This is a genomic window from Micromonospora sp. R77 (assembly GCF_022747945.1).
Taxonomy (GTDB): Bacteria; Actinomycetota; Actinomycetes; order Mycobacteriales; family Micromonosporaceae; genus Micromonospora.
The window spans coordinates 4,618,067-4,731,884 of sequence record NZ_JALDST010000001.1; the positions used below are offsets into that span (position 1 = coordinate 4,618,067).

General features: G+C 72.1%; 96 protein-coding genes, 1 tRNA gene and 6 pseudogenes (1 of these 103 only partly in view). 56 read left to right on the forward strand and 47 right to left on the reverse strand.

The genetic code is table 11. The features are described 5' to 3' along the window. Window positions 1-29: 29 nt before the first annotated feature. The 3 genes from MRQ36_RS21805 to MRQ36_RS21815 form a co-directional block, all read right to left on the reverse strand. Window positions 30-1,586 (reverse strand): glycosyltransferase family 39 protein, encoded by a 1,557-nt coding sequence (locus tag MRQ36_RS21805; RefSeq protein ID WP_242798177.1) that lies wholly within the window; start codon window positions 1,584-1,586, stop codon window positions 30-32. An 88-nt stretch (window positions 1,587-1,674) separates the two neighbouring features. Continuing rightward, window positions 1,675-3,339, reverse strand: coding sequence for a right-handed parallel beta-helix repeat-containing protein (locus tag MRQ36_RS21810; protein ID WP_242798178.1), 1,665 nt, complete (start codon window positions 3,337-3,339; stop codon window positions 1,675-1,677). Window positions 3,340-3,349: 10 nt separating this feature from the next. After that, entirely contained in the window at window positions 3,350-5,386 is a 2,037-nt protein-coding gene (locus MRQ36_RS21815; RefSeq protein WP_242798180.1) for a hypothetical protein, read from the reverse strand. Between the two features lie 407 nt (window positions 5,387-5,793). Here MRQ36_RS21815 and MRQ36_RS21820 point away from each other — a divergent pair, with 407 nt between their 5' ends. Further along, a complete protein-coding gene (locus tag MRQ36_RS21820) occupies window positions 5,794-7,461 on the forward strand; it encodes a PKD domain-containing protein (RefSeq protein ID WP_242798182.1) in 1,668 nt (555 codons plus the stop codon). 609 nt (window positions 7,462-8,070) lie between these two features. On the opposite strand, the gene MRQ36_RS21825 is transcribed toward MRQ36_RS21820, so the two are convergent. Continuing rightward, window positions 8,071-8,658: a hypothetical protein gene (locus MRQ36_RS21825; protein WP_242798183.1), complete on the reverse strand. Its 588-nt coding sequence runs from the start codon at window positions 8,656-8,658 to the stop codon at window positions 8,071-8,073. 515 nt (window positions 8,659-9,173) lie between these two features. Between MRQ36_RS21825 and MRQ36_RS21830 the strand changes: the two are divergent. Beyond that, window positions 9,174-10,177 (forward strand): annotated as a pseudogene (locus MRQ36_RS21830) (NAD-dependent epimerase/dehydratase family protein). A gap of 37 nt (window positions 10,178-10,214) precedes the next feature. Here MRQ36_RS21830 and MRQ36_RS21835 read toward each other — a convergent pair. Then, window positions 10,215-11,189, reverse strand: a complete 975-nt coding sequence (locus MRQ36_RS21835) for a nitroreductase (RefSeq protein ID WP_242798184.1) — start codon at window positions 11,187-11,189, stop codon at window positions 10,215-10,217. A 189-nt stretch (window positions 11,190-11,378) separates the two neighbouring features. Here MRQ36_RS21835 and MRQ36_RS21840 point away from each other — a divergent pair, with 189 nt between their 5' ends. Further along, window positions 11,379-12,017 carry a response regulator transcription factor gene (locus MRQ36_RS21840; RefSeq protein ID WP_242798185.1) on the forward strand — a complete coding sequence of 213 codons (639 nt, stop codon included), beginning with the start codon at window positions 11,379-11,381 and terminating at the stop codon, window positions 12,015-12,017. A gap of 40 nt (window positions 12,018-12,057) precedes the next feature. Here the strand turns inward: MRQ36_RS21840 and MRQ36_RS21845 are convergent, their stop codons facing one another. Next, window positions 12,058-13,728: a GAF domain-containing sensor histidine kinase gene (locus MRQ36_RS21845; protein ID WP_242801288.1), complete on the reverse strand. Its 1,671-nt coding sequence runs from the start codon at window positions 13,726-13,728 to the stop codon at window positions 12,058-12,060. A gap of 92 nt (window positions 13,729-13,820) precedes the next feature. Beyond that, entirely contained in the window at window positions 13,821-14,831 is a 1,011-nt protein-coding gene (locus tag MRQ36_RS21850; protein WP_374250549.1) for a nitroreductase, read from the reverse strand. 189 nt (window positions 14,832-15,020) lie between these two features. Between MRQ36_RS21850 and MRQ36_RS21855 the strand changes: the two genes are divergently transcribed. After that, entirely contained in the window at window positions 15,021-17,396 is a 2,376-nt protein-coding gene (locus tag MRQ36_RS21855) for a heavy metal translocating P-type ATPase (RefSeq protein WP_374250551.1), read from the forward strand. Between the two features lie 107 nt (window positions 17,397-17,503). Here the strand turns inward: MRQ36_RS21855 and MRQ36_RS21865 are convergent, their stop codons facing one another. From MRQ36_RS21865 to MRQ36_RS21885, 5 genes are all read right to left on the reverse strand, one after another. After that, entirely contained in the window at window positions 17,504-18,370 is an 867-nt protein-coding gene (locus MRQ36_RS21865) for a universal stress protein (protein WP_242798187.1), read from the reverse strand. A gap of 29 nt (window positions 18,371-18,399) precedes the next feature. Then, on the reverse strand, window positions 18,400-20,802 hold the full coding sequence (locus MRQ36_RS21870; RefSeq protein ID WP_242798188.1) for a phosphoketolase: 2,403 nt from the start codon (window positions 20,800-20,802) through the stop codon (window positions 18,400-18,402). A 127-nt stretch (window positions 20,803-20,929) separates the two neighbouring features. Next, on the reverse strand, window positions 20,930-21,760 hold the full coding sequence (locus tag MRQ36_RS21875; protein ID WP_242798189.1) for a universal stress protein: 831 nt from the start codon (window positions 21,758-21,760) through the stop codon (window positions 20,930-20,932). A gap of 91 nt (window positions 21,761-21,851) precedes the next feature. Further along, on the reverse strand, window positions 21,852-22,676 hold the full coding sequence (locus MRQ36_RS21880; RefSeq protein WP_242798190.1) for an oxidoreductase: 825 nt from the start codon (window positions 22,674-22,676) through the stop codon (window positions 21,852-21,854). Beyond that, on the reverse strand, window positions 22,673-23,236 hold the full coding sequence (locus tag MRQ36_RS21885) for a TetR/AcrR family transcriptional regulator (protein WP_242798192.1): 564 nt from the start codon (window positions 23,234-23,236) through the stop codon (window positions 22,673-22,675). Before MRQ36_RS21885 ends, MRQ36_RS21880 begins: the two co-directional genes overlap by 4 nt. 115 nt (window positions 23,237-23,351) lie before the next feature. Between MRQ36_RS21885 and MRQ36_RS21890 the strand changes: the two genes are divergently transcribed. The 6 genes from MRQ36_RS21890 to MRQ36_RS21915 all read left to right on the forward strand — a co-directional run bounded on the left by MRQ36_RS21890 (window position 23,352) and on the right by MRQ36_RS21915 (window position 28,676). Further along, window positions 23,352-23,588, forward strand: a complete 237-nt coding sequence (locus MRQ36_RS21890) for an HTH domain-containing protein (RefSeq protein ID WP_242798194.1) — start codon at window positions 23,352-23,354, stop codon at window positions 23,586-23,588. Beyond that, on the forward strand, window positions 23,588-24,148 hold the full coding sequence (locus MRQ36_RS21895; protein ID WP_242798196.1) for a Clp protease N-terminal domain-containing protein: 561 nt from the start codon (window positions 23,588-23,590) through the stop codon (window positions 24,146-24,148). The genes MRQ36_RS21890 and MRQ36_RS21895 overlap by 1 nt, the downstream gene beginning before the upstream one ends. A 154-nt stretch (window positions 24,149-24,302) precedes the next feature. Beyond that, window positions 24,303-25,304, forward strand: a complete 1,002-nt coding sequence (locus MRQ36_RS21900) for a diacylglycerol kinase family protein (RefSeq protein ID WP_242798198.1) — start codon at window positions 24,303-24,305, stop codon at window positions 25,302-25,304. After that, window positions 25,297-26,298, forward strand: a complete 1,002-nt coding sequence (locus MRQ36_RS21905) for a YihY/virulence factor BrkB family protein (RefSeq protein WP_242798200.1) — start codon at window positions 25,297-25,299, stop codon at window positions 26,296-26,298. The genes MRQ36_RS21900 and MRQ36_RS21905 overlap by 8 nt, the downstream gene beginning before the upstream one ends. Before the next feature lie 79 nt (window positions 26,299-26,377). Beyond that, entirely contained in the window at window positions 26,378-27,868 is a 1,491-nt protein-coding gene (locus MRQ36_RS21910) for a phosphatase PAP2 family protein (protein ID WP_242798202.1), read from the forward strand. A gap of 4 nt (window positions 27,869-27,872) precedes the next feature. After that, window positions 27,873-28,676 carry an endonuclease/exonuclease/phosphatase family protein gene (locus MRQ36_RS21915; protein WP_242798204.1) on the forward strand — a complete coding sequence of 268 codons (804 nt, stop codon included), beginning with the start codon at window positions 27,873-27,875 and terminating at the stop codon, window positions 28,674-28,676. A 7-nt stretch (window positions 28,677-28,683) separates the two neighbouring features. Here MRQ36_RS21915 and MRQ36_RS21920 read toward each other — a convergent pair whose 3' ends face one another. The 3 genes from MRQ36_RS21920 to MRQ36_RS21930 are packed head-to-tail and all read right to left on the reverse strand — an operon-like array spanning window position 28,684 to window position 31,188. Next, window positions 28,684-29,319: a GAP family protein gene (locus MRQ36_RS21920; RefSeq protein WP_242798206.1), complete on the reverse strand. Its 636-nt coding sequence runs from the start codon at window positions 29,317-29,319 to the stop codon at window positions 28,684-28,686. Between the two features lie 58 nt (window positions 29,320-29,377). Beyond that, window positions 29,378-30,229, reverse strand: a complete 852-nt coding sequence (locus tag MRQ36_RS21925) for an alpha/beta fold hydrolase (protein WP_242798208.1) — start codon at window positions 30,227-30,229, stop codon at window positions 29,378-29,380. Next, entirely contained in the window at window positions 30,226-31,188 is a 963-nt protein-coding gene (locus MRQ36_RS21930; protein ID WP_242798210.1) for a TIGR03557 family F420-dependent LLM class oxidoreductase, read from the reverse strand. The genes MRQ36_RS21925 and MRQ36_RS21930 overlap by 4 nt, the downstream gene beginning before the upstream one ends. 382 nt (window positions 31,189-31,570) lie before the next feature. Here MRQ36_RS21930 and MRQ36_RS21935 point away from each other — a divergent pair, with 382 nt between their 5' ends. The 4 genes from MRQ36_RS21935 to MRQ36_RS21950 all read left to right on the forward strand — a co-directional run bounded on the left by MRQ36_RS21935 (window position 31,571) and on the right by MRQ36_RS21950 (window position 35,341). Continuing rightward, complete coding sequence (locus MRQ36_RS21935) at window positions 31,571-32,956, forward strand: cellulase family glycosylhydrolase (protein WP_242798212.1); 1,386 nt, start codon at window positions 31,571-31,573, stop codon at window positions 32,954-32,956. 119 nt (window positions 32,957-33,075) lie between these two features. After that, window positions 33,076-33,651 carry a hypothetical protein gene (locus MRQ36_RS21940; protein ID WP_242798214.1) on the forward strand — a complete coding sequence of 192 codons (576 nt, stop codon included), beginning with the start codon at window positions 33,076-33,078 and terminating at the stop codon, window positions 33,649-33,651. Between the two features lie 108 nt (window positions 33,652-33,759). Then, window positions 33,760-34,167, forward strand: coding sequence for a YciI family protein (locus tag MRQ36_RS21945; protein WP_242798216.1), 408 nt, complete (start codon window positions 33,760-33,762; stop codon window positions 34,165-34,167). 4 nt (window positions 34,168-34,171) lie between these two features. Continuing rightward, window positions 34,172-35,341 (forward strand): RNA polymerase sigma factor, encoded by a 1,170-nt coding sequence (locus MRQ36_RS21950; RefSeq protein WP_242798218.1) that lies wholly within the window; start codon window positions 34,172-34,174, stop codon window positions 35,339-35,341. 74 nt (window positions 35,342-35,415) lie between these two features. Here MRQ36_RS21950 and MRQ36_RS21955 read toward each other — a convergent pair whose 3' ends face one another. From MRQ36_RS21955 to MRQ36_RS21970, 4 genes are read right to left on the reverse strand one after another with little or no spacing between them, the layout of a single operon-like run. Continuing rightward, window positions 35,416-37,617, reverse strand: a complete 2,202-nt coding sequence (locus tag MRQ36_RS21955) for an alpha-galactosidase (RefSeq protein WP_242798220.1) — start codon at window positions 37,615-37,617, stop codon at window positions 35,416-35,418. Continuing rightward, on the reverse strand, window positions 37,614-38,522 hold the full coding sequence (locus MRQ36_RS21960) for a carbohydrate ABC transporter permease (RefSeq protein ID WP_242798222.1): 909 nt from the start codon (window positions 38,520-38,522) through the stop codon (window positions 37,614-37,616). The genes MRQ36_RS21955 and MRQ36_RS21960 overlap by 4 nt, the downstream gene beginning before the upstream one ends. Beyond that, a complete protein-coding gene (locus MRQ36_RS21965) occupies window positions 38,519-39,475 on the reverse strand; it encodes a carbohydrate ABC transporter permease (protein ID WP_242798224.1) in 957 nt (318 codons plus the stop codon). Before MRQ36_RS21965 ends, MRQ36_RS21960 begins: the two co-directional genes overlap by 4 nt. Window positions 39,476-39,499: 24 nt before the next feature. Then, complete coding sequence (locus MRQ36_RS21970; protein ID WP_242798226.1) at window positions 39,500-40,831, reverse strand: ABC transporter substrate-binding protein; 1,332 nt, start codon at window positions 40,829-40,831, stop codon at window positions 39,500-39,502. Window positions 40,832-41,108: 277 nt separating this feature from the next. On the opposite strand from MRQ36_RS21970, the gene MRQ36_RS21975 reads away from it, so the two are divergent. From MRQ36_RS21975 to MRQ36_RS21990, 4 genes are all read left to right on the forward strand, one after another. Next, entirely contained in the window at window positions 41,109-43,112 is a 2,004-nt protein-coding gene (locus MRQ36_RS21975; RefSeq protein WP_242798228.1) for a beta-galactosidase, read from the forward strand. Window positions 43,113-43,149: 37 nt separating this feature from the next. Then, on the forward strand, window positions 43,150-43,926 hold the full coding sequence (locus MRQ36_RS21980) for a DeoR/GlpR family DNA-binding transcription regulator (RefSeq protein ID WP_242798230.1): 777 nt from the start codon (window positions 43,150-43,152) through the stop codon (window positions 43,924-43,926). An 82-nt stretch (window positions 43,927-44,008) separates the two neighbouring features. Then, a complete protein-coding gene (locus tag MRQ36_RS21985; RefSeq protein WP_242798232.1) occupies window positions 44,009-45,310 on the forward strand; it encodes a multidrug effflux MFS transporter in 1,302 nt (433 codons plus the stop codon). A gap of 3 nt (window positions 45,311-45,313) precedes the next feature. Beyond that, window positions 45,314-46,270 carry a sporulation protein gene (locus tag MRQ36_RS21990; protein ID WP_242798235.1) on the forward strand — a complete coding sequence of 319 codons (957 nt, stop codon included), beginning with the start codon at window positions 45,314-45,316 and terminating at the stop codon, window positions 46,268-46,270. Between the two features lie 62 nt (window positions 46,271-46,332). Here the strand turns inward: MRQ36_RS21990 and MRQ36_RS21995 are convergent, their stop codons facing one another. Further along, window positions 46,333-46,713, reverse strand: a complete 381-nt coding sequence (locus MRQ36_RS21995) for a hypothetical protein (RefSeq protein WP_242798237.1) — start codon at window positions 46,711-46,713, stop codon at window positions 46,333-46,335. 374 nt (window positions 46,714-47,087) lie between these two features. On the opposite strand from MRQ36_RS21995, the gene MRQ36_RS22000 reads away from it, so the two are divergent. Next, entirely contained in the window at window positions 47,088-47,510 is a 423-nt protein-coding gene (locus MRQ36_RS22000; RefSeq protein ID WP_242798239.1) for a hypothetical protein, read from the forward strand. Window positions 47,511-47,781: 271 nt separating this feature from the next. Here MRQ36_RS22000 and MRQ36_RS22005 read toward each other — a convergent pair whose 3' ends face one another. From MRQ36_RS22005 to MRQ36_RS22020, 4 genes are all read right to left on the reverse strand, one after another. Further along, window positions 47,782-50,001 (reverse strand): AAA family ATPase, encoded by a 2,220-nt coding sequence (locus MRQ36_RS22005; RefSeq protein ID WP_242801293.1) that lies wholly within the window; start codon window positions 49,999-50,001, stop codon window positions 47,782-47,784. A gap of 212 nt (window positions 50,002-50,213) precedes the next feature. Next, a complete protein-coding gene (locus tag MRQ36_RS22010; protein ID WP_242798241.1) occupies window positions 50,214-50,564 on the reverse strand; it encodes a transcriptional regulator in 351 nt (116 codons plus the stop codon). Further along, window positions 50,561-51,268, reverse strand: a complete 708-nt coding sequence (locus MRQ36_RS22015; protein WP_242798243.1) for a hypothetical protein — start codon at window positions 51,266-51,268, stop codon at window positions 50,561-50,563. Before MRQ36_RS22015 ends, MRQ36_RS22010 begins: the two co-directional genes overlap by 4 nt. A gap of 146 nt (window positions 51,269-51,414) precedes the next feature. Further along, a complete protein-coding gene (locus MRQ36_RS22020) occupies window positions 51,415-52,551 on the reverse strand; it encodes a sigma-E factor regulatory protein RseB domain-containing protein (protein WP_242798245.1) in 1,137 nt (378 codons plus the stop codon). 96 nt (window positions 52,552-52,647) lie between these two features. Here MRQ36_RS22020 and MRQ36_RS22025 point away from each other — a divergent pair, with 96 nt between their 5' ends. Together MRQ36_RS22025 and MRQ36_RS22030 are read left to right on the forward strand one after the other, a co-directional pair. Beyond that, window positions 52,648-53,307 carry a response regulator transcription factor gene (locus tag MRQ36_RS22025; RefSeq protein WP_242798247.1) on the forward strand — a complete coding sequence of 220 codons (660 nt, stop codon included), beginning with the start codon at window positions 52,648-52,650 and terminating at the stop codon, window positions 53,305-53,307. Continuing rightward, window positions 53,304-54,606 (forward strand): annotated as a pseudogene (locus MRQ36_RS22030) (ATP-binding protein); the annotation flags it as partial. The gene MRQ36_RS22025 and the pseudogene MRQ36_RS22030, both read left to right, overlap by 4 nt. Before the next feature lie 204 nt (window positions 54,607-54,810). On the opposite strand, the pseudogene MRQ36_RS22035 reads toward MRQ36_RS22030, so the two are convergent. Further along, a pseudogene (locus tag MRQ36_RS22035) lies at window positions 54,811-56,328 on the reverse strand (tetratricopeptide repeat protein). 58 nt (window positions 56,329-56,386) lie between these two features. Further along, entirely contained in the window at window positions 56,387-56,848 is a 462-nt protein-coding gene (locus MRQ36_RS22040) for a MarR family winged helix-turn-helix transcriptional regulator (RefSeq protein WP_242798249.1), read from the reverse strand. A gap of 50 nt (window positions 56,849-56,898) precedes the next feature. On the opposite strand from MRQ36_RS22040, the gene MRQ36_RS22045 reads away from it, so the two are divergent. Both MRQ36_RS22045 and MRQ36_RS22050 read left to right on the forward strand, forming a co-directional pair. Beyond that, complete coding sequence (locus tag MRQ36_RS22045) at window positions 56,899-57,420, forward strand: VOC family protein (RefSeq protein ID WP_242798250.1); 522 nt, start codon at window positions 56,899-56,901, stop codon at window positions 57,418-57,420. A gap of 24 nt (window positions 57,421-57,444) precedes the next feature. Further along, window positions 57,445-58,336, forward strand: a pseudogene (locus MRQ36_RS22050) (hypothetical protein). Here MRQ36_RS22050 and MRQ36_RS22055 read toward each other — a convergent pair. Together MRQ36_RS22055 and MRQ36_RS22060 are read right to left on the reverse strand one after the other, a co-directional pair. Then, window positions 58,305-58,820, reverse strand: a complete 516-nt coding sequence (locus MRQ36_RS22055) for a potassium channel family protein (RefSeq protein WP_242798251.1) — start codon at window positions 58,818-58,820, stop codon at window positions 58,305-58,307. The pseudogene MRQ36_RS22050 and the gene MRQ36_RS22055 overlap by 32 nt on opposite strands. 111 nt (window positions 58,821-58,931) lie before the next feature. Beyond that, window positions 58,932-59,111, reverse strand: a complete 180-nt coding sequence (locus tag MRQ36_RS22060) for a DUF4236 domain-containing protein (protein ID WP_242798252.1) — start codon at window positions 59,109-59,111, stop codon at window positions 58,932-58,934. 252 nt (window positions 59,112-59,363) lie between these two features. Here MRQ36_RS22060 and MRQ36_RS34520 point away from each other — a divergent pair, with 252 nt between their 5' ends. From MRQ36_RS34520 to MRQ36_RS22090, 7 genes are all read left to right on the forward strand, one after another. After that, the gene (locus MRQ36_RS34520) at window positions 59,364-59,453 is read left to right on the forward strand and encodes a putative leader peptide (RefSeq protein ID WP_374250562.1); all 90 of its coding nucleotides are present in this window, start codon (window positions 59,364-59,366) and stop codon (window positions 59,451-59,453) included. Window positions 59,454-59,591: 138 nt separating this feature from the next. After that, window positions 59,592-60,626 carry an ABC transporter substrate-binding protein gene (locus MRQ36_RS22065; protein WP_242798253.1) on the forward strand — a complete coding sequence of 345 codons (1,035 nt, stop codon included), beginning with the start codon at window positions 59,592-59,594 and terminating at the stop codon, window positions 60,624-60,626. Then, window positions 60,623-61,432, forward strand: a complete 810-nt coding sequence (locus MRQ36_RS22070) for an ABC transporter ATP-binding protein (protein ID WP_242798254.1) — start codon at window positions 60,623-60,625, stop codon at window positions 61,430-61,432. Before MRQ36_RS22065 ends, MRQ36_RS22070 begins: the two co-directional genes overlap by 4 nt. Window positions 61,433-61,530: 98 nt before the next feature. Further along, window positions 61,531-62,280, forward strand: coding sequence for an ABC transporter permease (locus MRQ36_RS22075; protein WP_242798255.1), 750 nt, complete (start codon window positions 61,531-61,533; stop codon window positions 62,278-62,280). A gap of 16 nt (window positions 62,281-62,296) precedes the next feature. Then, on the forward strand, window positions 62,297-63,631 hold the full coding sequence (locus MRQ36_RS22080; protein ID WP_242798256.1) for an LLM class flavin-dependent oxidoreductase: 1,335 nt from the start codon (window positions 62,297-62,299) through the stop codon (window positions 63,629-63,631). Continuing rightward, window positions 63,628-64,179, forward strand: coding sequence for a flavin reductase family protein (locus MRQ36_RS22085; protein WP_242798257.1), 552 nt, complete (start codon window positions 63,628-63,630; stop codon window positions 64,177-64,179). The genes MRQ36_RS22080 and MRQ36_RS22085 overlap by 4 nt, the downstream gene beginning before the upstream one ends. Then, window positions 64,173-64,790 carry a malonic semialdehyde reductase gene (locus MRQ36_RS22090; protein ID WP_242798258.1) on the forward strand — a complete coding sequence of 206 codons (618 nt, stop codon included), beginning with the start codon at window positions 64,173-64,175 and terminating at the stop codon, window positions 64,788-64,790. Before MRQ36_RS22085 ends, MRQ36_RS22090 begins: the two co-directional genes overlap by 7 nt. Before the next feature lie 7 nt (window positions 64,791-64,797). Here the strand turns inward: MRQ36_RS22090 and MRQ36_RS22095 are convergent, their stop codons facing one another. Next, on the reverse strand, window positions 64,798-65,253 hold the full coding sequence (locus MRQ36_RS22095; protein ID WP_242798259.1) for an Rrf2 family transcriptional regulator: 456 nt from the start codon (window positions 65,251-65,253) through the stop codon (window positions 64,798-64,800). 7 nt (window positions 65,254-65,260) lie between these two features. Next, a complete protein-coding gene (locus MRQ36_RS22100) occupies window positions 65,261-66,166 on the reverse strand; it encodes a helix-turn-helix transcriptional regulator (protein WP_242798260.1) in 906 nt (301 codons plus the stop codon). 141 nt (window positions 66,167-66,307) lie between these two features. On the opposite strand from MRQ36_RS22100, the gene MRQ36_RS22105 reads away from it, so the two are divergent. Next, window positions 66,308-67,084, forward strand: a complete 777-nt coding sequence (locus MRQ36_RS22105; RefSeq protein WP_242798261.1) for an SDR family oxidoreductase — start codon at window positions 66,308-66,310, stop codon at window positions 67,082-67,084. 85 nt (window positions 67,085-67,169) lie between these two features. Here the strand turns inward: MRQ36_RS22105 and MRQ36_RS22110 are convergent, their stop codons facing one another. Further along, on the reverse strand, window positions 67,170-67,601 hold the full coding sequence (locus MRQ36_RS22110; RefSeq protein WP_007457244.1) for an SsgA family sporulation/cell division regulator: 432 nt from the start codon (window positions 67,599-67,601) through the stop codon (window positions 67,170-67,172). 294 nt (window positions 67,602-67,895) lie between these two features. Here MRQ36_RS22110 and MRQ36_RS22115 point away from each other — a divergent pair, with 294 nt between their 5' ends. The 4 genes from MRQ36_RS22115 (at window position 67,896) to MRQ36_RS22130 (ending at window position 71,484) form a co-directional block, all read left to right on the forward strand. After that, on the forward strand, window positions 67,896-68,417 hold the full coding sequence (locus MRQ36_RS22115) for a TIGR02611 family protein (RefSeq protein WP_374251171.1): 522 nt from the start codon (window positions 67,896-67,898) through the stop codon (window positions 68,415-68,417). A 52-nt stretch (window positions 68,418-68,469) separates the two neighbouring features. Further along, window positions 68,470-68,544: transfer RNA gene (locus MRQ36_RS22120), tRNA-Val, on the forward strand. A gap of 356 nt (window positions 68,545-68,900) precedes the next feature. Next, window positions 68,901-69,467, forward strand: a complete 567-nt coding sequence (locus tag MRQ36_RS22125; protein WP_242801295.1) for a maleylpyruvate isomerase N-terminal domain-containing protein — start codon at window positions 68,901-68,903, stop codon at window positions 69,465-69,467. A gap of 961 nt (window positions 69,468-70,428) precedes the next feature. Further along, complete coding sequence (locus tag MRQ36_RS22130; protein WP_242798266.1) at window positions 70,429-71,484, forward strand: IS110 family transposase; 1,056 nt, start codon at window positions 70,429-70,431, stop codon at window positions 71,482-71,484. A 136-nt stretch (window positions 71,485-71,620) separates the two neighbouring features. Here MRQ36_RS22130 and MRQ36_RS22135 read toward each other — a convergent pair whose 3' ends face one another. After that, window positions 71,621-74,611: a COR domain-containing protein gene (locus MRQ36_RS22135; RefSeq protein ID WP_242798268.1), complete on the reverse strand. Its 2,991-nt coding sequence runs from the start codon at window positions 74,609-74,611 to the stop codon at window positions 71,621-71,623. Between the two features lie 1,391 nt (window positions 74,612-76,002). Here MRQ36_RS22135 and MRQ36_RS22140 point away from each other — a divergent pair. After that, window positions 76,003-76,554, forward strand: coding sequence for an NUDIX hydrolase (locus MRQ36_RS22140; RefSeq protein WP_242798270.1), 552 nt, complete (start codon window positions 76,003-76,005; stop codon window positions 76,552-76,554). A 4-nt stretch (window positions 76,555-76,558) separates the two neighbouring features. Here MRQ36_RS22140 and MRQ36_RS22145 read toward each other — a convergent pair whose 3' ends face one another. Then, window positions 76,559-77,980 carry a helix-turn-helix domain-containing protein gene (locus MRQ36_RS22145; RefSeq protein ID WP_242801297.1) on the reverse strand — a complete coding sequence of 474 codons (1,422 nt, stop codon included), beginning with the start codon at window positions 77,978-77,980 and terminating at the stop codon, window positions 76,559-76,561. 406 nt (window positions 77,981-78,386) lie between these two features. On the opposite strand from MRQ36_RS22145, the gene MRQ36_RS22150 reads away from it, so the two are divergent. From MRQ36_RS22150 to MRQ36_RS22160, 3 genes are read left to right on the forward strand one after another with little or no spacing between them, the layout of a single operon-like run. Continuing rightward, window positions 78,387-78,563 (forward strand): hypothetical protein, encoded by a 177-nt coding sequence (locus tag MRQ36_RS22150; RefSeq protein ID WP_242798272.1) that lies wholly within the window; start codon window positions 78,387-78,389, stop codon window positions 78,561-78,563. Beyond that, window positions 78,560-78,778 carry a hypothetical protein gene (locus tag MRQ36_RS22155; protein WP_242798273.1) on the forward strand — a complete coding sequence of 73 codons (219 nt, stop codon included), beginning with the start codon at window positions 78,560-78,562 and terminating at the stop codon, window positions 78,776-78,778. The genes MRQ36_RS22150 and MRQ36_RS22155 overlap by 4 nt, the downstream gene beginning before the upstream one ends. Further along, window positions 78,775-78,948 carry a hypothetical protein gene (locus MRQ36_RS22160; protein ID WP_242798275.1) on the forward strand — a complete coding sequence of 58 codons (174 nt, stop codon included), beginning with the start codon at window positions 78,775-78,777 and terminating at the stop codon, window positions 78,946-78,948. The genes MRQ36_RS22155 and MRQ36_RS22160 overlap by 4 nt, the downstream gene beginning before the upstream one ends. Window positions 78,949-79,081: 133 nt before the next feature. Here MRQ36_RS22160 and MRQ36_RS22165 read toward each other — a convergent pair whose 3' ends face one another. The 4 genes from MRQ36_RS22165 to MRQ36_RS22180 all read right to left on the reverse strand — a co-directional run bounded on the left by MRQ36_RS22165 (window position 79,082) and on the right by MRQ36_RS22180 (window position 84,930). Next, on the reverse strand, window positions 79,082-79,345 hold the full coding sequence (locus MRQ36_RS22165) for a hypothetical protein (protein WP_242798277.1): 264 nt from the start codon (window positions 79,343-79,345) through the stop codon (window positions 79,082-79,084). Window positions 79,346-79,716: 371 nt separating this feature from the next. Then, window positions 79,717-82,650 (reverse strand): hypothetical protein, encoded by a 2,934-nt coding sequence (locus tag MRQ36_RS22170; protein ID WP_242798279.1) that lies wholly within the window; start codon window positions 82,648-82,650, stop codon window positions 79,717-79,719. A 16-nt stretch (window positions 82,651-82,666) separates the two neighbouring features. After that, a complete protein-coding gene (locus MRQ36_RS22175) occupies window positions 82,667-83,671 on the reverse strand; it encodes an ATP-binding protein (RefSeq protein WP_242798281.1) in 1,005 nt (334 codons plus the stop codon). Further along, a complete protein-coding gene (locus MRQ36_RS22180; protein ID WP_242798283.1) occupies window positions 83,671-84,930 on the reverse strand; it encodes a P-loop NTPase fold protein in 1,260 nt (419 codons plus the stop codon). Before MRQ36_RS22180 ends, MRQ36_RS22175 begins: the two co-directional genes overlap by 1 nt. A 379-nt stretch (window positions 84,931-85,309) precedes the next feature. Between MRQ36_RS22180 and MRQ36_RS22185 the strand changes: the two genes are divergently transcribed. Next, entirely contained in the window at window positions 85,310-85,846 is a 537-nt protein-coding gene (locus MRQ36_RS22185; protein WP_242798285.1) for a hypothetical protein, read from the forward strand. 81 nt (window positions 85,847-85,927) lie between these two features. Here MRQ36_RS22185 and MRQ36_RS22190 read toward each other — a convergent pair whose 3' ends face one another. Further along, entirely contained in the window at window positions 85,928-86,278 is a 351-nt protein-coding gene (locus MRQ36_RS22190; RefSeq protein WP_278187574.1) for a PRC-barrel domain-containing protein, read from the reverse strand. A gap of 176 nt (window positions 86,279-86,454) precedes the next feature. On the opposite strand from MRQ36_RS22190, the gene MRQ36_RS22195 reads away from it, so the two are divergent. From MRQ36_RS22195 to MRQ36_RS22215, 5 genes are read left to right on the forward strand one after another with little or no spacing between them, the layout of a single operon-like run. Further along, window positions 86,455-88,032, forward strand: a complete 1,578-nt coding sequence (locus MRQ36_RS22195; protein ID WP_242798289.1) for a phenylacetate--CoA ligase family protein — start codon at window positions 86,455-86,457, stop codon at window positions 88,030-88,032. Window positions 88,033-88,035: 3 nt separating this feature from the next. Beyond that, window positions 88,036-88,476 (forward strand): DUF4188 domain-containing protein, encoded by a 441-nt coding sequence (locus MRQ36_RS22200; protein WP_242801299.1) that lies wholly within the window; start codon window positions 88,036-88,038, stop codon window positions 88,474-88,476. Continuing rightward, window positions 88,473-89,558 carry a GNAT family N-acetyltransferase gene (locus tag MRQ36_RS22205; protein WP_242798291.1) on the forward strand — a complete coding sequence of 362 codons (1,086 nt, stop codon included), beginning with the start codon at window positions 88,473-88,475 and terminating at the stop codon, window positions 89,556-89,558. Before MRQ36_RS22200 ends, MRQ36_RS22205 begins: the two co-directional genes overlap by 4 nt. Further along, the gene (locus MRQ36_RS22210; RefSeq protein ID WP_242798293.1) at window positions 89,559-90,758 is read left to right on the forward strand and encodes a nitroreductase; all 1,200 of its coding nucleotides are present in this window, start codon (window positions 89,559-89,561) and stop codon (window positions 90,756-90,758) included. Then, window positions 90,755-91,105: a hypothetical protein gene (locus tag MRQ36_RS22215; RefSeq protein ID WP_242798295.1), complete on the forward strand. Its 351-nt coding sequence runs from the start codon at window positions 90,755-90,757 to the stop codon at window positions 91,103-91,105. The genes MRQ36_RS22210 and MRQ36_RS22215 overlap by 4 nt, the downstream gene beginning before the upstream one ends. Before the next feature lie 315 nt (window positions 91,106-91,420). Here MRQ36_RS22215 and MRQ36_RS22220 read toward each other — a convergent pair whose 3' ends face one another. Further along, complete coding sequence (locus MRQ36_RS22220; RefSeq protein WP_242798297.1) at window positions 91,421-92,392, reverse strand: helix-turn-helix domain-containing protein; 972 nt, start codon at window positions 92,390-92,392, stop codon at window positions 91,421-91,423. A 392-nt stretch (window positions 92,393-92,784) separates the two neighbouring features. On the opposite strand from MRQ36_RS22220, the gene MRQ36_RS22225 reads away from it, so the two are divergent. The 4 genes from MRQ36_RS22225 (at window position 92,785) to MRQ36_RS22240 (ending at window position 96,933) form a co-directional block, all read left to right on the forward strand. Further along, window positions 92,785-93,603 (forward strand): MBL fold metallo-hydrolase, encoded by an 819-nt coding sequence (locus tag MRQ36_RS22225; RefSeq protein WP_242798299.1) that lies wholly within the window; start codon window positions 92,785-92,787, stop codon window positions 93,601-93,603. Between the two features lie 114 nt (window positions 93,604-93,717). Beyond that, entirely contained in the window at window positions 93,718-94,677 is a 960-nt protein-coding gene (locus tag MRQ36_RS22230; RefSeq protein ID WP_242798301.1) for a carbohydrate ABC transporter permease, read from the forward strand. Further along, window positions 94,674-95,504 carry a carbohydrate ABC transporter permease gene (locus tag MRQ36_RS22235; RefSeq protein WP_242798303.1) on the forward strand — a complete coding sequence of 277 codons (831 nt, stop codon included), beginning with the start codon at window positions 94,674-94,676 and terminating at the stop codon, window positions 95,502-95,504. Before MRQ36_RS22230 ends, MRQ36_RS22235 begins: the two co-directional genes overlap by 4 nt. A 19-nt stretch (window positions 95,505-95,523) precedes the next feature. Beyond that, on the forward strand, window positions 95,524-96,933 hold the full coding sequence (locus MRQ36_RS22240) for an ABC transporter substrate-binding protein (protein WP_242798305.1): 1,410 nt from the start codon (window positions 95,524-95,526) through the stop codon (window positions 96,931-96,933). 113 nt (window positions 96,934-97,046) lie between these two features. Here the strand turns inward: MRQ36_RS22240 and MRQ36_RS22245 are convergent. Then, window positions 97,047-97,493: pseudogene (locus MRQ36_RS22245) on the reverse strand (LuxR C-terminal-related transcriptional regulator); the annotation flags it as partial. 47 nt (window positions 97,494-97,540) lie between these two features. On the opposite strand from MRQ36_RS22245, the gene MRQ36_RS22250 reads away from it, so the two are divergent. After that, entirely contained in the window at window positions 97,541-98,452 is a 912-nt protein-coding gene (locus MRQ36_RS22250; RefSeq protein WP_242798307.1) for an alpha/beta hydrolase, read from the forward strand. A gap of 25 nt (window positions 98,453-98,477) precedes the next feature. Here MRQ36_RS22250 and MRQ36_RS22255 read toward each other — a convergent pair whose 3' ends face one another. The 3 genes from MRQ36_RS22255 to MRQ36_RS22265 all read right to left on the reverse strand — a co-directional run bounded on the left by MRQ36_RS22255 (window position 98,478) and on the right by MRQ36_RS22265 (window position 101,848). Continuing rightward, the gene (locus MRQ36_RS22255; protein WP_242798309.1) at window positions 98,478-100,133 is read right to left on the reverse strand and encodes an FAD-binding dehydrogenase; all 1,656 of its coding nucleotides are present in this window, start codon (window positions 100,131-100,133) and stop codon (window positions 98,478-98,480) included. Between the two features lie 64 nt (window positions 100,134-100,197). Next, on the reverse strand, window positions 100,198-101,391 hold the full coding sequence (locus MRQ36_RS22260) for a helix-turn-helix domain-containing protein (RefSeq protein WP_242798311.1): 1,194 nt from the start codon (window positions 101,389-101,391) through the stop codon (window positions 100,198-100,200). Window positions 101,392-101,422: 31 nt separating this feature from the next. Then, complete coding sequence (locus MRQ36_RS22265) at window positions 101,423-101,848, reverse strand: hypothetical protein (RefSeq protein ID WP_242798314.1); 426 nt, start codon at window positions 101,846-101,848, stop codon at window positions 101,423-101,425. Window positions 101,849-102,068: 220 nt separating this feature from the next. Here MRQ36_RS22265 and MRQ36_RS22270 point away from each other — a divergent pair, with 220 nt between their 5' ends. Next, entirely contained in the window at window positions 102,069-102,752 is a 684-nt protein-coding gene (locus tag MRQ36_RS22270; RefSeq protein WP_242798316.1) for a hemerythrin domain-containing protein, read from the forward strand. A 108-nt stretch (window positions 102,753-102,860) separates the two neighbouring features. After that, window positions 102,861-103,460 carry a TIGR03086 family metal-binding protein gene (locus MRQ36_RS22275; RefSeq protein WP_242798318.1) on the forward strand — a complete coding sequence of 200 codons (600 nt, stop codon included), beginning with the start codon at window positions 102,861-102,863 and terminating at the stop codon, window positions 103,458-103,460. 8 nt (window positions 103,461-103,468) lie between these two features. Here MRQ36_RS22275 and MRQ36_RS22280 read toward each other — a convergent pair whose 3' ends face one another. Then, window positions 103,469-104,377, reverse strand: a complete 909-nt coding sequence (locus tag MRQ36_RS22280) for a DMT family transporter (protein ID WP_242798320.1) — start codon at window positions 104,375-104,377, stop codon at window positions 103,469-103,471. Between MRQ36_RS22280 and MRQ36_RS34525 the strand changes: the two are divergent. Continuing rightward, window positions 104,376-105,768, forward strand: a pseudogene (locus tag MRQ36_RS34525) (PLP-dependent aminotransferase family protein). The gene MRQ36_RS22280 and the pseudogene MRQ36_RS34525 overlap by 2 nt on opposite strands. 219 nt (window positions 105,769-105,987) lie before the next feature. Then, complete coding sequence (gene helR / locus MRQ36_RS22300; RefSeq protein WP_374250573.1) at window positions 105,988-108,138, forward strand: RNA polymerase recycling motor ATPase HelR; 2,151 nt, start codon at window positions 105,988-105,990, stop codon at window positions 108,136-108,138. A 61-nt stretch (window positions 108,139-108,199) separates the two neighbouring features. Here helR and MRQ36_RS34025 read toward each other — a convergent pair whose 3' ends face one another. Together MRQ36_RS34025 and MRQ36_RS22310 are read right to left on the reverse strand one after the other, a co-directional pair. Continuing rightward, window positions 108,200-108,997 carry a zinc metalloprotease gene (locus tag MRQ36_RS34025; protein ID WP_242798326.1) on the reverse strand — a complete coding sequence of 266 codons (798 nt, stop codon included), beginning with the start codon at window positions 108,995-108,997 and terminating at the stop codon, window positions 108,200-108,202. A gap of 369 nt (window positions 108,998-109,366) precedes the next feature. Beyond that, window positions 109,367-110,593 (reverse strand): MalY/PatB family protein, encoded by a 1,227-nt coding sequence (locus MRQ36_RS22310; protein WP_242798328.1) that lies wholly within the window; start codon window positions 110,591-110,593, stop codon window positions 109,367-109,369. Window positions 110,594-110,730: 137 nt separating this feature from the next. On the opposite strand from MRQ36_RS22310, the gene MRQ36_RS22315 reads away from it, so the two are divergent. Then, on the forward strand, window positions 110,731-112,581 hold the full coding sequence (locus tag MRQ36_RS22315; RefSeq protein WP_242798330.1) for a glycoside hydrolase family 3 protein: 1,851 nt from the start codon (window positions 110,731-110,733) through the stop codon (window positions 112,579-112,581). 49 nt (window positions 112,582-112,630) lie between these two features. Then, the gene (gene pdxY, locus MRQ36_RS22320; RefSeq protein WP_242798332.1) at window positions 112,631-113,482 is read left to right on the forward strand and encodes a pyridoxal kinase PdxY; all 852 of its coding nucleotides are present in this window, start codon (window positions 112,631-112,633) and stop codon (window positions 113,480-113,482) included. Between the two features lie 57 nt (window positions 113,483-113,539). Here pdxY and MRQ36_RS34030 read toward each other — a convergent pair whose 3' ends face one another. Then, window positions 113,540-113,818, reverse strand: partial view of a zinc-binding dehydrogenase gene (locus MRQ36_RS34030; RefSeq protein WP_242798334.1) — the 3' end only. It continues 645 nt past the right edge of the window; 279 of the gene's 924 nt are visible here — the last part of the coding sequence; its start codon lies beyond the right edge, outside the window; it ends in the stop codon at window positions 113,540-113,542.

A 113,818-nucleotide genomic window follows, 5' to 3' on the forward strand; every position in this document is an offset into this window, starting at 1 on the left:
GTGTCGTCGCCGTCATGCGTCCCCCGAGGTCAGGCGGTCGGCTTGCGGGAGTACAGGGCGATGGTGAAGCCCTTCACCGACCAGGTCTGCGACTGGACGAAGCTCGTCCGCAGGAGCTGTTCCTTGGCCGCACCGATGTTCTGCAGGATGTTCGGGTAGCTCCCCTTGCGGATCACCCAGACCCGGGCCGGTGAGCCGAAGCACGACGGGACCTCGCGGTCGGGGCACTCCTGCGCGCCGAGCGTACCGCCGGTGCGGGGCGGTCGCGCCATCAGTTTGTCGGCCGGGCGCTCGGTCGGCGACAGGTACCGCATGAAGGCGTCCCGGCTGGTCCGCTGGTCGCCGTCGGTGAACGGTCCGAACAGGACGGCGTCGCCCGGTGCGCGGTGCGACCGGACGATCAGCGAGATGTCCCGGCTGGCGAAGTCGTGGCCGTAGCTGGTCCGCACCGCCTGCTGGGCGGGCACCGCCACCACGGCGATCCCCAGCACGGCCACCAGCCCGCGCAGCACCGTGAGCCGGCGCAGCGCCATCGAGGCCAGCAACGCCCAGGCCGGCACCACGAAGAGCAGATAGCGGGGCACCCAGAGCGGCGTGACCAGCGCGGCGACGGCCAGCCCGGCGGCCGGCACCAGGGCCCAGATCGTCGCCACCTGCGCCGGGGGGCGCAGCGACAGCGCGGAGAGGGCGAGCGCGAGCACCGCGCCCGCGACGATCGTGGCGCCGAAGAGCCGGTCGGGCGTCTCGGCGAGCCGGTCCCAGCTCAGCGGTGGGATCCAGCCGATCTGGCTGCCGCTCTGCGCGCCGCCGAGATAGAGCATCGGCAGGACCGGGGAGAGCCCGACGAACGCCGCGCCGGCCCAGCTCAGCCGCACCCGCCGGTCGCGCTCCGTCCGGACCACGATCAGCAGGTGGGCCAGGAGCAGCAGCAGCGCCACCACGTGCGCCGACCCGAGCAGCAGGACGGCGAGCGCGTACTGCAGGTAGGCCGCGGCGCGGGGCCGGTCGAGCAGCCGGAGCAGGGCGTACGTCGACCAGGCGGCGGCGAGCAGGACCAGCGCGTACGGCCGGGCGTCCTGCGCGTAGCGCGACACCCCCGGCAGTACCGCGAAGATCAGCCCGGCTGCCAGCCCGACCCGACGTCCGCCGAGGCGGATCCCGATGGCCGCGACCAGCCCGGCGGCCCCGACCGCGAAGAGCAGCGACGGCAGCCGCAGCAGCAGGTCGGAGTCGCCGACCAGGGCGACCCACAGCCGTTCGACCACGTAGTACGGGCCGACGGTGGCGTCCACATTGGCCATCACCTCGCGGAAGTCGGTCCAGCCGATGGAGACCATGCCCCAGGTGGCCAGCTCGTCCTCGCTGAGCCCCGGGGTGGCCAGTCCCCACGAGCCGATGCCGGCCAGCACCAGCATCGGCAGCAGCCAGGCCAGCATCGTCAACCGCGGGTTGCGCAACGGCTCCGGCTCGGCGGGCTGGTCCTCCGCGGTGGGTTTCCAGACCGCCGGCTCGTTGGCCGCGAGTGCCGGGCTCTCCGCCGGGATACGAACGATGATCGCCGTCTGGTCGGTGCTGGTTGCCCGCATGGTGATGTAAGGCCCCGGACTTCGTGGTTCCCGCGGGACGACGGCACGCGTCGAGCCCGGCGGTTCGGCGGAGACAGATTAGCGAAAGTCAGCGGATCGTGGTGAGCAGGTCCTCCAGCACCAGCGTGCGGAGATCGTCCAGGCCGGGCATCCGACCGAGCGCCCGCAGCCGGCCGGACTGCGCCTTGCGCATGCCCTCCAGCAGCTTGCGGGCCTCCCGGGCGTTACCGAAGTTGCGGTCCCGCTCGATCTGGGAGAAGTGTTCGTGGAGTGCGTCACTGAGGCCCGGGGCGAACACGTAGTCGTCGTTGCGGGCGATCCGCTCCGAGATCATGACCAGCTCGTCCGGGCCGTAGTTCTCGAACTCCATCGTCTTGGCGAAGCGGGAGGCCAGACCGGAGTTGGCGTCCAGGAAGTCGAGCATCTCCTGGGTGTAGCCGGCCACGATCACCGCCACCTGGTCGCGGTGGTCCTCCATCAGCTTGACCAGCGTGTCGATGGCCTCCTGGCCGAAGTCGGCGCTGGCCCCGCCCGCCCGGGAGAGCGTGTACGCCTCGTCGATGAAGAGCACGCCCCCCATCGCCTCCTCGAAGACCGAGGTGGTCTTCTCCGCGGTGTGGCCGATGTACTGGCCGACCAGGTCGCGGCGGGAGACCTCCTTGAACCGGCCGTTCGGCAGCACACCGAGCGCCTTGAGCAGCTGGCCGTAGATCCGGGCGACGGTCGTCTTACCCGTACCCGGGGCGCCGGTGAAGATCAGGTGGTGGCTCGCCGCACCGACGGAGAGCCCCGCGTTACGCCGCCACTCGTTCACCTGGATCTCGTCGATCAGCGACCGGACCTCGGCCTTGACGGCGGCGAGCCCGATCATCGAGTCCAGTTCGGTCAGCAGCTTGTCCATCTCGACGGCGTCCTGGTCGACACCGCCCTCCGCGACGCCCACACCGGTCAGGGGCATCTTGCCGCCGTCGTTGAGGGTCACGGTCGGGTCGGCGGCGGGGTCGACGTCGACGCCCGGGCCGGCGGTCTGCTCGACCCGGCACTGGTCCACCACGCCGCCGCAGCCCGGGCCGAAGGCGATGCCGGCGCCCCGGGTCTCGTGGACCCAGGTCTGCACGATCCGCGGTGAGCTGCGGTGCGCCACCAGGATGCCCGTGTCGCCGGTGCCGGAGACGTCGCACCGCTCGATGGTGGGCCGGCCGGACTGGTAGACGTACACCCCGCGGTAGCCACAGTCGGCCACCGTCGTGCTCCGGATAGTCGGGTCGGCCCCCAGCCGGACGATGATGCCGTCGTCGGTGACGCCCCGGATCTCGCAGGACTCCACCGTGCCACCGGCGTCGGAGAAGACGAAGCCGTGCTGGCCGCGCACCACCCGTACCTCGGTGGCGTCCACCGTGGCACCGTCGGCGGCCTGCAGGCCCGCGCCGTAGCCGGCCGACAGCTCGCACCTGCGTACCGTCACGCGGGCACCGGTGACCGTGACGGCGGGGTAGTCCCCGGCCGTCAGCGCCAGCCCCTCCACGGTGACCTCGCCGGAGCTGACCGCGAGGGCCGAGCCGTCCAGCCCGGTGGCGTCGACGATCGCCGAGCCGACCTCACCGGACGCCTGCACGGTGAGGCGACGCCCGGCGAGCTGCAGGCGTTCGCGGTACGTCCCGGGAGCGAGCGAGATGACCGCGCCGTCGGGCGCCACCTCGAGCGCGTCGGCGATGGTCGGGTAGGCCCCGGGAACCGCCAGGGTCTTGGGCACGTGCCACTCCTTAGAGCGTGAACGTCCGGTCGCGGACCGAGTTGGCCACCTTCTTCAGCTCGTCGCTGGTGGCGAGCGGAGCCGTCATGCGCAGTACGAGCTCGCGGTCGATCTGACCCTCCGGTGTGGACCGCCAGAACGCGACGTACACCAGACCGTACACGGGCTTGCCGCCGACCCTGGTGACCTGGGCCCAGGTGGTGAAGGGGCCGCTGCGCGTCCAGCGGACGCCCCAGGCCTCCTCCCGCTGCCGCAGCGCGGTGCGCTTGCGCTCGTCACAGACCGGTTCGCAGGTCCGCACGATCAGGTCGCCGCCGCTGGTCAGGGTGGCGCCCGAGCCGACGCCGCAGCGGTAGTGCGCCGCGGCGGCGGTCTGCTCCGCCTTGGTGCAGTTCCAGTTCGGCGGGACCCGGAAGTCGAAGCCCACCCCGTCGAGGCCGTTCATCGGCTTGGTCGGCTCGGCGGAGGTGAAGTTCGGCCACCCCGACGGCCAGCCACCGCCCAGCGGGGGTTCGGCGCCGGGGGCGGCCGGCGCCGCCGCCGGCAACAGCAGGTCGGCCGGGGTGAGCGGCGCGGCCGTCGTCGGGGAGGTCCGTTCGGGCGTCCCGTCGTCGCGCAGCGTCGTCACGGCCACCGCGGCGCCGCTGCCGACCAGCAGGCCGGCGATCGCGACGAGGGTGACCAGCAGGCCGGTCCGCCGCCGCTTGGCGGGTGGTTGCTGCCCGAAGACCGGACCGGAGTACGCCGGGTAGCCCGCACCACCGGACACCGGCAGCCCCGACGTCGGGTAACCGGAGGTGGGGTAGCCGGACACGGGCGATCCGGACGTGGGGTAGCCGGAGTCCGGGGAGCCGGAGGCCGGGTAGGCCGCACCACCGGACACCGGCAGCCCGGAGGTGGGGTAGCCGGACGTGGGATGGCCGGACACCGGCAGCCCGGACGTCGGGTGGCCGGAGGTGGGGTGACCGGAGGTGGGGTGACCGGAGGTGGGATAGCCCGGGACCGGGGGCCCGGAGGCCGGTCGGCTCTCCACCGGATGAGGGTGCAGCGGATGTCCCGACACGGGCTGCGCCGGCTGGGACTGCGCCGCCGGCCTCGGCGGTTCCGTGAACGGCGTGGTCTGGGCGGGGGCCGGCTGCGCGGGCCGTGCCGGCGCGGGCTGCACGGGCAGGGCCTGGGTCGGCGCCGCCTGGTTGAACACCGGCTGGCTGGGCATCGGCTGTCCCGACACAGGCTGGCCGGACACCGGCTGTCCCGACACGGGCTGTCCCGACACGGGCTGGCCCGAGACCGGCTGGACGGGCATCGGCTGTCCCGACACGGGCTGGCCCGAGACCGGCTGGACGGACACGGGCTGGCCGGACACCGGCCGGACGGGTGCCGGCTGAGCCGGCGACGGCTGGGCGGAGACGGGCTCGGCCGGGGCCGGCTCGGCGGGTGCCGGCTGGGCAGGGGCCGACTGGACCGGCAGGGCCTGGGTGGGTGCCGACTCCTCGGGTGCCGGCTGCACGGGCAGCGCCTCGGTCGGTGCCGAGCCGTCGGAGACCGGTGGGCGAGGCGACTGGACGGGCAGGGCCTGGGTGGGCGCCCACTGGTCGGACACCGGCCAGGTGGTCGGTGGCTGCGCCGACGGCACCGGCACCGGCGCGGGATGGACCGGGCCGGGCTGGACGGGCGCCGGCTGGACGGGTGCCGGCTGGACGGGTGCCGGCTGGACGGGTGCCGGCTGCGCCACCACGGGCTGCAGGTGCTGACCGAGCGCCTCGAAGATCTGCGCCGCGCCCGCCCCGCGTTCCGCCGCGCAGGCCACCCACGGTCGGGGGCCGTGATGATCGGCGCCGACGATCGGCAGCTGATCCGCGCCGGCCTCGCCGAGCGCGTCCGCCGCCGCGGCGAAGGCGTCCCGCCAGCGGTCGTCCACGGAGGCCCGCTCGTTGAGCACGGCGACGGTCACCGACCGGCCACCGGTGTCCGTGCCCGACCAGACGTCACCGACCTGGCAGCTGCTCAGCGGAGTCTGCAGGCGGTACTGCCCGGCGGTCTGCATGTGTGCTCCCCGTTTCCGATCTCCACCCGGCCGGTCGGCCAGGTCGTGCTGGGTGCCGGTGGCCTTCGGCGTACCCTCGCGGCGGCGTCGCTGCCGCGACCTCGCCGAGCGGACCGCTTGTCACCGGCGCGGCCAGGCCGGACGCCGGGTGGATCCCCGGCCCGCCGGACCACCCGCTCACCGCCGGGTCCCGCCTCGCCGGAGAGTGTAGTGCGGGCCGGCGACACCACGCGGTGGGCCCGGACCCGCCCGCGAGCGTCCGGGGACCGGCGTGGGTGGACGTCCGGATCGGACGGCGACCGGTCCCCGCCGGCCGGCCGCACGGCGGCGGCCCGCGCCGGAAGGCCCGTCGTCATCCGCCCAACGGGCCATGGAGCAGAGGTCGGCACGCGTGGCAGGGTGTGCCCGTGGATCACCGGAGTCAGCGCACCCGACCAGGCACCGTCCGAGGCTGGCGGCGTACCGCCGGCCGGTGGGGTGCCGCCGTCCTCCTCGCCTCGGCGGGAATCGTCGCGGCGTCCCCGCCGGCCCAGGCGACGGCCACCCGGACGGTGGCGTTCTGGAGCATGGACGAACCGGCCGCCGCGACCGTGCTGAAGGACAGCAGCGGCAACGGGCGCAACGGCACCGTCGGCGCCGAGGTGGTGACCGGCGCGCTCTACGCCGGGGCCACCGGCCACCGCTTCGCCACCCACCTGCCCACCGACATGGAGTACGTGCCGGGGCACGTCGACCTGGTGCCGCACAGCACCGACCTCAACCCGGACGCGGGCGACTTCTCCTTCACCATCCGCTACCGGACCACCTACTCCTTCGGCAACATCCTGCAGAAGGGGCAGGGCGCGACGGCCGGCGGCTACTGGAAGTTCGAGGCGCCGGGCGGGAAGCCCAAGTGCCTGTTCCGGGGTGGTGACGGCGCCTCGCGGACCGGCTACACCGACGTGTCGATCGCCGACGGGCAGTGGCACACCGTCACCTGCAACCGCACCTCCACCTATGTGGAGATGTACGTCGACGGGGTGCGTACCAGCCGGCTGACCGGGCCGACCGGCACCATCGCGAACACCTGGCAGTTCTCCATCGGCGGCAAGAGCCAGTGCGACGGCGTGAAGGTCACCTGCGACTACTTCGCCGGTGACATCGACTACGTGAAGATCCTCAAGGGGGCCGGCGGCAGCGTGAACCAGCCGCCCGTCGCCGCCGTCGCCCCGACCTGCTCGGGTCTGGTCTGCACCTTCTCCGCCGCCGGCTCCACCGACGCCGACGGCGCGATCCAGGACCACCACTGGGACTTCGGCGACGGCGCCACCGCCGACACCGCCTCGGTGCCGACCACGTCGCACACGTACGCCTCGGCCGGCACCTGGCCGGTCACCCTTACCGTCACCGACGACCGGGGCGCCACCGGCACCGCCACGGTGCCCGTCACCGTCGCACCCGTCGCCGAGCGGATCGCCTTCGTCGGGCAGGCCACCGCGAACGCCAACTGGACCAGCCACGCGGTGGCCGTACCGGCGGGCGTCCAGCCGGGCGACACCCTGCTGCTCCTGCTCAGCCAGAACACGCACACCGGCACCGGCCAGCCCACCGGGGTCACCGGCTGGACCCAGCTGGACCGGTTCGACGGCGGCTACGCCACCACCACCGCCTGGTGGAAGGTGGCGACCGCCGGGGACGCCGGCTCGACCGTCCGGGTCACGCTCGACGCGCAGTCCAAGGGCAACCTGGTGGTGGCCGCGTACCGGGGTGTCGCACCCGCCGCCCCGGTGTTCGCCCGGGCCACCGACACGGCCAGCTCCGCCGGCCGGATCACCCCGTACGCCACGGTGACGGCGGCGCAGAGCTGGGGCGTGTCGTACTGGATGCATGGTGACAGCCTCTCCACCGAACTGGCCCCGCCGGCCGGCGTGCAGGTCCGCAGCAACAGCTCGCAGACCGGCGGCGGTCGGGTGACCGGGCTGCTCGCCGACTCGGGCAGCACCGTGCCGGCCGGCAGCTACGGCGGGCTGACCGCGACCGGCGCCGCCGCCAGCACCACCACCACGACCTGGACGTTCGTCCTCAGCCCGGCCTGACGCGTCCCGGGCGTCGCGCGGCTCCGGTCGCGCGACGCCCGGCACGTGTACGTCCACAGCGGACCGGGTACCGCCCGGCGATGACCGTCGACGGGGGTGCCGGCCAGGTCCGTAAGGTGCTCACCTCCCGGGTATGGCCGGCGCTGCTGGTCCCGGCCGGGATCGCCGCGCTGATCGCCGTGGCCGGCATCGTGTTCCTGCCCGACGCCTTCCCGTACACGCCGCTCGGAGTGGCGCTCGCTGTCGTGGTGTTCGGCGTGGTGCTGCGGCGGGACGCGCTGCTGGCCGACGACGCCGGGCTGCTGGTACGGAAGCGGGGCCGGGTGACCCGCAGCTACCGCTGGGAGGAGATCCACCGCGCCGGGATCGCCCGACCCGGCTTCGGTCAGGTCGCCCTCTCGGTCTATCCGCACGGTGGCCCGTGGGACGTGCCCGGCCCGAACAGCGCCACGCTGGTCGGCCGGGTCTGGATGCTCCGTGGCCGCCCACCTTCGGTCGGCTCGGATCTTGGACAGTTGTCGTTCGCCGCGCACGCCAACCGTCCAAGATCCGAGTACGCCGCTGGCCGGCACCCCGGGTTCGGGGTGCCGGCCAGCGTGTCGTTCATGGTCAGCTGGTCCAGTGCTGGGCGACGAGGTCGGCGGCCTGCTGCTCCCACTGCGCGTACGCGTCCGGGTAGGCCGACACCTGCACGGTCTGCGCCGCCTGGGTCAGGGGCATGTCCTGCCAGCCGTCGACCTGCTTGAGGCCCTTGAGGAAGGCGAGGGTGGAGTATTCGGGGTCGGTGATCTGCTCCGGCGTGCCCCAACCACTGGACGGGCGCTGCTGGAACAGGCCCAGCGAGTCGTGGTCGTTGCGGTCGCCCAGGTGGCCCAGGTTCTCCAGCTTCGACTCCTGCAGGCTGGTCGCGATCGAGATGACCGCGGCCCGCTCCGGCAGGCCGGCCTTCTTCGTCGCGGCGATGATCGCCTTGGCGTTGGCGGTCTGCTCGTCGTTCAGGTCGATGTGCGACTGGCTGCCCTGCACACCGTGCGGGATCAGCTTCGCCGTGTCGGGCTTGTCGGCCTGCACGGCCGCGACCGGGGTCATCGACGGGACGGGGGTGGTGTCGTGGTGGTTCAGGGGGCCGGCGGCGAGACCACCGGCGAACGCCAGACCAGCAATACCCAGCACGCTCTTACGCAGCATCGTGTTCATGGGGGTAGCTCCATTCGGGGGTCGGCGCTCCCCGTAGGGGACGGGGAACGCGAGCACCGTCAGGCGCTCACACACAAAGGGGGAAGTCTTCGACCGGCTGGCTCGCGGGGCGGGGTTGCCTCTTCGCGGCGCCGGGACCAGGTGTAACGACCGGCGGCCCACCGTCATTCCGGGTCGGCCCCGCTCGCCGGGCCCCCGGACCGGGGCCGTGGTACTCAGTCGTACGGTGGGTGTAACGACCCGGCCCTCGCCACGATTCCGGCCCCAGGGTGCCGCCGGTCACACCCTGAACCGGACATCCCGCCCAGCGTGGCACGCGCAAGCCATCACCAACCGGACATCCGACGCCGGATCGCCGAGAGCGCGCCTCTACCCGTCCGGGGGACACCGCCGCCTCCGCGACCTCGCGGGGCAACCCGGTCGAGACCACCGCCCGCCGTTCTTCTGCCCAGGGCAGATCCGCCGACCGTGAACACGACGCCCCTCGGCACCGTCACCGGGGCAGGGTGGACCACATGAGACTGCTGGTACTGGGTGGGACGGGGTTCGTGGGTGGGGCGACCGTGGCCGAGGCGGTACGCCGGGGCTGGTCGGTGACGGTGTTCAACCGTGGGCTGCACGGCGACGTGCCTCGGGGCGTACTCCGGTTGCGGGGTGACCGGACGACGCCGGACGGGCTGGCGGCGCTGGCCGGCGGCGAATGGGACCTGGTGGTGGACACCTGGGACGGCGCGCCCCGGGCGGTACGCGACGCGGCGCGGGCGCTCACCGGCGCGGTCCCGCACTACGTCTACGTCTCCAGCGGATCCGTCTACGCCGAGCCGGTGGAGCTGGGCTCGGACGAGACCGCCCCGGTGGTCGAGTCCGCCGCGGACGCGGTCGACGGCGACTACCCGCAGCTCAAGGCCGGCGGGGAACGGGCGGCGGTGGAGGTGTTCGGTGAGCGGGCGCTGCTCGCCCGCGCCGGGCTGATCCTCGGCCCCGGGGAGGACATCGGACGGCTGCCGTGGTGGCTGGACCGGATCGCCCGGGGCGGCGACGTGCTGGCCCCCGGCCCCCGCGAGCTGCCGGTGCAGTACGTCGACGTGCGCGACCTGGCGGCCTGGCTGCTCGACCGGGGCGCGGCCGGGCTCGGCGGGGCGTACAACGTGGTGAGCCGGACCGGGCACACGACGATGGGTGAGCTGCTCGACGCGGTCGTCGCGGTCACCGGCTCCGGTGCGACGCTGCGCTGGACGGACCCGGAGCCGATCGTGGCCGCCGGCGTGGAGCCCTGGAACGACCTGCCGGTCTGGATCCCGGCCGGGCACCCCTACCGGTGGTTGCAGGAGTTGGACGTCAGTCGGGCCGACGCGGCGGGCCTGGTCTGCCGGCCGGTGGCCGGGACCGTCGCCGACACCTGGCGCTGGCTGCGCGAGGTGGGCCGGGTGCCGGCGCGGGCCGGCCGGCCGCGCGGGCGGCGGTGGGGCTGGACCCGGCGCGGGAGGCGGCGCTGCTCGCCGCCGTGACCCCACGCTGAGGCGGCTCTGGGCCGGGAGGTCGACCGGCAGCAGCGACTACGCCTGCACCACCGGCAGGTCCAGCACCTCGTCCACGCTGCGTCGCGGGGTGGGCCGCCCGGGCTGCCCGTAACCGATCCGCATCACCATCTGCGGGGTGCCGAACCGGCCCAGGGAGAGCCGCAGCGCCTCCCGCGCCCCGGACACCTCGATCGGCTGGGAGATCATCGACACGGCCAGCCCGGCGTCCGTGGCCGTCAGCAGCACCCGCTGCAACGCCTGGCCGGCGAGGATCTGGTCGGTGGCCGTGTTGCCCGGCGACCCGAGCACCGCCACCAGGGGCTCCGGCTCGAAGTCCCGCCCCGGCGCCCGGTTGCGGCCGCCGAAGCCGCGCTGCGGGAGCAGGTCCTGCGGCTCGCTCTGCGGCCCGCCGGCGGCGGCCGGTACCCCGTCGGAGGCCGGCTCGGAGCGGATCCAGTCGGCCCGCTCCGCCACGTAGGCGGGATCGCGTTCGAGGACCCGGTGCGCGCTGCGGGCGATCTCGGCGAACGCGTTGACCGCGCTGGTGCCGATCACCAGCTCCAGCCAGCACTCCTCGGCGCGGGCGGCCTCACCGAGCCGCCAGCGGGCGTCGGCGGGGACCGGGTCCGGCCAGAACGGCGCGCGGTTGCTGAACCGGCGCGGCACGGCCGCGTACAGGCTCTGCTCGGTCGGGGTGGGGCGGCGCGGCACGTCCGGCACCAGCCGGGCCACCACGTCCGGTTCCCCCGGGTACGGCCGCAGCCGGACGGTGGCGGGCGTACCGGCGACGGCGAGCGACAGCCGCAGGTTGAACAGGGCCGCGCCGCAGGCGATCCGGGCTCCCCAGCCGCTCGGGTCGGTGGCGGCCAGGCGGCGCAGCGGGTCGACCGCCAGCTCGATCCCGCCGTCGCGCAGCCGGAACCGCCACGGCTGCGTGTTGTGCAGGGACGGCGCCCGCAGGGCGTCGCCGGCGGCGGCCCGCAGCTGCTCGACGGTGAAGCCGGTGTCCATGGTCGTGCTCCTTCCGTGGCAGCCGTGCCGCCCCCCGGTTGGTTCCTCTTCACGGTGCGTCAACCAGGGGCTTCCCGCGCAGGGCCCAAGGTCCCCTCCTGGCCGGGCCCGTCTGCCCGGTGTCGACGCGTCGCGGTAGGGACCTTCGGCCCGTGGTAAACCCCCCCGGTGGCGGGGTAGAACAGACGGATGATCCGGGTGTTCCTGCTCGACGACCACGAGGTCGTCCGTCGTGGCCTTGCCGACCTGCTGACCAGCAGCGGCGACATCGAGGTGGTCGGCGAGTCCGGCTCCGCCCAGGAGGCGGCGCGTCGCATCCCCGCGCTCCGCCCCGACGTGGCGATCCTCGACGCCCGGCTGCCCGACGGCAACGGCATCGACGTGTGCCGGGACATCCGCGCCGTGGACTCGTCGATCAAGGGTCTGATCCTCACCTCGTACGAGGACGACGAGGCGCTCTTCGCGGCGATCATGGCCGGTGCCGCCGGTTACGTGCTCAAGCAGATCCGTGGTACCGACCTGGTGGACGCGGTCCACCGGGTGGCGGCCGGGCAGTCCCTGCTGGACCCGGCGATCACCACCCGGGTGCTGGAGCGGATCCGCAGCGGCGTGGAACAGCCGCGCGAGCTGAAGACCCTCACCGAGCAGGAACGGCGGATCCTGGAGTACGTGGCGGAGGGGCTCACCAACCGGGAGATCGCCGGCAAGATGTTCCTCGCCGAGAAGACGGTGAAGAACTACGTCTCCAGTGTGCTGGCCAAGCTGGGCCTGGAACGGCGTACCCAGGCGGCGGTGCTGGCCACCCGGCTGCTCGGCAAGAACCACTGACCCCTGCCGGGGCCCGGCCCCGCGCCGGGACGCGCCCGGCTCAGTCGCGCAGCGGGACGCTCCAACGCACCTCGGTGCCGTGCGGGACCACCCGGGCCAGCTGGAAGTCGCCGCCCAGGCGCTCGGCCCGTTCCCGCAGGTTGACCAGTCCGCTGCGGGCGGCGTCCGGGTCGCACCCCACCCCGTCGTCGGTGACCGTCACGGTCACCCAGCCGGCGTCGATCCTGACCGTCACCGCCACCCGCTGGGCGTGCGCGTGCCGTACGGCGTTGGAGAGCGCCTCCCGCAGCACGGCGGTGAGCTCCGGGCGCAGGGTGTCCGGCACGGCGCTGTCGACCGGCCCGATCAGCTCCAGCTCCGGCCGGTAGCCCAGCGACTCGGCGGCTGCCTCGACCGCCTCGCGGATCTCGGTGCGCAGCGCGGCGCTCATCGGGGTGCGCAGCTCGAAGATGGTCCGCCGGATGTCCCGGATGGTGGCGTCGAGGTCGTCGACCGCCGCGTTGATCCGCTTGGCCGCCTCCGGTCGGGTGTTCATCGCGCCGCTCTGCAGTTGCAGGCCGGTGGCGAAGAGCCGCTGGATCACCACGTCGTGCAGGTCCCGGGCGATCCGCTCGCGGTCCTCCAGGACCACCAGCAGCTCCCGCTCCTCCTGGCCGCGGGCCCGCTCCATGGCCAGCGCCGCCTGCCCGGCGAAACTGCCCAGCAGCTTCACGTCGTCGTCGGTGGCCCGGGCGGCGTCCGGCCGGTGCGCGATCACCAGCACGCCGTGCAGGGTGTCCGCCGCGGCGAGCGGGGAGACCACCGCCGGCCCGGCGACCACCGGCAGCGGCCACGGGCCCGCCTCGGCGAGGTTCTCCACCAGCTCGTGCCGGCGGTCGGTGACCGAACCGGCGAACGTGGTCTCCGCCGCGGGCAGCACCGCGCCGACCAGGCCCCGGGCGGCCTCGTCGGCCCCGTCGACCACCTCGACGGTGAACTGGCCCTCGTCCTCGTCATAGAGCAGCACCAGGGCCAGCTCGGCCTCGGCGACCTCCCGGGCCCGCCGGGCCACCAGGGTCAGCGCGTCGGTACGCCGGACCTCGCCCAGCAGCACCGAGGTGATCTCGGCGGTCGCCGCCAGCCAGCGTTCCCGCCGGTGCGCCAGCGCGTAGAGCCGGGCGTTCTCGATCGCCACGCCGGCCGCGGCGGCCAGCGCCACCACGATCTCCTCGTCGTCCTCGGTGAACTCGGCCGCGCCCTGCTTCTCGGCCAGATAGAGGTTGCCGAAGACCTGCTCGCGGATGCGGACCGGCACGCCGAGGAAGCTGTGCATCGGCGGGTGGTGCTTCGGGAAGCCGTACGACTTCGGGTGCTGGGTGATGTCCGGCATGCGCAGCGGCCGGGGGTCGTCGATGAGCAGACCGAGCACGCCGCGCCCGTGCGGCAGGTCGCCGATCTTCGCGTGCAGCTCGTCGTCGATCCCGTGGATGATGAAGTCGTGCAGCAGCCGGTCCGGCCCGATCACGCCGAGCGCGCCGTACCGCGCGCCGACCAGCTCGCACGCCGACCGGATGATCCGTTGCAGGGTGCTGCGCAGGTCGAGGTCGGAGCCGATGCCGACGACCGCGTCGAGCAGGGCGCGCAGCCGCTCCCGGCTGGTCACCACCTCGCCGACCCGGTCCAGCATCTCCTGGAGCAGTTCGTCGAGGCGGACCCGCGACAGCGGGCTCAACCCCAGTGAGGGGGTGACGGGCTCCTGCCTCGGGTTCGGTGTGCTGGCCACCGGGCGATGCTATCGCCCGGTGGCCGTGCCGGACGAGCCCGTCAGGCGCCGAGGTCGCGTACCGCCGAGGTGTCGACGGTCTGCGCCGCTTCCAGCCGGGGGGTGTGCGGCGGGCCGGCGTGGGTCGGGTCCGCCAGCCCCAACCGCATGGAGATGTAGGGGAAGCCGAGGTCGGAGAGCATGTGCCGGAGCGCGTACCGGGTGCCCTCCACCTCCACCACACCGCTGAGCGGCACCAGGGACACCCCGAGGCGGGTGGCGGTCAGCCAGGCGGCGGAGAGCGCCTCGCCGGCGCGCAGCCAGCTGTCCGGTTCGTCCTCGGTGCCCCAGAGGATGCCGTAGACGGCGGCCCGGTCGTGGCCGGGGCCGATCGGCAGGCTGCCGGCCCGCCCGAAGTCGCGCGCCGGCACGGTGGTCTGCGGGGCCTCGGCCGGCAGCACCTCGTCGGGCAGGCCGGTGCCGGTGCCGGAGCGGCTGGTCCAGTACGCCAGCTCCTCCTGCAGCTCCGGGCTGCCGGAGGTGACCGCGGCCGCCTTCTGGGCGGCGCTGGCCAGCTCGATCTTCTGGTCGTCGTCGAGCACCTGGAGGTTCACGCCCTCCCGGCTGGCCGCCCCGGCGATCTCGCCGAGGGCCGCGGTGGGGATCGGCTCCTCGCTGACCGGCCGGCGGTCGGTGTGCCGGACCTGCATGCACTGCACCATGTGCATCGCGTCCGGGTCGGCGCCGGTGTGCCGGAAACCGGTGAGGCGGGCCACCAGGTCCGGTTGGGTCGGGTCGGGCAGCCGGTCCACCACCGGCGTCCAGCCCTCGGCGGCCAGCGCCAGCCGGGCGTGGTGCAGCGCGGCGCCGCAGCTGACGAAGAGCAGTCGCCCCTCCGGGTCCATGACGCTGAGGTGGCGTTCCCGGACCACCCGGAGCTCCAGCGCGTCGGGCAGCACCGTCCAGTGCCACGGCTGCGAGTTGTGCACCGAGGGGGCGTGGCCGGCCGTCCCGGCGGCCTCCGCGAGCGCGGTGGTCAGCGGGCGGTCCGTAGCCGGCGTCTCCTGGCTCATCGTCACGACCTTTCCTGTTTTCCCCATCGTGCCCCACACCGGGGTCGACCGGGTCGGCTTGCCGCTCCATCCTCGGGCATGACCGGACCGGCCGCACGCGCGGCCCGGCCCACCGTCGGGGCACTCCGGCCCCCCGGATTACCCCGGTTTGCCCTACCCGCCCTGTCCCGCCGCTGCGACGATCGACAGGTGGGAACGGAACCGCGGGAGTGCGTACCCGAGCAGCCGGTGCGGCAACGACGCCGGCGGGGCGCGTCCGACGCCGCGTCGCGACCCGGCGTCCTGGAGTGGGGCCCGCTGGTCCTGCTCACGGTGGCCGTGCTGGTGGGCGCCGGACTGTGGTTCGCCGGGCTGAAAGGCGCGGCCCAGCTGGTCTGGGCGGCGGTGACGCTGGTCGCCCTGCTGCCGGCGGCCTGGACGACGCTGAAGCAGGTGTGGCGCCGGCAGTTCGGGGTGGACGTCATCGCCGTGCTCGCGCTGGTCGGCGCGCTGATCACCCGCGAGTACCTGGCCGGCGCGGTGATCGCGGTGATGGTGGCCACCGGCCGGGCGCTGGAGAACTACGCCCAGCGGCGGGCCACCCGCGACCTGCGGGCCCTGCTGGAGCGTGCCCCGAGGCAGGCCCGGCGGCGCACCCCGGACGGCGGCATCGAGGTGGTGCCGCTGGACCGGGTGGCGGTGGGGGACCGGCTGCTGGTCGGTCCGGGCGACGTGGTGCCGGTGGACGGCACCGTCGAGGAGGCGGCGACCCTGGACGAGTCGGTGGTCACCGGCGAGTCGCAGCTGGTGGGCCGGGGCGCGGGCGAGCCGGTGGCCAGCGGTGTGGTCAACGCCGGGGCCGGCTTCGGGCTGCGGGCCACGAAGAACGCGGCGGAGAGCACGTACGCCGGGATCGTCCGGCTGGCCGAGGAGGCCACCGCGCGCAAGGCGCCGATGGTGCGCCTCGCCGACCGGTACGCCGCGGCGTTCGTGCCGTTCACCCTGGTCCTGGCCGGTCTGGCCTGGTTGCTCTCCGGCCAGTTCATTCGGGCGGTGGCGGTGCTGGTGGTGGCCACCCCCTGCCCGCTGCTGCTGGCCACCCCGATCGCGATCGTCTCCGGGCTGTCCCGGGTGGCCCGGCGCGGCGTGCTGGTCCGCGACGGCGGGTCGCTGGAGCTGCTGGGCCGGGCCCGCACGCTGCTGATGGACAAGACCGGCACGCTCACCGCCGGCCGGCCCCGGGCCGCCGAGACGGTCGTCGCCCCCGGCGGCGACCGGGACGAGGTGCTGCGGCTGGCCGCCTCGGTCGAGCAGTTGTCACCGCACGTGCTGGCCGCGGCGCTCGTCCGGCAGGCCCGCGAGCAGGGGGTACGGCTGGCCGAGCCGACGGAGGTCACCGAGGTGCCGGGGCGCGGGGTGACCGGCCGGGTCGACGGGCGGCTGGTCCGGGTCGGCCAGCTCGACGGGGAGCCACCGGAGTGGGCGCACCGGGTGCGGGAACGCGCCGAACTCGCCGGCCGCTCCACGGTCTGGGTCAGCGACGAGCACACGCCGCTCGGCGCGATCCTGCTGGAGGACCCGGTACGCCCCGACGCCCGGCGTACCGTCCGCCGGCTCCGGGAGGCCGGCCTGGACCGGTTGGTCATGGTCACCGGCGACCGTCCGCGTACCGCCGACCAGGTGGCGCAGGCCGTCGGGGTGGACGACGTGTGGGCGCAGTGCTCGCCGCAGGAGAAGGTCGCCCGGGTGAAGGAGGAGTCGGGGCGGGCGGTGACCGTGATGGTCGGTGACGGCGTCAACGACGCCCCGGCCCTCGCGGAGGCGCACGTCGGGGTGGCGATGGGCGCCACCGGGGCGACCGCCTCCGCCGACGTGGCCGACGCGGTGCTCACGGTGGACCGGCTCGACCGGCTCGCCGACGCCGTCGAGATCGCCCGGTACGCCCGCCGCATCGCCGTACAGAGCGCCACCGTGGGGATGGGGCTGGCGGTGCTGGCCATGTTCTTCGCCGCGTTCGGCCGGCTGCCCCCGGTCGCCGGCGCGTTCCTCCAGGAGGGCATCGACGTCGTGGTGATCCTCAACGCGCTGCGGGCGCTCGGTGGTGGCCTGCGCCGTCGGGACGTGCCGGCGGCCACCCGGGAGCTGCTCGACCGGTACGCCGGCGAGCACGGCGGCGTCCGCGACGTGCTGGCCCGGCTGCGGGACACCGCCGACCTGGTGGCGACCCGGTCGGACGCGCCGGAGTGCGTACCGGCGTTGCGCGAGGTGCACCGGCGGCTCGCCGACGAGGTGCTGCCGCACGAGGCGGCCGAGGAGAAGCAGCTCTATCCGGCGCTGGCCGGGCCGCTCGGCAGCGACGAGGCGACCTCGACGATGAGCCGGGGGCACGTGGAGATCAAGCGGCTGGTCGACCGGATCGGCGGGCACCTGGCCCAGCACGACGACGACCGGCTGCGCCCCGACCAGGTCCCGGACCTGCTCGCCGCCCTGTACGGCCTGGACGCCGTGCTGCGCCTGCACCTGGCCCAGGAGGAGGAGGACTACTTCTCGCTCAACGAGGAGGGCCCGGCCCCCGCCGGCCGCTGAAGCGCGGGTGACGTCAGCCTGGCGCAGCGGGCAGGCGCTGGTGGGTGGTTAACAGGGGCCCCCTGTACAACGGAATCCGTTAACAGGGGGCCCCTCCTTACACCCGTTCAGCGTTCGCGGACCACCGCGACCGGGCAGTGGGCGTGGTGGACGAGCTGCTGGCTCACCGAGCCGAGCACCATCCCGCGCAGCCCGCCCCGGCCGCGCGTACCGACCACCACGAGTTGCGCCTCGCGGCTGGCCTCCACCAGCAGGGCAGCCGGACTGCCGGGGGAGATCCGCAGCTCCACCTCGACGTCGGGGAAGGACTCCCGCCACCGGGCGAGGTCGGTCTCGGCCGCGGCCCGCTCCTCGGCGGTGACCTCGTCCGGGTCGAAGCCGGACGGCGCCCACCGGTCGCCCGGCGGCTGCCACACCCGCAGCACGTGCAGCGGCACGTCCCGCTGGGCGGCCCGTTCCACGGCGAAGCCGAGCGCCAACCGGGCGGCGTCCGAGCCGTCCACGCCGACCACCACCGGTCCGGAGGTGGCGGCCTGGCCGTCGCGGACCACCACCACCGGGCAGTGCGCGTGGGCGGTGACGGAGACCGCCGTCGAGCCGGCGAGCAGGCCGCCGAAGCCGCCGTGTCCCCGGCTGCCGAGCACCAGCATCCCCGCCTGCGCGGAGCGTTCCTGGAGCACCAACGCGGGTGGGCCGTCGAAGACCTCGCCGTGCACGGTGATCCCGGGCCGCTCGGCGGCGGCGTCCGCCGCCGCCTTGCGGACCAGCTCCTCGACCTGCCGCCGGGCCCGCTCGTCCGGCCAGATGCCGGGCGCCACACCGGGGCCGACCCAGCCGGCGACGGTCAACCACTCGAAGACGTACGCCAGCCGCACCGGCCGGCCCGACCGGCCCGCCTCGTCCAGCGCCCAGTTCAACGCCACCGTGGCGTCCGGGGAGCCGTCGTAGCCGACCAGGATCTCGTCGCCGCTCATCGCGATCTCCTTCCCGTCCCGGGCGGGCGTCACCGACCGCCGCGCAGGGCCTCGTCGGTCTCCCGGATCCAGCGCCACTCGGCGACCCGCGGGTCGTCCTCGCCGTAGGTGCGGGTGTAGTCGCGGCAGGCCTGCCGGGCGTCGACCATCTCCTGGCGGAGGTGGGCGGCGCGCGAGGCCAGCCCCGGCACCCGGTCGATGACGTCGATGACCAGGTGGAACCGGTCCAGGTCGTTGAGCATCACCATGTCGAACGGCGTGGTGGTGGTGCCCTCCTCCTTGTAGCCGCGCACGTGCAGGTTGTCGTGGTTGGTCCGCCGGTAGGTGAGCCGGTGGATCAGCCACGGGTAGCCGTGGTAGGCGAAGATGACCGGCTTGTCGCTGGTGAAGATGGTGTCGAACTCCTTGTCCGACAGGCCGTGCGGGTGCTCCGACGGCGGCTGGAGCCGCATCAGGTCGACCACGTTGACCACCCGCACCTTCAGCCCGGGCAGGTGCTGGCGGAGCAGGTCGGCGGCGGCCAGGGTCTCCAGCGTCGGCACGTCGCCGGCGCAGGCGAGCACCACGTCCGGCTCGGCCCCCTCGTCGCTGCTGGCCCAGTCCCAGATGCCCAGGCCGCGCCGGCAGTGCTGGACCGCCTCGTCCATGGTCAGCCAGTTCGGGGCGGGCTGCTTCCCGGCGACCACCACGTTGATGTAGTGCCGGCTGCGCAGGCAGTGGTCCATGGTCGAGAGCAGGGTGTTGCCGTCCGGCGGCAGGTAGACCCGGACCACCTCGGCCTTCTTGTTGACCACGTGGTCGATGAAGCCGGGGTCCTGGTGCGAGAAGCCGTTGTGGTCCTGCCGCCACACGTGGCTGGAGAGCAGGTAGTTCAGCGACGCGATCGGCTCCCGCCACGGGATGCCCCGGGTCACCTTCAGCCACTTGGCGTGCTGGTTGACCATCGAGTCGACGATGTGGATGAACGCCTCGTAGCTGGTGAAGATGCCGTGCCGGCCGGTCAGCAGGTAGCCCTCCAGCCAGCCCTCGCACAGGTGCTCCGACAGCACCTCCATCACCCGGCCGTCGGCGGCGAGGTGGTCGTCGCCCGGCACCGTCTCCCCGACGAACGCCCGGTTGGTGACCTCGAACGCCGCGCCGAGCCGGTTGGAGGCGACCTCGTCGGGACCGAAGAGGCGGAAGGTCTGCGGGTTGGCGGTGATGACGTCGCGTACCCACTGGCCGAGGACGCCGGTGGCGCCGACCGCCGGCTCGCCCGGCTGCTTGACGTCGACCGCGTAGTCGCGGAAGTCGGGCAGGTCCAGGTCACGCAGCACCCGGCCGCCGTTGGCGATGGGGTTGGCGCTCATCCGGTGGTCGCCCTTCGGCGGCAGCGCGGCCAGTTCGGCGACCGGGCCGCCGGTGGCGTCGAAGAGCTCCTCCGGCCGGTAGCTGCGCAGCCAGGCCTCCAGCTCGGCCAGGTGCTCCGGATTGTTCCGCACCTCGGCGATCGGCACCTGGTGGGCGCGGAACGTCCCCTCGACCTGCTTGCCGTCGACCACCTTGGGCCCGGTCCAGCCCTTCGGCGTACGGAGGATGATCATCGGCCAGCGGGGGCGCTCCACGTCGCCGCCGGAGCGGGCCCGGCGCTGGATCTCGGCGATCTCGTCGACCGCCCGGTCCAGCGTGGCGGCGAGGAGCTGGTGCACCTTGGCCGGGTCGTCGCCCTCGACGAGGTACGGCTGGTGGCCGAAGCCGCGCATCATCTCCAGCAGGTCGTCGGTGGGGATGCGGTCCAGCACCGTCGGGTTGGCGATCTTGTAGCCGTTGAGGTGCAGGATGGGCAGCACCGCCCCGTCCCGGGCCGGGTTGAGGAAGACGTTGGAGAGCCAGCTGCCGGCGAGCGGGCCGGTCTCCGCCTCGCCGTCGCCGATCACGCAGGCGACCAGCAGGTCCGGGTTGTCGAACGCGGCCCCGTACGCGTGGCTCAGCGCGTATCCCAGCTCGCCGCCCTCGTGGATCGAGCCCGGCACCTCCGGCGCCACGTGGCTGGGGATGCCGCCCGGGAAGGAGAACTGGCGGAACAGCCGCTGCATGCCCGTCTCGTCGCGGGGGATGTGGTGGTAGAGCTCGCTGTAGGTGCCCTCCAGCCAGGTGTTCGCCACCAGGGCCGGGCCGCCGTGGCCGGGACCGGTGACGAAGATGGCCGACAGGTCCCGGTCGACGATGACCCGGTTGAGGTGCGCGTAGAGCAGGTTGAGGCCCGGGCTGGTGCCCCAGTGGCCCAGCAGTCGGGGCTTGACGTGCTCGGGCTTCAGCGGCTCCCGCAGCAGCGGGTTGTCGAGCAGGTAGATCTGCCCGACGGTGAGGTAGTTGGCCGCCCGCCAGTAGGCGTCAAGCCGGCGCAGCTCGTCTTCGGTCAGGGGGCTGTGCAGGTCGAGAGCGGTGTCCATGCTGCATTAGCCTCTCGCGGGTCGGGGACTTCTGCCACCCGGGAGCGGGTTCCCGCCCCGGGCCCCTTCAGCTTCGCCCGGTGGTGGGTCACATGATCAGGGTCGTTGGTCCCGGGACGTGAGGGCGTCATGCCCCGTCCCCGGGCGCGGGTGGCAGTCCACGTACGACGATGACGGGGGCCGGCGAGTGGTAGAGCAGCCGCTGGCTGACCTCGCCGAGCATGCCCCGCCACGGCTGTTCGCCGCGCGCCCCGACCACGGCCAGCTGCGCCGAGCGGGACTGTTCGACCAGGACGCTGCCGGGGTCGCCGCGAACGGTGTGGCACTCGGTGGCCACCTCCGGGTGCCGGGCGCCGTACCGGGCGACGACCTCGGTGAGCGCGTTCTCGCCGACGTCGGTCCGACCCGGTTCGACGACGCGGACGGCGAGCAGCCGGGTGCCGTGCCGGGCGGCCCGGACGAAGGCGAAGTCCAGCGCGGTCCGGGAACTCTCCGAGCCGTCCACGCCGACCAGCACCGGGCCCTTCGGCGGCGGTGCGGCGCGGCCCACCAGGACCGGGCAGCCCGCCCGGGCGGCCAGCTGGACGGCCGGCGCGTCGGCCGGTACGCAGGCGCCGCAGCCGGCCATCCCGCCGTCACCGATCGCCGCCAGGAACGCCGATCCGGAACTGCGGATCAGGGCCTCGACCGGGCCGCCCTCGACGATCTCACCGCTGACCGGCACCGCCGGTTCGGTCTCGTTGGCGGCCCGACCGGCCCGCTCCAGCAGGTTCTCCGCCACGGCCCGGGGCCCGCTGACCGAGGGGGCCTCCAGCGCCGCCGCCCAGTTGAACGCGTGCATCAGGTGCAGCGCCCGACCGTGGGCGGCGGCCTCGTGGGCGGCCAGCCGGACCACCTGGAGGTCCTCCTCGGCTGCGCCGACGCCGACCACCACGGCCCCCTCGGTGGGTGCGGCCATCCCGCCTCACCTCCCCGGCGCCGGCTAGGGCACGACCACGCTGTCCTGACCCACGGTAGTCGCGCGGGCGGCGCGGGGTGGCCGGATCGGGTCAGCGGAACTGGAGCCGGTTCACCGCGTCGAAGGCCCGGGCGCCGAGCAGCCGGCGGGTGTGCACCATGGCCCGCGCGGCGGCGGTGACCAGGTAGCGGGTGCGCGGCCGGCGGGCGGTGACGGCCCGCTCGATCACCCGGGCCACCGTCTCCGGGCTGGCGGAGAGGGCCCGGCTCTCGTACGACTTCGCCATCGCCGTGTCGACCGCGGTGACCATCTCGCGGTAGGGCCCGGCCGGATCGGCCGAGGTGCCGAGGGTGGAGGCGGCGACCGCGCCGAAGCCGGTGCGGATCAGGCCGGGCTCGACGATCGCCACGTCGACGCCGAACGGCCGCACCTCCTGGCGCAGCGCGTCGGAGATGGCCTCCACCGCGTACTTGCTGGCGTGGTAGTAGCCGCCGCCGGGGAAGACCAGCCGCCCGCCCATCGAGCTGACGTTGACGATCCGGCCCCGGCCGGCGCGCCGCATGCCGGGCAGCACGAGCTGGCTGAGCCGGCTCAGCCCGAACACGTTCGTCTCGAACTGGGCCCGGACCCGGTCCATCGGGGTCTCCTCGATCGGGCCGTACTCGCCGTAGCCGGCGTTGTTGACCAGCACGTCGACCTGGCCGTGCTCGGCCTCGATCGCGGCGACGGCGGCCCGCATGGACGCCTCGTCGGTGACGTCGAGGGGGAGCAGCCGGGCCCCGGCGTCGGCCAGGTCGGCGATGGCCTCGACCTTGCGGGCGGTGGCGTAGACGGTCAGCTCGGGACGCCGGGCGAGCCGGCGGACGGTGGCCCGGCCGATGCCGGAGGAGGTGCCGGTGATGAGGACGGTGGTCATGCGGACGCTCCAGGGTGGGTGGTCAGCCCCGCGACGAGCAGCGCGACGCCGTCGCGCAGCCGCTGCCGGGGCAGGTCGGGGTCGGTGAGGTCGGCCTCCAGGCCGCGGGTGAGCGCGACCAGCACGTCGGCCACCCCGCGGGCCCGTGGGCCCGCGGCGTCGGCGAGCGCGCCGGCCACCACGTCGGTCAGCTCCCGGGTGTACGCCTCGGCGAGGTCACCGGTGAGCTTGGTGCTGGTGTCGAGCAGTTCGGCGGCGTGCCGGCTCTCCCGGTGCAGCTTGAGGGTGAGCTCCAGCTTGGCGGCGAGCACGTCGTGCAGCCGGTCGGTCAGGTCGCCGGGGGTGGCGGCGGCCTGCCGGGCCTGCTCCAGCGACCCGGTGAAGAGCCGTTCGGCGAGCCGCCGGTAGGCGTCGTCCTTGTTGCGGACGTACTGGTAGACGGCGGGCCGGGACATCCCGGCGGTGGCCGCGATGTCGTCCATGGTCGTGCGGCGCACCCCGTGCCGGGTGAAGCACTCGTACGCGGCGGCGAGGATGACGTCCAACCGTTCGTTCGACATGCTGACAATGTTTGCACAGATTGTCAGCACGTCAAGAGTGTTCGCGGTCACGCTGCTCACCTGGAAGTCGTCAACCCGGGTTGACAGATCGGCGTCGTCAACGTAGGTTGACAGCATGAGTCGGGCAACGGAACTCGCGGCGGACGCCGGCAGCACCGACCCCCGGGTCGGGCTCCGCGCGGTGCTCGCCCTGCGCCGGCTCCTCGAACGGCTCGAGGTGGTCCAGGTGGACAACGCCCGACGGCAGGGCTGGTCCTGGCAGGAGATCGCCGACGCGCTCGAGGTCAGCCGGCAGGCGGTCCACAAGAAGCACGCCGGGCGACCGGCGGTCCGAGGCACCTGGGAGGCGTGATGTTCGAGAAGTTCACCGAGCCGGCCCGCCACGTCGTGCGGCACGCCCGGCACGAGGCGGTCGAGGGCCGGCGCAAGGTCGACACCGAGCACCTGCTGCTCGGCGTCCTCGCCGACGGCGACAACCTTGCCGTCCGGCTCCTCACCGACCTCGGCGTACGCCCCGACGACCTGCGGGCGGCCGTCGGGCGGCACGCGGGGCTGGGCGAGGCGGACGCCGCCGCGCTGCGGCAGATCGGCGTCGACCTGGCCGCCGTGGTGGCCCGGATCGAGGAGTCCTTCGGCCCCGACGCCCTGCGCGCCGCGCCGCCGCCCTGGCGCCGCTGGGGCCGGCGCCGTCCCGACGACGGTGGTTCCTTCTCGCCCCGGGCGAAGAAGGTGCTGGAGCTCGCCCTGCGGGAGGCGCTCGGGCTGCGGCACCGCCACATCGGCACCGAGCACATCCTGCTCGGCCTGCTCCGCGAGGGGCACGGGGTGGCTGCGCTGGTCCTCGCGGAGGCGGGCGTCGACCTGGCCGACCTGCGCCGCCGGGTCGAGGCGGCGCTGCGCACCGCGGCCTGACCGGCGACCGGGTTCGACCACCGACCGAGGACGTGGGGTGCGGGATCACCGGACCGGGCCACTGCCGTGACCGATTCTGAAACCTTTCCCCGGTGCGCGCATCATCACCGCCGGCCGAGTCGCCGGACGGCCGGATTTGCCGCACACTGGCGCCGTGGAGAGCGGACAGGACAAGCCGACGTCAGGCGCCGGCGGGCTGCGCGCCGCCGTGGTGGTCAACCCGGTCAAGGTGGCCGATCTGGAGGAGTTCCGGCGGATCGTGGACGGCGCGCTGACCGCCGCCGGCTGGCCGGAACCGACCTGGTACGAGACCACCGTCGAGGACCCGGGGCGGGGCCAGACCGAGCAGGCCGTGGCGGCCGGCGCCGAGGTCGTGTTCGCCTGCGGCGGTGACGGCACCGTGATGGCCTGCGTCACCGCGCTGGCCGGCACCGACGTGGCGCTCGCCGTGCTGCCCCAGGGCACCGGCAACCTGCTCGCCGCCAACCTGGGCCTCTCGAACGACCTGGCGGCGGGGCTGGAGGTCGCGGTCGAGCGCGGCCGGCGCCGACTCGACGTCGGGGTGGTCGACGACCAGTGCTTCGCGGTGATGGCGGGGATGGGCTTCGACGCCCAGATGCTCGACTCCACCTCCGAGACCACCAAGAAGCGGATCGGCTGGCCGGCCTACGTGGTGGGGGCGGCCAAGCACCTGCGGGACCGGCCGATGCGGGTCGCCATCAAGGTCGACGACCACCCACCGGTACGCCGCCGGGCCCGCTCCGTGCTGGTCGCCAACGTCGGCCGGCTGCAGGGCGGCGTACGACTGCTCACCGACGCCGAGCCCGACGACGGCTGGCTCGACGTCGCCGTGCTGACCCCGCGTACGCTGCGGCACTGGCTGGCGATGGGCTGGGCGCTGATGCGCCGGCGCGGCAGCGTGCCCCGGATGGAGGTCTTCCGGGCCCGCACCGTGGAGATCACCAGCAACCGGGCGCAGCCCCGGCAGCTCGACGGTGACCTGATCGAGCCGGGCCGGGCGCTCCGGGCGGAGATCAAACCGCAGTCCCTCTGGCTCTGCGTGCCGCGTCCCGAGCAGCACCCCGACCTGGCGGTGGACGCCGACGCTGCCGCGGAGCGAGGCGAGCGGCTGATCGAGGAGGCCCGCCGTGAGTAGCACGCGCATCGTGCCGGAGACCCGGCTGATGGCGCAGGAGGAGCTCTCCGCCGACGATGCCTGGCACACCCTGCGCCGGCACGGCGGCTGGCAACTGCTGCGGGACGCGTTCGTCCGGTTCCGCTACGGCGACGGGTTCAGCCACTCCCGCGCCTTCGCCCTCCAGCTCTGCCTGGCCGTGGTGCCGTTCATGATCGCCCTCACCGGTCTGATCAGTGACCTGGGCGTCGAGGAGGGCGGCCGGGTCGTCGCCGACACCGTCCTCGCGCTCACCCCCGGGCAGAGCGAGTCGGTGGTGCAGGAGCTGCTCGGCGACGGCGAGCGCACCGAACGCGCCGGGGAGCTGGCGCTGACCCTCGGTCTGCTCACCGGGCTGGTCGCCCTGACCACCACCATGGCGCAGATCGAGCGGGGTGCCAACCGGATCTACGGCGTCGAGCGGGACCGGCCCGCGCTGCCCAAGTACCTGCGCGCCGCGATCCTCGCGGTCACCGCCGGCGTGCCCGCGCTGACCGGGTTCCTGATCCTGGTCGGCGGCCGGGCGATGGGCGACTCGGTACGCCGGCACTACGAGTGGGGCGCCTTCGCCAACGCCGCCTGGGACGTGGTCCGCTGGCCGCTCAGCCTCGGGCTGACCGTGCTCGCCGTGGCGGTGCTCTTCCGGCACGCGCCCCGACGCAACCAGCCCAGCCTCTCCTGGCTCTTCTTCGGCGCCGGCATCGCCACCGTGCTCTGGTGGCTGGCCAGCCTGCTGCTCGCCGCGTACGTCAAGTTCAGCGGCGGTTTCGGGCAGACCTACGGTGCGTTGACCGGGATGATGGCGCTGCTGCTCTGGGCGAACCTGACCGGCATGGCGCTCTTCGGCGGGCTGGCCTTCGCCGCCCAGTTGGAGGCGATGCGGATCGGCGTCCAGGAGCCGGCGCAGCCGGACCTGTGGGAGCCGGAGGCCGAACGCGAGGAGATGTACGACACCGGGGACATGACGTCTCTCTGAACCGACGCGCGCGGTACGCGTGTACGCGGAGTCCGAATCGGGTACAGCGCGCCTCGCCAGAGGACAAGGGAGGTGCGGAGTGACCGCGGTCAAGGAGACGACGCGACGGCCGCTGGGCCATTTCGCGGGGCGCAGCATCGGCGGACTGCTCGCCGTCGCCGCAGCCGGCGTCGTGTTCGGCGTGCTGCTGATGCTCGTCCGGTTCAAGTGGGGCCCGCTCTATCACGCCGACCACGAGGCGGCCGAGTGGTTCAACGGCCTGGTCGCCCCGCACCACGCCCTGGTCACCGTGCTGACGGCGATCACCGACCTGGGTGGCCGGCCGGTGCTGATCTGGCTGGTCACCATCGCCGTGCTCGGCCTGCTGATCCGCCGCCAGTCCCGGCTGGCGGTCTATCTGATCATCACCGGGGTCGGCGGCCTGATCCTCGACCCGTCGCTCAAGGCGCTGGTCGGTCGGCTCCGGCCGGTGGTCGACGTGCCGATCACCCACGCTCCGGGCAACAGCTTCCCCAGCGGGCACGCGCTCGGCTCCTTCGTCGCGTACGGGGCGCTGCTGTTGGTGTTCCTGCCGGCCATGGCGCCCCGGTGGCGCAGGCCCGCCATCGCGATCGTGGGCGTGCTGGTCTTCCTGATCGGGCTGACCCGGATCGCGCTGGGCGTGCACTTCGTCTCGGACGTGCTGGGCGGCTGGCTGCTCGGCGCGGTGTGGCTCGGCGTCACCGCGTACGCCTTCCGGCTGTGGCGGCGCGAGCGCGGCCGGCCGGTGCCTTCGATCACCGAGGGCCTGGAGCCGGAGGCGGGCGACGAGATCACCCCCGCGCCGGCCGAGGAGAAGGTGCTGGAGCACCCCCGCTCCTCCGTCGCGGAGCTGCTGGTCGGCTGGGTGATCGTCTTCGGCGCCCTGTACGCCTTCGGCATGTTCGTCAGCTATCACGCCAAGGGCACCTTCTTCGCCACCCTCGACACCGAGGTGCCGCGCTGGTTCGCCGAGCGGCGCACCGACCAGCTCACCGAACTGAGCTGGTGGTGGAGCAAGTTCGGCGACACCCACGCGATCCTGCTGGTCTCGCTGGTCTTCTGCCCGATCGTGCTGGCGGTCTGGAAGCGCTGGCGGCCGGTGCTCTTCGTGGTGCTGGCGATGTTCGGCGAGCTGAGCCTCTTCCTCGCCTCCGCCCGGGTGGTGCAGCGGCCCCGCCCGCCGGTGGAGAACCTGGACGGCCACATGCCGACCTCGTCCTTCCCCTCCGGGCACATCGCGGCCACGATCTGCCTGTGGAGCGCCATCGCGATCATCGTGTTCGTCCGTACCGACCGCTGGTGGCGGTGGCTCTTCGTGGCGATGGCGGTGATCATGCCGGTGGGCGTGGCCACCTCGCGGATGTACCGGGGCATGCACCACCCCACCGACTTCATGGGCGCGATCCTGCTCAGCGCGCTCTGGATCAGCCTGCTCTACTGGGTGGTCCGGCCCAACGAGGACGTCCGGCGGGGCAACCGGCCGGCGATCGAGTCCGAGCAGGTGCCCGAGCTGGACGACGAGCTGGCCAAGGCCGCCCGACCGGAGTGACACCGTGCTGCGGGTGATGACCTGGAACATCCGCACCGGGGGCCGGGACCGGGGCGGGCCGGACCGGCTGGACCGGATCGTCGAGGTCGTCACCGGCCAGCGGCCGGACGTGCTGGCCCTGCAGGAGCTGCGCGGCTTCGACCGGGACGGGCTGTCGACCGAGGTGGCGGGCCGGGTGGGGATGCTGCCCCACCTGGCCCGCTCCTGTTTCGGGCAGCCGGTCGCGGTGCTGGTCCGTCCACCGCTGCGGGTGCTGTCCACCGACCGGGTACGCCGGCCGTTCCACCACGCCGCCGCGACCACCGTGGTCGCCACCTCGGGCGGCCCGTTGACCGTGGTCAGCGCCCACCTCAACCCGTACTCCGGTGGTCGACGGCGGATGGAGGCCGACTGGCTGGCGGCGGCGCTGCGCCGCCGGGGCGGCCCGCTGGCGCTGCTGGCCGGTGACCTGAACACCCTCGACCCGACCGTGGACCACACCGCTCGGTTGGCCGGGCTGCCCGACCGCTACCGCCGCCGGCACCTGCGCCGGGACGGTCGTACCGTCGACACCCGCGCGGTGGCCCGGCTGCGCGCGGCCGGGCTGGTCGACCTGTGGGCGGCCACCGGGGCACCGGAGCCGGCCGGGCTCACCGTGCCGACCCGGCACGGCGGGGCGGAGTTCGCCGGGATGCGGCTGGACTACCTGCTCGGCACTCCGGCCCTGGCCGGGCGGGTGCGCGCGGTCCGGGTGGTGCGGGGCGGCGCGGCCGACACCGCCTCCGACCACTACCCGGTGGTGGCCGAGCTGGCTCTCGACCCGGCCTGAGCGCCGGTCAGGCCAGGTCGGACCCGACGATGGCCACGAAGATCAGGATGACCAGCTCGCTGATGACCCACGAGTGCGCGTTGGCCCAGTCGCGCACCTTCGGCAGCAGCCGCTCGGCGCGGCGGCCGAGCAGCACCAGCGCGAGCAGCGGCAGCGCCAGCAGCAGCACGGTGAGGACCACGAACGGCAGCAGGTGCCACCAGGGCTTGTCGTGCCCGGCCAGGCTGCCGGCGACCGAGGCCATGGTGACCTCGTCGCTGGGCATGGCGAGGAAGAGCAGCAGGCCGAGGACGAAGGCGAACGCCGGCCGCGGGTCCTCCAGCTTGCGCATCCAGCCCGGCGGCTGGTTTCGTCCGCGTCTGAGGAACGTGATCACCATGAGGACGAGCAGTAGCGCGAGCACGATCCAGTCGATGAGGTGCCGGCTGCCGCTGTCCTTCGTCCCGTTGCCGGCGGTGTGCCGGACCAGCCGGAAGACCCCGTACCAGACGGTCGACGCGACCAGGGTGCCCAGCGCGGCACCCACCAGATAGGTCACCGAGCTGCGGCGCGGGTCGCGGCTGGCGGCCAGGAAGATCGCGCTGACCACCTGCGGCCCGGCGACCATCACGAAGGCCAGCGGCAGCACGGTCAGCAGGTTCATGGCCTCATTCTGTTGCCGCCGTGGTGGGAGGGGGCCGGATCCGGCGGATCAGCGGCCGTCAGCCCCGGGTGGCGGCGAGCAGGTCGCGGATCGCGGCGGCGACCTGCGCCGGGGCGGTGGTGGCGACGTTGTGCGCGGCGGCCGGCACGGTCACCGTACGGGCGGCGGGGACGAGTCGGGCCGCCTGCGTACGCCAGGCCGGCGGGACGACGGTGTCCCGGGCGCCGGCCACCACCAGCGTCGGCGCGGTGACCCGGACCAGGTCGGCCTCGATGGCGTTGTGGACCGAGTGGGACAGCGAGGCGTACACCCGCCGGGGGCGGGCGTCGGCCACGTCGCGCAGCAGGATCGGGGCCTGCAACGGCGCTTCCCGCAGCGTGTCCACCAGCCAGCGGCCGAACTGGCCGCGCCGGGACCGGGCCGCCGGGTCGCTGGTCGGACCGGCCAGCACCAGCGCGGTCACCAGGTCGGGCCGGTCGGCGGCGAGCCGGGCGGCGACCTCCGCGCCGAACGAGTGCCCGAGCAGGCAGACCGGCCCCGGCCGGTACGCGGCCAGCCACGCCGCCAGCCACGCGGCGAGCCCGGACACGTCGTACGCGGTGCCGGGGCGCTCGGTCAGGCCGAAGCCGGGCAGGTCCGGCACGTACACCGGATGGGTGGGCGCGAGCGCGACGGCGAGCGGGGTGAGATAGCGGTGCGATACGGCCAGGCCGTGCACCAGCACCACCGGTGGCGTGCCGGTGCCGGGGTCGGCCGACCGGCGGGTGTGCGTCCGCAGCCCGTCGACGAGCCGGAACTCGCTGGTGAGGCCGGCGGCGGGCCGAGGCGCCGCCAGGGCGAGCCGCAGCTCGGCCGGGCCGAACCGCCCCGGCGCGGAGACCGTGCCGGGGCGGGTCGAGGTCAGGCTCACAGCTCGCGCAGCCGGGGCAGCAGCTCCTCCTGCGCCCAGTCCAGGAACATCGGCTGGCTGTCGCCGCCCACCTGGACCAGGGCCACATGGGTGAAGCCGGCGTCGACGAACTTCTTGAACGCCTCCACGTGCCGGTCGACGTCCGGTCCGCAGGAGATGCCCTCGGCCACGTCCTCCTCCCGGACGAACTGGGTGGCGGCGGCGAAGGACTCCGGGCCGGGCAGGTCGGCGTTGACCTTCCAGCCCATGCCGAACCAGCGGAACTGGTCGTGCACGATCTTGCGGCACTCGGCCTCGTCGGGGCCGTAGCAGATCGCCACCTGGCCGTAGCGGGGCTGGCCGGCGCCGCCCGCGTCGTCGTACATCTGGATGATGTGCCGGTCGGGTTCGGTGGCGACGATGCCGTCGCCGTGCTCGGCGGCGAGGGTGGCGGACTGCCGGCCGGAGGCGGCGATCGCCATCGGCACCGGCTGTCCCGGCCGGTCCCAGACGTACGCGTCGGGCACGTCGAAGTGGTTGCCGGAGAAGGTCAGCGTCTCGCCGTTGAGCAGCGGCCGGATGATCTGGAGCGCCTCCTCGAACATCTCGTGCCGCTGCTGCACGTGCGGCCAGCCGCCGACCACGTGCTCGTTGAGGTTCTCGCCCGCGCCCAGCCCGAGGGTGAACCGGCCGTCCGAGAGCACGCCGATGGTGCTGGCCTTCTGCGCCACCACGGCCGGGTGGTAGCGGCGGATCGGGCAGGTCACGAAGGACATCAGCTCGGCCCGGCTGGTGGCGTGGGCGACCGCGCCGAGCACCGACCAGGCGTACGGGGAGTGGCCCTGGGAGTCCAGCCACGGGTAGTAGTGGTCGGACATCACGAGTTGGTCGAAGCCGGCGGCCTCGGCGCGGACCGCGTAGTCGACGAGCTGCTTCGGGCCCGCCTGCTCGCACATCAGGGTGTAGCCGACCTTGACCATGCTGGTTCTCCTTCCGGGCGGATCGTCACCGGTTACCCCGCCGCGGGGCGGTCAACCCTGGTGTCCACTTCCGGCGGCCGACCTCTTGACGGGACGGCCGATGCTGCCTAAGGTCCCGCTTAACCGGTTCAGACCGGGGTGGCGACACATCCTGTGGTGGGGATGACCGCCCCTGTGGTGGCCCATGGCGACATGGGCCACCACAGGTCGTTCCGGGGGACTGTTCGAAAACTTAACCGGTTGCTTTCGAGGTTCCATCGCCCTACGCTGATGGCTGCGCCGCCGGGAGTCGGGCGGCGGCTGTCGGGCTGCAGCCGCCTTCCCCTGTCACACCACCGCACCCCCACCTGGGCACGGGGGAGACCACTCCCTGAGGAAGGTCATGAAGAAGACGCTCTCCGTCGTGGGCGCCGCCCTGCTGACGGTTCTCGCCACCGTGTTCGCCTTCGGGCAGCCGGCGCACGCCGCCGCCGGTTTCTCCGTCGCGAACGGCCGGCTCTACGACGCCAACGGCACCGAGTTCGTGATGCGCGGCGTCAACCACGCGCACACCTGGTACCCGCAGCAGACCAGCTCCTTCGCCAACATCAAGGCGCTCGGCGCGAACACCGTCCGGGTGGTGCTGGCCACCGGTGACCGGTGGGCCAAGAACGACACCGCCGACGTCGCCAACGTCATCTCGCTGTGCAAGCAGAACAAGCTGGTCTGCGTGCTGGAGGCGCACGACACCACCGGCTACGGCGAGGACGGTGCCGCCACCACCCTCGACCGGGCGGCCAACTACTGGCTGAGCATCGCCAGCGCCCTGCAGGGCCAGGAGAAGTACGTCATCATCAACATCGGCAACGAGCCGTACGGCAACCAGAACTACGGCGCCTGGACCAACGACACCGCCAACGCCATCAAGAAGCTGCGCGCCGGCGGCCTCAGCCACACCATCATGGTCGACGGCCCGAACTGGGGTCAGGACTGGTCGTTCACCATGCGGAACAACGCCTCGACCGTGTTCAACGCCGACCCGCAGCGCAACACCGTCTTCGACATCCACATGTACGGCGTCTTCGACACCGCCGCCGAGATCACCGACTACCTCGGCCGGTTCCGCAGCGCCGGGCTGCCCATCGTCGTCGGCGAGTTCGGCTTCAACCACTCCGACGGCAACCCGGACGAGGACACCATCATGTCCTACACCCAGGCCAACAACATCGGCTATCTCGGCTGGTCGTGGAGCGGCAACGGCGGCGGCGTCGAATACCTCGACATGGCCACCGGCTTCAACCCCAACCAGCTGACCAGCTGGGGCCAGCGGATCTTCAACGGCGCCAACGGCATCAAGGCGACCGCGAAGGAGGCGTCGGTCTACGCCGGCACCACCCCGCCCACCAGCAGCAGCCCCAGCCCGACCACCAGCCCGAGCCCGACCACCAGCCCGTCCACCCCGCCGACCACCACGCCGCCGCCCTCGGGCAGGAGCTGCACCGCCAGCTACACGATCATCAACAGCTGGCAGGGCGGCTTCCAGGCGGAGATCAAGGTGACCGCCGGCTCGGCCGCGCTCAACGGCTGGTCGACGAGCTGGACCTTCGCCAACGGCCAGACGATCAGCCAGTCGTGGAGCACCACGCTGAGCAACAGCGGCGCGACGTACACCGGCCGCAACGTGGACTACAACGCCCAGCTCGGCGCCGGGGCCAGCACCACCTTCGGCTTCATCGCGAGCTGGAACGGCACCAACGCCACGCCCGCGGTGAGCTGCACCGCGAGCTGACGCCCGGCGTACCACCGGTGGCCGGGTCCGCACGGACCCGGCCACCTGCTCCTCCCGTACGATCACCGGACTCGTGGCGCGACCCGGTCGCTGCGGGTACCGCAACGAGGGAGCCCGCCATGGTGACAGTCCAATCCCGGCCCCGGCCCTCGGGACTGGTCGTCGGGTCGCTGGTGGCGATCTCGTTCGGCACGGTCTTCGTGCTGGTCAACAGCGGCGGGCTGGCCGACCCGTGGCGGTTGATGGTGCGTACCCTCGGCGTGCTGGTGGCGGCGGCCCTGCTCGGCGCGCTGGTGCTGGTCGCCCGGCGGGCGCCGGCCGTGGCGGCGCAGCCGGCCACCGGCTTCATGGACCGCCGCTACTGGTGGGTGGTCGCCGCGGAGGTCGTCGCGCTCTTCGGCGGCCTGTCCGTAATCAACAACGTCCTGCACCGTCCGTCGGTGGCGGTCGCCTGGGTGGCGTTCGTGGTGGGGGTGCACTTCTTCGGGCTCGGGTGGGTCTGGCGGATGCCCCGCTTCCACCGGTTGGGCGCGGCGATGACCGTGCTCGGGGTGGCCGGGTTCCTGATCGACGCGTTCGGCGGTGGCGCGGCGGCCGTGGCCCTGGTCTCCGGGGTGGGCTCGGGCGTGGCGCTCTTCGTCACCGTCGCCCTCGCGCTGCGCGAGGCGGGCCGGGCGGGCACCGCCGCCGGCTGAGCGGCCGCCCGGAATTCGTCGACACGCGATGTCGAGAAGCCGGGACCGGCTCCGTCCCCGGGGTGAGCGCGACGAGAATGGGTCGCCCAGCACGGAGGAGAACCGACGATGGCCAAGTACCTGCTGCTCAAGCACTACCGCGGCGCCCCGGACCCGGTCAACGACGTGCCGATGGACCGGTGGACGCCGGAGGAGATCTCGGCGCACATGCAGTACATGCACGACTTCGCGGCCCGGCTGGAGGGCACCGGCGAGTTCGTCGACGCCCAGGCGCTCGCCCCCGAGGGCACCTTCGTCCGGTACGACGGCGAGGGCCGCCCGCCGGTCACCGACGGTCCGTTCGCGGAGACCAAGGACCTGATCGCCGGCTGGATGGTGATCGACGTGGACAGCCACGAGCGGGCCGTCGAGCTGGCCGGGGAGCTCTCCGCCGCCCCGGGCGCGGGCGGCAAGCCGATCCACGAGTGGCTGGAGCTGCGCCCCTTCCTGACCGCGCCCCCCACCATCACGGAGTGACCTGATGGACGAGGCCCTGCTCCGGAGCCTCACGCCGACGGTGATCGGGGTCCTCGTCCGCCGCGGAGCCGACTTCGCGGCGGCCGAGGACGCCGTCCAGGAAGCGCTGGTCGAGGCGGTCCGCGGCTGGCCCGCCGACCCGCCGCGCGATCCGAAGGGCTGGCTGGTCACCGTCGCCTGGCGCAAGTTCCTCGACGTGACCCGCTCGGACGCCGCCCGCCGCCGGCGGGAGGAACGCGTCGACGCCGAACCGGCCCCCGGGCCGGCGTCCGAGGTGGACGACACGCTCCAGCTCTATTTCCTCTGCGCCCACCCGTCGCTGACCCCGTCGTCGGCGGTCGCGCTCACCCTGCGCGCCCTCGGCGGGCTGACCACCCGGCAGATCGCCCAGGCCTATCTGGTGCCCGAGGCGACCATGGCGCAGCGGATCAGCCGGGCCAAGCGCACCGTCTCCGCCGTCCGGTTCGACCAGCCCGGCGACGTCGCCACCGTGCTGCGGGTGCTCTACCTGGTCTTCAACGAGGGCTACTCCGGCGACGTCGACCTCGCCGCCGAGGCCATCCGGCTCACCCGGCAGCTCGCGACCGCGATCGACCACCCCGAGGTGGCCGGTCTGCTCGCCCTCATGCTGCTGCACCACGCGAGACGGGCCACCCGGACCGCGCCGGACGGCAGCCTGGTGCCGCTCGCCGAGCAGGACCGCCGCCGGTGGGACACCGGGTCGATCGCCGAGGGCGTCGAGATCCTCCAGGCGGCCCTCGCCCGCGACCGGCTGGGCGAGTTCCAGGCCCAGGCCGCCATCGCGGCGCTGCACGCCGACGCGCCGACCGCCGAGGAGACCGACTGGGTGCAGATCGTCGAGTGGTACGACGAACTGGTCCGGCTGACCGACAGCCCGATCGTCCGGCTGAACCGGGCGGTGGCCGTCGGTGAGGCCGACGGACCGCGCGCCGGGCTGGCGGCGCTCGCGGCGCTGGACGACACCCTGCCCCGGCACACCGCGGTGGCGGCCTACCTCCACGAACGCGACGGCGACCCGGCCACGGCGGCCCGGTTGTACGCCGACGCCGCCCTGCGGGCCCCCAACCTGGCCGAACGCGACCACCTCACCCGCCAGGCCGCCCGCCTCAACACCCGTCGCCCGCTCGGCGAGCGGGGCGCGCGGTTTCCGTGAATCGGGGGCCTCCCACCTCAGGGAGGCCACCGATTCACGGAAAGAGGGCGCATGAGGTTCCGGGGGTGCGGCGTTCAGGTGGTGGTGAGTTCCAGGAGGAGGGCCTGTTCGGGGTGCAGGGCCGGCAGTTGCAGGCCGACCGTTCCGAGCACGGCCCCGCCCAGCGTCACGCCGGTCGGCAGCCAGCCCGGCTCGGTCAGTTGCAGCACCGCCGGTTCCGGTACGCCGGCCGGGAGGCGGACCGTGTAGCGCCGCGCCGGGTCGAGGCCGGGCAGGCGTACCGGGCCGGGGGTCTGGGCGGCGGACGTGGTCAACCGGGAGATCGCGTACACCGCGTGGGAGCCGTCGTGGGCGACCACGCCGTGCGCCTGGACGGCCGGGTCGGGGTGGTCGACCCGGACCACCCGGCCGGCGTGCAGCAGCGGGCGGAGCCGCTTGTGCAGCGCCACCCAGGCGGTCAGTTCGGCCCGCTCGGCCGGGGTGATGCGGCTGATGTCCCATTCGATGCCGTGGTGGCCGAAGAGCGCGGTGACCGCCCGGAAGCCCAGGTCGTGGACCCGGTGGGTGGTGTGCGAGCGTTCCGGTCCGATGTGGCTGCCGACCAGTTCCGGCGGGAGGAGCAGCCCGGTCCAGCGTTGGATGGCCAGCCGTTCCAGGGCGTCGTTGCAGTCGCTGGCCCAGACCCGGTCGGTGCGGCGCAGGATCTCCAGGTCCACCCGGGCGCCGCCGGAGGAACAGCTCTCGATCTCCACGTCGGGGTGCCGGGCGCGCAGTTCGTCCAGCAGCCGGTAGACCGCCACGGTCTGTGCGTGCACGCCGGGCCGGCCGGCGTGCCCGGCCTCGGTGAGGTCCCGGTTGTGGTCCCATTTCAGGTAGCCGATGCCCTCGTGCTCGGAGAGCACCGCGTCCAGCCGGCCCAGCAGGTGGTCGTACGCGTCCGGGTGGGCCAGGTCGAGGACCTGCTGGTGCCGCCATTCCGGCGGCAGCCGGCCGGGCACCTGGAGCAGCCAGTCGGGGTGGGCGCGGAACAGGTCGGAGTCGGTGTTGACCATTTCCGGCTCGACCCAGAGCCCGAACTGCATGCCGTGCCCGCGGACGTGGTCGATGAGTGGTTGCAGCCCGTCCGGCCACACGTCGTCGTCCACCCGCCAGTCGCCGAGCCCGGCCCGGTCGTGCCGGCGGCCGGCGAACCAGCCGTCGTCGAGGACGAAGCGTTCCACGCCCACCTCGGCGGCCCGGTCCGCGAGCGCGGTCAACCGGTCCAGGTCGTGGTCGAAGTAGACCGCCTCCCAGACGTTCAGGGTGACCGGTCGGGGGCTGCGCGGGTGCCCGGGCCGGGCCCGCAGGTGGGTGTGCAGCACGTCGCTGAGCCCGTCCAGCCCGGTGGCCGAGTGGACGGCATACAGCAGGGGAGTGGCGTACTCGGCGCCGGGGGCGAGCACGATCTCGCCGGGGGCGAGCAGTTCGCCGCCGCCGAGGGCGGCCTCCCCGGTGGGCCGGCGTTCCGCGTACGTGACGTGGTCGCCGCTCCAGGCGGTGTGCACCGCCCAGACCTCGCCGTGGCCGAAGCCGAATCCGGCGGTGCCGGCCACCAGCAGCAGCGTCGCGTCGTGCCCGGTCCGCCCGTGCCGGCCCTCCCGCACCCACGCGCCCATCGGCCACGGGTGCCGCTGGGGGCTGCGTTCCCGGCACCACCGGCCGGTCAGGTCGAGCAGGTCGGTGGCGACCGGCGGCACCGGCAGCGCCGGGGTCAGCTCGCGCAGCTCGTACGGCGCGTCGCCGTCGTTGCGCAGCCGGTGCCGTACCGTCAGCAGCCCCGCCGGGTCGAGCGTGAGCTCGACCGTGAGCGCCAGCCCCGCGCCCGGGTCCGCCGCCCGCACGGTCACCCGCGCCGCGCCGCCGCCGTGGTCCCGCTCCTCACCGGATACGCGCACCGCCTCCCCGCCCGGGGCCACGCGACCCGGCTCCGGGCCGCCGTCGACGACGTCGAGCCCGTCGAGGCGGAAGGCGGTGGACCAGTCCCGCCCGTCGCGGTGCCCGGCGAGACCGGGCCGGCCGCTCCAGCCGGCGCTCGCCTCGGGCAGCAGCGACAGCACGGTGGGCGCGTCGAAGCTGCTCGGCACCACCGGTGGGACGGTGGCGTCGACCAGGGCGGGCAGGTCGTCGGCGGGGACCGGGCCGAGGTCGGCGCCCCAGTGCACGACCCGGGGCAGGCCGGGGCCGCGCGCGTCGAGCACCAGGCTGGTCCGCGCGCGGCGCAGGTGGACGATGCTCATCCCTTGCTGGCTCCCAGGGTCAGGCCCCGGACGAACTGCTTCTGCAACAGGAAGAAGATCACCAGGGTGGGGATGGCGACCAGCACCGAGCCGGCCGAGACGAGGTTGTTGTCGGTGAAGAACTCGCCGCGCAGGTTGTTCAGCGAGCTGGTCACCGGGAACTTGTCGCCGGTACGCATCAGCACGGTGGCCCAGAAGAACTCGTTGTAGATCCAGGTCACCTCCAGGGTGGCCAGCGCGGCCAGGGCGGGCCGGCACAGCGGCATGGTGACCTGCCAGTACTGCCGCCACACGCTGGCCCCGTCGACCATCGCCGCCTCGTAGAGCTCGTGCGGGAGCGCCTTCATGTAGTTGCTGAGCACGAAGACGCAGAACCCGCACTGGAAGGCGACGTTGACCAGGATCAGCCCCCAGTAGCTGTCGTAGAGCAGTTCCGAGTCGCTCATCCACTCCGGCAGCGGCACCTGGGTGAAGAGCCGGAACAGCGGGATGAGCAGGGCCTGCTGCGGCAGCAGGTTCGCCGCGGTGAAGAGCCCGAGCAGGACGATGTTGAGTTTCCAGCTGAACCGGGCGATCACGAACGCCACGCAGGAGGCGAGGAAGAGCGTGAGCAGCACGGCCGGGACGGTGATGTAGACCGAGTTGAGGAAGTGCTTGCCGAACTCGGCGGTCTTCCAGGCGGTGGTGTAGTTGTCCAGCGTCCAGCCGCCGAGCGAGACGTACCCGTTGCGGGCGGTGTAGTCGTAGGACCGCAGCGAGGTGAGCACCGCCCAGAGGATCGGGAAGAGCCAGCCGACGGCCACCACGCCCAGGAACAGGTGCAGCACCACCCGGGCCGGTCGTACCGGTCGGTGGGGCCGGCCCGCCGTGCCGACCGAGGGTTCGCGGATTCCGGTCGCGGTCATCGCCGGTCCTCCCGCATCACGGTGAACAGATAGAGGGTGATGAAGACCAGCGACACCACCAGCATGATCGTCGCCAGGGCCGAGCCGAAGCCGATCCGGCTGGCCTCGCCCACCACGTTGGAGGTGACCAGCGCGGAGAGCAGTTCCAGCCCGTTGCGGCCCTTGTTGATGACCCAGACCAGGTCGAAGGCGCGCAGCGACTCGATCACGGTCACCACCAGCACGATGATGTTGATGGGCCGCATCACCGGGAAGACCACCCGGAAGAAGGTGCTGGTCTCCGAGGAGCCGTCCACCGCCGCGGCCTCCCGCAGCGACGGGTCGACGCCCTTCAGTCCGGCCAGGTAGAGCAGCATGATGTAGCCGACGTGTCGCCAGCCGGCGGCGAAGAGCACCGCCCAGATGTTGACGTTCGAGTCGCCGTACCAGTCGGTCTGGGTGCCGAGCACGGCGTTGAGCAGGCCCTGGTCGCGGCTGTAGATGAGCTGCCAGACGAAGCCGATCAGCGCCAGCGAGAGCACCACCGGCAGATAGAGCGCGGTCTGGTAGAACCGGCTGCCGCGGATCTCCTTGTCCAGCAGCACGGCCAGGAACATGCCGAACGGGGTGGCCACCACGAAGAGCGCGGCCAGCCAGAGCAGGTTGTTCTGCACGGCCGGCCCGAACGGCGGGTAGTTGTTGACCACGTTGTCGTAGTTCTGCAGGCCCACCCAGTCGATCTCGCCGACCGGGCCGATGCCGTCCCAGTCGGTGCCGGAGAGCAGCACGGTGGCGACCGCCGGCAGCCAGACCAGGCCGACCACCAGCAGCAGGGGTACGAGCACCATCAGCGTGATCACCACGCGGTCGGTGCGGGACAGCAGCCGTAGCCGGCGGCCACGACCACCCGTGGAGGTGGTCGCGGCCGGCGGCGGCACGGCGCGATCCGCTTGGATCAGGGGCAGGTCGGACACGATGTCCTTCCCCTCTCGCCGTCGTCAGTCAGTGAAGATCGACTTCTTCTGGTTCTCGATGCTGGTGAGCAGTCCGCCGATGTCCTTCGGGTTCTTGATGAACTGCTGCAACGCCGGGATGATCACCGTGGAGGCGAAGTCCGGCCGGGTGTCCCGGTCGAGGAACTGCGCGATCTCGGTGGCCGAGCCGACCAGTTCGGCGGCCTTCTTCTGCAGGGCGGTGTAGCCGCTGGTGTCCGCGCCGGTGTTGGCGACCAGGGTGCTCGGGTCGTTCTTCACCACGATGTTCGCGGCGTCCTTGCTGCCGACGTACTCCAGCAGCTTCTTGGCGTTCGCCTCGGACTTCGGCTTGCGGGCCATCATGTAGCCGTCGATCGGCGCGTCCAGGGCCTTCGCCCCGATCGCCGGGTCGATCTCGGGGAAGGTGAAGAAGTCCAGGTCGTTCTGCTCGTCGTTGCTGAACTGCTGGGCGACGAAGAGGCCGAGCAGGTACATGCCGCTCTTCTTCTGCTGCAACGACTGGGCGGCCTCCTGCCAGGTGCGGCCCAGGGCGTCCGGCTGGTGCAGCGGCAGCAGCCCGGCCCAGGTGTCGAAGACCTTCTTCACCTTGTCCGAGGTCCACGCCTCCTTGCCGGCCATCAGGTCGACGTGGAACTGGTAGCCGTTGATCCGCAGGTTGAGGATGTCGAAGGTGCCCATCGCCGGCCAGCCGTCCTTGTCGGCGAAGGCGATCGGGGCGAGGCCGTCCTTCTTCATCTGCGCGCCGAGCGTGTTCAGCTCGTCGAGGGTCTTCGGCACCTGGTAGCCGCGCTGCTGCCAGACCGACTTGCGGTAGAAGACCGCCCACGGGTAGTACGACGCGGGGACGAAGTACTGCTTGCCGTCGTCACCGGTGGAGGCCTTCTTGAAGGCGTCGGAATAGCCGGAGAGCTTGCCCCAGACGTCGCTGACGTCGCCGGCCAGGCCCTTGGCGGCGAAGAAGCGCATCCGGTAGCCGGCGAACCACATGAACACGTCGTCCGGCTTGCCCTGCAGGTAGTTGTTGATGTTCTCCTGGAACGTGTTGTGGTCGACCGTGTTGACCGCGGGCTGGATGCCGGACGCGGTCTGGAAGCCGGCCATCACCTTGGCGATGACGTCCTTCGGCTTGGGGTCGGACTGGTTCGAGCCCACCGAGACCGTCTTCGAGTCCGAACCGGAGCCCGAGTCGGAGTCGCCGCAGCCGGCGAGGAGGCCCGTGCCGAGCAGCGCCCCGGTGCCGGCCGCGCCGGCCAGCAGGGAGCGCCGGTTCAGGCCGGCGACGGACGGGGGTACGAGCCGGGCGAGGTACTCGGCTTGCGAGCGGGGACGGGACATTGTTCCTCCTGCGTGGAAGAGGTGCGCTGCGCCCAAGGGCCGTCAGGTGGCGGGGAGCGGTGTTCGTGCCGGCAGTGATAGATCCACCGTGAATCCACATGTCCGAACAAAAACAGCCGGTGGCGGTTGAAGCTACCGCTTGGCGCGGCGCTGTCAAGAGGGGCGGCGGGCACTGATAACCCAGTCGTGACAAGGCCGAGACCAGGTAAACGTTGGAAATTTTGTCGATGTTGGAAAGTGTTGACTTGAGTGGTCCCGGGGGGCACGCTCTGCACTCATGCGGAACTGGCAGGGCGACGGCATCTGGTACGGCGCCGACTACAACCCGGAACAGTGGCCCGAGGAGGTCTGGGCCGAGGACGTCGCGCTGATGCGCGAGGCCGGCGTCAACCTGGTCTCCGTCGGCATCTTCTCCTGGGCCCTGCTGGAGCCGTCCCCCGGCACGTACGAGTTCGGCTGGCTCGACCGGGCGCTCGACGTGCTGCACGACGGCGGCGTCCGGGTCGACCTGGCCACCGCCACCGCCAGCCCGCCGCCGTGGCTGGCCCACCGCCACCCCGAGACGCTGCCCCGCCGCGCCGACGGCGCGATCCTCTGGCCCGGCGGGCGGCAGGCGTACTGCCCCAGCTCGCCGATCTTCCGGGACCGGTCCCTCGCCCTGGTCGAGGCCGTCGCGGGCCGGTACGCCGACCACCCCGCCGTGGTCATGTGGCACGTCTCCAACGAACTGGGCTGCCACAATGTGCACTGCTACTGCGACGTCAGCGCCGAGGCGTTCCGGGGCTGGCTGCGCGAGCGCTACGGCGACCTGGACACCCTCAACGCCGCCTGGGGCACCGCCTTCTGGAGCCAGCGCTACCACGACTGGGCCGAGGTCAACCCGCCGCGCACCGCGCCGACCTTCGCCAACCCCACCCAGCAGCTGGACTTCCTGCGCTTCTCCTCGGACGAGCAGCGGGCCCAGCTGCGCGCCGAGCGGGACGTGCTCAAGCGGCTGGTCCGGCAGCCGGTCACCACGAACTTCATGATCGGCACCGGGATCAAGTACCTCGACTACCACTCCTGGGCGCCCGACGTGGACGTGGTCTCCAACGACCACTACCTCACCGCCGCCGACCCGCAGCCGCAGGTCAACCTGGCGCTCGCCGCCGACCACACCCGGGGCGTCGCCGGCGGCGACCCGTGGCTGCTGATGGAGCACTCCACCAGCGCCGTCAACTGGCAGCCGCGCAACGTCGCCAAGACCCCCGGCCAGCTGCGCCGCAACAGCCTCGCCCACGTCGCCCGCGGCGCCGACGGGGTGCTCTTCTTCCAGTGGCGGGCCTCCCGGGCCGGTGCGGAGAAGTTCCACTCCGCGCTGGTACCGCACGCCGGCCCGGAGACCAAGGTGTTCCGCGAGGTCTGCCGGCTCGGCGCCGACCTGCAGGCCCTCGCCGAGGTACGCGGCAGCCGGGTCGACGCCGACGTGGCGATCCTCTTCGACTACGAGGCCTGGTGGGGTGCCGAACTCGACTCCCACCCCAGCGTCGACGTCACCTACGCCGACCGGCTGAACGCGCTGCACGGCGCGCTCTGGCGGGCCGGCGTCACCGCCGACGTGGTGCACCCGTCGACCGACCTGTCCCGCTACCGGCTCGTCCTGGTGCCCACCCTCTACCTGGTCCGGGACGCCGACGCCGACGCCCTGCGCCGCTTCGTCGAGGCGGGCGGCACCGCGCTGGTCACCTACTTCAGCGGCATCGTCGATGAGCACGACCACATCCGGCTCGGCGGCTACCCCGGCGCGTTCCGCGAGCTGCTCGGCCTGCGGACCGAGGAGTTCTTCCCGCTCCGGGCGGGGGAGCGGGTCACCCTCGACGACGGCGCGTGCGCCGACGTGTGGACCGAATGGCTGCACGCCGAGGGCGCGGAGGTGCTCGCCGCGTACGCCGACGGGCCGTTGCCCGGCGTGCCCGCGCTCACCCGGCACGCCGTCGGTGCCGGCGCCGCCTGGTACGTCGGCACCCGGCTCGACGACGCGGCCACCGACCGGTTGGTGACCCGCCTGCTCGCCGAGTCCGGGGTCCGGCCGGCGGCGCCCGCCCCGGCCGGCGTCGAGGTCGTCCGGCGCCGCGACGGCGAACGGAGCTGGCTCTTCGTCATCAACCACACCGACGCCGAGGCGCGGCTCGCCGTCACCGGCACCGAGCTGCTCGGCGGCGCGCACTGCGCCGGTGAGCTGGTCGTGCCGGCCGGCGAGGTGGCCGTGGTCCGGGAGGTCCGGTCGGCGACGGCCGCCTGAGCCCGCGTAGCCTGCCCGTGCGCCCGAAGGAGGTTCGATGCTCGCCCAGCAACGGCAGAGCGCCATCCTGGAGCTGATCCGGCAGCGCGGCGGCGTCCGGGTCAGTCACCTGGTGAGCCGCTTCGGCGTCTCCGACATGACCATCCGGCGGGACCTGGAGGTGCTCGCCGAACGCGGCCTGGTCGACAAGGTCCACGGTGGGGCGACGCTGGCCGGCCCCGGCTCCGCCGAGGAGCCCGGCTTCGCCGCCAAGTCGGTCCGCCAGCAGACCGAGAAGCGGGCCATCGCCGAGCGGGCCGCCGAGCTGGTCGAACCCGGCATGGCGGTCGCCCTCTCCGCCGGCACCACCACCGCGGCCCTCGCCGCCCGGCTCGCAGAGGTACGCGGGCTGACCGTCGTCACCAACTCCATCCCGGTCGCCGACGCGCTCTACCAGAACCCGCGCGCCGACCAGACCGTCGTGCTGACCGGCGGGATCCGTACGCCCTCGGACGCGCTGACCGGGCCGGTCGCCGAGGCCGCCATCGCCGCCCTCAACGTCGACCTGCTCTTCCTCGGCGTGCACGGGATGAGTCCCCGGACCGGGTTCACCACCCCGAACCTGCTGGAGGCGGCGGTCAACCGGCGGCTGATCGGCGCGGCCCGCCGGCTCGTCGTGCTCGCCGACCACACCAAGTGGGAGACCATCGGCATCGCCACCATCGCCCCGCTGGACGACGCCGACGTGCTGATCAGCGACGGGAAGCTGCCCCCGGAGGGCCGCCGCGTCATCGGCGAGCAGGTCGGCGAGCTGATCGTCGTCGACGTCGACTGACGGCCCGGGTTCCCGCCCCGGGCGGTCCCGTCCTGCGGATCCCGGGATGCCGGTCGGCGGCCACCCGGCTAGCGTCCGACGGATGACCAGCCCGCACCGGACCCGGATCCGTCCGCCCCGGGACCGCCCGGCGGGCCGGGCGCGAACCCCGTCGATGGTGGCCCTGGTGCTGCTCACCGGGGTCGGGCCGTTCGCCACCGACACGTACGTCGCCGCCCTGCCGGAGCTGCGCGGCTCTCTGCACACCAGCGCGACCGTCGCGCAGCTGACGATGACCGCCTTCATCATCGGCGTCGCCGTCGGTCAGCTGCTGCTCGGCCCGGTGAGCGACGCCCGGGGGCGGCGCGGCATCGTCATCGCCACCAGCCTCACCTTCGCCGCGCTCTCCGTGGTCTGCGCCCTCGCGCCCAGCGGCGCGGTCCTCGTCGCGGCCCGGCTCGGCCAGGGCATCGCCGCGGGCAGCGGGGTCGCCGTCGGGCGGGCGATGGTCACCGACACCTGGCGCGGACCGCAGGCGGCGGCCCGCTTCGGCACCCTCGCCTCGGTCACCTTCCTCGGCCCGGTGGTCGCCCCGGCGGTCGGTGGCCTGATCCTGCACCAGGGCACCTGGCGTACGGTCTTCGCCGCGCTGACCCTCTTCGGCGTGGCGATGGTGGTCGCCGTGCTGCTCGGCCTGCCGGAGACCCTGCCGCCGGAGCGCCGCCAGTCCGCGGGTGCCGCCGGCACGCTGGCCAGGATGGGCGACCTGCTGCGCGACTGGTCCTTCCTGCGGCACGTGGTGGTGCAGTGCCTGGCCACCGCCGGCTTCTTCACCTACATCGGCGGCTCGTCGTTCGTCCTGCAGACCGTATACGGCGTGAGCCCCGGGACGTACGCGATCATCTTCGCCACCAACGCGGCCGGCATGGCCGGCGCGAGCCTGTTGTTCCGCCTGTCGGTCGCCCGGGTGGGCGCCGCCCGGCTGCGGGGCGTCGGGGTCCTCGGGTCGACGTCGGCCGCGGTCGGGTTGCTCGCCGTGGCCCTCGCGGATCCGGCGGCGGGGCTCCCGGTGGCGCTGCCGTGGGCGCTGCTCTCGCTGGTGGTCGCCGGCATGGGCCTGGTCCTGCCGGCCACCACCGCGCTGGCCCAGGAGGCCGGTCGTCGGGCGGCGGGAGCGGCCGCCGCGTTGCAGGGCGGGTTGAGCTTCCTGGTGGGCGCGCTCGTCACCCCGCTGACCGGGGTGCTCGGCTATCGCACGCTGCTGCCGATGGCCCTGTCGATGGCCGTGTTCTTCCTGCTCGCCACGGCGCTGCTGCGCCTCTCAGGCACTTCACAGGCATCCGGGTTAGGGTCCCCTCAGCAAACGTCCGACGCTCCATCGTGGAGCGCCGTCGAGCGGGAGTGACCGATGGTCTTCAAGAAGATGCTGAGTGCGTTCGGCGTGGGCGGCCCCAGCGTCGACACCGTCCTGGCCAACCCCAACACCCGGCCCGGCCTGACCCTCGACGGGCACGTCAACCTGGTCGGCGGCGACGCCCCGGCCAGCATCGAGCAGATCACCGTCGGCCTGGTCACCCGGGTCGAGATCGAGAGCGGCGACTCCGAGTACGGCGGCATCATGGAGTTCCACCGGATGGGCGTGAGCGGCCCGCTGGAACTGGCCCCGAAGCAGCAGCTGTCCATCCCGTTCCGCCTCGCCGTGCCGTGGGAGACCCCGGTCACCGACGTGTACGGCCAGCGCCTGCACGGCATGACGATGGGGCTGCGGACCGAGCTGGCGGTGGCCCGGGCGGTGGACAAGAGCGACCTGGACCAGGTGGCCGTGCACCCGCTGCCCATCCACGAGCGCATCCTGGACGCCTTCCAGGCGCTCGGGTTCCGCTTCAAGCACGCCGACCTGGAACGCGGTCACATCCACGGCGTGCAGCAGACGCTCCCGTTCTATCAGGAGATCGAGTTCTTCGCCGCCCCGCAGTACGCGGGCACGGTCACCGAGGTCGAACTGACCTTCGTGACCAGCCAGCGGGGCGTCGAGGTGATCCTGGAGTGCGACAAGCGGGGCGGCTTCCTCAGCGCCGGGCACGACGTCATCGGCCGGTACGCCGTACCGCACTCCGACGCCGGGCGGACCGACTGGGTCCAGGTGGTCGACGGCTGGCTGCGGGACACCACCTCCCGGTACGGCAGCCTGCGTACCCATGGCTTCGGCGCCCCGCACGGGCACGGGCACGGCCGGGGGCCGGGAATGGGCGGCCTGGTCGCTGGCACCGCGCTCGGCGTGGCCGGCGGGCTGGTCGCCGGTGAGCTGATCGAGGATGCCTTCGAGGGTGACTTCGGGGACGACTTCGGCGGCGACTTCGAATAGCCACGACGACGGTGGCCCCGGGACGGATCCCGGGGCCACCGTCGTTCTCAGGTGTCGTTCACTCAGTGGCGGGCCTTGCGCTCCTCGCCGCTGCGGAAGTTGCTGCCCGCCTTGGCCAGACCACGGCTACCCAGGTAACCGATGGTCAGCAGCGTGATGAAGAACCAGGCCTGCGGGGCGCGGAAGATGTCCACCCCGACCGAGTTCTTGCCGACCAGGTAGGACGCCACCAGCACGCCCGCGACGGACGCCACATAGACCCAGAACTCCGTCGTCGCGAACGACGGCTTGGTCTCCGTGCCGGGTGCGGCGATGGCCTGCTCCCGGTACCCGTCGTGCATCATCGGCATCGGGCGGGTGGGTGTCTCCTGCATGGCCGCCCGGTTCGAGACGTCCTGCGCCGGGCGGTTCATGGGCCTGGTGGATGCAGCCTGCGTGCTCATCTTGTCCTCCTCAGGATGCGATGAGTCGTTCCCTGCACTCCCTCGCCCCGCTACCGCGTTTCGGCCACGGCACGGTTCGCGTTCCTGGCGGGGGCACCCTCCGTCTACCCGACCCCCCGGCGGCCTAACACCCCCTCCCGGCCGAATAGCAGCAGCCCACCGCCGTCCCGTCACCCGGTACGGGCGGCGGCGCTCGGTCTCGGCGGCCAGTGCCGGTGGGGGACGTCCGTCGGGCCTCCCGGGGCAGCGGTCGGCCGTGCGGAACCGGACAGACGGTCGGTCCAGCGCCGGGAGGGCCCATCGGTCCGGCGGGGTTTGGTGGGGCGGTCGCCGGGCACGCAGGAAGATCCGCGACGAGCTGCGAGGTGGTTGACGTGCGTGAGGACGACATGCGGCAGGACGCCGCCCGCCGGGCCGAGGACCGGGTCGCCGGCGGGGTGTACGGCGAGGGCGCGCTCGACGAGGTCACCGTGCCGCCGACCGACGTGAACCGGGTCATCCAGGACGAGGACCCGGACGACCCGGCGCGCGTCCGGATCGACCCGGAGGTGCTGCGCGACGGTGGCCCGACCCGCGGTCAGGGTGCGGTCACCACCACCGGTGGTACCGCCGGACCGGCCAGCACCCGCCGGGTCGCCCGCCAACCGGAGCGGCACCCCGGCACGGTGGCCCCGACCACCACCGGGGACGCCACCACGGGCGGCATGAGCACACCGGCCGGCGGCTCCACCAGCGACCAGTCCGCCAGCGGCAGCCAGGTCGGCAACTTCACCGACGAGAGCCCCAACCCCGGCTGACCCACCCGCACCCGCGCCGGCCCCGCGCCCGCATCCGTACCCGACAAGATCACGCTCGAACATGGAAGTGGTGGCCTCCGAGAACGGAGGCCACCACTTCCTGCATCCAGCACGATCTCCGCCCCGGCACCCCATACCCTCGTCGATCATGAAGTTGGGGTGGTTCACGAAAGGCGTGAAGTCGCCGGAATCGGGCGCCACAACTCCATGATCGACGGGGGCGGGCGGGCGGGGGCGGGCGGGGTGGGCGAGGGTGGGCGAGGGGGGAAGGTCAGGGGGTGCGGAGGATGCCCAGGCGTTGGGTGGCGCGGGTGAGGGCGACGTAGAGGTCGCTGTGGCCGCGGGGGGACTCCGCCACGATCCGGTCCGGCTCCACCACGAGGACCGAGTCGAACTCCAGGCCCTTGGCCTGCGAGACGGTCAGCACCACCACCCGGCTCTCCAGCTCGGGGTTGTCGCCGACCGCCGCCTCGGGCAGTTCCGCGCCGAGCGCCGCGCCCAACTCGGTTACCCGGGCCTCCGGAACGATCACCCCGAGCCGGCCGTCGTCCAGCCCGGCCGCCTCCCGGGCCGCCGCGTCGACCAGCTCCGCGGTGAGCCGGTCCGCGTCGACCGTCCGGTCCCACGGCGGCACCCCGGATTCGCGTACGGAGCGGGGCGGGCGCAGCGCGGGGTCGATCTCGGCGAGCACCTCGGCGGCGACCGCCATGATCTCGGCGGGGGTGCGGTAGCTGACGGTCAGCTCCTCCAGCCGCCACCGCCGCGCCACGTACGGCTCCAGTGCGTCCTGCCAGGACGGTGTGCCGGCCAGCGCGCCGGTCTGCGCCACGTCCCCCACGATCGTCATCGACCGGCTGGGGCAGCGGCGCATCAGCAGTCGCCACGCCATCGGCGACAACTCCTGCGCCTCGTCCACGATGACGTGCCCGAACGCCCAGCTCCGGTCGGCGGCGGCCCGCTGCGCGGTGGTCAGCCGCTCGGACTCCTCCTGCCGTTCCAACAGCCGGTCGGCGTCGAGCAGGTCGGTGACGCCGAGGATCTCGCCGCCCTCCGCCTCGTCCTCGACGTCGATCGAGCGGGAGCCGCGGGCGATCTCCAGCACGCCCTCGGCGTACTCCCGCTGCAGCGACCGGATGCGCTCCCGGCGGGCCGCGGCGGCGCGCTCGTCCTCACCCAGCAGTTCGGCCGCCTCGTCGAGCAGCGGCACGTCGGCGGGGGTCCAGCCGCCCGGCTGCCGGTGCAGCGCGGCCCGCTCCGCGTCGGTGAGCATCGGCGCGGCGGTGGCGATCCGGTCCGGGTCGGCGAAGAGGTCGGCGAGCAGCCGCTGCGGGGTGAGCACCGGCCACAGCTCGTCGAGGACGGCCCGTACCTCCGGCTCCTCGCGCAGCTCGCGCCGGATCTCGGCGACGTCGGCCTCGGCGAGCAGGTTCTCCCCGCCGAGCGGGTCGGCGCCGATCCGCTCGGCGACCTGGGCGGCGAGCGCGTGCACGATCTCGATGTCGAAGAGCGCCCGGGCCAGGTTGTGCGGCCGGCCGGTGCGCCGGACCCGGTCCCGGGCCGCCCGGACGGTCGCCGGGTCGAGCAGCAGCACCTCCCGCTGCGGCAGTTCGATCTCCAGCGGCTCGTCCGGCACCCGCTGCCGGTCCTGGACGGCGGCGGCCAGCACCTCGGTCAGCACCGTCCGCCCCTTGAGCGCCGCGGTGGTCGCCGGCTCGGTCCGCCGGGCGCTGACCCCGGGGAAGAGGTCGCCCTGGGTACGCAGCAGCACGCCGGTCTCGGCCAGCGCCGGCAGCACCTGGGAGATGTAGCGCAGGAAGGTGGCGTTCGGGCCGACCAGCAGCACGCCGCGGGTGGAGAGCTGCTGGCGGTGGGTGTAGAGCAGGTACGCGGCGCGGTGCAGCGCCACCGCGGTCTTGCCGGTGCCCGGCCCGCCCTGCACCACCATGACGCCGGGCAGGTCGGCGCGGATGATCCGGTCCTGCTCGGCCTGGATGGTCTCGACGATGTCCCGCATCCGGCCGGTACGCCCGGCGTTGAGCGCGGCGAGCAGGGACGCCTCGCCGGTCAGCTCCTCGTGCGCGGTGGGGGAGGCGGCGGCGATGTCCAGCACCTCGTCGTTGAGGCCGACGACCTTCCGCTCCCGGGTGCGCAGGTGCCGGCGGCGGCGTACGCCCTGCGGGTTGGCGGCGGTGGCGAGGTAGAACGCCCGGGCGGCGGGGGCACGCCAGTCCATCAGTAGCGGGTCGTAGTCGCCGGTGGTGTCGAAGATGCCGATCCGGCCGATGTAGCGGCGGGCGCCGTCGTCGCCGTCGAGCCGGCCGAAGCAGAGGCCGTTCTCCACGGCGGCGTACTGCTCCACCTGGTCGGCGTACATCCGGACGGCGGAGTCGCGCTGGGAGCGGGCCTGCTGCGTGCCGCCGGTGGTCCGCAGTTCCTCGGTGAGCCGGCGGGCGGCCTGCTCGCGCAGGTCGTCCAGCCGGTGGTAGAGCATGGAGACGTAGTCCTGCTCGTGGCCGATCTCGTCGGCTCCGGGCAGCTCACCGTTGACGTGCGTTGACAAGCCGTCTCCTCAGCACTTAGAATCCGTGCAGGAATGGCCCGAGGGTCATTCCTTTTTGCGTCTGAACGGTAGAAGATACCGCGCGACGGGTCGCGGGACCAAGCCTGCCCGCTCGCCCGCGACCGCGTCACCCGGCTTCGTCGTCACCGCCCGTTCGTCGTCTCCACGCGTGCGATGAGCTGCTTGAGGCGGGCGATCTCCTCGGCGAGCGCGGTGTCGCCCGCCGGGGTGAGGGTGATCCAGGTGCGGGCGCGCCGCCCGGCGTATCCCTTCTCGACCTCGACCAGCCCGGCCGTCTCCAGCACGGCCAGGTGCTGGGAGAGGTTGCCGGCGGTCAGCGCCAACTGGGTGCGCAGGAAACCGAACTCCACCCGGCGGGCCTCGTGCGCGACGGTGAGGATGCCGAGCCGCACCCGCTGGTGCACCACGTCGTCGAGCCCGGTGACCGGATGCGGGTCCTCGGTGGCGTCCGGGATGCCGGTCGGGTCGGTCACCGGGGCCGTCGCAGCCGTTGGGCCAGCGCGAAGCCGGCGCTGCCCAGCGCCAGCAGGCCGGCGCCGAGGGCCAGCAGCGGCCCGTGCTGCCAGTCGGCGAGCCAGCCCCCGCCCCAGCCGGAGGTGACCGGCAGCAGCACCACCACCAGGTAGGCGACGGTGAACATCAGCAGTGCGACGTTCCGTTCCAGCCAGGCCAGCACCAGCAGGGCCAGCCCGATCCCGCCGGTGGGGGAGAGCAGCCGGAACAGGACCAGGACGGAGGCGGACGGGTGCAGCAGATCCTGCGGGTCGGGGACGAGCCACCGTCCGGCACCGACCGCCTCGGCGGCGACGAGCACGAGCGACACCGCCACCCCGGTCAGCACGTACGGCCGCACCCGGGCGTCCACTCCCCGGTGCCGGGCGACCCGCAGGTACCCGTAGGCGATCACCACGTACGCGCACGCCAGCGCCGTCACCCAGTAGATCTCCGGGACGACGAACCACACCTTGCACACCTCGCCGCCGTTCACCGGGCGGCAGTCGCTCTGGATCGGCTGGCTGTACCGGTAGACCGGGATCGCCCCGAGGGTCACCACGGCCAGCACCAGCAGCGGCAACCAGGTCACCCGCTGGGCGAGGCGGACCCGGCGCGCGAGGCCGCGCGCCTCCGCCAGCAGCCGGCGGGGATCGCCGCCGGCCGGAACCGCATCAGTAGTCATGCCAATAGGTTTGCATAACAAACCGATTGGCGCCAGAGGGTTGGCCGAGGTGGTGCACGACGGTGGTGGGCGCGCGTCGCCGGGACACGGAACGGGGGCCCGTCCGGCTCGCGCCGTCCGGACCCCCGCAGGGTCGTGCCGTCGGGTCAGCCCCTGGCCACCTGGTAGAGCCGCTCCGGCGTGACCAGCCCGGCCAGCACCCGGCCGTCGTCGGTCAGCAGCACGCTGAACAGCTTCCCGGTCAGCAGCCGACCGCTGCCCCAGTCGCCGCTGACCTTCTCCAGCGAGCCGAGCAGACCGGCCGCCAGGTCGGCCGGGTCACCGCCCTTGCCGTCCTTCGGCAGGGCGGCCGGACCCTTCGCGCCGCCGGGCAGGCCGGCCGCGTCGAGCCGCGCGACCACCACGGTGGTCCAGCCGGTGCCGACCGTACGCGGCGCGACGCCGTCCGGCCGCCGGTCGGTGGGACGCCCCGGCACGGCCTTCCCGTCCGGTACGGCCTTCGTCGACTCCTCGGTCACCTTCACCCCGGCCGGCGGGTTGAACCGGAACTGGTCCGCCTCGGGCCGGCGGAAGTCGACCTGGGTGAACGCCACCTCGATCGCCGGCTTGTCACCGCCGTCGGCGAGCACCTCGAAGCGCAGCGGCACGTGCTCCTTCGCGTCCAGCGCGATCCGCACCTGGTGCACCAGGGAGTCGGCGTCGCGCGGGCTCAGCACCAGCTCGTACGCGTCCCGCCCGGCCACCCGGGCGGACCGGCCGACGGTGACCGCCGTGGTCGGGTCGACGGCGGCGAGCGCGCGGTCGGCGGCCTCGGCCGGGGTGACCGGGACCTCGGGCGCGGCGGCCGGTTCCACCGGCAGAGTGCGGTGCTTCGCGGTGTTGCTGCGGCTGTCCCAGACCCACAGGTCGCGGCCGTCGCGGATCACGTCCCGCTCGCCGAGGGTGTCGAGCAGCGCGACCCGTTGCCGCTGTTCACCGGAGTACCAGACACGCAGGGTGTGGGTGCCGGTGAGCAGGGTGGTCAGCTCGTTCCCGCCGGCCATCCCGGCCAGGTTGGCCACCTGCGGCAGACCCAGGTCGGCCCGCTGCACCACGGTGCCGGAGAGCCCGTCGAGGCGGGACGTCTGCAGGTCGACCAGGAGCTGCGCGGCGGTACGCGGCGGCAGGGCCGGTTCGGCGTCGGCGGCGAACGTGCCGACGGCGGCACCGCCACCGATCACGGCGACCCCCGCGGTCACCGGGACCAGCCAGCGGAGCACGGTGCGGTTGTTCAGTACGGACATGGTGGACACCTCCTGACCGCCATGCTGCCCTCCGGTCGCTGTGAACGCGCTGAGGAGAACCCCTACGGGGTGTCGCCGGGTGGCACCCTTGGTGGCGTGCGGTTGCTGGTGGTGGAGGACGAGTCGCGGCTGGCGGCGGCGTTGCAGCGCGGCCTGCAGGCGGAGGGCTTCGCGGTGGACGTGGCGGCGACCGGCCCGGCCGGTCTGGACGCCGCCCGGCACGGCGGCTACGACGCGATGGTGCTGGACGTGATGCTGCCCGGCCTCTCCGGCTACGAGGTGGTACGCCGGCTGCGCGCCGAGGAGCACTGGCTGCCGGTGCTGATGCTCTCGGCCAAGGACGGCGAGTACGACCAGGCCGACGGGCTGGACTGCGGCGCCGACGACTACCTCACCAAGCCCTTCTCATACGTGGTGCTGCTGGCCCGGCTGCGCGCGCTGCTGCGCCGGGGCGCGCCGGAACGCCCCACCGTGCTCGCCGTGGGCGACCTGCGGCTGGACCCGGCCCGCCGGCGGGTGACCCGGGCCGACGCCGAGGTGGCCCTGACCACCCGCGAGTACGCCCTGCTCGACTATCTGATGCGCCGGCCCGGTCAGGTGATCTCCAAGATCGAGCTGCTGGACCACGTCTGGGACGCCGGCCTGGACACCGCCCCGAACGCGGTGGAGGTCTACGTCGGCTACCTGCGCCGCAAGATCGGCCGGGACCGCCTGGAGACCGTCCGCGGTGCCGGCTACCGGCTGGCGGCGGGATGACGCTCGGGCTGCGGGCCCGGCTGACCGCGCTGGGGGTGCTCGGGCTGGCCGTCGGCTTCGCGCTCGGCGGGGTGCTGCTGGTCGGCGCGCTCGGCTGGACCCTCCAGCGCACGGTCGACGCCGAGGCGTTCCGCACCGCCGACGCGGTCGCGCTGCTCACCGCCTCCGACGCGCTGCCCGACCCGCTGCCGGTGGCCGGCGGCCAGCTCCGGGTCCAGGTGGTCGACGCCCAGGGCCGGATCCGGGCCGCCTCCATCGACGCCGACCGGCTGGTCCCGATGCTCCGCCCCGACCAGCTCGACCGCGCCGGCCGCCAACGGCTGGTGGTCGACGGGCGGCGGCTGGGGCTGACCGGGCCGGCCCGGGTGGTGACGGTGCCGGCCGGCACCCCGGCGGAGCCGCTCACCGTCCTGGTCGGCAAGTCGATGGCCGACGTCCGGCACAGCCTGCACGTCGTCCGTACGCTGCTGCTGGTCGGGTTCCCGCTGCTGGTGGCGGGGCTGGCGGTGGTGGGCTGGCGGGTGGTCGGCGCGACGCTGCGCCCGGTGGAGGCGCTGCGCAGCGGCGCGGCCGAGATCACCGGGCGGGCCGGGTCGGAGCGGCTGCCCGTACCGGCGGCGCGGGACGAGATCCACCGGTTGGCGGTCACCCTGAACGACATGCTGGACCGGCTGGCGGCGACCCGGGAACGGCAGCGGGCGTTCCTCGCCGACGCCGCGCACGAGTTGCGCAGCCCACTGACCAACATGCGTACCGAGCTGGAGGTGGCGCGGCGGCTGGCGGACCGGACGGACTGGCCGGCGGTCGCCGACGACCTGCTCGCCGACGCCGAGCGGCTGGGCCGGCTGGTCGACGACCTGCTGCTGCTGGCCCGGCTGGACGAGGAACCGGTGGACGGCCCGGCGACCCGGGCGGTCGGGCCGGTGGAGCTGGGCGAGCTGCTGCGCGAGGTCGCCGCCCGCTGCCCGTCGCCCCCGGTGCGGGTGGTCCCGCCGGAGGGGCCGCGCTGGACCGAGGGGGACCCGGACGAGCTGCGCCGGGTGCTGACCAACCTGGTCGACAACGCCGTCCGGCACGCCCGTTCGCAGGTCGTGCTGGCGGTCACCGGACCGCCCCCGGCCGGCGGGGGCGGTGCTCCGGCGTACCACCGGGTGACGGTGACCGACGACGGGCCGGGCGTCCCGGAGGCCGACCGGGAGCGGGTCTTCCAGCGGTTCACCCGGCTGGACGACGCGCGGGTCCGGGACGCGGCGGCCCGGCCTGGGCCTCGCCATCGTCCGCGAGCGGTCCGCGGCCGGCGGCTTGGGCCGCGCTCGCCGCCGCAGGCCGCACCGTCGGGACGCCGGTGCCGTCCGGCCCGACCGCGTCGACCGGCGGTGCAGCTCCGGACCCGGGCGCGGCGGGCGGGCCGGGCCTCCCGACCGTGTGGCTGCCGGCGCTCACCGACGCCGGACGCCGGCTGACCCGCCACCCGGCGGAGCGGTCCACTCTCCCGCCGGCCGGTCAGCGGCGGTTCGTGCAGACCGGATGCGAGCGGGCGACCGTGTCGGTCGACCAGACCACCGCGACGGTGAAGCAGTAGTCGGTGGTGCGGTCGAGGCCGTACACGATCCACTGGTGGTGCCGGCGGGAGCTGCTGGAACGGTGGGGGTCCTGCCCGACGCGGCCGCCGGAGACGACCACCGAACCCGGCCCCTCCCCGCCCGCCGGGTAGCTCCAGCGCAGGGCGATGTTGTCCTGCCGGTCGGTGAGCCGCACCGGCGCCCGGCGGGGTCGACACGGTGGAGGCCGGCGCGGGGCTCCGCGGGGCCGCGCCGGGTGAGGCAGCGGTCGCCGACGGGCGCGGTGCCCGTCGGGGTGTCGCGCGAGCCGTCCACCTGGGACACCCCGGCGATCACCGCCGCCGCGCCGAGCAGCACCACGACCACCTTCGCCGACCACCAGCGGCAGCCACCGGCTGCGGTCGGGCGGTGGCGGGGCCGGCCGGTGCACGGGTACGGGCAGCAGCCGGGACCTGTCCGCCGGCTCGTACGGCGGCTCGACCCGGCGGACGCCGTCGGCCTCCTGCCCGGCGAGGGCCACCACCGACGGCGGCAGCGCGGGCTCCGCCGGCGGGTACGCCTCGTCGAACGTCTGCTCGGGCGGCCACCAGCCGTCGTCGGCGTCGTCCTCCTCGGACAGCCGCGGGTTCGGCACCGACGGTGCGGTGGGCTCGGCGACCCGGTCTGCGGGACGGTAGGGCGGCGGTTCGGGTGGCCCCTCGTCGGCCGGGGGGACCCGGGCGGCCGGCACGGTGTGCGCCGGGCGGGCCGGTGACTCCGGCGCGGCGCAGACGTGGTCGGGGTCGGCGGCGGCCCGGACCAGCCCGGCCACCTGACCGGCGAGCGGGTCGTCGGGCGCCAGGTGCAGCCGGCACAGCTCCTCGGCCAGGGCGAGGTGCTCGTGGGAGGCGAGGAACTCGCCGCAGTCGCGTTCCATCGCGCCGAGCCGGGCCAGCATCCGGATGCCGCTGGGGTGGCCGTCGCCGTACACCTCGCGGTGCAGCTCCCAGGCGTCCTGGAGCCGGTCGCGGGCGATCTCGCACTGGCCGCGCGCGTATTCCACGGTGGCCAGGTCGGCGTGGGCGGCGAGCACCCGTTGCGACTCCGGCCCGTCCCGGGCGGTCAGCTCGATGATCACGTCGGAATAGAGCCGGGCGGCCCGGGCGTCGCTGCCGACCCGGTGCAGCACGGCGGCGAGGGTGGCGGCGGCGGTGACGGTGCGCTCGTCGGAGCGCCCGTGCAGCCGCGCCTCGGCCGCGTACGCGAAGGCGGCCCAGCCGCGCGCCGCGTGCGGTTCGCCGAGGGCGACGAGCACCTTCGCCTGGAGGCCGGCGGCCTCGGCCAGCTCGGGGGAGGCGTTGGCCGGGCGCGGGTCGGCGTCGCTGAGCGCGTCGGCGAGCAGCCGTTGGGCGCCGGCCAGGTCACCTGCGGACACCAGATGGTGCGCCTGGACAGTCAGTTCACCGAAGCCGGAGGACACGCCCCATCGTGCTCGCCCGGCGACAATAAGTACAACCCCCCGAGCCGACCTTGATCGGTCAGGTTCTCCTCAGGTGATCGGCCAGGGTCTCGCTGATCCGCCGGAGCTGGTCGACCTGGGCGGGGCTGAGGGCGTCGAACAGGTGTCGGCGCACGCCGTCGACGTGGCCGGGCGCGGCGGCGGCGAGGGCGGCGAAGCCGGCGTCGGTGAGGACGGCGATCTGCCCGCGCCGGTCGGTCGGGCACTCCTGGCGTTCGATCCAGCCGGCGGCCTCCAGCCGGGCGGCGGCGTGCGAGAGCCGGCTGCGGGAGGAGCCGGTGGCCTCGGCGAGGTCACTCATCCGCAGCCGCCGGTCGGGTGTCTCGGAGAGCCGGACCAGGATCTCGTAGTAGGCGTGCGGCATGCCGGCGTCGCGTTGCAGCTCGCGGTCGAGGGTCTCGGTCAGCGCCCGGGTGGCGGTCAGGAAGGCCCGCCAGGTCCGCTGTTCGTCGGGGTCCAGCCAGCGGGTCATGACCGCCATCATAGCGGAAGTTGTTGAACGCTCAACAAAACCGCGCTAGCGTGGAGGTCATGGGAATCCACCGGCTCAACCACGCCGTCCTCTATGTCAGCAACCTCGACCGCAGCGTCGCCTTCTACCGCGACGTGCTGGGCTTCCGTCCGGTGGCGATGACCCCGGACGGGTTCCGCGGCGCGACCTTCCTCCAGGCGCCCGACTCGACCAACGACCACGACCTCGGACTGTTCGAGATCGGCGCCGGGGCGGGCCGCTCGCAGGCCGGCCGCGCCACCGTCGGCCTCTACCACCTGGCCTGGGAGGTGGACACCCTCGACGAGTTGGCCGCCACCGCCGAGCGGCTGGCCGCCGCGGGCGCCCTGGTCGGCACCTCCGACCACGGCACCACCAAGAGCCTCTACGGCCAGGACCCGGACGGCCTCGAGTTCGAGATCGTCTGGCTGGTCCCGCTCGACCTGCTCGACGACGGCGCGCTGGCCGCCCGCAAGCAGATCGGCCGGCTCGACCTGGCCGCCGAGCGGCAGCGCTACGGCGGGCAGACCCGCGGCGGGGTGGGGATCTCCGTCCCGGCCTGATCCGCCGTGCGGTAGAACGGCACCATGCCGACCGACGCCGTCCTGCGCGAACTGCTCGTCCGCCAGCTCGACCACTGGCTGCCGGGAGCGCTGCACCGCTCCCGGCGGGCCACCATCGCCCTCGCGTACGCCGGGAGCGACGCCGGTGGCGCGGACGCCGCGCTGCGGGTGGTGGCCGAGTTCGCCGACCGGCTGCGCGGCCGGCGGCTGACCCTGCTGGTGCTGGCCGACGCCCTGGACCTGCCGGCCCTGGCCGATCGAGGCGACCCTGCCGGTGGACGTGTCGCCGTGCACGTCGGTGCCCGGCCACCTGGACCGGCTGCCGCCCGCGCTGAAGGCGGCCGGCGCGGCCGGTGCGCCGCTGCTCACCCTGGTCGACGGCGGGGAGCCGACGCCGGCGCTGCTGGCCGCCGCGACCACCGGCCGCCCCGCCGAGCTGCTGCTGGTCACCGACGCCGGCCGGTCGCTGCGGCCGGCGCTCACCGAGGCTGGCTTCCCGCTGGTCACCGAGGTCGACCTGGTGCCTGCCGACGGGCCGGCCCGGCGGCTCGCCTTCGCCACCGGCTCCGACCGCAGCCTGGAGGCGCTGAAGGACGCGCTCTGGGCGGTCGACGAGTACGCCGGGGTCCGCTACCGCGATCCCGCCGACCCGGCCGGGCGGCTGCTGGACATCACCGGAGACCCGGAACCGGGTCCGCTGCGCCGCGAACTGCTGGCCGAACTCACCCGCTCCGGTCCGCGTACGGTGACCGAGCTGCGCCGCTTCACCCTCACCTCGACGGTCTACCGGGCCGCCGACACGACCCGGGCGCTGACCTCGCTGCTCGCCTCCGGCGCTGTCGGCCGGCACCCGGAGCACGGTCGGCTCGGCGGCGACGTGCTGATCACCGCCGGGGACGCTGGGTCAGCTGCTTGACCACGATGGACGCCCCGGTGGTGACGACCCCGATGCTGAACAGCATCTGCCCGCAGACGACGACCCGGGCGATCTGCCCTTGGGCGTGCACGTCCCCGTAGCCGATGGTGGTGAGCGTGGCGAGGGCGAAATAGAGCGCGTCGATCCGGGTGTTCAGGTTGGCGAACTGGTCGGGACGGCTGTCCGCCACCACGTAGTCGGCGAGCGCGAAGACGAGCACCCCGGCGAGCAGCGCGACGGCGAGCCGGATCAGTTGGCGTACCTCGGTGTCACCGGTCGGCGCGGTGGCCCGGAGTTGCCGGCGGACCTGGCCGGTGACCAGCAGCGCCACGACCACGACCAGGAGCAGGGTGCCGATCGAGCGCAGGGCGAGACGCAGCCCGTTCGGGTCGGCCTCGACCGGCACCAGGAAGTAGGCGAGCAGCAGCAGCACGGCGGACACCGCGGCCCGTCGCTGTTCCCGTCGGTAGGAGTCGTCGGCCATGCGGCGATTCTCCGCCCGGTCGACGGGCTGCCCGGGTGGAACGGCGAAGCTGCCCCCGGACGCCGAACGGGGTGCCGGTGAACCACCGGCACCCCGTTCGAGCTCGGGACGTCACGCCCGGGACTTGTCCTGCTTCCAGGACAGCGGGCCCGGCAGGTCCACACGGTGGGCGCGGGACTTCGAGTTCCAGGACCAACGACCGATCTTGACGCTCCACGACGAGAAGCCGTTCTCGGTGAAGTTGAGGATCAGCGGGCCGTACTTCTGGCGCTTCCGGAACTGAATGCCCATCGTGGGCTCCTCTCTCGTCGTGTTCTTCCCTGCGTCTGCGGCATCGAACATGCCCGAAGCGACGTTTCGTGAAACCTGGTCGGGTCCGCACTGGACTGTCGCCCATCGCGCCCGCCAGAATCTCTATCCAACGGATAGGGGTTAAGGGGTTGTAAATGCTGGTGAGAGCGGGTCGTAACAATCGGAGCGACGCACATCTCACTGTGTGGAAGAGCGTTGACCGGGCCGGAGAGCGGCCGGCAGCATGAGGTCATGTCGCAGCGGGACGAGCTCCACCTCACCGCTCGCGTGCACGTCGACCTGGTCCGGCACGCGAGCGCGCTCTGTCGAGCCCACCGGTAACACCGGCTCGGCCACCCGTCGTCACTCCTTCTCCGCACGCCCCCACCGGCTGCCGGCGCATCGTCGCCCGGCCCGCTGCGGCGTGCGCTCGCGCCCCTCGTGGGCCCCCGCACCGTGCACAGATCAGGAGACCCCTCCATGGCCTCATCCCGTCATCCGCTGCGGCGTACCCTCGCCGCCGCCGTCGCCCTGCTCACCCTCGCCGCCACGGCCGGCTGCGGCACCGACGCCGCCGCCGACGGCAGGCAGGTCACCGAGCTGCGCTACCAGGGCTCGGTCGGCCAGGTGACCCTCCCCGAACTCGCCGCCGACCTCGGCTACCTCGGCGACGTGAAGCTCAAGTGGATCGGCAACGTCACCGGCGGTCCGGCCGACATCCAGGCCACCGCCACCGGGCAGAGCGACTTCGGCGGCGCGTTCAACGGGGCGATCGTCAAGCTCGCCACCGCCGGCGCCCCGATCACCGCCGTGGTCAGCTACTACGGCTCCGACGCGCAGACCTTCCAGGGCTACTACGTGCTCGACGACAGCCCGATCCGGGGACCCCGCGACCTGATCGGCCGGAAGGTCGGCATGAACACCCTCGGCGCGCACGCCGAGGCGGTGCTGAAGACCTGGCTGGTCAAGGGCGGGCTGACGCCGGCCGAGATCGCGAAGGTGGAGCTGGTGGCGCTGCCCCCGGTCAACACCGAGCAGTCGCTGCGGGCCAGGCAGATCGACGTCGCCGTGCTCGGCGGGGTGATCCGGGACAAGGCCGTCGCCAACGGCGGCATCCGCACCGTCTTCACCGACTACGAACTCCTCGGCGCGTTCAGCGCCGGCGCGTACGTGTTCCGCGACGACTTCATCACGCGCAACCCGAGGACCGTGCGGGCGTTCGTCGGCGGGGTCGGCAAGGCCATCGAGTGGGCGCGTACCCAGCCCCGGGAGACCGTGGTGGCCCGACTGGAGTCCATCATCGCCAAGCGGGGCCGCAACGAGGACCCCACCCTGGTGAGGTACTGGAAGTCCACCGGCGTGGCCGGCACCGGCGGCGTCATCACCGACCGTGAGTTCGGCACCTGGATCGACTGGCTGGCCGACGCCGGTGAGCTGAAGGGCGACCGGCCGAAGCCGTCCGACATCTACACCAACGAGTTCAACCCGTTCGCCACCGGCGGTGGTGGCGCGTGAGCACCGACAAGATCCTCTTCGACCGGGTCAGCAAGGTCTTCCCGGGTCGCCGCGCGGGCGGCGGCGCGGTCACCGCACTCGACCGGCTCACCCTCGGCGTACGGCCCGGCGAGTTCCTGGTCGTCGTCGGTCCCAGCGGCTGCGGCAAGTCCACCCTGCTCGACCTGCTCGGCGGACTGTCCACCCCGACCTCCGGGCAGGTCCTCGTCGACGGCCGGCCGGTCACCGGGCCCGGCCTGGACCGGGGCATCGTCTTCCAGCAGTACGCGCTGCTGCCCTGGCGTACCGCCGCCGGCAACGTCGCGTTCGGACTGGAGGCCAAGGGCGTGCCCCGCGCCGAGCGGGCCGACCTGATCGCCGCGCACCTCGACCTGGTCGGGCTGACCGGGTTCGCCGACCGCTACCCCCACGAGCTCTCCGGCGGCATGAAGCAGCGCGTCGCCATCGCCCGCAGCCTCGCGTACGACCCGGACGTGCTGCTGATGGACGAGCCCTTCGCCGCCCTCGACGCGCAGACCCGCGACTCGCTCCAGGACGAGCTGGTCCGGATCTGGCAGGCCACCGGCAAGACGATCGTGTTCATCACGCACGGCATCGACGAGGCGGTGCACCTCGGCCAGCGGGTCGCGGTGATGACCTCCCGGCCCGGCCGGATCACGCAGGTCATCGACATCGAGCTGGGGGACCGGGACGCGGTCGAGGACGTCCGCTCCTCGGACGCCTTCCGGCACCACCGGCACCAGATCTGGACCCTGCTGCGCGACGAGGTCCGCGCCGCCCGACCCCAGGAGGCCCACGTTGGTTGACCTCGCCGAACGTCCCGCCCGACTGGCCGCCGTGCGCCCGGCCGCGCCCGACGACGCCGACGCGCCCACCGTCGCGGCCTGGCTGCTGGGCTCGGCGGGTGGCCCTGCACCGCAGCGCCGCGTTGCTCGCCCTCGCCGCGATCTGGGAGACCGCGCCCCGCGCCGGGCTGGTCGACCGGGTCTTCCTGCCGCCGCTGTCGGAGGTGCTGGCCGCCTGGTGGGCGCTGCTGGTCAGTGGCCAGCTCGCCGACCACGTCGGCGCCAGCCTCACCCGCTCGCTGACCGGGCTGGCCCTGGCGGTGCTCACCGCCATCCCGCTCGGCCTGCTGATCGGCTGGTACCGACCCCTCGCCGACCTGCTCAGCCCACTGCTGGAGGTGTTCCGCAACACCGCCGCGCTGGCGCTGCTGCCGGTCTTCGTGCTCATCCTCGGTCTCGGCGAGACCTCCAAGATCGCCCTGGTGCTCTACGCCTGCTCCTGGCCGATCCTGCTGAACACCATCGCCGGCGTGAAGGGCGTCGACCCGCTGCTGGTCCGCTCGGCCCGCTCGATGGGGCTGGACCACCTGCGGCTGTTCCAGAAGGTGATCCTGCCGGCGGCCGTACCGACCATCTTCACCGGCGTCCGGCTGGCCGGGGCGTACTCGATCCTGGTGCTGGTCGCGGCCGAGATGGTCGGCGCGAAGGCCGGGCTCGGCTACCTCGTCAACTACGCCCAGTACAACTTCGCCATCCCCGACATGTACGCCGGGATCATCACGATCTCCGCGATCGGACTTGTCGTGAACCAGCTTCTCGTCGCCGGGGAACGTCGTTTCTCCACCTGGCGCGTCGACCCCACCGCCTGAGAGGAAACCCCCTGCCATGTCCCGAACCCTGCACCTCAACGCATTCCTGATGGGTGTCGGCCACCACGAGGCGGCCTGGCGGCACCCGCTGGTCGACCCGCGTCGGGTGGCCGACGTCCGGCACTTCCAGGAGCTGGCCCGGATCGCCGAGCGGGGCACCCTCGACTCGGTCTTCCTCGCCGACGGTCTCGCCGTCGGGCCCGCCGTGCGGCACAACATCCAGGCCGTCTTCGAGCCGCTGACCCTGCTCGCCGCGCTGGCAGGCGTCACCGAGCACGTCGGTCTGATCGCCACCGCCTCCACCACCTACAACGAGCCGTTCAACCTGGCCCGGAAGTTCGCCTCGCTGGACCACCTCAGCGGCGGCCGGGCCGGCTGGAACATCGTCACCTCCGCCCAGTCCCGGGAGGCGTGGAACTTCAACCTCGACGACCATCCCGCGCACGCCGACCGCTACCGCCGGGCCGCCGAGTTCGTCGAGGTGGCCACCAAGCTCTGGGACAGCTGGGAGGACGACGCACTGGTCCTGGACGCGGCGGCGGGCGTCTTCGCCGACACCGACCGGGTGCACGAGGTGGGCCACGCGGGGGAGAGCTTCCAGGTGCGCGGGCCGCTCAACACGCCCCGGCCGCCGCAGGGCCGGCCGCTGCTGGTGCAGGCCGGCTCGTCCATCGACGGGATCGCCTTCGCCGCCCGCTACGCCGAGGCCGTCTTCACCGCCCAGCAGACCCTCGCCGACGGGCAGGCCTTCTACGCCGCGCTCAAGCGGACCACCGCCGACGCCGGCCGCGACCCCGACCTGGTCAAGGTGCTGCCCGGCATCGCCCCGGTGATCGGGGGTACGGAGGCCGAGGCGCAGGCCCTCGCCGCCGAGCTGGAGGCGCTGATCGTGCCCGAGCACGCCCTCGCCCAGCTCTCCGGGATGACCGGGATCGACCTGGCCGCGCTGCCGCTGGACGGCCCGCTGCCCGACCTGCCCGACGTCTCCGCCGTGCAGTCCCACCAGAGCCGCTACCAACTCGTGGTCGACCTGGCCCGGCGGGAGCAGCTCACCATCCGGCAGCTCATCGGCCGGCTCGGCGGCGGTCGCGGGCACCGGGTCGTCGCCGGCACCCCCGAGCAGATCGCCGACCAGATCGAACTCTGGTTCACCCAGGGCGCCGCCGACGGCTTCAACGTCATGCCACCCCTGCTGCCCCACGGACTGGAGGCATTCGTGGACCACGTCGTGCCGCTGCTGCGCCGGCGCGGCCTGTTCCGGCACGAGTACACCGGCCGGACGCTGCGCGAGCACTACGGGCTGCCCCGCCCCGCCAGCGCGTACGCCGGCCGTGAGCTGGTGACCGCGTGACCACCGTGGACCGGCCGGACACCGGCACCCTGGAACTGCGCCCCGTCGACACCGATCTGTTCCGCAGCCTGCTGCGCCGGCAGGCGGCCACCGTCACCGTGGTCACCGCGCCCGGCCTGGCCGCCAACCGGCACCTGCCCGCGCTGCCGCCGGCCGGGTTCACCGCCACCTCGTTCACCTCGGTGTCACTGGACCCGCCGCTGGTCTCGTTCTGCCTGGGCCGGTCCTCGTCGAGCTGGCCCACCGTGGACCGGGCCGAGCACCTGGCGGTGCACCTGCTCGCCGCCGGCCAGCAGGAGGTGGCCCGGATCTTCGCCACCAGCGGCATCGACCGGTACGCCGCCCACCCCGGCTGGCGGCAGGGCCCGTTCGGGGTGCCGCTGATCGACGCCGCCCTGGCGGTGCTGCTGTGCCGGGTGGTCCGCCGGATCGACGCCGGCGACCACACCATCGTGCTCGGTGAACCCCTCGCGCTCGGCACCGGCGAGGACGGCGACCCACTCGTGCACCACCGGGGCGGCTTCACCACCACCGTCGGGCCGTGGTGACCGCGCCACCCGCGCCGGACCTGCTCGCGCTGGACCGGGCCGCCCAGGACCTGCTGTTCCGGGCGGCCCGGACGGCCACCGCGTTCACCACCGAGCCGGTCGACGACGCTCAGGTCGAGGCGATCCACGAGCTGGTCCGGTACGGCCCGACCGCGCTGAACGCCCAACCGCTGCGGGTGCTGCTGCTGCGCTCGACGGCGGCTCGGGAGCGGCTGCTGCCGTACGTGAGCGCGGGCAACCGGGAGAAGACGGCGGGCGCGCCGCTGGTGGCGGTGCTGGCCGCGGACGTCGACTGGCACGAGTGGCTGCCGAAGGTGTTCCCGCACCGGCCGCAGGCCCGCGACTGGTTCGCCGGTGACCCCGCCGGCCGGGAGGCCCAGGCCCGGTTCAACGCCGCGCTCCAGATCGGCTACCTGATCGTCGGCGTACGGGCCGCCGGGCTGGCGGCCGGGCCGATGGCCGGCTTCGACGCACCCGGCGTGGAGCGGGAGTTCTTTCCCGACGGGCGGCACCGGGTGCTGCTGCTGATGAACATCGGCCGGCCCGCCGGGGACGCCCACCGGGCACGGCTGCCCCGGCTGGACCACGCCGAGGTGGTCCGCACGCTCTGAACGGTGGTCAGCGCGGTTCCCAGGCGTCCGGGCGGGCGATCAGCTTCCGGACGTGCCCGGGGAGCTTGCCGCTGGCCATCTCGGCGAGGCTGACCTCGTCGACGACCTGCCGGACGGCGGCGCGCACCGCCACCCAGAGCCGGGGCAGGTTCTCCGCCGCGCCGGCGTACTGCGTCTCCTCGGGGCGTACGCCGCGCACCCCGGCGAGCGGGCCGTCCACGGCGCGCAAAATCTGCCCGATGGTGACGTCGCGGGGCGGCCGGGCGAGGGTGTAGCCGCCCTCGGCGCCGCGCTGGGCCCGGACGATCCCGGCACGGCGCAGGTCCGCCAGGACGGCCTCCAGGAACTTGCGGGGCATGTCCTGCTCGGCGGCGATGACCTGGGTCGACAGCAGGGCGGGGTACGCGGTGGCCAGGCTCAGGGCCGCCCGGACCGCGTAGTCGCCGCGCGCGGAGATCTGCACCCCGTCATCATGCCCGGCCGTTGCCCACCGGGGAGTCGGCGGGCCGACGCGGGCGCACCATGCGGACAGTCGCCGGCTGTTCCCGGTTGGCCCGGAAGGCTCCCGGGCTGACCCCGACCTCCCGGGTGAAGAACCGGCCGAAGTTGGTCGGCTCGGGAAAACCCAGCCGCCGGCCGATCCCGGCGATCGGCTCGTCGGTGGCCGCGAGCAGCCGGCTGGCCTGCAACGCCACCCGCTCGTCGATCACCTGCTTGGCGCTGCGGCCGGTGACGGCCAGGCAGGCCCGGGTGAGGGTACGCACCGAGCAGCCCAGTCGCGCGGCATAGTCCTCGACCCGGCGGGTGTGTCGGTAGTCGCGCTCCACCTCCCGGCAGAGCCGGTGGAAGGTGACCGACTCGCCGCGCGGGGCCGACCGGTCCGGCCCACCGGGCAGCAGGCTGAGCCGCAGCAGCAGCACGGCGAGCTGGTGCCGCAGCAGCGCCCGGGCCGCCGGTACGTCCCGGTGCCGCTCGGCGTCCACCGCCAGCTGGGTCACCTCGCTGATCACCGCGTCCTCGTCCTCCCCGGCGAGCTGCCGGTAGGCCGGCACCGCGTCCGGGTCGACGTCCAGCCCGCGCAGCGTCCCCGCGCCCCAGCGCACCACCGTCGCGTCGAGCTGGGTGCCGAGGCAGCGCAGCACCTGACCGGCGCGGACCCGCAGCAGCGTGCCGGGCCGGCAGGGCAGCGCCCGGAAGTCCAGTTCTGCGGTGCCGTGCCCGCCGGTGACCAGGATCAGCAGGTCGGCGTCGACGAGCACCGGCCGCCGCCAGCCCGGCTCGGGGGCCAGGTCGGCGAGGGCGCCGGTGCCGATCTCGTCGATGTCGGACGGGAGGTCGGTGCGGGTTGCCGGGGAGAGCTGACCGGGAGTGACCATCGTCCCGACGTTAACCGGACAACCTGCACCTTGCATCTCGACCGGGGTCGGCGGGCGGGGGTTGTCGCCGTGGTCACGCCCGATTAGGTTACCGATCGGTAGCCGGGCCGGCGGGTCCCGCCGAGGCGCGAGGGGATGCGGATGAGCGAGCTGTTCTCGGTCGACGGCAAGACCGTCCTGGTCACCGGCGGGTCGCGGGGGATCGGGCTGATGATCGCCCGGGGCTTCGTCCGGGCGGGCGCGCGCGTGATCATCTCCTCGCGCAAGGCCGACGTGTGCGCCCGGGTCGCCGCCGAACTCTCCGCCGAGGGGCGGTGCGAGGCGATCCCCGCCGACCTGAGCCACGACGAGGGCGCGCAGGGGCTGGCCGCCGCGGTGTGCGAGCGCACCGACCGACTCGACGTGCTGGTCAACAACGCCGGCGCGACCTGGGGCGCGCCGCTGGAGGCATACCCGGAGGCCGCGTTCGACAAGCTCTGGGCGGTCAACGTCAAGGCCGTCTTCCGGCTCACCACCGCGCTGCTGCCGGCGCTGCGCGCGGCAGCGAGCGCCGACGACCCGGCCCGCGTCATCACCATCGGGTCGGTCGACGGCCTCCGCGTCCCGTTCATGGAGGTGTACGCCTACTCGGCCACCAAGGCCGCCGTGCACATGCTCACCCGCAGCCTCGCCCACCAGCTCGCCGCCGAACGGATCACCGTCAACGCGATCGCGCCCGGACCGTTCGAGAGCCGGATGATGGCGTTCGCGCTCGACGACCCGGCCTCCCGGGCCGCGATCGAGCAGCAGGTGCCGCTGGGCCGGATCGGGCGACCGGACGACATGGCGGGCACCGCCATCTTCCTGGCGTCCCGGGCCGGCGCCTACCTGACCGGGGCGGTGATCCCCGTCGACGGTGGGATCACCACGCACGGCTGAAGGCGGGGACGCTGTCCGCGTACCCCTGGGTGACGGCCGGGGCCGCGCGGACTCGGCAGATCCGCGCGGCCCCGGTGCGGGTGGGTCAGCGGCCGGCGAGCAGCCGGTTCACCGCGGTGTCGACGTCCAGGTGCTCGGCCTCGCGGCCGCGCGGGACGACGACGTAGGTCCGGCGCAGGAAGCGCACGAGCACGCTGCGCGGTACCTCGAACAGGGCGTTGCCGTCCGGGGACGACAGCGCGAGCGCGACGAAGTCGCCGCGCGGAGTGGCCCACGGCCACACCCGGACGTCGCCGATGCCGGCCGGCTCGTCGAGCCCGGTGACCAGCAGTTCGCGCGCGAACGACCAGCTCACCGCCTCGCCGCCGGCGGATTCGGCGTGGAACAGGACATGGACCGCATACGGGTCAGCAGGGTCGTAACGCAGACTGGCACGCACCGGCAAGGCGGTGGCGTCAGGTGCGACGAGCCTTAGCGACGTCTCGACCTCTACGGTCGTCGGTCGGATGACACTCATGGACGTTCTCCCCCCGGCACCGCTGCGGAACGCGCGTGTCCCGCTTTTCCCATACTCAGGTGCTACTCCTGGCTACGCTCCGCCATACGCTGACTTCACCCAGTGGTGGGAAGGGGGTCGGAAGGCCCGCTAGAATGTGAAAATTCTTGTAGGATTTCCGGTTCTGCCCAGTGCGTGATCCCGCCCGGCATCGGGTGGTTCAGTCGTCGACTTACTCCGGTAACGTCCAGTCGTCCGCAGGGGTGACGGTCGCGGGCCACACTGGGGGTGGAAATGGTCACGAAGCGTTCCGAAGTGGAGCCGACGACCACGGTCGACCCACCGAAAGGTGCGGCCCGAGCAGCCGAAAGGCGGGGGTACGGGGTGTCCACCGAACCAGGGTCGCGGCGCCCCTCCGGCACCGCCGTGGCCCCTCGCCGCAGCGGTTGGCAGCAGCGGGTGCACACCACCCTCGACCTGATCCGGGCCAACCCCACCGGCCGGGTCGCCCTCAAGATCTTCATCGGGGTGGCCGGCGCCATCGTCGTCACTGTCGGTATAGCGCTCATCCCGCTCCCCGGGCCCGGCTGGCTGCTGGTGATCGCCGGACTCGGGATCTGGGCCGTCGAGTTCCACTGGGCGCGCCGACTGCTCGGCTTCACCCGCCGGCACGTGCACGCCTGGACCCGCTGGGTCACCAGCCGGTCGCTGCCGGTGCGGTTCGTGCTGGGGGCGGTCGGGCTGGTCTTCGTGGCCGTGGTGGTGTGGCTGTCGCTCAAGTACAGCCTCGGCATCGACCTGGTGGCGCGGGCGCTGCACTACCTCGCCACGCACTGACCACCCGGGTTTTTGGTCCGGGCCCTCGATCAGGTAGAGTTCTCAGCGCTGAGGGCGATTAGCTCAGCGGGAGAGCGCTTCGTTCACACCGAAGAGGTCACTGGTTCGATCCCAGTATCGCCCACCATCGAAGTACCGCAGCAAGAGCCATCCTCGGAAGAGGGTGGCTCTTCTGGTTGCATCGTCAGGCTTCGTTGAACGTCAGCAGATCGTCAGCGAACGCGTTGCGGATTCATCAAGGCCGGCCGTCCGAGTGACGGATGGAGCCTCAGCCTGGTCGACAGGTGCTGGTGACCCCACGTGGGCGTCGCCGGTCGGAATGCCTGCGACGCCTACTCGGCGGCGAAGGTCGGGAGGCCGACCATGCGGCTTCATCGGTGGGCGATGGCGACAGATGCGCGCTGTCCAACAGCCTGGACGGCCCTGACGGTCGGCGGCCTCGTGCTGCTCTGAGCGTTCTGGCAGGCTCTCGTCATGCGCCCCATGGACGGCCGTGACGTCGACGAAGCCGTGGCCGAGATGGTGCGGGTACTTGCACCGCACGAGTCCGCGGACTGGCGACGCCCGGCTGGCACCCTCGAATGGAGCTGCTGGAAGACGGCCGCCCATGTCGCGCATGACCTCCTCGCGTACGCCGGGCAGCTCGCTGCTCTACCCGAATCCGCCTACCTTCCGTTCGACCTGGTGGTACGCGACGACGCGTCTCCCCGCGATCTGCTGCGAACAGTCACCGGCGCAGGACGGTTGCTGAGTAATGCGTTGGCCGTATCTGACCCTTCGGTGCGAGCCTGGCACTGGGGTCCGACGGACCCGAGCGGCTTCGCAGCGCTGGGCGTGAACGAGACGCTGGTGCACACCCACGACATCACCGAAGGTCTCGGCATCGTGTGGCATCCGCCCGAATCTCTCTGCAGCGCCGTGCTCGCCCGGCTTTTTCCCGACACTCCGGCCGAGGATCCGGTCCAGGCGCTCCTCTGGTCCACAGGGCGTACCGACCTTCCCGGCCGGCCTCGACTCATGTCGTGGGTCTTGAAGGCTGCAGTCGGCTAGGTCAACTGTCGGTGCCGCTGCTCCTCCTGTGCACGAGCATCCGCTCGTAGCGATCGGTGCTCTCCCTGTCGCAGGCCACATGGCGGACGCGTGCCGCACATCAGCCGACGGAGGACCGGAGTGTGCTGTGAGCTGTTGCCGAATTGGCCTGCACTGAATCAAGGCGCTCCGCGCGGCGCGGGCCGGGGCGCGGCAAACGGCTCCTGCCGAGCCGCCGCCCCGGCGCAAGGGCGCCGGGGCGGAAAATCAGCCGGCCCGAAACCCACGCCCCGCCCCGCGCATCACCCCTGGGTCAGTGAAGTGACCCGGTGACGAATCCCGAAGAACGGCCAAGACCAGGCGGACGCTCTCTCACCGGTTCCCGACGATCCAGAGACCCTCGGAAGGCCAGCGGCCACACGGGTGGACGGAGTTGCCGAACAACCGCGGTTGGCCGCTGGAGTCCCGGGAGGGAAAGGGGTGGAGGTGGTGGGAGGGGTGTAGGTGAGGGAGGCGCGGGGTTAGAGCTGTGCCTCCGGCGGGGGCCAGACGACTCCAGGATGGAGTTGCCGAACGGTTCCGGTGGGTGGGTGGTTGAGGTGGCACGCCATCCCGCCAGCCACCGACCCAGGCAAGCCGAGCAGACCAGGGCCAGGGCGACAAGGTCGTACGTCCGGTAGGGCGCTCCACCTTGTCACCCTGGCCCTGGCCTGCTCCACGGAGTGTGGGTCGGCGGCAGACAGTGAGGATGGTGGGGTGGGTCGCCGGGCTGGTCTGACTCACCGGCAGACCGACGCTTGCTTGTCCTCATCCCGATTCGTCGGCCGACCCGGTGGCCCCGACATCTACATGTCACCGGCCAGGCGTCGTGACTTGATAGGAGCCTGTGCGAGAGGCGCCCACCACTGTGTTGTCCGCATCGCCTGACCGGTGACGTGTCCACGTGTTCTCGACGCGACCGAGAAAGGCGGACCTCACCAGCATGGCAGCGAAGAAGCGATCGGTCATCGGCGGTGTCGACACCCACCGCGACACTCACCACGCGGCGATCATCGACAGCACGGGCGCGCTCCTGGCCGACGCCGAGTTCCCCGCGAACAGCGACGGCTATGCAGACCTGCTGGCCTGGATGCGCTCGTTCGGCCGGCTGACCGCCGTCGGAGTTGAAGGCACCGGCAGCTACGGCGCTGGCCTGGCCCGCCATCTGACCAGCAAGAAGGTCATCGTTGTCGAGGTCGACCGGCCCGATCGCAGGACGCGCCGCACCAAGGGCAAGTCCGACCCGATCGACGCCATCGCCGCCGCCCGGGCGACCCTCGCCGGCACCGCCATGGGCACACCGAAGACCCGCACCGGACCGGTCGAAGCCATCCGCGCCCTGCGAGTAGCCCGCCAAGGCGCAGTCAAGGCCCGCACGGCAGCGATCAACCAGATGCGCGGCCTGATCGCCGCCGCCCCGGAAAACCTGCGGGCACAGTTGACCAAGCTCAGCGCTGCCGTCCTGGTCACCCGCTGCGCCGCACTCACCATCGACCCGACCCGGCTCCACGACCCTGAACAGGCCACCGCCGCCGCGCTGTCCGGACTCGCCCGGCGAGCCAGCATCCTGACCGAGGAGATCACCACCCTGGACCGGCAGCTGGCACCGCTGGTCCGCCAGGCCGCGCCCCGCACCAGCGCCCTGTTCGGCGTCGGCACCGACGTCGCCGCTCAACTGCTCACCACCGCCGGCGACAACCCCGACCGGCTGCGCTCAGAAGCAGCACTGGCCCACCTCTGCGGTGCCGCACCCATCCCCGCCAGCTCAGGACGAGTGCGCCGCCACCGCCTCCACCGCGGAGGCGACCGCGGCGCCAACCACGCCCTGCACACCATCGCGCTGTGCCGCATGCGCTACGACCAACGCACCAGGGCCTACCTGCAACGACGCATCACCGAAGGCCTCAGCAAGCAGGAAATCCTGCGCTGCCTGAAGCGCTACATCGTCCGCGACGTCTACGCGGCCCTGCGGGCCGACTTCGCCGCCCTCACCCCTTGACCTCCATAGGAGCATCGGGATGACGAGCAAGGCACCTGCGGTGGCGAGGCACGCGGGATTCGGGACATCTGCCTGATAGGGCCATGCCGACTGCGGAGAGAGGCGCGACCTAATGCGAAAGGAGAATGCCTTCTCTTCAGCTGACAGCTGCTTCGATGCCCTCGCTGACGTCGCGCCACGCTGTGTCCGGGTTTTCCCAGTTCATTACCGCCTTGCCGTCAGTTGGGAGTGCCTGCAACTCCTTCAATGCCGGCTCATGGAGCCAATTGCAGTCTCTCACGATCACCGGGACGACCTTGCATTCGCCTGCCGTTCGCCTGCGTAACGCTTCCCGCATCTCCCTATCACTGCAGTAGTCGGATGCGAGGAAGTCTGCACTTATCAGTAGTATTACCAGATCAGCTTCCTGCAAGTTGCTATCGATTGCGTCTCGCCAGCCATCTCCCGCCCCAATGCGTCGGTCGCTCCACACGTCGATCAATCCGGACCTGCGGAGTACCTTCAGGTGACTCTCAAGAGAGTCTTTGTGTCGCTCGTCTTTGTGGCTATAGCTGATGAAGACGCGTGCACCTCTGCTGGTCGCTTCGACCGGGCCCTTGCGCAAGCTTTCTCTTTTTCGTGCCCTAAGGTCAACGCCATTCAGTAGTTCGGCTACATTTATATCGAAAAACTCGCCATCCATATACTCCTGGAGCATCGTCATTCCATTTCGCTCGGCGGCCACCAACTTTTCATACTGCACCGTCAGTTGGCGGCGAGCAATGACGACGGGAACGTATGCTTCTACTTTGAATAAAAAGCTTCGGTGAATATGCTCGAAGTCCGACCGGATGACTGCGAGGAGACGACGCCTTCCGGCCGTCGGGCCATCTACGGCAATGTGGATCACTCGATCTGTTGGTTCTGCTTTGATTAAGGCCTTGTTTCCTTCCCACGAGAGCACGCAGCCACTGCGCCACTTTGGTTGGTCGGTTGACAGTACATGTGAGCGAACGATAAACCTAGGCACCAGTCCCTCTGGTAGCACCGGGTATCTATACTGGAAGTGTAGAGCTCCCGCCTCCTTCACATGCCGTTCGACATCGACAGGCTGCTGCTTAGGAAGTAGTTCTGCAACCAGAAAGCGATCTGGGTGGTCGTGATAGGGAAAACACAGCTCGAATTTCCTCATCAGTTCAAGAAGGAAAGCGTGCCGCTCGGCGGGGTATTGATTCGGGTCAAGAATTTCAGTCAGATCTGCCGCTTCAATCTCGCCTCTTTTCTCTGAAGCTAGACGAGAGTTTAGGATGGCGTAGATTCCTTCAGTTACCCAGTGCGGATTTAAAACATGGGTATCGCGGAGGCGTGGATCATCTCTATAATTGAGGGCAATGCCTAGAAGGTGCAGATATTCTGCAAGCTTTTCCTGCTCGGCTTGGTCAACTTCCCCAAATTTTCGACACAATTGGCGAAACGACTCGAAGCTTAAGTAATTCTCGCGCATTGTGGATAGCTGATTCTTGATTTCGAACCATGCTGTGGGAAACTTGACCCTCAAGTCAGGAAGTTCGGAGGTTTCCTGCACGATCCGGGCTCTCAAGCGGTCGATTCCTAGGCCCTCGTCGCCAACCGCGCAATCTGACCTGACGAACGCACGGATCGCGGGGAATCTCTGGCGAAGGCCTACCTCATCAAGTTCGAATGGGTCCTTTGATATTTGATTCATGGCCACGATTACGGGTGAACCGGGAGCGAAGCTCTCCATCAACCGTAGCCAGTATTCAGCGTCTGCATCCGCGCTTCCAGACCGTCCTGAGAGCGCCAAGACATATAGGCTTCGGCTGGTCAAAAAGAACTGATGGGTTGCATGCATAATTTCTTGCCCGCCAAAATCCCATACATTAAGGCGCGCCTTCTGTTGGTCGGGAAGTGTAACATCCCAGGTCGTTACCTGTATCCCCTCTGTTCTGAGCTCTCCGGACTCAAAGTGGTTGTGAACTAATCGGTTAACCAGCGAGGTTTTGCCGACACCACCCCAGCCGAGCAAAATCAGCTTCGCCTCGTTGAGTGGTTTGCCGGACTCCGCTGTCCGAAAGTAATAGTCGAGAATTCTTTTGGCGGACCCGTCCCATCCGCCCTCCGGGAACTGACCGAGAATTTCCTCCGGCAGTTGAAGTAGTGGGTGGCCGTGCAACAATAATACTTCCAGGCCAGGCAGATTTTTGAGAGCCGCGGGGAGAGAGGCGAGGCTTTCTAATCTTACGTCTTGCTCGCTTGGAGTACGGATAGCGCGCACGCTGCGACTTGGAGTTTCCTCCCACTCCACCGGGGCATCGTCGCTATCGTCTTCCCGTATCAAATAAGCGCCGTATCCTGCTTGACTGAAGAAGTCAAGAATCTTAAGCCTCTGCCAAGAGGTGACTACCTCCGGGACTTGATCGAATCGGTTAAATCCTAGGCGAACGTGGCGCAGTGGAAGACCCGCCATCGTGTCGGGTAGGTCTGTTAGGAAATTCCGTTCGAGTGATAGGCTTCTCAGTCTCTTAAGAGCGCCGAATGACGGAGGAATTGCGGTGAGATTGTTCCGGGCGAGGTTCAGCTGTATTAGATTAGGCAGGCGGTCCCATTTGTCGGGTAACACATGAAGGTTATTCGCCCAAAGCTGAAGTGTCTGCAAATGCTCTAAGTCGAAGAGCCAGTTAGGGATCTGGCCGAAATGGTTGTCCCCGATCGCCAAGTGGCGGAGTTCCTTCAGGTGGCCGATAGAAGGCGGAAGGTGGCAATTGGAGCCCGCACTGAACTTTTGAAGGCCCGTCAGTTCCCCTACCTGGGGAGGAATGAACAAATCATCATTGCTCCATAGGTCTAGAACTCGGAGATTCTTTAGGTTGCCAATTCGTGGCGAGACGGAAGTAATTCGGTTGCTGGTTAGCTTGAGAATCGTCAGTTGTTCAAGGCTATATACCTCATCCGGAATCTCTTCGATCTGCGCGAAAGAGAGATCTAGGACACCGGTTTCTGCGGAATTTTGGATGGCTTCTTCGACTTCTTCTAACGACCAACCGGTATCTAGAACGTCGTCATCTTCATCTAGGTCATCATCATCGTGGTACAGGTCGTCATCATCGAACAACGCTTCTTGATTCAATCCGAGCCTCCCACAGCATTAACTTCATCGGACTGTCGTTCAAAGTCGAGAGCCGCTTAGTGTTTGAACGCGAGCGCTACCGGACTCACTGCAACAGACTCGCTACGAGTCGCGACTCGTTAGGGCGGTATAAGAGTAGACAGGCAATTCGCCAACATCGTCAATGTAAACATAGGCGTGATCGACTCCGGGGCTTGCGACGTCGGAGGATCCGAGATAAAAGCCACTCTGATGCAGTATCAATTGCGGCGGAAGGGCTCCACCAGAATCGGTCTCTATGGGGACCACCCGGCCATCTGCGGGCCCACCGACCAGCCATCCCTCTACAATGGTCATTGGAGGATCATCCCAGGTGATAGGAGTGAAAGGAAGCCTGGCTTCAGGGGTGACCGGTGGATGCCTGGGGCCGAGGGCCGACGTCAGACGCCCAGCCCGTGACTCCGAGGAGCACGTGCGGCAAGCTGGGCTTGTGACTGCGGCCATCATTGCTGCGAGCGCGAGCGTTGTCGTCGCCGTGCTTGCCTTCGTACTCAACCAGTATGGACAGACTCGCCGAGACCGGCGGCAGGCTCGCTTGAGCCGAGTCAATGGTCAGTTGCGCGACCTTTATGGCCCGTTAAACGCCATTGTGGACTCAAACGAGCGGGTTTGGGTCGCATTGCGAGGCACTGCGCTTCCTGGTGCGACCGAGCGGAGCGCCACTGCGGGCGATGCTGCCTGGCGCAGGTGGCGAGACGAGGTCCTTCAGCCCGCGAACCGTCAGATGCGCGATCTCGTCTTCAGGTATGCCGACCTACTAGTGGAGGAGGAGGTACCTGTACCGCTCCGCGACTTCTGTGCCCACGTGGCTGCTCAAGAGATTGTCCGCGCTTCCGAGGCTCAGGGTGTCAAAGAGGACCCTCTAATTGGCCACCCGGGCGACGCCTACGTTTCATACGTCCGCTCGACCTTCTCTGCCCTCAAGAAGGAGCAGGCTCGTCTGCTGCGGCAGACACGTTAGCCACCAGGGGATCTACGAGAGACGCGCGACGAGACCAGATGGCAGCCGTTGAAGCACGACTGCCGACGAAAGTGGCGTCCACACCTCATATGGGGCGGCGAAGTAGGGTCGGCGGGTCTCAGCTGGGTAGGGAACTTTGTACAGCAGCTGAGCGCCGAGCAACACCGCCTACGGCCGCCGTCAGCAAGAAATCAGCAAGAGGCGCCGTGCCAACGATGGGTGACCGACCTCAGGCGGTGGCCGGCAAGAACCTGGCGGCGTCAGATGGCATCGGTTGGCGCACATCGACTAACGTGATCAACATTCACACCGAAGAGATCAAAGGTCGATCTTCCGTTTCCCTGATTTCGAGAGGTTGGTGCGGGAAGTCGTTGGCCTTGATACTGGGCGGATGGCGGAGCTGACTCGGTGGACGGTCCATGGCGAGCGGATGGTGGACGACACCCGACGGGCGCGGTTGAGCATCGCGTCTGTCGAGCTGCCAGACGGGGTCCGGTTCGAGCAGTACGTGATCCGGGCACCCCGCTCGGCCATGGTCGCCGTCCTCGATGACCGGCAGCGCCTGCTCCTGATGCGGCGTCACCGCTTCGTGTTCGACCGCTGGGTCTGGGAACTGCCCGGTGGCTACGTCGACGATCAGGAGGAGCCGGCGGAGTGCGCGGTCCGTGAGGTCGAGGAGGAGACCGGCTGGCGGCCGGGCGAAGTGGAGCCCTTGTTGACGTTCCAGCCATGGGTGGGCACGGCCGACGCGGAAAATCTGCTGTTCCTCTCGCGCAGCGCGAAGCACATCGGAGCGCCGACGGATGTCAACGAGGCTGAGCGGGTCGCCTGGATCCCGCTGAACGAGGCCCGAGAGCTGGTTAGCAGAGGCGAGATCGTCGGCGCGGGAACAGTGATCGCCGTGCTGGAGTTGGTCGCCCGGGAGGCGCGCGGCGAGCTGTAGCGAGTCAGCGCTGAGTACCCAAGGCAGCGTCGACTCGCGCGATGAACTGTCGTACGACAGGTCGCTTCCGGTGCGGTGCGAGCTCGGCTTGCAGGTCGCGTACGTAGCGGACGGCCCGGGTGGAGCGGAGTTGGGCGGTGAGCGTTAGGGCTTCCGCGCCGATCGCACAGCCGCGTTCGGGCTCGCCGCGCTGGACCTGGACGGAGGCGAGCAACGCCAGGTTGAAGGCCTTGCCGCGGATGTAGCGCTCGTCCATGTCGAGGGACCGGCGGGCGAAGCGTTCGGCGGGCAACGCCTTGCCCAGGGCGTGGAAGCAGTGGGCGAACTTCGCGGACAGGTAAGCCTCGTCGAAGTAGCCCAGCCACTGCGGGTTGCCGCTGCGGTCGGCCCGGTCGAGGGTCTGCTCGGCTTGGTGCAGGGCAGCCGCGCACGCCTTCTCGTCGCGGGCGGTCGCGTGGGCGTGCGCTTCCATCACGTACGCCTCGGCGGTCAGGACGGCCAAACCGGCGCGTCGGGCGGTTTGCCGCGCGGCGCGGGCCAGGTCGATGCCGGTCGCTGCCTGACCCAGGTAGGTGGCCTGGTGGCTCATCGCGGCCAGAATCTCCGCCCCCAGTCCGGCATCGCCAGCGGCGCGGGCCAGGTCCAGGGCAAGGGTGAGGTGGCGCTGGGCGATGCCGTGCTCCGCCAGGTCGTACGCCTGCCAGCCGGCGAGCTGGGTCAGCTCGGCTGTGGCGCTGAGCAGGCTGCGGCCCGTCGCCGGGTCGTATCGGCCGTCGGTCAGGAGCGGGGTGACCTCCTGGTGGAGATAGCGCGCGACGGCGTCACGGGCGTGACCGCCGCCGTACTGGTTGTCCAACCGTCGCCAGGTCGAGCACAGCTCGCGGATGGTGTCGATGTCGGGTTGGCCGACGGTGCGTCGGCCGGACCTGCTGACGGGCTCCCCGGTAGGTGCGGTGAACCAGCGCAGCGCGGGGAGGGTGTAGGCCGCCGAAGCGAACGCCGTCTGGCGGATCAGTTCTCTGCGGTTCACGTCGCCTTCCCAGAGCCGTACTGCGGCGCGGAGATCGTCGCGCCAGCATCGGTCGACCGGGGTGTCACTCTGCCGCTGCTGGCCGGTGTGGACCATGTCGTGATGACATGGTCGGCGGGTAGGCGCCAGACCGAGCGTCATCCTCGACTCGTCGGGCATGTCGAGTCCGTCGGCTATCCGCTCCAGCACCTCTATTGAGGTGACCTTTCGACCGGCCATGACCCGGCTGACGTATCCCTGCTCTAGTCCGACCGCAGCCCCGATACGGGTCTGACTCGCGCCGGTCAGCCGGCTGAGCGTTCGGAAGAGCCCGCCGATGTCCCGCCTGCTCAACGACTCGCAGACGACTTTGTCGGACCACACGTCCGAAGGGATCCGCAGCGGATCGAGCAGCACGCCAGCTCCCGGAGTGGTCATCCGACTACCGATGGTGTCTGCCGGTGAGCCTAGGCGGGGGATCCGACGTGGTCGAGAAGGGTCATGTCACCGTGACATGACTGGCCGACATGGCCGCCCACCCATGCCCTGCGAGACGGTGCCGGCATGGCGTTCAACTGTGAGATTCGCACCGGCCGGCAGGGCCGGCGGGCGCTGAACGGGCCGGCCCGATGAAGTCGGATCCGACCGGGACGCGTCGGGTGTCGTACGCGGAGTATCTGGCCGCAGTCGCGATGACCTTGGCGCGGCGGCACCGGCCGGCGTGGTCGTGGCGGCGGTGGGTGTGCCGGTGTGGTGCGGAGTTGCCTTGCCGGAGTCGACACCGGATTCCGATCAGTGGTGCGCACTGGCCGGGGGAGGGGTCGTGACGGGGCTGGAGGAGCGGATTCTGCGCGTACACCTGCCGGGCCTGGACGGGATGTGCGGCGGGTGTCGGGTGTGGTGGGGGCGGCTCGTGCCGTACCCGTGTTGGCAGGTGGAGTGGGCGACCAGCCGGCGGGCGCGGCGGTTGACCGCGACCGTGCTCGGAGGTCGCGGGTGAGCAGTCACGGGCCGGTGCTGCCGCTGTGGAGTTGCGGTGGTTGTGGTGGGCCGTGGCCGTGCGGGACGCGGCGGCGGGAGTTGCGGGCGGAGTTCGCCGACGCCCGGGTGTCGCTCGCGCTGTACATGGGTGGGCAGTTGGCGCGGGCGGCGGAGGATCTGCACTGGGTGCCGGCGGGGGTGCTGCACCGGCGGTTCCTGGGGTGGTTGCGGTGAGCATCCTGCGGCCCGGGGACGAGAAGTTCCACTACAGCGTCGGCTCGCACCGGTGGATCCCGCCGGACCCGGACTACGACCAGGAGGTCTGGGACGAGCAGGTCCGACAGCACAAGCAGGGTCACCTCAGGAACGAGTGCCCGAAGGTCCGCATCCAGCGGCTCGTCTGAGGTCAGCAGCACGCGTCCCGGCCCGTTAGCGTCCGTACGTGTGTCTACGTCCGCGTGATGTGGCGGGCCGGGCCGGGCCGTTGCCCCGCTACCCAGGAGGACGGGGCGATGTCAGATGGGATGCAGCCCCACCTCAGATTGGCTTGGTCACCTCATCCGCAATGAAGCAGTCACCGCTGTGACAAAGCCAGACCTGCACGCCGTTGATGCCACCAGAAGGGCCTTCTACAAGGAAATTGAAGCTGACAGAACCGCCGCTAGAGGTTCTGGTCTGGGTAAGCGAAGAGAGTTCCACGTCAGACTGGAAGAAGACGAACTTTGCGGTCGTCGAGCCAGCAGAACTCGTGTAGTCGTAGACTTCGCCCTGGACGCCGACGGACCGGTTGTACCAGGTCACGCCTCCCTGAGTCCAGCCGAAGTTCTCGGAAGTGTCACTGAACGGAGACACCGGGTAGGCGGCAGATGCGGGAACTGCAGTGAGCCCCAGCGCCGGGATTACTGCAGCGACCGTTACGAGCAGACGTCTGCCAAAGCTTCTCACGCGATCTCCGATCAGAGAAATGAGGCCCTTGAGTCAGCCTAGGAGGTGGGCCTGATGCGCACGCTGCGGCATGCAGAACCGAATCCATCGGCCTGTCGCCCGAAGCCTACCGGACTGTCCACTCTGTAACGGTCCCGCTGGCACTTGCGGGGAGCGGAATCTGCGGCTGCTCTCCGAGATGAACGGCTGGCCACGGTCACCTGTCGACCTGCAGCCTGGGTGTTCGGTCAATTGACCACCGCCCCGCCGTCGCGGAGATAGAGGAGTTGGGTGAAGAACAGAAACAGCTGCTCGATCTCCGGGGCGAGTTGCAGATGATCATGGGCGCCGAGGCCGTCGATCGGGGAGAGCAGTCGAGTGGCCTGTCGGAGGACGTTGTCCTCGGTCTCCGCAGCGGCGCGCCGGAACACCTCACTGGACAGCCCGGACCGGTACGCCTCACCGAGCATGCCGCGGCCCTCATAGGCCTGCAGGATGTGGATGATCGCGGCGTTGGTCTCCCGGATGCCCGGGGTGCCCGGCTTTGCGAACGGCTCCTCGGACGTATGGTGCACGCCGCGCACCACCTGCTGGCGGTCGGCTTCCAACGCGCTCCGCCGGCCACCCGGTCGGATGCCGCCGTGATCCCTGCTGGCCAGGGCGACGAGCAGACGCGCAGGCTCGGTCAGGCCGCCGATCTCGTTCCAGTACCCGCCGTGCTGGTGCTGAACGATGTACGGAAGCTCTGCGATGTCGTTGTCGGTGGGACCGACGACGAGCCCCCACGGCTCCTTGTCGAGCAACCGGCGGCCCAACCGGTCGGCCAGCACCCGACGGATCAGTCCGGAGCGCTCGGTGTTCAGCGCCGCCCGCAGGGTGTGTCGGCTTCTGTCCGGTGCCCCGGTGAGCAGGTATCCGTAGCGGCGGTACGGATCGCCGGAGCGCAGGGCGCGGGGCAGTGATCCGGTTCGTTGACCGTCCGGAAGCTGTCTGCTGTGCAACCACGCCGAGGCCTGGGTCCAGAGCGACCTGCCGATCTGGCCGAGCCTGCTGAGCGGAGAGAAGACCTCATTCCGGAAGAAGCGATTCCGCGCTATTCGCTCCGCCTCTGCGAGGGAGGCCGGCACGAGCGCCCGGCTTCGGTGCAGCCCGGCGAGCACGCTTCCCGCCAGCATCACCACCGCCACCGCGGACAGCGTCCAACCCAGCCAGCTGAGCCATGGCACCGTCCTTCCCAGCGGGAGCCGCAGGGCGGCGATCCCGGCGATCGCCAGCAGCGCGGCCGCGCACGCGTTCAGCAGCATCGTGTTGGTGAGGTGCACCCGCTCGAGCCGGTTCAGTTCGCCCAACTGTTCGTCGACCCGGTCCCGGCGCGCTGCGGCGATCCGCTGCGCCGTCGCTTCCCGCTCCCCGGGCCAGCGACGGACCAGTTCCTGGAAGCGTCGATCTGCCTCGTCCGCGCGGTAGGACTCGTTCAGCTCCCTGACGCCCCGCGTCAGCTGGTCGGCGCTCTGCGTCCGGCTCCACCCCAGGGCGGCGAGTTCCCCGTACAGGTCGGACAGGTCCGGCTCGTCGGCCTCGAGTCGCTTGTGTCTGGACCCGAGGAGGTCACGCAGCGCCCGGTCGAGGGTGTTGCTGTCACGGTAGACGAACACCTCGTCGTAGACCCGCCGCAAGAGGCTCTGCACCTCTGAGCTGGCGTAGCCGATCACGATCAGCACGTGCCGCTCCGCCGGCCCCGCGTCACCTCCCGACATGCCGGCCTTGACCCGCGCCAGGAGATCCTCCTCGGCGCGTTCGGCCTCGGCGAGATAGAACATCGCCTCACTGAGCCGGACCATCAACCGCGTCGCTCCGGGCAGGTTCACCGTGAACTGGAAGCTGGCCTGCAGATTGATGGTGAGCTGACCCAACCCCCAGAGCACCCGACGTACCGACATCTCCACGGTCGCCCGATCGAGGACGAGCAGGCTGTCCGGGATGTTCTCGGGGCCGATGCACTCCAGCGGCGGAGCGAAGTCCTGAAACGACTGCCAGGCGAGCTGCAACAGTGCCCGCACGTTGCCGCCACTTGTGATCAACAGCGTCCGCACCGCGGCGTCCGTGAACGGCCACGCCGACCGGTAGAAGCCCTGTTCGGCCGGGTCGAGCACCGTGAGCACGTACATGCCGAGCAGTTCGAAGGCCTGACTCGGCTGCAGTGGAAAGCAGGGGACGTCGTTGGACCCGAACCGCTGGCGCAGGTCGGCCGGCAAGAGCGACCAGGTCTCCTCGCTGGCGGCGACGATCAGCATGCCGCCGATATCGGGTATCGACTCGACCAGTGAGTGGAGGAAGCCGCAACTCTCCACCACCAGGCTGCCCGCCGGACCGGCCAGGAACTTCTCCGCCTGGTCGAGGATGAGGACCAGCGGTCGGTTCGCCCGGTCGCAGAGCAGGGCCAGCAACTGGAGCCCGTAGCGGCACTGGTCGGCCGTCTCGAGCGGACCGGAGATGCCCAGCCGGCGCAGCTCCGAATCGGGTACGGGGCGGGCCTGCAGCCAGGCGAAGGCGGCGTCCTGAAGATCGGGCTCCAGCAGATAGATGAGTGCCCGGTGGAAGTTGGACTCGTCCCGCACCACGTTCTGCAGGCGATCAGCCTGCGCCTGGAGCAGGAGGCCACGCTCGAGGAGGTGCTTGTTGAACATGTCGAGCAGGATCGACGGATTCTTCTGGAAGGCAGCACTGTCGCGCAGCGGCAACGGCCCGCCGTGACTCAGTGAGCCGAGGAACTTCAGTGCGACGTCGGTGAGATACGAGAGCGACACCTGCGCCATGAGCAGCCGGTAGGCATGCACGAAGTTCGGACTGCTGAGCTTCACGTACAGCGGGAAGAGCGCGTCGTCGGCGGGCCCGACGGAAGTATGTTCGGTGGCCACCTGTCCGACGGCGGCCCGGATGGCATGGGTCTTGCCGGAGCCGTGCTCACCGTGCACGAAGACCGCCTGACCCTCACGTCGGCCGGCCGTCTTCGGCGCCAGTTGGAAGCGGGCGACGAACGTGGTGGTACGCCGTACCGCATCGAGTTGGAGCGTCGGCGTGTGCTGCTGCCAGGACCGGTACGAGTCGAGGAACGGTCCCTCCTCCACGGCGGTGGTGGCCTGTGCCGGGAACGGGTTGAAGGCGGGGATCGATGTGGCCACGCTGCGTTCACTCTTTTCAGTCACCGGGTGGGCGCCCGTGGAATTCATTCGCCATCTCGACCTGACGAACCATCGTCTCGATCCATCTGCCGGGAAGCGACAATTCCCCGGCCTGCGGCCACCGCTCGGTTCCCTCGTATGCGATCAGCCGCCAGTGCAGTAGGAAGCCCAGCCATCCGAGCACCCGGGCGACCGGGCTGCTGCGGCTGGTGAAGGTGCGGCGCAGGCCCTCCAGATCGAACGGACACTCCACCTCGGGGGCGGCGATCTGCCAGCGGTTGCTGGCCAACAATTCGACACTGTCGCCGGACAGCGCCGGAAGCGTGACGCTTCGCGCCCATCGCTGCCAACGTTTGCGTTGGGCCAGGCGCTCGGCAGAGGCGGTGTCCGCATTGCCCTCGTAGTGGTCACGGGTGACGACGACAGCCATCTGCACGTTCTCGAACACCACGGCGAGGGTGTCCATGAAGGCGTCCTCCTGGACGCCATCGATCAGCAGTCCGATGTGCACGGGCGGCTTGACGATGTTTTCCGCATAGTTGTTGAGGTATTCGGCGCGGCTCTGCAGGTCGAGGTCCTCCAAGCCCGGTCCGCCGCCGTCGGGAACCTCGCGCATCAGGGAATCGCGGTGGTTCGCCCAGTTTCCGTTACGGATGACGGTGTTCCGGATCGCCTTTATGAGCCGGTTGGTGCGTGACCGGCTGTCGTGGTCGATGTCGTTGACCGTCACCACATGGAACGTCTCGCCGACACCCCGGTGTTCGGCGTACTGGTGCAGGATCCTGCGCGCCAGGGTGGTGCGGCCGGTGCCCTCGCGGCCCGACACGAGAAATGCGGCAGGCTGCTTCTCGTCCACCCGTTGCCGAATGTAGCCGTCGATGTCGTCGAGGCTGGGGAAGCCGTCGAAATCCAGCAGGTAGCACCGGTGGTCCGCGCGTCGTGCGTCCAGTTCCCGATGGATGTACGGGTTGCCGTCGGTCAGGTTGTAGAGGCTGTAGTCGGCGTCGTGGAAGTCGCTCATCAGGGCTGGCCGCCGAAGAGCGTCAGGTGGTCGGCCAGCCGGGCCTGCTCGGAACCGAAGTCGGACGTGGTGAAGAGCGGCTCGAGGTAGGCCTGACGCCGGTAGTGCGGCTCGATCGCGCGGTACAGGCCGGGGCCCCGCTCCCGGAAGTGGGTACGCAGTGCCCCCTCGCTGGCCTCGAGTTTGCCGGCGTAGATGAGCTCCAGAATGACCAGGATGTCCGGGTCGGCCAGGACGGCGGAGAAGAGTCTCGGTGTCTGCACCCGCAGCGTGGTGAGCCGTACCAGCAGGTCGCGGTTGAGGCCGGCCAGCCCGGGCGTCCGGGCCACCATCGAGGTGGTGAACGCCAACAGGTTCAGCACCCTCTTGATCTTGCGAGGATTCGGCAGCAGGATCTTTTCCAGCAGATCACCGTGCTCGTCGAACAGTTGCGGATCGGCCAGTTCGCTCAACAGCGTCCGGACTCCGCGGTTGTCGAGCGGCAGCAGGTAGAGCGGCAACTGGATCATTTTCTCCAGATATTCGTCACCGAGGTCGACCAGGTCTTCCTGCGCGAATCCGAAATCGCGGTACTTCATGGCGACCGCGCGATCGACCAGTTCCTTGGAGAGCGCCATGAGGACGAAGACTCCGGGCACGTCCAGGAACAGCTTGATCGACTCGAGGAGGTCGATGACCTGATCCGGCTCGCAGCGGTCCAGGTCGTCGATGAAGATGACGGCGCGGATACCCTGGTTGTCCAGTCCGGCCAGCTCGTCCCGAAGTACCGTGCGCAGGTTGCTCAGCTCACTGCCGACGTCGTTGCGGGCCTTTGCGTACTGGGCCGACGCCGCATCCAGCTTGTCCACCGTGACCCGGCCGGCAGTGACGGCGCTCAGCAACGTATCTGCGGCCAAGGTGCCGATGATCGACGTTATCTTGAGCGCGGCGGACTGGAACCGCTTGGCACGATCGGCTGTCATGGCGTCGCGCAGGGCGCGCAACAACGGTTGGATGAGGTTCGGTTCCCGGCGGTGTACCCAGGGATTGAAGTGCACCGGCAGGAACGCGTCCTCGTTGCGCTCGCGCAGCCGTTCGTCCACCATCGTCAGCACGCTGGACTTTCCGCTGCCCCACGCCCCCAGCACTCCGATCGTGAACGGGGTGTGGCTGTCGGGGCTGGCCAACAGGGACACCAGCGGATCCACGTAGCGCGAGAACTGCAGCCGATCCTGTCCACATAACGCCGGCGCGTCGGACAGTACAGCGAGGCTCGTCATGGTGGTCGACTCCTTAGCGCCGGCCCGCCCGACCGGCCTAGATCGGCGAGGCCTTTTTACCAGCACTCCATGCCGCCCGCTGACCCTAGGTGATGATCAATCTCGATGGATGCGCCATTCGGTCAGGATGCTGACCCAATCCGGCGTGGGCAAGCCTCTTGGTCGTCCCAGATCCCTGGCGGTTGGCCCGCCGGCAAATCGGCCGAACGACGAGCGGGGCAAACATCCCGCGATTCCGCCGAGGCCGCGCCGGTCAACCGGGGCACGGTAGATATCTCATCCAGCTCACCGAAGCCGCGTTCCGCAGGTATCAGACGACCGGGTCCGGACGGGGGTGGTGAACAGTGACGGTGGTCGGGGGGTCCTAGGCTCCAGGGCCATGAGGACGCGTAGACCGCTGCTGGTGGCGGTGATCGGTGCCGCTGCTGTGCTGCTGTTGGCGGTCGTCGGCTGCGCCTGGGCGGGTTTCCGGCTCGTCGGCGACGACCGGACGGAGACGCGCGCCTGCCAGGACTCCGTGACGGCCGCAGCGGCGAAGGTACGCACCGACCGCTGGGATCCTCCGGGGGAGTTGCCGGACCTCGGCGACTACCCGGAGATCCACTGGCAGGTGCGTACGCAGGGCAACCCGTGTTCCCGGGCGCCCGGCCCCACCGACCGGGCGTACCAGGGTGTGGTCACGCTCCGACCGGAGGACGCGCGGGCGTTGGCCGAGCGCTACGACTTCGTACCGTTGGCGGCTGGCAACCCGAACGGCCCCGCAGACTTGTGGCCGGCCCTGGTGCCGTTCCTCCCGAGCGGGTCGCGGTGGCTGCACAGCAGGTCGTACGACGAGACCGCCCCGTCGACGCGATGGCGGACCGCGTTCCTCGACGTCGAACACCGGACGCTGGTGTTCATGCTCAATGACCACTAGCGGGGTGCGACCGCCGGAGGAGCCGCCCTCTTGCCAGGACGGCTCTTCCGGGCGGCCGCTCCCCGGCGCAGGTGGACGGCCTCAGCGACGGGCCAGGCGACGCGCACCGGAGCCGCCGTAGGGCAGGCCGTAGTGCGCGAACACCGACGGCTCGTCGTTGGCTGCCAGTTCGCCGTTGGTGTCGATGGACGGGGCGTCGCCCACCTGCTTCTTGTCGTACCGCACGCGGACGGCACTCGGCGACACCGTCGCGCCGTCCAACGGGACGAAGGCCAGCCGGTGCCGGCCCAGGATGCCGACCCTGACGGTGGCGAACGCTGGCTCGTCCGTGGCCGTGTCGACATAGACGGCCTCCAGTTCGCCGATCTTGTCGCCCTGAGGATCGATCACCTTTTGGCCGTGCCAGTCACGGAGATTCTCTGCTGGGAACATTCGACAGGGATGCCCCGACGGCGCGGACCGAAACTGGAGCGGCCGGCGCGGAGGGGCTGGACCTCCGTCCCGTCGGGAGCGCGGCGGATGCTCATCCGGTTGGGCCTGGGTACTCAGCGCCGGATCGGGTGTTCCGGCTCAGGCTTGTCCGTCCGAACCCGACGAGACTTTCCGGCATGGCCGAGACGCTGCACCGATACGTTGCCCCGCCGACCGTCGCGTCCCCCGACCTGACGGTCGGTGAACGGCTGCGTCGGGTGCGACTGGCGCTGCTCGGCCGGCTGTCCGGGGCGGTGCTGCGGTTCCTCGTCCGCCGTCCCGCCCGGTGGCGGTGGGCGGCGCGGCGGCACCACCCGGTGCTGGACCGGCTGGCGGCGGCGAACGCCCGGCGGGTCTGCGCGCTCGCCGCGCTTGACGTCCCGGCGTACCGCGACTTCCTGCGGAGCCGACCGGGCGGGCGGCGCCGGCTGGGGGACTTCCCGGAGACCGACAAGGAGAGCTACGTCGTCGCGTACGACGCCGGCCGGCGCTGCTGGGGCGGCCGGCTGCCGACCCGGGGCGTGGTGGTCGACGAGTCGGCCGGCTCGTCGGGGCGGCCGTTCAACTGGCCGCGCGGCGAGCGGGAACTGCGCGCCGTGCACCACGACATCGTCGGCTACACCAGCCTGGTCTTCCCGATGCGCCGACCGTTCGTGATCAACGCGTACTCGATGGGGGCCTGGGCGACCGGGACCACGACGGGCGCCGCGCTGGCCCGGGTCGCGGTGGTGAAGAACACCGGCCCCGACCTGGGGAAGATCGTCGACACGCTGCGCGAGTTCGGCCCGGACTTCGACTACCTGGTGACCGCGTACCCGCCGTTCCTGAAGCACCTGCGGGACCGGCTCGACGTCGAGGGCTTCCCCTGGGCGCGCTACCGGATCCAGGCCAGTTGCGGGGGAGAGGGGATGACCGAGGCGCTGCGGGACTACCTCCAGGAGCGGTTCGTGCGGGTCCGGTCGGCGTACGGGGCGTCGGACCTGACCATCGGGCTCGGCGCGGAGACCCGGTTCACGGTGTGGCTGCGGCGCCGGCTGCGCACCGACGCGGCGCTGCGGGCGGCGCTGCTCGGCGCGGGCGAGCAGCGGCTGCCGATGGTGTTCCAGTACAACCCGCTCGCCACCTACCTGGAGACCAACGAGCGACGCGAGCTGCTCTGCACCGTCACCGGTCTCGACGTGATCCAGCCTCGGCTGCGCTACAACGTCGGCGACGAGGCGCTCCTGGTCGACCAGCGGCGGATCCTCGACCTGGTCCGCGCCGACCCGCAGGCCCGGGCCGAGTGCCGGGCGGCGCTGTCCAGCGAACGGATGGCGCTGCCGGTGCTGCTGCTGTTCGGCCGGCGCGACTCGACGGTGTCCTACCTGGGCGCCAACCTCTATCCGCAGGACGTCGAGTACGGCCTGTACACCGGCAACCCGCACGCAGCCGAGATCAGCCGGTTCTGCCTGACGCTGGTCGAGGACGCCGCGTTGGAGACCCGGCCGGTGATCCACCTGGAGCTGCGCCGCCCGCTGGCGGAACCGGAGCGCGCCGCCCTCGCCGCCGCCTGTCGGGACGGGGTGCTGCGGCACCTCGCGGCGGTCTCCCGGGACTTCGCGCAGTCGCTGACCGAGGACCCGACCGCCGGTGACCTGCGCGTCGAGACACACGAACCGGGCACCGGCCCGTTCGCCGGACAACAGAAGATCAAGAATGTCTACCTGGTGGGCTGAGTGATGCGTACCCGTGACTTCTCCCTGGCCCCGGCCCAGGCCGGCGCCGAAGCCATGTTCGTCGGCGCGACCCGCTACCGCGGCCCGCTGGCGGTCCTGCGGCTGTTCCCGGCGTGGCGGCGCATGGTCCGCGACCTGCGCCGGACGCCCGGCTACCGCTGGCACACCGTCTACTGGCAGTTCCCCTGCACGCTCGGCACGATCGCCTTCTTCGCCGACCGCGACGCGATGTTGCGCTTCGCCCGGTCCCGGCAGCACCGCCGGCTGATGGCCTGGGTGACCGACGGCACCCGCAACGCCACCGGCGGTTTCATTCGGCTCTGGACCGCCGAGCCCGACGGCTATTCCAACGGGGTGTGGCGGGCCGAGTCCCCGGAGATGGCGCACATCCCGACCTTCACCCCGCTCGGGTCGGAGCGGACCGGCCCGGCGGTGCGCCGGTGAGCGCCGGCCGGACCCGCTTCGAGCGGGTCGTCGACCGCCGCGGCCTGCGCGAGTTCCTCGCGCTCACCGACCGGGTGTACGCCGACCAGCCGCGCTTCGTCCCCACCCCGCGCCAACAGGTGCGCCGCTGGTGGCGCGACGGGACACCGATGTACGTGCTGCGCGACGCCACCGGGACGGTGGTGGGTCGCACCACGCTGCACACCGATGCCGCCTTCGACGCGAAGCTCGGCCGCCGCTGCCAGCTGTTCGGGCTGACCGAGTTCACCGCGCCGGCCGCCGAGCCGCTCTTCGCGGCGATCACCTCCGCCGCCCGCGCCGCCGGGGACCGCGACCTGCTGTTCGGCCCGGTCGCCCTGCTGCCCAACCAGGCCGGCGGGGTCATCACCGCAGGCTTCGCCGACCGGGGCTTCGTCGACAGCGCCTGGAACCCACCCCGCTACGTGACCGCCTACGAGTCGTCCGGCTTCCGCCGGCGGTTCGAGTCGGACACCTGGATCTGCCCGATCACCGGTCCCGGCTCGCCCGAGCCTGCGGAAGCGCCGGCGGGGGACCTGCGGGTGCACCGGGGCGACGTCCGACGGCTCGACGAGCAGCTCGACCTGCTGCGGGAGCTGCTCAACGCCTCCTTCGCGCAGCTCGGCTACTACACCGAGATCTCCGCCGAACAGTTGCGTCGGCAGACCGACGGGCTGGCGTACCTGCTGGACGAGTCGCTGCTGCTGCATCTGACCCGGGGCGGGCAGCCGGTGGCGTTCGTGCTCTGCCTGCCGGACATCAGCGAGTTCCTGGTGCGGGTCCGGGGCGACCTGCACCCGCTGAACCAGCTGCGGCTGCTGGCCACCCGACGCCGCTACCGCCGCGAGGCGGTGCTGATCATCAAGGGCGTGCTCCCCGACCACCAGGGACGGGGCTACCAGCGGCTGCTCTCCGCCGAACTGCGCCGCAACCTGCACGCCGGCGGCTACACCACGCTGCGCAGCACGTACGTCGGCCGCGACAACCCGGCGTCCGCCGCCCAGTTCCGGGCGCTCGGCGGCCGGCCGCTGCACGGCTACACCTTCTATGAGAAGGCACTGTAGATGGACATCTCCGCGCTGCACGTGCTCGCGCCGCTGTTCTGGCGGGCGCCGAGCGCGCACAACACCCAACCGTGGCGGCTCGATTACCGGGACGAGGAGGTCCACGTCGGGTGGGACCACGCCGACACCCTGCCCGCCGCCGACCCCACCGGCCGCGACCTGCGACTGTCGCTCGGCGCGTTCGTCGAGACCTGCCTGATCGTCGCGGCCGACCTCGGACTCCCGATCGAGTACGTGCCGGACCACTGCGTCGAGGACCGCCGGGTGGGCTGGTTGCGGCTGTCCCCGCACGGCTACCGCAGCCCGTTCACGGCGGCGCAGGTGCAGGGCCGCCGTACCCACCGGGGCCGGTTCTCCGCCGGCCCGGACGCCGACACGGTCGCCGCGCTGGACGCGGTCGCCCGGCAGGCCGGCGGGGAGGTCCGCGTCGTGCCGGACCGCGACCGGCTGGCCGGGCTGCTCACCACCGCCGACCGGCACCTGTACGCGGAGCCCGCCGTGGTCCGGGAACTGCGTGGCTGGCTGCGGCTCACGCCGGCCCACCCGCGCTACCCGGCCGACGGGCTCACCGACCGCTGCCTGGAGCTGTCACCGGTCGAGGCGACCGGACTGCGGGCGGCGCTGGCCGCGTACCCGGTGCTGCGCCCGCTCGGGCTGCCCCGGCTGCTGGCCGCGGCGGCCGGCGACCCGCTCGCCCTCGGCGGCACGGTGATCGTGCTGGTCGGGCCGGCCGGGCTGGACGACGCGGCGCAGGTCGAGTTCGGGCGGGTGCTGATGCGTACCTGGCTGACCCTGCACGCGGCCGGGCTGGCGGCGCACCCGCTGAGCCAGCTCATCGACGCGCCGGCCACCCGCGCCGCGCTCGGCTCGGCGCTGGACGGGCGCCGGAGCGGCTGCTGCACGTCGCCTGGGTGGGCCGGCCGGTCGGCCCGGCGGCCCGCTCGGCGCGCCGGGTCGGCGGCACCCGCTATGCCGGCCCGTGACCAGCACGGTGCCGCGGCTGATCCAGCCGGCCCGATCGAGGTCGACCGCTTCCGGACGGTGGAGCTGCCGACGGCCCCCAGCCTTCTCTCTGACGCTCTCCACAGGACCGTGATCAGTTCTCGCCCGCCGGCCGGAATCGCCCATCCGACGGAGGGCGGGAGCACTCCGGGCGGTTGCTCGACTGTCGAGGGGGAGTGGGGCAGCATGTGCCGGTGAGTTTCGACCTTGACGTGCTGGCCATCAGTCCGACGGCGAGCGACGATGCGGTGCGCGCCATGGTGAGGCGGTGCCGAGACGGCCAGCACCCCGAGGGCGACCTGGACGAAAGGATCGTCGGTTTCTACGAGAGTCTGCGCGCCCGCTATCCCGACTTTCCGCCGTACCCGGATGATTCGCCCTGGATGTCGATGCCGCTCGAGGTGGGCATCGACCACATCAGCGTGAGCATGAGCCACGGACAGCGCAGTGACGCGGCCCTTGCGCTGATCATTGCTCTCGCCACGAGTCATGGACTGACGATCCATGACCCCCAGAACGGTCAGGTGACCCGACCTCGGAGCTGACGTCAGCGGGTGTCGGCTCGCCCCGAGGGCGCGAAGGAGGATGGTCATAGCAGGGATCCGGCAGGTTCTGTTCATTCAGGGCGGCGGCGCGGGCGTGCACGACGAATGGGACGACAGGTATCCCGATCGTTCATCCCACCGCCTACCGGAACCTGCTGGCCAAACTCACCGTCCCCGCCGGCTCAGCGATGTGACGCCGCCGCCGACGACAACGGATGCGCAGAAGCGGCTTTCGATGAGCGGGGCGTCATGATCCCGAAACGGATATGGCAGGAGCTGCGGCGGCAGCCACCCGGCGTCTTGCTGAACCGCCGGTCAGTGCGATGCCCGGCGGGCCCGGAACGTGGCGCGGTACGCCTGGGGCGAGACGCCGACCTCCCGGCGGAAGGTCTGCCGCAGGTTGGCGGTCGAGCCGATCCCGGTGCGCGCGGCGATCCGGCCGATCGGTTCGTCACCGGCCTCCAGCATTCGCTGGGCGGCGAGCACCCGCTCGCGGGTCAGCCACCGGTGCGGGCTCATCCCGGTGAGGCGGTGGAAGTGCCGGGCCAGCGTACGCGGGCTCATGTGCACCCGTTCGCCCAACGACCGCAGCGACCACGGCTGGTCCAGGTGCCCGCGCATCCAGTCCAGCAGCTCCGGCAGCGGGTCGCCGGGGTCCGGGCGCAGCGGCGAGTCGACGAACTGGGCCTGCCCGCCGCTGCGGTACCCGGCGAGCACCAGTTTGCGGGCCAGAGTGGCCGCCGCGTCCGCGCCGTAGTCCCCGCGTACGACGTGCAGGGCGAGGTCCATGCCGGCGGACATGCCGGCGGCGGTGAGGACGCCGTGGTCGTCGATGAACAGCGCCCGCGGGTCCACGGTCGCGGCGGGGAAGAGCGAGCCCAGCAGCGGCGCGAGCGCCCAGTGCGTGGTGACCCGCCGGTGGTCGAGGAGTCCGGCGTGGCCGAGCACGAACGCCCCGGTGCAGACCGACATGATGCGGGCCCCGCGCCGGTGCGCGCGTCGCAGGGTGGCCAGCAGCGGCCGGGGCGGCACCTCGTGCTCCCGCGTCCACCCCGGTACGACGAGCAGGTCGGCGGCCTCCGCCTCGGCCAGCCCGTACGGGGCGGACACGGTGACCCCACGGTCCAGTTCGACCGGTCCCGCCTCGACGGCGCAGGTCCTGGTGCGGTACCACGATCCGAACCGGGGCGAGTGGTCCACCCCGAAGATCTCGTTGACGGTGACGTAGTCGAAGCTGCCCGCGCCCGGATAGGCGAGCATCGCCACCCTCGGCCCCTCGACCGGCATCGCAGACCTCCCCGATTCGATCGTGGCGCGGCCCACCGACGCCCGGACCGCCCACACCGATCGTAGGAACGCGGTGGTGGGGCAGTCCGGACAGCCGTCGACAGGATCAGGTCAGTGCCGTCGGGGGCGGGGTGTGCCGGGCGGGAAGCGGCTCTAGCGTCGGCGTCGACCCCGCCGGAGCGGGACCGGTCCGGTCTCCCGGCGCACCCGCGAGGAGAGGCAGCCGACAGTGCACGACAGATCCGCCGAGTTCGGGCGCAGAGGGTTCCTGCTCGCCGCGACGGCCGCGACCGTCGCCGGCTCGCCTGGGCGGCACCGACCGGGCGGGCGCGGCCGTCCCGGCCCGCGCCACCGCCGGGCCCCGGCCGGTACGTCGGGCCGGCCGGCCGCCGGTGGCCTCCCGGTCGGTCGGCCCGTTCCGGGTGACGCCGCTGCTGGACGCGTCGGGGCCGTTCTTCCTCGGCCGGCAGCAGGCGTTTCCCGGGGTGACGCCGGAGGACTGGGAGCTGGCCCGGGCCGTCGACCCCGGCGCGTTCGGCCCGGGGGAGACGTGGCACCTGGACTTCCGCTGCTACGCCGTCCGGGGGCCGGGGGACCGGCTGACGCTGGTCGACGCCGGGGTCGGCCCCGCCGACAGCCCGGCCGCGAGTTGGGCGCCGGTGCCGGGCCGGCTGCCCGCCGAACTCGACCTCGCCGGCATCGACCCGGCGGACGTCGACACCGTGGTCCTCACCCACCTGCACGAGGACCACTTCGGCTGGTCGGTCGCGCCGGACGGGACGCCGGTGTTCCCCAACGCGCGCTACGTCGTGCAGCGGCGGGAGGTGGCGGCCCTGACCGCCGGCCGGGCCGCGCTGACGTACGTCGTGAACCCGCTGCACGCCACCGGTCAGCTCGACGAGGTGGACGGCGCCACTCGCCTGGCCACCGTGGGTCGGGGCGCCGGCGGCTGGATCGGGGTGGTGCCGACACCCGGCCACACCCCGGGTCACCAGTCGGTCGTGGTGGACGGGTGCGGCGCGCAGGTCATCGTCACCGGCGACGTCCTGGTGCACGCGGTGCAGCTGGTCGACCCGGAGGTGGGCTACCGGTACGAGGCGGACCCTTCGGCGGCCCGGCGCAGCCGTCAGTGGTTGCTGGCCCACGCGCGCGCCCACGGCGCCGTGCTGGCCACCGCCCACCTGACCCGGCCCTGGACCGACGTCGGCTGAGGCACCCGTGCGGGGGCCGCCGGCCAGGCCCCGACCCGCTCCCGTAAAGAACCTTCACCCCTCGTCCCGCGCCAGATCATTTCCTTCCATCGATGGCGTTGGTAGTGTGCTGCCGTGCCCTCCCCCAGCACCGTCGGCGTCGGTACGGATCACCACGCCCCGACTCCCACCCGCGCCACGGTTCGGCGGGGCAAGCCGGCTCGCGGCACCGATTCCGCCCTCGGCTGGTTGCTGTTGCTGCCGTCGGTCGTGGTCTTCGGGCTGTTCGTGTTCTGGCCCCTGGGGCGGACGCTCTACCTGTCCGTGCACGGCAACGACCTCTTCGGCGCCCCCTCGGTGTACGTCGGCGCCGAGCACTACCGGGAACTGCTGTCGCCCGAGTTCGGCCGGGTGCTGGCCACCACCGGCCTGTTCACCCTCCTGTCCGTGGTGCCGGCCGTCCTGGGCGCGCTGGTCGTGGTGCTGCTGCTGGAGGCACGCATCCGTGGCGTACGGGTGCTGCGTACCGCCTTCGCGCTGCCGTTCGCGTTCTCGGTGGCGAGCGCGTCGGTCGTCTTCGCCGTCATCTACAACCCCGCGATCGGCGTGGCGAACGGCCTGCTCGGCTCCCTCGGGATCGACCGGGTCAACTGGCTCACCGATCCGTCCATCGCGTTGCCCGCCGTGGCCGCCGCGACGGTGTGGATGAACCTCGGCTACAACGTGCTGGTGCTCTCCGCCGGTGTCGCGGCGATCTCGCCCGAGGTGGTCGAGGCCGCCCGGCTGGACGGCGCGACCGGTTGGCGACTGGCGTCCCGGATCACCGTGCCGCTGCTCTCCCCGCAGCTGTTCTTCCTCGTCGTGGTCTCCACCATCCACGCGCTGCAGAGCTTCGGCCAGATCCACATCCTGACCAAGGGCGGCCCGGACCGGGCCACCACGACGCTGGTCTACTCGATCTACGAGAAGGCGTTCGCCTTCGGGTCCTCCGACTTCGGCTCGGCCAGCGCGCAGGCCGTCGTGCTGCTGGTCGTCATGCTCGGCTGCACGGCTGTCCAGTTCGGCGTCCTCGAACGGCGGGTCCACTACCGATGAAGAAGTTCAGCCTCGGGCGGGCCGCCGTCTACGTCGTGCTCGGCCTGGCCCTGATCCCGGTCCTGTTCCCCATCTACTACGGCTTCGCCGGCGCGGTGATGGGCCCCGGTGACCTGGCCACCTATCCGCCCGCGTTGGTGCCGCACGAGCTGCACTGGCAGAACGTCCGGGACGTGTTCCACGCGGTGCCGCTCGGTCGCTTCTACGTCAACTCCGCGGTCCAGGCCGGGGCGATCACGGTGGCCCAGATCGTCACCAGCATCCTGGCCGCGTACGCCTTCGCGTTCCTCCGGCTGCCGGCGAAGGCCGTGACGTTCGGTCTGTTCCTCGCCACCCTCATGGTGCCGTGGGAAGCGATCATCATCCCCAACTACCTGGCCGTCTCCGGCTGGGGCCTGGCGCGGGGCGGGGCGACCTACCTCGGTCTCGTGCTGCCCTTCCTCGCCTCCGCGTTCGGCACGTTCCTGCTGCGGCAGGCCTTCCTGCAGTTCCCGACCGAACTGCGGGACGCCGCGGTGATCGACGGGTGCGGTCACTGGCGGCTGTTGTGGCGGGTCATCGTGCCCCTGTCGAAACCCTCGATCGCGGCCGTCGGGGTCTACGTCTTCCTCTCCGCGTGGAACCAGTACTTCTGGCCGCTGATCCTGATCCGCGACGCCGAGTACCAGACCCTCCAGATCGGCATCTCGCAGCTCAACGACGCGGAGGTGGCGCAACCGGGCCTCGTCCTCGCGGGCGTCGCGCTGTCCCTGCTCCCGACGTTGGCCGTCGTGCTCTTCGGCCAGCGCTACATCGTCCGCGGCCTCACCGCCGGATCGCTGCGCTAACTGGAGAAGAGGAGAACCGGTGAGACAACCTCAGTTCGGTCGGGTCATGACGGCAGTCGTCGCGCTGGCAGCGGCCGCCGCGCTCACCGCGTGCGGTGGTTCCGATTCCGGCAGCGGTGCGGACGGGGACGCCCGCGACGCGCCCGGCGCGGAGGTGCTGGAGAAAGCCACCGGGAAGACGACCATCGAGTTCTGGCACGGGATGAAGGGCGCCAACGCCGCCGCGATCGACAAGCTGGTCGCCGACTTCAACGCCCAGAGCGGGGGCAAGGTCGAGGTCAAGGCCATCTACCAGGGCAACTACGACGAGACGGTGGCCAAGTACAAGGCCTCGGTGCAGCAGAAGAACACTCCCGCGCTGGTGCAGGTCTACGACATCGGCTCCCGCTTCATGGTCGACTCCAAGCAGACCGTGCCGATGTACAAGTTCATCGAGAAGGACGGGTTCAACGCCGGCGACATCGAGCCGAACATCGCCAACTACTACTCCATCGACGGCAAGCTCCAGTCGATGCCGTTCAACACCTCCACCCCGCTGCTGTACCTGAACAAGGAGGCCTTCGTCCGGGCCGGTCTCGACCCGACGAAGCCACCGAGGACCCTGGACGAGATCGGCGAGCTGGCGAAGAAGCTGACCGTGAAGGACGCCGGCGGCAAGACCGTCCAGTACGGCTTCGGCGCCGCCATCTACGGCTGGCTGCTGGAGCAGCTGATCGCCACCGACGGCAAGGAGTACTGCGACAACGGCAACGGGCGCAAGGGCCTGGCCACCAAGGTGCAGTTCGACCAGGAGACCGGCATCCGGGTCGCCCAGTGGTGGGTGGACCTGGTCAAGGGTGGTTACGCGACGAACACCGGCCGCAAGACCGACGACGCCCAGGCCGCGTTCAAGGCGGGCACGGTGGCGATGCACCTGGAGTCCACCGGTGCCATGCGCGGCTACGTCGACGCGGCCAAGGGCAAGTTCACCGTCCTCACCGCGCCGTACCCGAAGGCGAGCAGCTCCGCCACCGGCGGTCCGATCATCGGTGGCGCCTCGCTGTGGATCGACGGCGTCGGGCACAGCACCCAGGAGAAGCGGGCCGCCTGGGAGTTCGTGAAGTTCGCGGTGAGCCCGGCCCAGCAGGCCAAGTGGCACACCGGCACCGGCTACGTTCCGGTCAACGCCAAGGCGCTCGACGAGCAGATCGACAAGGACTGGGTGGCGCAGTACCCGCAGTTCCGCACCGCCGTGGACCAGCTGCACGCGCTGCCGCCGTCGGTCGCGTCGGCCGGCTGCCTGCTCGGCGTGATGCCGCAGGCCCGCAAGGCGTCCGAGGACGGCCTGGAGGCGGCGATCGTCGGCAGCAAGCCGGTCGGCCAGGCCATGAAGGACGCTGCGGCGAGCGTGCAGGGGCCCATCGACAGCTACAACAAGTCGGTCAGCTGACCCGGGGGCACCTCGCAGGAGGGCCGGTTCCGTCGACATCGGGGCCGGCCCTCGCTGCTGTCGTGGCGGCGCCGGCCGGCCTCGGCCCGCCGCGCCAGGGCCCGTCGTCGGTGTCAGGAACCTGCCGGGGCCACCAGCCCGGACTCGTAGGCGAGCACCACGAGTTGGGCGCGGTCGCGGGCGTGGAGCTTGGTCATGGCCCGGTTGATGTGGGTCTTCGCCGTCAGCGGGCTGATCACCAGGCGATCGGCGATCTCGTCGTTGGACAGGCCCCGCGCCACCAGGGCGACGGCCTCGCGCTCGCGGACGGTCAGGCCGTCCATCCGCGTGGCGCTGTCGCTGGCCAGGGGCTGGGTGACGTACCGGTCGATCAGCCGGCGGGTGATCGACGGCGCGAGCAGGGCGTCACCACGGGCGGCGACGCGTACGGCGTGCAGGAAGTCCTCCGGGTGGATGTCCTTGACGAGGAACCCCGCCGCCCCGGCGCGGAGCGCGTGGAAGACGTACTCGTCCAGGCCGTAGTTCGTCAGGATGACGACGTGTACCCGGGCCAGGTCCGGTCGGCGGCGATAGCGTGGCGCAGAGAGCCGAGTGAGGGGGAGGGCCGGTGCGCCTCACCTTGGACGTATTCCTCGCCGACGTGCCCGCGGAGCAGGTCGACGAGGCGCGGGACTTCTACCGGACGAGGGTCGCGGGCCGTGGCCCCGCCACCGTGGCGGAGCTGGCGGAGGCGCGGGCGAAGCGGTCCGCTCCGCCGGCCGCCGATCCGCCCGCCGTCGAGGAGACGGTCGGGACAGCGGGCGTACCGGTCCGCATCCTCGTGCCCACCGACGGCCCGCCGCGCGGCGTCCACCTGGACATCCACGGCGGCGGCTTCTATCTGGACTGTGCCGCGCGCGGGGACCGGCGCAACCGCGAGTTCGCCGACGCGTCGCGGCTCGCGGTGGTCAGCGTCGACTACCGGCTCGCGCCCGAGCATCCCTGGCCGGCCGCCCCCGACGACTGCGAGGCGGTGGCGCGCTGGCTGGTCGCCGAGGCCGAGGCCCGCTTCGGTACGTCCCGACTCACGATCGGCGGGACCTCGGCCGGCGCGACCCTCGCCCTGGTGACCCTGCTCCGGCTGCGGGACCGGGGTGCCGTCGACCGGTTCACCGGTGCCGCCCTCCTCTTCGGCACCTACGACCTGAGCGCCCGCACCCCGGCCGGTCGCCGGATCGCCGACGAGTACTTCATCCAGGCGTACGCCGGCCACGTCGCGGACCGGACGGTGCCCGACATCTCCCCGGTCTACGGCGACCTCTCCGGTCTTCCCCCGACGCTGCTGGTCGTGGGGAGCGCGGACGTGTTGCTGGAGGACAACCTGGCGCTGGCCGGGCGGCTCACCGCCGCCGGCAACGACGTCGAGGTGCGGGTCTATCCGGAGGCGCCGCACGGCTTCACGGGTCACCCGACGGCACTGGCCCGGACGGCGCTGGACGGTGTCGACTCCTGGCTGGCCGACCGGATCACGCGACCGTAGCGGTGCCGTCGCGCCGGCCGCCGCCTCAGCCGACCTGGGCGGCTGCCGAACGCCCGGCGACGCGACCGGAGTAGAGGCAGCCACCGAGGAAGGTGCCTTCGAGCGCGTTGTAGCCCATCATCCCGCCGCCGCCGAAGCCGTTGACCTCGCCGGCCGCGTAGAGGCCGGGCAGGACCGACCCGTCGCCGGTGCGGCAGCGTCCGTCGAGGTCGGTCTCCAGGCCGCCGAGGGTCTTGCGGGACAGGATGTTGAGCCGTACGGCGATGAGCGGCCCCGCAGACGGGTCCAGCAGCCGGTGCGGGGACGCGGTCCGGATGAGCCGGTCACCCCGGTAGGTGCGGGCGGAGCGGATCGCCATCACCTGGGCGTCCTTGGTGAAGGTGTTGTCCAGCTGCCGGTCGCGTTCCTCGATGAGGGTGCGGACGGCCGCCGCGTCCAGGGCGGGCGCGTCGTCGTCGGCGATCTTGTTCATCCCGGCCACCAGTTCCTCCACGGTGCCGGCCACCACGAAGTCCTCGCCGTGCCGCTTGAACGCCTCCACCGGTCCCGGCGCACCCGACTTCACCCGGGACAGCAGCAGCTTGAGGTCCCTGCCGGTCAGGTCCGGGTTCTGCTCGGACCCGGAGAGGGCGAACTCCTTCTCGATGATCTTCTGGGTCAGCACGAACCAGGAGTAGTCGTAGCCGGTGGCGCGCAGGTGGCGCAGCGTGCCGAGGGTGTCGAAGCCGGGGAAGTAGGGCGCGGGCAGCCGGTTGCCGGCGGCGTCCAGCCACAGCGAGGACGGTCCGGGCAGGATCCGGATGCCATGGTTGTCCCAGATCGGGGCCCAGTTGCGGAGGCCCTCGACGTAGTGCCACATCCGGTCCGGGTGGATCAGGTTGGCGCCGGCCTCCTGGGCGATGGCCAGCATCCGGCCGTCGACGTGCGCCGGAACCCCGGAGACCATCCGTCGGGGCGGCGTGCCGAGACGCGCGGGCCACGCCTTGCGTACGAGATCGTGGTTGCCGCCGATGCCGCCGCTGGTGACGATGACCGCCTGCGCCCGGTGGGTGAACTCACCGACGGCGACCCGGCTGCTGGGCCGGCCCCGCTCGACGGTCGTCGGCTCCAGCACGGTGCCGTGCACCCCCACCACGGCACCGGACTCCACCACCAGCCCGTCGACCCGGTGCCGGAAGGCGAAGGTGACCCGGCCGGCGTCGGCGTGGGCGCGGACCCGCCGTTCGAAGGGGGCGACCACGCCGGGGCCGGTGCCCCAGGTGATGTGGAACCGGGGTACGGAGTTGCCGTGCCCGTTCGCCCGCCCGTCGCCGCGCTCGGCCCACCCGACGACCGGGAAGATCCGGTGGCCCATGCCGTGCAGCCAGGAGCGCTTCTCACCGGCGGCGAAGTCCAGGTACGCCTCGGCCCAGGCGCGCGGCCAGCGGTCGTCCTCCCGGTCGAACTGCGCGGAGCCGAACCAGTCCTGCCGGGCCAGGTCGAGGGAGTCCCGGACGCCGAGACGGCGCTGCTCGGGGCTGTCGACCAGGAAGAGGCCGCCTAGGCTCCAGAAGGCCTGGCCACCGAGGTTCTGCTCGCCCTCCTGGTCCACCAGCAGGACGCGGCGGCCGGCATCGGCGACCTCGGCGGCGGCGACCAGTCCGGCGATCCCGGCACCCACGATGATGACGTCGGCCTTCATGTCGGCAAGCCTGCGTCGGCGGTCGCCGGGGCCGCAACGAAGATCGTCGGCGGGGACAAGCCGGTTACTCACTCGGTGACAACGCGCTGCCCGGTCCGGCGACGAGGAGGGCGGCCTCCAGCACGAGCCGGTCCCAGGCGTCGCGCGCGTCGCGGCCGGTCAGGTCGCGCAGCCGGCGCAGCCGGTAGCGCATGGTCTGCGGGTGCACCCCGAGCAGCTCGGCGGCCCGGCTGGCCGAGCCGGTGGCGAGGTAGGCGTCCAGTCCCTCGGTCAGGTGGGTGAGCCCGCCGGCCTGCGCCCCGCCCAGCACCAGCGCGGCGAGCCGCTGCGGGTCGGCGTCGGCATGGCGGGTGAGCAGGCCCACCACGTGCGCGTCGGCCTCCGCCAGCAGTGGCCGGTCCGGCCGGAACGCCCGGGTCGGGGCGTGCCGGAGCAGGTTGGCGCCCAGCCGGAACCGGGACGGGAGCTGGGTGACGGTGAGGTCCGCCAGCCGGCAGCCGCGCCACCGCCGCCGGGCCAGGCCGGCGGTGTCGAGCTGCTGGCCGGTGGCGAGCAGCGCGATGCCCAGGCCGTCGCGTACCCGCAGCGGGATCGTGGCGGCGGCCGGCGGTGCGGGCAGGAAGGCGTCGAGCGCCTCCAGGGTCACCTCGGTGTGCGGGTCGGCCGGGCACAGCAGCACCATCGTCAGCCGGTCGGTGAGGGTGACCCCCAGCTCGCGGGCGCGGTCCGCGAGCCCGGTCCGGGTGACCTGCCGGCCGACCAGGAGGTCGTCGACCAGATCTCCCAGGGCGTGGGCGCGGTCGCCGCTGACCCGGGCGGTGGCGGTGGCGTACCCCTCGTAGATGGCTTCGGAGAGCGCGTCGATGCACGCCATCCAGAGCCGCGCCAGGTCCATCATGTCGGCGACCGCCAGGCGGTCCGCGCCGATCTGCTCGACCCGGGACGTCACCTCCTGCCCGGCGAGGCGGTAGGCGCGCAGCACCGCCGGCAGGGGGCGTCCGTCCAGGGCCCGCGCGGCGCCGATGCCCCGGAACCGGCGCAGGTCGTCCGGCGAGAGTTCACCGCCGGCCACCCAGAGGTCGAGCACCCGGCCGGTGCCCCACGAGGCGATGGCGCGCACCTCGTCCAGCTGGCCGGGCGACAGGGCGGCGTACGCGGGGATCCGCGCGGTGATGGTCGCGACGACGCTCTCGGCGATCTCGGCCTGCCGCTCCATGACCTCGGACCGCACCTGGCCGCGCAGCTGAGCACCAGCCATCAAGGCACCTCACGGGGCGTCCGCGGTCTTGTCAGTGGCTGACAACTCTAGTGCGGGCGAAGAAGAACCGACGGACGTCGGCGCGGAACAGGTTCGCCAGGACCCAGGCCCCGAGCCCGACGAAGAGCAGCGCCGGCAGGCCGAGGAAGAGACCGAAGTCGAACGCCGCGTAGAGGACGACGCCGACGGCCAGCTCCGCGAGCAGCGCGAGGAACCAGCCGGCGGTCCAGCCGTGCCGGACCGCCTTCGCCGCGACCGCCAGCACGGCCGGGGTGACGATCAGCGAGCCGAGGAGTACGGCGAGGTCGGTGCCCGACTCGTCGTCGAGCGGGCCACGGGTGCTCATGAGGGGCAGGAGCAGCAGCAGGACCAGCAGGCCGACCAGCAGCAGCCAGGTCTGCGTCAGCAGGAAGACGCGGGTCTGGTCGACGATCGGCGGTAGCGGAGGGCGCTTCACGAGGGCCCACTGTAGTGCGGCGCAGGCCGTCGGGGCGTCCCCACGGCCGGTGCCGGGACCAGGAGGCGGCGCGGGATTTCCCTCGACTTCGGGAATCGGACAGCGGCCGGGGTGGTCGGTGACCGCGCGAGCCAGGTCCGGCGAGGTATCTTCCCGGCGTCAGGCCGGCGCCGAGCGCCGCATCCGGGAGTCGGGACACCAGACCGCGTCGGAGGAGACCATGGGCACCACCCCCCGCGCCGAGCCGAACCTCCTCGGCTTCCGCGTCAACCACCGCACCATGCGCGCCGACACCCGTCGGCTGGCCGAGCTGCTGGACCGGGTGGCCGGCGGCGAGCTCACGTACGACCGCCGCCGGGCGACCGCGCTGCGCACGTATCTGGGGCTGCTCTGCGACGGCATCCACCATCACCACCAGACCGAGGACGACGTCCTGTGGCCGGTGCTGGAGCGTTCGGCGGGCGGGGAGGTCGACCTGCGGGACCTCAGTGCCGACCACGCGGCGCTCGACCCGGTGCTGGACGAGGTACGGGCCGGCGCGGACGAGCTCGTCGCCGTCCTCGCCTCCGGCGCCCCGGACCAGGGGCGGGCACGTACGGTCGCGGGCCGGCTCGCCGCGACCCTCGCCCGGCTGAGCGACTTCCTGGACACGCACATCGAGCAGGAGGAGCGGTTGCTCTTCCCGGTGATCCGACGGCACGTCAGCGTGGCCGACTGGAACAGCGTGGAGCGGGCCGTCCGCCGGGGCGGCTCGATCCGTTTCGAGCTGCCCCGGCTCGAACGCTACGCCGAGCCGGCGGAGCTGGCCGAGCTGCGCGCCATCGCCGGCCCGGTGCTGCGGGTGCTGCTCGCGGTGATGCGACCGGGCTTCCGCCGCCGGGAGGCCGCCGTCTTCGGCGACTGACGACCTCCACCGGTCAGCTCGTCTCGACGGCGCACACCCGCGGGGCGGGCGCGGCGTCCACTGTGCTCGGGGCGCACCGGGAGGAGATGGGGTCGTAGGCTCGGGCGCATGATTCCGGATCTCCGCGCGGAGGACGAGGCAGCGGTACGGGCGAGCATCACGCTGGTCGAGCGGATACGCCCGGAGGACCTCGAACGGCCGACGCCCTGCGCCGGCTGGGACCTGGCCGCCCTGCTGGCTCACATGACGGCGCAGCACCGCGGGTTCGCCGCCTCGGCCGGTGGCCACGGCGCATCCCTGGACGAGTGGCGGGTCCGCCCGCTCGGTGGCAGCTTCGCGGCGGACTACGCCGAGGCCGGCGAGCAGGTCATCGCCGCCTTCGCGGCGGACGACGTGCTCGATCGGCGATGCGCGCTCCCCGAGTTCGGTGCCGGGGTGCGGGTGCCGGGTCGGCAGGCGGTCAGCTTCCACTTCATCGACTACGTGGTGCACGGCTGGGATGTCGCCCGCTCCCTCGCGCTGCCGTTCGGGCTGCCGGCGGAGCTGCTGCGGGCCGCGCTCGCCGTCGCCGAAGCCATCCCCGACGACGACCGTCGGCTCGCGCCCGGCGCTGCCTTCGCCCCCCGGCTGCCCACCTCCGACGACCGCGACCCACTGGATCGGATACTGGCGCTGGTGGGCCGCTCCCCGTCGTGGCCGGAGCACTAGCCGGCGGATCACCGGCGGGTGCGCTGGATCAGCACGACGCAGGCCAGCACCGCCACCGCCGCCACGATGGACGCCGGGGTGACGGTCTCGCCGAGCAGCAGCGCCGACCAGGCCAGGGTGAGCACCGGCTGGGCGAGCTGTAGCTGGCCCACCAGCGCGATGCCGCCCCGGGCGAGCCCGGCGTACCAGGCGAAGAAGCCGAGGAACATCGAGACCACGGTGAGGTAGCCGAACGCCGACCAGGCCACGGCGTCCGCGTGCGGGGGACGGGCGACGGCGGCCAGCGCCGTGACGGGGAGGGTGGCGGGCAGCGAGAGCAGCAACGCCCAGCAGATGGTCCGGGCGCCGCCCAGCTCGCGGGCGAGCGCGCCGCCCTCGGCGTACCCCAGGCCGCAGAGCACCACCGCGACGACCAGGAACAGGTCGGCCAGGGAGAGCGCGCCGTGGACCAGGCCGCCGACGGCGAGGAAGGTGAGCACCGACAGCAGGCCGGCGGCGGTGGCGAGCCAGAACAGCAGCGGCGGACGCTCGTCGGTGCGCAGCACCGCGAATACCGCCGTCATGGCGGGCAGCACGGTGACGACGACGGCGCCGTGCGCCGAGGTCTGCGTGGTCAGGGCGAGCGACGTGAAGAGCGGGAAGCCGACGACGACGCCGAGCGCGACGACCGACAGGCGTCGCCACTGCGCGGGTGTGGGGCGCGGCGCACCGGTGAGCCGCAGGTACGCCCACCCGAGCAGCGCCGCGCCGACCGCCCGCCCGAAGGCGACGAACCACGGGTCCAGCTGCTGCACCGCGACGCGGGTGGCCGGCAGCGACATGCTGAAGGCGAGCACCCCCAGCGCGCCGAGGGCGAGGCCGGCGGCCGGCCGGGCCGTTACCGTCTCCGGACGAGTAGCGCTACTCTTGACCGTCATGGGTGATGGTAACGCCGCCGATCCGGTCGTCCAAGAGCTACGGCGTCTGGTCGGTGCCGCCGCGCCGGGCGCGCGGCTGCCCTCGGTACGCGAGCTGACCGCCCGCCACCATGCCTCCCCGGTGACCGTCGCCGCCGCGATGCGGCAGCTCGTCGCGGAAGGGCTGATCGAGACGCGGTCGGGCCGGGGGACGTTCGTGGCGGCCCGGCCGGCCGCCCGGCGTACCCCGGACCTGTCCTGGCAGACGGTCGCCCTGGGCCCGCGCCGACCCGGCGAGGAGGAGATGCAGGCGCTACTGGCGTTACCGCCTTCGGGGGCGATTCCGCTCTCCGGGGGTTACCTGGACCCGGACCTCCAGCCCGCCGCCGCGCTCGGTGCGGCCTTGGCCCGCGCCGCCCGGCAACCCGCCTCCTGGCAGCGCGGGCCGGTCGAGGGCGCGCGGACCTGCGCGCCTGGTTCGCCCGCGACACCGCCACCGGGCTGCGCCCCGACGACCTGGTGATCTGCCCGGGCGGGCAGGCCGCGCTCTCGTCGGCGCTGCGCGCGCTGACCACGCCCGGCGACACCCTGCTCGTGGAGTCCCCGACCTACCTGGGTGCCCTGGCCGCCGCCCACGCGGCCGGCCTGCAGCCGGTGCCGGTGCCCGCCGACGCCGACGGCGTACGTCCCGACCAGCTCGCCGCCGCGTTCGCCCGCACCGGCGCCCGGGTGTTCTACTGCCAGCCGCTGCACGCCAATCCGCACGGCGCGACGCTCACCGCCCACCGCCGGGCCGAGGTCGCCGCAGCGGTCCGCGACGCCGGGGCGTTCCTGATCGAGGACGACTACGCCCGGGACCTGACCATCGACGGCGAACCGCCGCCCCGCTGGTCGCCGACGACCCCGACGGGCACGTCGTCTACCTGCGTTCGCTGACCAAGTCCGCCGCGCCGGGCCTGCGGATCGCCGCGCTCGGTGCCCGCGGACCGGCCGGCGCCTGGCTGCGCGCGGCCCGGTTGCTCGACGACCTCTTCGTCGCCGGTCCGTTGCAGCAGGCCACGCTGGAGTTCGTCAGCGCGCCCGCCTGGGCCCGGCACCGGCGCACCCTGCGCACCGAGTTGCGCGCCCGGCGTGAGGCGCTGCTGTCCGCGCTGGCGCGGCACCTGCCGGCGCTGGTCCCGCCGACGGTCCCGCGCGGCGGCCTGCACCTGTGGGTGGGGCTCCCCGACGGCACCGACGACGTCGCGCTGACCGCCGCCGCGGCGGCGGAGGGAGTCGTCGTCTTCCCCGGCCGCCCGTGGTACGCCGCCGAGGCCCCGGCCCCGCACCTGCGCCTCACCTACGCCGCGGCCCCACCGCACCTGATGGACGAGGCGGTCCGCCGGCTGGCCGTCGCACTCGACCGGCCGTGACGGCGCGCGGGCGGTAGCGGCGCGAAAAAAAAAGAGGGAACAATCGCCCCCTCCATTTTCAAGGTATAGCGCACCCCGGGTCTTGCGGCAAGACCCCGGTCGTGCCGCAGAATCCCCTGCCGAGGGCCGGGACCTGCAGAAATGGAAGACACGAATGCGATTGTCATGCGCGGCGCGGAAAGTCGGTAAACCGTTGGTGCGGATCGGCCGGAGGTGGACGTGAGCCCTCTGACCCGCAGCGCCTTCGACCTTCCCGACCGGCTCGCGCACAAGGCCGACCCGGCACTGATCGCCGTCGACGAGCGGCACTTCGCGGCCCTCGCGGCGAGCCTGGAGCAGGTGCTCGCCGACCTGTCCGACCGGCTCGACGCCGTACGCCGGGCGCCCGGCGGGAAGGGCCGACAGGCGGTCGAGCGGGACCTGGAGGTCCGCCGGCTGGAGGCTCGCCTGCGCACGCTGGGGCGCTTCGGCCTGGACCTGTGCATCGGCCGCCTGGTCCGCACCGACGACCCCGAGCCGGTGTACGTCGGGCGACGGGGCCTCACCGACAGCGCGGGCCGCCGGCTGCTGCTGGACTGGCGGTCCCCGGCGGCGGAGCCGTTCTTCGGCGCGACCCACGCCAACCCGATGGGCCTGGCCAGCCGCCGCAGGTACCGCTGGAGCAGCGGCCGGATCAGCGACTACTGGGACGAGGTGTTCACCCCGGACGGGTGGGCGGGGCACGCCGCACTCGACGACCAGTCCGCCTTCATCGCCAGCCTCGGCACCAACCGGTCGGCCCGGATGCGGGACGTGCTCGGCACCATCCAGGCCGACCAGGACGCCATCATCCGGGCCGGCTCGCGCGGCACCCTCGTCGTCGACGGTGGACCGGGCACCGGGAAGACCGTCGTCGCCCTGCACCGCACCGCCTACCTGCGCTATGCCGACCCTCATCTCGGTCGGCGCCGGGGCGGGGTGCTCTTCGTCGGCCCGCACCAGCCCTACCTGGCGTACGTCTCCGACGTGCTGCCCGGCCTCGGCGAGGAGGACGTGCAGACCTGCACCCTGCGCGACCTCGTCCCCGAGGGGGCCGGGGCGCCGGTCGAAGCCGACCCGGACGTGGCCCGCCTCAAGTCGACCGCGGCGATGGTCGGCGCGATCGAGACCGCCGTCCGGTTCTATGAGGAGCCGCCCACCCGGGGGATGACGGTCAGCACCGGCGACGCCGACCTCCGGCTGAGCGCCGACGACTGGGCCGAGGCGTTCGAGGCCGGCGCCGGCGTCCCACACAACGAGGCGCGCGAGGAGATCTGGGCGGAACTGCTCACCATCCTGCTGGAGCGGTACGACGGCGACGAGCCGGAGGGCCTGGTCCGCGAATCCCTGCGGCAGAACCGGGAACTGCGGGGCACCCTGCACCGGGCCTGGCCGCTGCTGGAGGCCACCGACCTGGTCGGCGACCTCTGGTCGGTGCCCGCCTATCTGCGCAGGTGCGCGCCCTGGCTCGACGCGGACGAGATCCGGCGGCTGCAGCGCGAGGACCCGCACGCCTGGACGGTGTCCGACCTGCCGCTGCTGGACGCGGCGCGGCAGCGGCTCGGCGACCCGGAGGCGTCCCGGCGTCACCGCCAGCACGACGCCGCGCTCGCCGTGGAACGCCAGCGGCGGGCCACCGTCGTCGACGAGCTGATCGAGGCGCACACGTACGACGACGGGGAGGGGGTGCTGTCGAGCCTGCGCCAACTGGACCTCCAGGACGCGCTGATCGACGAATCCGGGCTGCCCGGCGACGAGCCGGACCGGCTCGCCGGCCCGTTCGCGCACGTCGTCGTGGACGAGGCCCAGGAACTGACCGACGCCGAGTGGCAGATGCTGCTGCTGCGCTGCCCGTCCCGGAGCTTCACGGTGGTCGGGGACCGCGCCCAGGCCCGGCACGGCTTCACCGAGTCGTGGCCGGAACGGCTGACCCGGGTCGGGCTCGACCGGATCACCGTGGCCACGCTGGGCGTCAACTACCGGACGCCGCGGGAGGTGATGGCGGAGGCCGAACCGGTGATCCGGGCGGTGCTGCCGGACGCCAACGTGCCGACCTCCATCCGCAGCACGGGGGTGCCCGTCGCCTCCGGGTCGGTCGCCGAGCTGGGGTCGGTGCTCGACGGGTGGCTCGCCGCGCACGCCGAGGGGATCGCCTGCGTCATCGGCGATCCCACGTTCGCCGGGACGTCCCGGGTCCGGTCGCTGACCCCGGAGCTGTCCAAGGGGCTCGAGTTCGACCTGGTCGTCCTCGTCGAACCGGACGGCTTCGGCGCCGGCATCGAAGGTGCGGTCGACCGCTATGTCGCGATGACCCGGGCGACCCGGCAACTCGTCGTCCTCACCCGCCCCTGACCCGCGTACGCGAAAGGGGGTGCCGAGCCGCTGGCCGCGGCCCGGCACCCCCTCCGGTTCGCTACTTGCCGCCGCCGGACCGGAACGCGACCCAGGCGTCGCTCATCCGGTCCGCCTGGCCGGCGGTGAACATGTTCATGCAGGAGTCCTGCGTGTAGTCCATGAAGTTGTGGATCGGGTCCAGCCCGGGGGCGGTGCAGGTGTCCGCACCGACCGGGCAGTTGAACTGCGGCGCGGCCTCCCGGGGAGTGTCCGCCACGTAGTCGCCGGAGGCGGCGCACCCGTGCGCGAAGGTGTGCTCCAGCATCAGCCAGTGCCCGACCTCGTGGGTGAGGGTGTCACCCAGGGCGTACTTGCCCGCGGTGCCGCCCGGCATCGACTCGTCCAGCATCACGACGCCGTCGATGTAGTCCCGGCCGTTGTTGTAGCCCTTCGGGAAGTACGCCCAACCGAGCAGGCCGCCACCGATGTTCGCCGCGTAGACGTTCAGGGTGCGGGCGTCGCCGGTGTACAGCGCCTTCTTCATGTCCCGCTCGTTCTTGCCCGGCTCGACGGTGTACCAGGCGCTGTTCACCGTCCAGGTCGTGTCTACCAGGTCGAACCGGAACGGGGTGTCGGCGGCGTCCGCCGCCGTCTTCCCCGAGTACGAGTCGTTGAGCACGGTCATCTGGTTGGCGATCAGGGTGTTCCACCGGGTCGTCTCCGCCGCCGTCAGCGGGTGGTCGGAGACCATGTGGAAGACCGTGGGGATGGTGACGCTGCCGTTGGGCAGACGCGGCGAATCCTTGATCACGCCGTAGGCGTTCGCCTCGTTCTTGGAGTACAGCTCCGGCTCCTGGGCGGTGGCGCCCTCGGCCACCCGGGCCGCGCTGTTCCCACCGGCACCCGGCTCGCACGCCGCGACACCGGACGAGGGGGCCGCGGGCGCGGCGCCGGCCAGTGCGCCGGGCGCCGCCGGCCGTCAGAACGTCGCGGCGGTGGCGGTCAGGACCGCCAGTTGGAACGTGGATCTTCTGCGCATGTGTGCACCTCGCGCATGGGGATGAGAAGGTTTCGCGCGGCGGGATGGGACAGGGGTCCGCCGCGGGAAGGCCACTGAGCTGGTCGTCCCGGTATTTGAACACGTCGTGGACGGGAACAACAGGTCCCGGGCGAGGACCGCTCGCCGTCGGGTGGGCCACCCGGGACGGCGGCCCTCACCCGATCAGCGACCGGGGTGGCCGGCGCGTTACCCGCCGGTCGAGGGGCGGGCCGCCCGGCCCATCCGGGTCACCGCCTCGGTGAGGATCGCGGGTGAGGTGCCGAAGTTGAGCCGGACGAAGCCGGTCCCGCCGGTGCCGAAGACGTGCCCGGAGCTGAGCGCGACCCGGGCGCGGTCGAGGAACATCTTCGCCGGCCCGGCGAGGTCGGTGACCACGCCCGGCCCGTCGGCCGGCTCGTCGGTGGGGACGCCCAGGCCCGTGCAGTCCAGCCAGGCCAGGTAGGTGCCCTCGGGGCGGTGGTAGCCGACGGTCGGCAGGTGCTCCGCCAGCAGGGTGGCCAGCAGTGTGCGGTTGGCGTCGAGGCCGGTGAGGAGCAGGTCGAGCCACTGCTCGCCGGCGCGGAACGCGGTGGTGTGCGCGAGGACGCCCAGGTGGCTGGGCCCGTGGCCGACCTCCTCCGGCATCCGGTGCAGGTCGGCCACGGCCTGCGGCCCGGCGACCGCGAGCGCCGCCTTGAGGCCGGCGAGGTTCCACGCCTTGGAGGCGGAGGTCAGCGCGAACGCGTCCTCGGCGCCGGGCACCGTCAGGTAGGGGGTGAAGTGCGCCCCGGGCAGCACCAGGGGAGCGTGGATCTCGTCGGAGATCACCCGCAGGCCGTGCCGGGCGGCCAGCTCGGCGACGGCCGCCAGTTCGTCCCGGCGGTGCACGACCCCGGTCGGGTTGTGCGGGTTGCACAGCAGGAACGCCGGCCGGGGGCCGCAGGCCCGGGCCCGACGGAAGGCCTCGTCCAGGGCCGCGTGGTCCATCCGCAGGTCGGCGCCGAGCGGCGCCTCGATCACCTGCCGGCCGGCGTGGCTGACGAAGGCGTAGAACGGCGGGTAGACGGGGGAGCAGACCACCACGGCGTCGCCGGGGTCGGTGACCAGCCGGAGCAGCTCCACGATGCCCATCATCACGTCGGGCACGATCGAGGTGTGCGCGACCCGGAAGTCGTGCCAGCCCCAGCGCCGGGCGGCGAAGTCGCCGAGCGCCTCGGCGTACCCGGTGCCGTGCGGATAGCCGGTGTCACCCAGGTCGATCGCGCGGCGCAGCGCCGCCGCGACCGGCGCGGCGAGGGGTACGTCGAGTTCGGCCACCCAGAGGGGGAGCACGTCGGCCGGATGTGTGCGCCACTTGGCGCTGGTGCGCTGCCGCAGCTCGTCGGGGGTGAGCCGGGTGAGGGGGTTCCGGCCGTCGGAGGGGACGTCTGCCATGCCGCCCACCCTAGGCCGCCACGCCACTCCCGGGTGATTCGAATGCGACATACTCCCACATTCATGTCTTAAACGGCAGGGTGCGGGGGAGGTGGACGCCGGCTGTCGGGGCCACCGAACGCAGAGGAGGGTGGCGCATGTTCCGTCGCATCACCGGAGCCGTCGTACGGGTTCCCGTTGTGCTCGTGGCCGCGTGCGGCCTCGTCCTGGCCGCCGGCGCGTCGGCCGGGGTGCACGCGGTGACCCGGTCCGTCGCGTACGACAGCGGCCCGGACCGGGACGATTCCGGGGAGCGGCGGATCCGCGCCGCCATGGCGGACATGACCCTGGCGGAGAAGGTCGGCCAGATGTTCGTCCTCCAGGCGTACGGCGACACCGCCACCACCACGAACCCCACCGACGTGGCGGCCAACCGGGCGCTCTACGGCAGCGACGTCGGCAACGGGGACCAACTGGTGTCGAAGTACCACCCCGGCGGCATCATCTACTTCAACAACACCAACAACCTGAACAACCCGCAGCAGGTCGCGTTGCTGTCCAACGGGCTGCAGAAGGCGGCGCTGGCCGGCCGCGGCGTGCCGCTGCAGATCAGCACCGACCAGGAGGGTGGCTTCGTCACCCGGATCCCGCCGCCGTCGGCGGTGGCACCGGGCAACATGGCGATCGGCGCGACGTTCGACAGCAGCGTGGCGTACTCGACGGCCGCCGCGACCGGCCGGCAACTGCGGGCGATGGGCATCAACATGGACCACGCGCCGGTGGTGGACGTCAACACCAACCCCCGCAACACCGCCGACGGGACGCGGGCGTTCAGCGACCGGACCTCGATGGTCTCCCGGTTCGGCGCGGCGGCCGTCAGCGGCTACCAGGGCAACGGCGTCGCCGCCACCGCCAAGCACTTCCCCGGGCTGGGCAGCGCGGAGGCCAACCCCGACACCGGGATCGCGGTCGTCAACGAGACCCGCGAGCAGATCATGCGGATCGACATCCCGCCGTTCCGCGCCGCCATCGCCGCCGGGGTGAAGTCGATCATGCCGACCGCGGTGATCGTCCCCGCGTTGGATCCCACCCGGACGCCGGCCATCCTGTCCAGACCCATCATCACCGGCCTGCTCCGCGACACGCTGCACTACGACGGGGTGGTCGTCACCGACGCGCTGCGCGCCGACGCGCTGGCCGGCATCCCGCAGGACCAGGTGATCCTCGGTGCCGTCAACGCCGGCAACGACGAGCTGCTGCTGCCCACCGATCCGCCCGCCGCCATCGCCACGCTCCTCGACGCCGTCCGCGCCGGCACCGTCAGCCGGCAGCGCATCGACCAGTCGGTGTACCGGATCCTGCGGATGAAGGCCGGACTGGGGCTGTTCGACGACCCGTACACCACCAGCGAGGCGGTCGACTCCACCGTCGGCACCCCGGCCGAGCAGCAGGTCATGGCCACCGCCGCGCGCCGCTCGATCACCCTGCTCCGCAACGCGGCCGGTGTGCTCCCGCTGAAGCCGAAGTCCGGCAGTCACGTGCTGGTCACCGGCTGGGGCAGCAACGCCGTACCGTCCCTGGCCACCCAGCTGACCGGCAAGGGGCTGGTCGCCACCCCGATGTGGACCGGGTCGCCGGACCCGCAGACGATCAAGCAGGTGGTGGCGGCGGCCACCGCCAGCGACGTCGTCGTGGTGCTCACCAACAACGCCTGGAACGACGTGACCCAGCAGAACCTGGTCAAGGCGCTGCTGGCCACGAAGACGCCGGTGGTGACCGTCGCCGTCGGCGGGCCGTACGACATCGCCTACTTCCCGGCCGCCCCCACCTACCTGGCGGCGTACGGCTATCGGGACGTCTCCCTCGCCGCGCTGGCGGACGTCCTGGTCGGCGGGGAGCCGACCGGCCGGCTGCCGGTGACCGTCCGGACGCCGGACGGCACCCGGGTCCTCTACCGCTACGGGTCGGGCATCGGCTACCCGAAGACGACCCAGGGCGGTACGCGGTGACCTGCCGGGCGGTGCACGCGACGCCGGCGGGAAGCGCGATGATGGGACGGTGAAGATCCTGTCCATCCAGTCCTCGGTCGCCTACGGCCACGTCGGCAACTCGGCGGCCGTGTTTCCCCTCCAGCGGCTCGGGCACGAGGTCTGGCCCGTCCTGACGGTCCACTTCTCCAACCACACCGGGTACGGCGCGTGGCGGGGGCCGCTGCTGGCCCCCGCCGACGTGGCCGAGGTGATCGCCGGCATCGCCGACCGCGGGGTGCTCGGCACCGCCGACGCCGTGCTCTCCGGCTACCAGGGCGACCCGGCGATGGGCGCGGTCGTCCTCGACGCGGTGGACCAGGTCAAGGCGGCCAACCCGGACGCGGTGTACTGCTGCGACCCGGTGATGGGCGACGTCGGCCGGGGGATGTTCGTCCGGCCGGGCATCCCGGAATATCTGCGGGACACCGTCGTGCCGCGCGCGGACATCATCACCCCGAACCAGTTCGAGCTGGAGTTCCTCGCCGGCCGGACCACCGGCACGCTGCCGGAACTGCTCGCGGCCGTCGACGTGGTACGCGAGACCGGACCACGGCACGTCCTGGTCACCAGCGTGCTGCACGGCGAGCTGCCGGCGGGGTCGCTGGAGGTGGTGGCCGTCTCCGACGAGGGCGCCTGGGCGGTGACCACGCCGCTGCTGCCGATCAGCCCGAACGGCGGCGGCGACGTCACCGCGGCGCTCTATCTGGCGCACCTGTGGAGCACGGGCTCGCCCGCGACGGCGCTGGAACGCACCGTCTCGGCCGTCTTCGCCGTGCTGGAGGCGACCCTCGCGGCGGGCACCCGGGAACTCCAACTGGTCGCGGCCCAGGACGCGATCGCCGCGCCGCCGGCCCGGTTCACCGCCCGTCGACTGCGCTGACCCCCCCCACGGGCCGGCGAGGACGACCGGCCCGCGGGGGACCTCGTCGCCGGCGGGTCAGCCGGTACGCAGCACGACCCGGCCCCGGTTGGCGCGGGCCCTGACCAGCTCGACGGCCTCGCCGATCCGGTCGAGCGGGAAGTCGGTGTGCCGGGGCTCCAGCCGGCCGGCGGCGAGCAGGTCCCACAGCTCGGCCCGGTGCCGCTCGACCACGTCCTGCCGGGACCGGTGGAGCTGACCGATGGTGAACCCGACGACCGACCGGGCACCGTCGAGCAGGGCGCCGACGTCGACACCGCCACCGCCGGCGCTGAACGCGACGAGCCGGCCGAACGG

Excerpts from the sequence above, each read along its gene's own strand:
- MRQ36_RS21805 (WP_242798177.1), bottom strand. The coding sequence starts at position 1,586 with ATGCGGGCAACCAGCACCGACCAGACGGCGATCATCGTTCGTATCCCG.
- MRQ36_RS21815 (WP_242798180.1), bottom strand. The coding sequence starts at position 5,386 with ATGCAGACCGCCGGGCAGTACCGCCTGCAGACTCCGCTGAGCAGCTGC.
- MRQ36_RS21825 (WP_242798183.1), bottom strand. The coding sequence starts at position 8,658 with ATGAACACGATGCTGCGTAAGAGCGTGCTGGGTATTGCTGGTCTGGCG.
- MRQ36_RS21835 (WP_242798184.1), bottom strand. The coding sequence starts at position 11,189 with ATGGACACCGGCTTCACCGTCGAGCAGCTGCGGGCCGCCGCCGGCGAC.
- MRQ36_RS21840 (WP_242798185.1), top strand. The coding sequence starts at position 11,379 with ATGATCCGGGTGTTCCTGCTCGACGACCACGAGGTCGTCCGTCGTGGC.
- MRQ36_RS21850 (WP_374250549.1), bottom strand. The coding sequence starts at position 14,831 with ATGAGCCAGGAGACGCCGGCTACGGACCGCCCGCTGACCACCGCGCTC.
- MRQ36_RS21865 (WP_242798187.1), bottom strand. The coding sequence starts at position 18,370 with ATGAGCGGCGACGAGATCCTGGTCGGCTACGACGGCTCCCCGGACGCC.
- MRQ36_RS21870 (WP_242798188.1), bottom strand. The coding sequence starts at position 20,802 with ATGGACACCGCTCTCGACCTGCACAGCCCCCTGACCGAAGACGAGCTG.
- MRQ36_RS21875 (WP_242798189.1), bottom strand. The coding sequence starts at position 21,760 with ATGGCCGCACCCACCGAGGGGGCCGTGGTGGTCGGCGTCGGCGCAGCC.
- MRQ36_RS21880 (WP_242798190.1), bottom strand. The coding sequence starts at position 22,676 with ATGACCACCGTCCTCATCACCGGCACCTCCTCCGGCATCGGCCGGGCC.
- MRQ36_RS21885 (WP_242798192.1), bottom strand. The coding sequence starts at position 23,236 with ATGTCGAACGAACGGTTGGACGTCATCCTCGCCGCCGCGTACGAGTGC.
- MRQ36_RS21890 (WP_242798194.1), top strand. The coding sequence starts at position 23,352 with ATGAGTCGGGCAACGGAACTCGCGGCGGACGCCGGCAGCACCGACCCC.
- MRQ36_RS21895 (WP_242798196.1), top strand. The coding sequence starts at position 23,588 with ATGTTCGAGAAGTTCACCGAGCCGGCCCGCCACGTCGTGCGGCACGCC.
- MRQ36_RS21920 (WP_242798206.1), bottom strand. The coding sequence starts at position 29,319 with ATGAACCTGCTGACCGTGCTGCCGCTGGCCTTCGTGATGGTCGCCGGG.
- MRQ36_RS21930 (WP_242798210.1), bottom strand. The coding sequence starts at position 31,188 with ATGGTCAAGGTCGGCTACACCCTGATGTGCGAGCAGGCGGGCCCGAAG.
- MRQ36_RS21935 (WP_242798212.1), top strand. The coding sequence starts at position 31,571 with ATGAAGAAGACGCTCTCCGTCGTGGGCGCCGCCCTGCTGACGGTTCTC.
- MRQ36_RS21940 (WP_242798214.1), top strand. The coding sequence starts at position 33,076 with ATGGTGACAGTCCAATCCCGGCCCCGGCCCTCGGGACTGGTCGTCGGG.
- MRQ36_RS21945 (WP_242798216.1), top strand. The coding sequence starts at position 33,760 with ATGGCCAAGTACCTGCTGCTCAAGCACTACCGCGGCGCCCCGGACCCG.
- MRQ36_RS21950 (WP_242798218.1), top strand. The coding sequence starts at position 34,172 with ATGGACGAGGCCCTGCTCCGGAGCCTCACGCCGACGGTGATCGGGGTC.
- MRQ36_RS21955 (WP_242798220.1), bottom strand. The coding sequence starts at position 37,617 with ATGAGCATCGTCCACCTGCGCCGCGCGCGGACCAGCCTGGTGCTCGAC.
- MRQ36_RS21960 (WP_242798222.1), bottom strand. The coding sequence starts at position 38,522 with ATGACCGCGACCGGAATCCGCGAACCCTCGGTCGGCACGGCGGGCCGG.
- MRQ36_RS21970 (WP_242798226.1), bottom strand. The coding sequence starts at position 40,831 with ATGTCCCGTCCCCGCTCGCAAGCCGAGTACCTCGCCCGGCTCGTACCC.
- MRQ36_RS21975 (WP_242798228.1), top strand. The coding sequence starts at position 41,109 with ATGCGGAACTGGCAGGGCGACGGCATCTGGTACGGCGCCGACTACAAC.
- MRQ36_RS21980 (WP_242798230.1), top strand. The coding sequence starts at position 43,150 with ATGCTCGCCCAGCAACGGCAGAGCGCCATCCTGGAGCTGATCCGGCAG.
- MRQ36_RS21985 (WP_242798232.1), top strand. The coding sequence starts at position 44,009 with ATGACCAGCCCGCACCGGACCCGGATCCGTCCGCCCCGGGACCGCCCG.
- MRQ36_RS21990 (WP_242798235.1), top strand. The coding sequence starts at position 45,314 with ATGGTCTTCAAGAAGATGCTGAGTGCGTTCGGCGTGGGCGGCCCCAGC.
- MRQ36_RS21995 (WP_242798237.1), bottom strand. The coding sequence starts at position 46,713 with ATGAGCACGCAGGCTGCATCCACCAGGCCCATGAACCGCCCGGCGCAG.
- MRQ36_RS22005 (WP_242801293.1), bottom strand. The coding sequence starts at position 50,001 with ATGCTCTACCACCGGCTGGACGACCTGCGCGAGCAGGCCGCCCGCCGG.
- MRQ36_RS22015 (WP_242798243.1), bottom strand. The coding sequence starts at position 51,268 with ATGACTACTGATGCGGTTCCGGCCGGCGGCGATCCCCGCCGGCTGCTG.
- MRQ36_RS22020 (WP_242798245.1), bottom strand. The coding sequence starts at position 52,551 with ATGTCCGTACTGAACAACCGCACCGTGCTCCGCTGGCTGGTCCCGGTG.
- MRQ36_RS22040 (WP_242798249.1), bottom strand. The coding sequence starts at position 56,848 with ATGGCGGTCATGACCCGCTGGCTGGACCCCGACGAACAGCGGACCTGG.
- MRQ36_RS22045 (WP_242798250.1), top strand. The coding sequence starts at position 56,899 with ATGGGAATCCACCGGCTCAACCACGCCGTCCTCTATGTCAGCAACCTC.
- MRQ36_RS22055 (WP_242798251.1), bottom strand. The coding sequence starts at position 58,820 with ATGGCCGACGACTCCTACCGACGGGAACAGCGACGGGCCGCGGTGTCC.
- MRQ36_RS22060 (WP_242798252.1), bottom strand. The coding sequence starts at position 59,111 with ATGGGCATTCAGTTCCGGAAGCGCCAGAAGTACGGCCCGCTGATCCTC.
- MRQ36_RS34520 (WP_374250562.1), top strand. The coding sequence starts at position 59,364 with ATGTCGCAGCGGGACGAGCTCCACCTCACCGCTCGCGTGCACGTCGAC.
- MRQ36_RS22065 (WP_242798253.1), top strand. The coding sequence starts at position 59,592 with ATGGCCTCATCCCGTCATCCGCTGCGGCGTACCCTCGCCGCCGCCGTC.
- MRQ36_RS22080 (WP_242798256.1), top strand. The coding sequence starts at position 62,297 with ATGTCCCGAACCCTGCACCTCAACGCATTCCTGATGGGTGTCGGCCAC.
- MRQ36_RS22100 (WP_242798260.1), bottom strand. The coding sequence starts at position 66,166 with ATGGTCACTCCCGGTCAGCTCTCCCCGGCAACCCGCACCGACCTCCCG.
- MRQ36_RS22105 (WP_242798261.1), top strand. The coding sequence starts at position 66,308 with ATGAGCGAGCTGTTCTCGGTCGACGGCAAGACCGTCCTGGTCACCGGC.
- MRQ36_RS22110 (WP_007457244.1), bottom strand. The coding sequence starts at position 67,601 with ATGAGTGTCATCCGACCGACGACCGTAGAGGTCGAGACGTCGCTAAGG.
- MRQ36_RS22125 (WP_242801295.1), top strand. The coding sequence starts at position 68,901 with ATGGACGGCCGTGACGTCGACGAAGCCGTGGCCGAGATGGTGCGGGTA.
- MRQ36_RS22130 (WP_242798266.1), top strand. The coding sequence starts at position 70,429 with ATGGCAGCGAAGAAGCGATCGGTCATCGGCGGTGTCGACACCCACCGC.
- MRQ36_RS22140 (WP_242798270.1), top strand. The coding sequence starts at position 76,003 with ATGGCGGAGCTGACTCGGTGGACGGTCCATGGCGAGCGGATGGTGGAC.
- MRQ36_RS22175 (WP_242798281.1), bottom strand. The coding sequence starts at position 83,671 with ATGAGCGACTTCCACGACGCCGACTACAGCCTCTACAACCTGACCGAC.
- MRQ36_RS22180 (WP_242798283.1), bottom strand. The coding sequence starts at position 84,930 with ATGACGAGCCTCGCTGTACTGTCCGACGCGCCGGCGTTATGTGGACAG.
- MRQ36_RS22185 (WP_242798285.1), top strand. The coding sequence starts at position 85,310 with ATGAGGACGCGTAGACCGCTGCTGGTGGCGGTGATCGGTGCCGCTGCT.
- MRQ36_RS22190 (WP_278187574.1), bottom strand. The coding sequence starts at position 86,278 with ATGTTCCCAGCAGAGAATCTCCGTGACTGGCACGGCCAAAAGGTGATC.
- MRQ36_RS22195 (WP_242798289.1), top strand. The coding sequence starts at position 86,455 with ATGGCCGAGACGCTGCACCGATACGTTGCCCCGCCGACCGTCGCGTCC.
- MRQ36_RS22200 (WP_242801299.1), top strand. The coding sequence starts at position 88,036 with ATGCGTACCCGTGACTTCTCCCTGGCCCCGGCCCAGGCCGGCGCCGAA.
- MRQ36_RS22210 (WP_242798293.1), top strand. The coding sequence starts at position 89,559 with ATGGACATCTCCGCGCTGCACGTGCTCGCGCCGCTGTTCTGGCGGGCG.
- MRQ36_RS22220 (WP_242798297.1), bottom strand. The coding sequence starts at position 92,392 with ATGCCGGTCGAGGGGCCGAGGGTGGCGATGCTCGCCTATCCGGGCGCG.
- MRQ36_RS22235 (WP_242798303.1), top strand. The coding sequence starts at position 94,674 with ATGAAGAAGTTCAGCCTCGGGCGGGCCGCCGTCTACGTCGTGCTCGGC.
- MRQ36_RS22255 (WP_242798309.1), bottom strand. The coding sequence starts at position 100,133 with ATGAAGGCCGACGTCATCATCGTGGGTGCCGGGATCGCCGGACTGGTC.
- MRQ36_RS22260 (WP_242798311.1), bottom strand. The coding sequence starts at position 101,391 with ATGGCTGGTGCTCAGCTGCGCGGCCAGGTGCGGTCCGAGGTCATGGAG.
- MRQ36_RS22270 (WP_242798316.1), top strand. The coding sequence starts at position 102,069 with ATGGGCACCACCCCCCGCGCCGAGCCGAACCTCCTCGGCTTCCGCGTC.
- MRQ36_RS22275 (WP_242798318.1), top strand. The coding sequence starts at position 102,861 with ATGATTCCGGATCTCCGCGCGGAGGACGAGGCAGCGGTACGGGCGAGC.
- MRQ36_RS22280 (WP_242798320.1), bottom strand. The coding sequence starts at position 104,377 with ATGACGGTCAAGAGTAGCGCTACTCGTCCGGAGACGGTAACGGCCCGG.
- MRQ36_RS22310 (WP_242798328.1), bottom strand. The coding sequence starts at position 110,593 with ATGGCAGACGTCCCCTCCGACGGCCGGAACCCCCTCACCCGGCTCACC.
- MRQ36_RS22315 (WP_242798330.1), top strand. The coding sequence starts at position 110,731 with ATGTTCCGTCGCATCACCGGAGCCGTCGTACGGGTTCCCGTTGTGCTC.